The sequence below is a fragment of the Buttiauxella sp. A111 genome, from assembly GCF_014189855.1.
GTDB classification, from domain to species: Bacteria; Pseudomonadota; Gammaproteobacteria; order Enterobacterales; family Enterobacteriaceae; genus Buttiauxella; species Buttiauxella selenatireducens.
On sequence record NZ_BJFN01000002.1, the window covers coordinates 230,686 to 346,028 of the forward strand.

Below are 115,343 nucleotides of genomic sequence, written 5' to 3' on the forward strand. Positions count from 1 at the left end.
GACGGTTATCGCCCCGAGCAACAGCGGTTCGCGGATAGGTTTAATCATCTGGTTACCGTGAATACCGATGACCCAGAAAAGCTGCGCGACAAACATCAGCAACAGGATACCCGGCAGGCTTTGCACCACTTTTTCCAGCGGTTGCTGCACCACCTGATACACCGCGTCATACAGATACATCCCGGTGGTTTGGTGAAAGATAAAGCCAAAGGTAGCAATTGCCGTGACGGTAATAATTGAAGGGATTAGCGCTGAGAATGAAGCGGAAACATTCGGTGGAACGGTGTCGGGCATCTTTATCTTCAGCCCTTCGCGTTTTTCCAGCCAGCAGTAAACTTCAACCGACAAAATAGCAATAAACATGCCGAGGAACAGACTGCGCGTGTCAGAAAACTGACGGGCCAGAATGTCTTTCACCATATGCATTTGCCCATCGACCATCATTTCAATGGTTGTTGGGGTGACGCAAATAAAACAAATGACCGCCAGTAAACCGGGGAACAGGCTTTTAATGCCGTTAATTCGCCCCAGTTCTATGCCAATCAGAAAGACGGCACCAATGTTCAGGAAGTTAAGTGTGGCGTAGTTAATCGCCGCGGTAATCGGTTTGAGTTGCGCAAGAAATGACAATGCAGAAAAGCTGGCGAGGCCGTTTTTAGGGTCCAACACCATGTTTGAAATCAGTACCGAAAATGCCCCGACAATAATCACTGGCATCAGGGTGATGAACGAGGCTTTGATCGCCATGATGTAACGGTAGCTGTTGAATTTAGTAGCAAAACTCCCCAGCGAGTCAATTAACTTTTCCTGCAATGCCATAGGGTATACCTCAGTTATGTCGTTTTTTATTATTTAGGGCGATGGATAACTAACGATTTGGTATACCAAAAATAGAACCAACTCCTTAACATTTCCGTGATAAAAGTCCCAAGTTGCTATATTGGAATTCCAATGCCAACCAATTCCGTCATTTTGGTATACCAAATAAAGATAAACGGTGTGAATCATTTAAAAGCGTGATCCGGTACGACAAATGGCATAACGAAGCCGCAAGCCCGATGTTTCGCCATCGCAGCATGGTAAACTAGCGAAATTATGCGACCACGCCGCAAGCGTCTTAATCAGGAATGAATTGATGGTCACAATGCTAGATGTCGCGCTTCGCGCAGGCGTTTCCAAAGCAACGGTATCTCGCGTGCTCAATGGAATTGGACAAGTTAAAGAGAGCACCCGCGAGCAGGTCTTTAACGCCATGGAAGAGTTAGGTTATCGGCCTAATTTTCTGGCGCGATCGCTTGCGAATCGCAGCAGCAATAGCGTGGGTCTGGTGGTGTCGACTTTTGATGGGTTTTACTTTGGCCGCTTGCTACAGCAAGCCTCACGTCAGACTGAAGCGTGGGGAAAGCAGCTGATTGTCACCGACGGGCACGATACGCCGCAAAAAGAGCTCGAAGCCGTTCAAATGTTGGTAGATCGTCACTGCGATGCCATCGTGCTGTACACCCGTTTTATGAATGAACGGACGTTGCTTTCACTCATGAACAGCATCAATGTGCCGCTGGTCGTGATTAACCGGGATATCAGCCAGGCCCGGGATCGTTGCGTTTTCTTTGAGCAACAGGATGCCGCATTTAAAGCGACCGAGTATTTAATTCAGCAAGGGCATCGTGAGATAGCCTGCATTACGGTGCCAATTTCCACGCCGACCGGCCAGGCTCGATTAATGGGGTATCGGAAAGCACTGCAAAAACATGGTATTGCCTATAACGAAGAGCGCGTCAAATACGGCGATTCCACGATGACACTCGGTCACAAGCTGTGCCAGGAATTGCTCGAAAGCCGCGTGCCATTCAGCGCGCTGTTTGCCTGTAACGACGATATGGCGCTTGGAGCATCAAAAGCGCTGCATCAGGCAGGCGTACGGATACCGCAGGATATTTCGTTGTTTGGTTTTGATGATGCGCCGAGCGCGCAGTGGTTGGAGCCCGCATTATCCAGCGTTTATTTGCCTATCGATAGCATGATCACCACAGCCATTGATCAGGCGGTAAAACTGGCAAACGGTGAATCGCTCGAAGCGATTCCACCGTTTGTTGGCAAGCTGGTGTTGCGTGAGTCAGTAGCCCCTGGGCCGTATTACAACTCTAGTGCCAGCAGTTCCTGAATAGTCTGGCGACGGCGAATCAGCCGCGCCTGGCCATGATCAAACAGAACTTCCGGGAGCAATGGGCGGCTGTTGTAGTTGGACGACATGGACGCGCCATACGCGCCGGTATCATGAAGCACCAGATAGTCGCCGACCTGCACTGGCGGTAACTTGCGTGTTTCCACTTTGCCGCCTTCTTGCTGGGTAAACACATCACCCGATTCACACAACGGCCCCGCAACGACGGTTTCGACCCATTGCTGCGCCTCCAGATCACGCCCGTCGCCCGCCAAAGCAGAAATATGGTGGTAGCTGCCATACATTGAAGGACGCATCAAATCGTTAAAACCGGCGTCAATCAGTACAAAGTGGCGCGACCCCATATTTTTAACGGAACGAACCTGAGCCACCAGCACGCCCGATTCCGCCACCAGGAAACGGCCTGGTTCAATTTCGAGTTTTACCGGATGCCCCAGGCGGTGAGCTATTTTTTCACGCGCAGCGTTCCACAGGCCGTAATAGTGATCGGTATCGATTGTCTCTTCGCCTTCGCGATAAGGAATCGACAAACCACCGCCCGCTGAAATCGCCTCTAAATCCTGCCCGAAATCAATCACCTGTTGCACCATCGCGCCACAAACACGTTCCAGATGACCGTAATCAACACCAGAACCAATGTGCATATGAATGCCGACTAAATGCAGTTTGTAGCGTTGGATAACTTCCAGCGCCTGCGGTAGATCCGCATGCCAGATCCCGTGCTTGCTATTCTCGCCGCCGGTATTGGTTTTCTGGCTATGCCCATGACCAAAGCCTGGATTAACGCGCAGCCACACACGATGCCCCGGCGATACTTCGCCCAACTGCTGCAGCATATCCACGGAACCGGCGTTGACCGGAATTTGTTGCTCAGCCACCAGCTCAAGTGTCGCCTGGTCAATCATATCGGCGGTGAAAACGATGTCATCGGGGTTTTCCAGCGGCTGATATCCCGCCGCCAACGCACGTTCAATTTCGCCCTGCGATACCGAATCAACCTTCACACCCTGCTCACGCATCAAGCGCAAAATATGAATATTCGAACATGCCTTTTGAGCAAAACGAATGACATCAAACTGGCGCAGCTGGGCAATCTGCTGGCGAATAATATCCGCGTCGTAAACCCAGACCGGGCAACCAAATTCCGCAGGCAGTGTCAGTAAATTTTGCGCGTTCAAAGCAGTGTTGGTGTTATTCAGTGGGCGTGGCATGACGAGCTCCGGTAATCATTCATTTTCTTCATTACGCCATAGAGTGTGATGAAGAAAAAATATCGATTTCTCGCAAGTCTATTCATATATGATATGGATAAAGGAGATAATCATGCCCTCAATTACCTTACGCCATATCGAAATTTTCCACGCCGTCATGACCGCCGGAAATCTCACCGAGGCCGCAGGGCTGCTGCATACCTCGCAGCCTACCGTCAGCCGTGAACTGGCAAGGTTTGAGAAGCTGATTGGTCTGCAATTGTTCGAGCGCAGCCGTGGGCGGTTACATCCCACGGTCCAGGGTTTACGGCTATTTGAAGAAGTGCAGCGATCCTGGTACGGGCTGGATAGAATTTTGAGTGCCGCTGAAAGCCTGCGTGAGTTCCGCCAGGGCGAACTGTCTATTGCCTGCCTGCCCGTGTTTTCGCAATCTTTTTTGCCCGTTTTAGTCCAACCGTTTCTGGCGCGATACCCGGAGTTAAGCCTGAATATTGTGCCGCAAGAATCCCCGTTGTTAGAGGAATGGTTGTCTGCCCAGCGTCATGATCTTGGGTTGACCGAAAATACGGTCACGCCCGCCGGAACGGAACGCCAAACCTTGCTCACACTCAACGAAGTCTGCGTACTGCCAGCCGGGCACCGCCTTGCGGATAAAAAAGTGCTTACGCCACAAGATTTTGCAGGGGAAAACTATATCAGCCTGTCGCGCACTGACACCTATCGTCAGTTGCTGGATTCGCTGTTTCAGGAGCACGACGTTAAACGACGGATGGTGATGGAAACACACAGCGCGGCGTCCGTGTGTGCGATGGTGAGGGCGGGTGTCGGTGTATCCGTGGTCAATCCTTTGACCGCACTGGATTATGCTTCGAGTGGCGTTGTCGCGCGGCGCTTTAGCGTGGCGGTGCCGTTTACCGTGAGCCTGATCAGGCCGCTGCACCGGCCTGCTTCCGCGCTAGTTAACGCTTTTAGCGAACATCTCCAAAATAGTATGCAAATCTACCTCGAGCCGCTGAGTACGCTGCTTGACGCCTGAGTTACTGCTCGGTCGCAGGTTGTTGATGCCCGGTGCCATTGCTGAAGTTAATCAGGCAAATGATCAGCCCGATGGCTGCCAGCCCAGCCGCTGCAACCGGTACGGCGGTGAGGTCGAAACCGTGGGCAATGACGGAGCCCCCCACCCACGCACCTAACGCATTGCCCACATTAAAAGCGGCAATGTTGAGCGTGGAGACCAGATTGGGCGCATCTTTGCCGTGAAGCACGACGTTGATTTGCAGCGCGGGAACGGTAGCAAACGCCGCCATCGCCCAGAGAAACAGCGTGATTTCCGCAAGCCACATGCCATGGCTGGTCCAGTGGAACAGCAACGAGAAGAGAGCAATCAGGCTAAAGCTCAGGATCAAGCTAAAGGAAACGCGCCAGTCAGCCAGACGCCCACCAAGGATATTCCCGACGGTTAAACCCGCGCCAATCAGGAACAAAGTCCAGCTCACGCCCTGATGTGTCACTCCCGTGACCTGTAGCAGCATTGGCGCAATATAACTAAACAGGGCAAACATCGCGGCGGCAAAAAACACCGTCATAGAAAGAGAAAGCCAAAGTTTGCCATTCGCCAGCGCGCTGACTTCGCGTTTCAGGTCGGTAGGCGTTTCTTCCTTTTGCGCGGGTAAACTGACAATCAGTGCCACAAATGCCACAACGCCGATAATCGCCACACCCCAGAATGTCGAACGCCACCCGAACAACTGCCCGAACCAGGTGCCAATCGGCACGCCCAACACATTCGCTAATGTCAGGCCGGTGAACATCAACGCCACAGCCGAAGCTTTGCGATTTGGCGCGACCAGACTGGCAGCCACCACCGCGCCAATACCGAAGAAGGCGCCGTGGCACAACGCCGTAATAATGCGAGCCAGCATCAGGAACGAGTAATTCAGCGCCAGCGCACACAGAATGTTACCGACAATAAAAATCACCATCAGCAGAATCAGCGAAAGTTTGCGCGGCAATCGTGCCGTCAGTAATGCCATGATCGGTGCGCCGATTGCCACCCCGAGCGCGTAGCCGCTAATCAGCCAGCCCGCTGAGGGAATAGAAATCGCCAGATCCCCCGCAACATCGGGCAGCAGGCCCATAATAACGAACTCCGTCGTGCCGATGGCAAACGCGCTCATCGCCAGCGCGAGTAAGGAAACAGGCATGGAATAACTCCAGGTTGAATACCCCAGGTATGACGGGTATAGAAATAACAAAAGGCGGGAGAGCGAAGCTCAACCGCCAGATTACGGGGATGTCAGAGGTGCAGCTTGTATGAAAAACCGTGCGCTGCTTAACAAATTTATAACACACAAAACGCAGGAGGTGACCCGGCGAGCGCTAAGGATACTCTGCTTTATCCATTAACCCTCTGAACTTTAAAATAAAAAAAGACTATTCTGCCAACATGAAATTGACTGCATCAGCTGCGTGAATAGCCGCAGTATCGAATACGGGTAGCGTGCAATCTTGCTGAGTGAGCAGCAAACCGATTTCAGTGCAGCCAAAAATCACACCCTGCGCGCCCTGCCCCTGCAATTCCTCAATCACCTGCTGATAAAAGTGCTTAGACTCGGCAGTGATTTTTCCCAGGCACAGTTCTTCGAAGATTATCTGATTAATACGCAAACGCTGTTCTTCGTTTGGGATCAACGATTCAATACCGAACTCGGCATGCAGGCGGCCCCGGTAGAAATCTTGCTCCATGGTGTAACGTGTGCCTAGCAGCGCAACACGCTGTACATTTTGCGCGGTGATGGCGCGCCCTGTTGCATCGGCGATATGCAAGAACGGCAGCGTGCAACGTGACTCAATGTGGTGTGCCACTTTGTGCATGGTGTTGGTACAAAGTACGATGCCCTCGGCTCCGGCTTTTTGCAGGCCGAGCGCCGCTTGTGCCAGCATGTCGCCGGCTAAATCCCACTCTCCCTTGGCCTGACACGCTTCGATTTCATGGAAATCCACACTGTGCAGTACGATTTTGGCCGAGTGCAACCCACCTAAGCGCTGCTTAATCCCTTCATTTATCAAACGATAATAGGGGATTGTCGATTCCCAACTCATCCCGCCCAACAGACCAATTGTTTTCATCACGTGTCACCTGTTCATATTTATTTCATTGGTTATATCAGAGAGATGACGCAATGCGAAAGCGTGATCGGCACTACAAAACGCCGGAGCCAACTATCGCAAAGGAATTTTTCAGGATACGATTATTTAAATGAAACGTCGTTTCACATGATAAGGAATCGAGAAATGTTCACTTTTATTAAAGATACTCAATTGGAAGATTTAGGTGCGGGCGTCAGCCGCCGCATTCTCGCGCACGACGGTAAAATGATGGCGGTGCAGGTTAACTTTGAAAAAGGTGCCATCGGCCCGATGCATAATCACCCGCATGAGCAGTTAACTTATGTGCTGTCTGGCGAATTTGAATTCACTATCGGTGAAGAAACCCAGCGCGTTAGCGCAGGCGACACCCTGTATAAAGAACCTCACGTGATGCATGGTTGCGTTTGCCTTGCCGCAGGCACGCTGTTGGATACCTTCACTCCAATACGTGAAGACTTCCTGAAGAAATAATTGCTGAATGAACTGCTCTGAACTGGCGCAAAAGTCGGGAGCAGTTCATCACTAATATAAATATAAGACGCTCCAGCCTGCATTTAACAAAACCCCCTCTCCGTTAATATTTACACACGAAACAAATAAGAAACCTTCATTATTGATAAAATAATAACCATATGATTTATATGATTATTTAAACAATAAAATAGTTATCCTCTTCTGCAACTCTCTCCAATCGATAAGAAATTTATTCATCACTCCTTCGTCCCTATACCCTGACTTATTTCAGGTCATTTTTTAGCCGCAAAGGGAAAAACGCCACATGCATCAAACAATCGAAACAGCGTTTCGACTTTGATCACATTTCCATGATTAATCGAATGACTCACTTACAAATAGTAATAAGATTATTTAAAACAATGTTTCACAATTCAGGAACCACGGTTCGCATGTTTATGAAATCTGTAAATCCCCCACAGATATCAAAAACAGACACCGGTGATTTAATACTTATTTATCAATCAATTATCAGGGAATGAATATGATATGTACGCCCACCGCTTTCCGACCCAGCCGTATGGATTTACGGGTGAGGCAATGAGTTTCAAGAACAATTTTGTAAAAACAATTTTTAAACCATTGATTGCCAGGTAGGTATGTATGAATGAAAACAAAATGCTGGGATTGGCATGGATATCGCCCTACATAATCGGGTTGCTTATCTTTACTGCCTTCCCGTTTGTTTCATCTTTCTTCCTCAGTTTTACTGAGTACGATTTGATGAACCCGCCGGTGTTCACCGGTATTGAAAACTATCGCTACATGTTGACCGAAGATTCACTCTTCTGGAAATCCATGGGCGTGACGTTTGCGTACGTGTTTTTAACTATCCCGTTAAAACTCGCTTTCGCACTGGGTATCGCCTTTGTTCTGAACTTTAAACTGCGCGGCATCGGCTTCTTCCGTACTGCGTATTACATCCCATCCATTTTGGGTAGCTCGGTGGCTATCGCGGTTTTATGGCGTGCGCTGTTTGCTATCGATGGACTGCTCAACAGCTTTATCGGCGTGTTTGGTTTGGACCCGGTGAACTGGTTGGGCGAGCCTTCTCTGGCGCTGATGTCCGTTACGCTGCTGCGTGTCTGGCAGTTCGGTTCTGCAATGGTCATCTTCCTTGCCGCGTTGCAAAACGTTCCGCAATCACAATATGAAGCGGCAATGATCGACGGTGCGTCTAAATGGCAGATGTTCATGAAAGTGACGGTGCCTTTGATTACACCGGTTATTTTCTTCAACTTCATTATGCAGACCACGCAGGCGTTCCAGGAGTTTACCGCGCCATACATCATTACCGGCGGCGGCCCGACTCACTACACCTACTTGTTCTCACTCTACATCTACGACACCGCGTTCAAATACTTCGATATGGGTTATGGCGCAGCGCTGGCGTGGGTTCTGTTCCTGGTCGTGGCGGTCTTTGCCTCCATCGCCTTTAAGTCATCGAAATACTGGGTGTTCTACTCCGCAGATAAGGGAGGCAAAAATGGCTGATATTTCAAATAACCAGCTCGGGTCTACAAGCCAGACAGATTTGGCCGAGCAAGAAGTCGCACGTACGTTACGTCGCGAAAAGATCAGCCGTACCATCCGCTATGTGGTGCTGATATTTGTTGGTCTGTTAATGCTCTACCCGCTGGTGTGGATGTTCTCTGCGGCATTTAAACCGAACCACGAGATCTTCACCACTCTGGGTCTGTGGCCGTCAAACCCAACCAGCGACGGTTTCGTCAACGGCTGGAAAACCGGTACTGAGTACACCTTTGGTCACTACATGTGGAACACCATGCAGTATGTGATTCCAAAAGTGCTGCTGACCATTATCTCTTCAACGATTGTCGCTTACGGCTTCGCCCGTTTCGAAATCCCGTTCAAGAAGTTTTGGTTCGCCACGCTGATTACGACCATGCTGCTACCAAGCACCGTGCTGTTAATCCCGCAATACCTGATGTTCCGTGAAATGGGCATGTTGAATAGCTATCTGCCGCTGTGGCTGCCAATGGCGTTCGCAACCCAAGGGTTCTTTGTCTTCATGTTGATCCAGTTCCTGCGTGGTGTTCCACGCGATATGGAAGAAGCCGCGCAAATTGATGGCTGCAACTCCTTCCAGGTGCTGTGGTATGTGGTCGTGCCGATTCTGAAACCGGCCATTATCTCCGTCGCCCTGTTCCAGTTCATGTGGTCAATGAACGACTTCATCGGGCCGCTGATTTATGTGTACAGCGTAGACAAATACCCAATTGCACTGGCGCTCAAAATGTCTATCGACGTGACTGAAGGCGCTCCATGGAACGAAATTCTGGCAATGGCGAGCATCTCCATTCTGCCATCGATCATCATCTTCTTCCTGGCTCAACGCTACTTCGTTCAAGGCGTGACCAGCAGCGGAATTAAAGGTTAAGTGAGGGAATATCATGGCTGAAGTTATTTTCAACAAATTGCAAAAAGTGTACTCCAACGGCTTCCAGGCGGTTCATGGTATCGACCTGAAAATTGAAGACGGTGAGTTCATGGTTATCGTCGGCCCATCTGGCTGCGCGAAATCAACCACCCTGCGTATGCTGGCGGGCCTCGAAACCATCAGCGGCGGTGAAGTTCGCATCGGCGACCGTGTCGTCAACAACCTGGCTCCAAAATCTCGCGGAATTGCGATGGTGTTCCAGAACTACGCCCTGTATCCGCACATGACGGTGCGTGAGAACCTGGCGTTCGGCCTGAAACTGAGCAAATTGCCAAAAGATCAGATTGAAACTCAAGTTAATGACGCTGCAAAAATTCTTGAACTCGATGAGCTGATGGACCGCCTGCCGCGCCAGCTGTCAGGCGGGCAGGCACAACGTGTGGCCGTAGGCCGTGCGATTGTGAAAAAACCCGACGTGTTCTTGTTTGACGAACCGCTGTCTAACCTTGATGCCAAGCTGCGTGCGTCGATGCGTATTCGTATCTCTGACCTGCATAAGCAACTCAAGAAGAGCGGCAAACCGGCCACCACCGTTTACGTGACCCACGATCAGACCGAAGCGATGACCATGGGTGACCGCATCTGCGTGATGAAACTCGGTCACATCATGCAGGTGGACACGCCAGATAACCTCTATCACTACCCGAAAAATATGTTCGTGGCAGGCTTTATTGGCGCGCCAGAAATGAACATTCGCCCGAGTAAGCTGATTGAGAAAGAGGGTCGTCTGCAAATCAGCGTCGGTCATGACACGCTTGCCCTGAATGAGCGCCAGCAGAAGCGTTGTGCTGAATACAAAGATCAGGACATCTTCTTCGGCATCCGTCCTGAATTTATTTCTCTCTCAGATGAACCGTTCGCTGACAGCCACTCCAGCGGTGAAATGGTACGTGTGGAGAACATGGGCCATGAGTTCTTCATCTACCTGAAAGTAGCTGATTTCGAAATGACCTGCCGCATCCCTTCCGATGAAGCTAAGCCAATAATTGAAAAGGGTCTTCACCGCAAGGTGTATTTCAAATTTGACATGGAAAAATGTCATATTTTCGACGCAAAAACAGAACAGAACATCTCTCTCTGACAGGAGTCTATGATAATGAAAAAAGTGCTGTTAAGTACCCTGATTGCCTCCACACTCGGCATGGCTGCTGGCTCGGCGTTTGCGGCAGATGACGTTGATTTACGTATGTCCTGGTGGGGCGGTAATGGACGCCATCAGGTGACGTTAAAGGCAGTTGAAGAGTTCCAGAAACAACATCCAAACATTAAGGTGAAGTCTGAATACACCGGTTGGGACGGCCACTTGTCCCGTCTGACCACCCAGATTGCTGGCGGCACAGAACCGGACGTGATGCAGACAAACTGGAACTGGCTGCCTATTTTCTCTAAAACCGGCACCGGCTTCTACGATCTGAATACCGTGAAAGATGAGCTGAATTTAGCGCAGTTTGATCCTAAAGAATTGCAGTCGACGACCGTCGATGGAAAGCTGAACGGTATTCCGATTTCCGTCACCGCGCGCGTGTTCTATTTCAATGACGAAACCTGGAAAAAAGCGGGCATCGCTTACCCGAAAACATGGGATGAGCTGATGGCGGCGGGTAAAACCTTCGAATCCAAACTGGGCAAGCAGTACTTCCCGGTGGTGTTAGAGCATCAGGATACGCTGTCTTTGCTGCGCTCTTATATGGTGCAGAAATACAATATTCCAGAAATCGACACGACGAAAAAACAGTTCGGTTACAGCAAAGAACAGTGGGTTGAGTTCTTTGGAATGTATAAGAAACTCATCGACAGCCACGTGATGCCTGACACCAAATACTATGCCTCATTTGGTAAGAGCAACATGTATGAGATGAAGCCGTGGATTGAGGGCGAGTGGGCCGGTACTTACATGTGGAACTCCACCATTAAGAAGTATTCCGACAACCTTAAGCCACCAGCGAAACTGGAACTGGGCTCTTACCCAATGCTGCCAGGTGCCACTGACGCCGGTCTGTTCTTCAAACCTGCGCAAATGTTCTCTATCAGTAAAACGACTAAGCATCCGAAAGAAGCAGCGATGCTGATTAACTTCTTGCTGAACGAGAAAGCGGGTGTAGAAGCGCTGGGTCTGGAGCGTGGTGTTCCGTTAAGCAAAGCCGCTGTCACCCAATTGACTGCTGACGGCGTGATCAAAGATAACGATCCGGCGGTTGCAGGTCTGAAACTGGCGCAATCTCTGCCAAACAAACTACCAACGTCCCCGTACTTTGACGATCCGCAAATTGTGTCCCTGTTCGGTACCTCTTTGCAGTACATCGATTATGGTCAGAAAACGGTAGAAGAAACGGCTGCTGAGTTTGAGCGCCAGGGTAACCGGATTCTGAAGCGCGCAATGCGTTAATTATTCCTGGTTCCAGGTGTTATGTATGGCCCCGCTTGCGGGGCTTTTTTAGTTCTGAAGAACGTGATTTATATTGAAAATAGCGAAGGTTCCGTTCACCAGAAGAACTCCGGTATATGGAACCACCGAACCGGTGAACGTCATAGGGGAGCCGCCGTCGCTCCCCTATGGACCCCGACTCCCGGCAAATAAATCGCCGCTGCGCGGTAAACACCGTTTTTCACCCAACATTCGCGGTCGTTCGCGATTCGTTCCCGACGATCGCTCTCTTTCGCCGCTCCCGGCGGCTCAACCACGACTGAAGGGCAAAAAACGGTGCGATTTAAGCCGGAACCAAAGTCAACGTCAAAACCTAAGGTCAAATGCCAAACCGGTTTTGACCTTGTTCCCGGTATAAATTGCCCCAGCGTTCCCCATAAGTCAGGGTGGCGTGGTCGGGAACCACGCCAGTGAGCGATCGCCTGGAGCGAATCGCGAACGACCCTGAACGTTGGGGATAAGCTGGGGTTTACCGCGCAGCGGCAATTTAAAGACCGGGCGCCGGGGTTGCCAGGGGGCTGGCGTGAGCCACCTGGCACGTTCACCGTTAACAACAGTTACAGAGATAATCAAATGCGCGGGTGAACGGAAAAACAACGGAGTATGAAGAGATAACCCTGATAAATATCCAATGAAAAAAGCCCCCAGTCCAACCTGAACTGAGGGCCTTCAAACAATAAAACGTATGCAGAATTAACGCGCTAACCAGCCGCCATCAACAGCAACGGTGTAACCGTTGATATAATCAGAAGCAGTGGACGCCAGGAACACGATTGGCCCTTTCAGATCTTCTGGCAGACCCCAACGGCCAGCAGGGATACGCTCAAGAATGGCAGCGCTACGCTCTTCATCAGCACGCAATTGCTGGGTGTTGTTAGTTGCCATATAGCCCGGAGCGATAGCATTCACGTTGATACCGTGTTGTGCCCACTCGTTCGCCAGCAGACGGGTCACGCCCATCACTGCGCTTTTAGACGCGGTGTAAGAAGGAACGCGGATGCCACCCTGGTAAGAAAGCATGGAAGCGATGTTAATGATTTTGCCGCCTTTGCCTTGAGCAATGAACTGGCGAGCAACAGCCTGAGACATGAAGAATACGCTCTTGATGTTCAGGTTCATGACATCGTCCCAGTCTTTTTCGCTGAAGTTGATCGCATCTTCACGACGAATCAAACCGGCGTTGTTCACCAGGATATCGATTTGGCCGTATTCAGCAACAGCACGCTCCAGCAGCGCTGGAATACCATCGATCTGACGCAGGTCAGCGGTAAGGCTCAGGAAGCGGCGACCCAGAGCAGTAACACGCTCGATAGTTTCAGCCGGCTCAACGATGTTAATACCAACGATGTCACAACCCGCTTCAGCAAGACCGATAGCCATGCCCTGGCCCAGACCTGTATCACAGCCAGTAACAACAGCAACTTTACCTTCCAGGGAGAACGAATCCAAAATCATGTAGGTTTCCTTTTTTATACGGGCCTGCTGTTAGCGCAAGCATTTTGGGGAAAATTTTATTCGCGCTAACTGCGCGTTTCAGAAATCACTTACGGTAAAAATACTGTTCCGTAATCTTTGATGGGTTAATAGTAATCTTGTTGAAACTGCTTTTCAAATATAAATGAAACGTTGTTTCAACTTTTAGAGGATACTTATCAAATTTGATATTGGGATCACGGTTAGCCTCCGCTCCCCTCCTGCCGACCTCTTTGTATTCCTGATGAATTGTGAGATGAGTTGCGGTTTAGTGAATGCAATCACACACTTTGAAACAATGTTTTGATAAATTGATACCAATTGTTCAAACATGAATTTCAACAGATTACATGGAGGAAGTTATGGCTAAAGGTATGCGGGTTAAACTGGTTTACGAAGTGAGCCAGGACCCAGACACAGGCGTCGAAGTTACCCGCCTAACGCCACCAGAAGTGACGTGTCATCGTAATTACTTCTATCAAAAGTGCTTTACCAATGATGGCAGTAAGTTACTGTTTGCTGGAGAATTTGATGGCAACTGGAACTACTATCTGCTGGATATCGCTGCGGGCGAAGCGGTGCAATTAACTGAAGGCACCGGCGACAATACGTTTGGTGGTTTCCTCTCCCCGGATGACAAATCCCTCTATTACGTGAAAAACGAACGCACGTTACTTGAAGTCAATCTTGAGACTCAGGTTGAACGAGAAGTTTATCGCGTACCGGCGGATTGGGTCGGTTACGGCACCTGGGTTGCTAACAGCGATTGCACCAAGTTAGTCGGTATCGAAATTTCTAAAGACGATTGGGTTCCGTTGAACGACTGGAAAATCTTCCACGACTTCTTCCACAAAGGACCCCACTGCCGCCTGCTGCGAGTTGATCTGCAAACCGGCGAAAGTGCTGTGATCCACCAGGAGAAAAACTGGCTCGGCCATCCAATTTATCGCCCATTCGATGACAATACCGTCGCATTCTGCCATGAAGGTCCACATGATCTGGTTGATGCGCGTATGTGGATGGTCAACGAAGATGGCAGCAACGTGCGTAAAGTAAAAGAACATGCGGAAGGTGAAAGCTGCACGCATGAGTTCTGGGTGCCAAACGGTTCATCTTTGATATACGTTTCTTACCTGAAAGGTCAGCAAGGTCGTACCATTTATAGCTACAACCCAGAAACGGGTGTTAACGCAGAAGTGATGCAGATGCCAGCGTGTTCCCATCTGATGAGTAACTTTGATGGCACGTTGTTAGTCGGTGATGGTTCCGGTACGCCAGTGGATGTGAAAGACACCGGCGGTTACACCATCGACAACGACCCGTATTTGTATGCCTTCGATGTGGCGAAAAAAGCCTGGTTCCGCGTCGCACGCCACGATACATCCTGGGCCACGTTTGCAAATAGCCGCCAGGTCACGCATCCACATCCTTCATTTACGCCGGATGATAGCGCGATTCTTTTCAGCTCTGATAAAGACGGTAAGCCTGCACTGTATATTGCGAAAATGCCCGCTAACCCAGAATTAATCTCAGCCAAATAATGTATGTGCCCTGTAAGGCCTTTGCCCTCTCTTAATCGGGAGGGCTTTTTTATATGCCTCTCATACTTCCAACCAATAAAAAAGCCCCCGCGAATTGCAGAGGCCTTGAGAGAAATTAAAAATTAGAAAGAGTACGCCACACCTACACGATAACGCGTCTGGCGTTCATCAGTAGATTTACTCCCCGCAACGTTACCTAATTCTGCATACGGCGCCCAGTTCTTATCGATTTTATAAGCCACCTTCACGTTATATTCATCTGAGTCTTTGTCGTTATTAGAACGAATTTGATGCTCACTCTTCGCATAAACATAGTTCAACTCGGTACGCCAGTCACCGAGAGCAAAACCAGCCCAGAGATCGCCACGATTCACTTTATCGTCTTCATTTTTAGTATTGTCATTCGGATAACGGGTATATTCAAAACGATAACGTGCCGCAACATAAAAACCATTATCGAAGCTATATTGCGCATGTAAGTAAGGCTTCCAGGTGGTTTTGCTGTCGTTACTGTCAATATTTAAACCCGGTGTCAGAGCAATATTCTCTGTCGCTTTCCAACGCCAGTTAATGGATTCTTCATGGCCGCTGCCAACAATGTCACTAAATGGCTGGTCTTTATCCGTGCCGCCAGATTTCCATTTAGCTTCCACACCGAATCCAAGGCCGTTAGCGAAACGGTGAGATACCGCTACACGGTCGCCATTGGAGCCAGCATCAACATATTCGTGACGTAAATCAACAGTGACGGCTTGCGCAGCAATACTCACACCACAGAGAACAACCACGCCCAGAGCTTTCTTCAACATAATCGCATTCCCTTTATTGAAATATTGTTTCATTTTTATGAAACTGAATTTTATTTATAATTAAACAATATTTTAGTGATCGAGATCGTAAATACTTATGTCAAAATACACACCTGGTAATCTTCGTGACGACTATCAACAAAACAAAGATCAAAACCTATTGTTTAGCGATCAACATCACAATCAATCGCTCAAAAACACAAATAAAACATTATTTCAATAATGTTTTATTTGATTTACATAAGAATAATCCTGATTTGGCTTTAGTCAGAAAATGAGTGTGAAGCTATTAGGATTGAAATAATACCGCATGGAACACTGTCTATTTTATTATAAAAAAGACAGATAACCACAAAGCATGAGAGGGTAAATTAATGAGTCAGGATGGATATTAAGTGGGAATAATGTGATCTAATTAAATAAAACCACAGCAGAATGTGACGTATTTAAAATAAAAAGCACCTTTATCGTAAAGGTGCTTTTTGTTTAGGTAAGAATATTTAATGTAAGCACGCTACTTCAAGATGCAGGTAGGCGGCAATGGAGTGAATCCCGATGAGCTTACTAAAGTAAGTGATTCGGGTGAACGAGAGCAGCCAACACCCCTGCATCTTGAAGGAGCTTGATTAATCGCGCTCTATGGCCAAAGCCACACCCTGCCCACCACCAATACACAATGTTGCCAGCCCCTTTTTGGCATCGCGTTTGATCATCTCATGAACCAGCGAAACCAGGATACGGCAGCCTGACGCGCCAATAGGATGCCCAAGCGCCAGTGCACCACCGTTAACATTGACCTTACGCTCATCCCATTCCAGCATTTTGCCAACAGATAGCGCTTGTGCCGCAAACGCTTCATTTGCTTCGATAAGATCCAATTCATCGAGCGTCCAGCCTGCACGATCAAGGCAGCGCCGTGTTGCCGTCACGGGTGCAATCCCCATGTAGGCGGGGTCGACACCGACGCTGGCAAAAGCCCGGATGCGCGCCAAAACAGGCAAATTCAACTCTTCCGCTTTACTGGCGCTCATCATTAACACGGCGGCTGCGCCATCATTAATCGAAGAGGCATTTCCGGCAGTCACGCTGCCCAGGCTATCAAACGTTGGGCGCAACTGCGCCAGGGCTTCCGCGCTGGCATCGGTTTGCGGTTGTTCGTCGGTATCGACAATGACCGATTGACCGGCATTAAGCTCGACCGTCACCGGCACAATTTCATCTTTAAAACGCCCGGCATCAATTGCCGCCCGCGCTTTGTGCTGCGACGCCAACGCATAGGCATCCTGGCTTTCACGGCTAATACCGTACTCACGGGCAAGGTTTTCTGCGGTGACGCCCATATGGTAATCATTGAATGCATCCCACAGCCCGTCATGCACCAGACTGTCGATAAGCTGGCTATTTCCCAAACCAGCGCCATTGCGGCTGTCAGCCAGCACGTGCGGTGCCCGGCTCATATTCTCCTGGCCCCCGGCAATCACGACATCCGCTTCACCGCATTGAATAGCCTGGGTCGCCAGGTGCAACGCTTTTAGACCGGAACCACACACATCATTGATGGTGATAGCCGAAACTGACCACGGTAAACCGCTATTTAACGCGGTTTGTCGTGCGGGATTTTGGCCCGCGCCTGCGGTCAGCACCTGGCCAAGAATCACTTCGTCGACTTCTTGTTCGCTAACGCCACTGCGTTCAAGCAGCGCTTTCACTACCGCACTGCCCAGTTCTGAGGCACTGCGTGGGGCTAACGCCCCCTGAAAGCAGCCTATGGGCGTACGCGCGGCTCCCACGATGACGACATCTTTCATTGTATTCTCGCAAAACCCGTCATAATTCAAGCGGCCTCTTTGTTGGCTGCGCTCACGCGCCCAGGTCACTTACTCATGTAAGCTCCCAGGGACTTGTTCTCTTGCCGCCGCGATGCCACTCGAATTATTTTGGGTTGATAATGAGGTTAATAATCATGACCCCGGCGATGTGCCTTTTCGAGATACATCGCCGTATCGGCTTCACGCAAAGCCGTATCGTGGTCTGTCTCAGCCGGATTGACCGCGACGACGCCGATACTCGGGCCTGCATAATTAATCACACTGGAATGTAGCTGAAACTCGCCGGTCAGCAAGTTCGCGAGGCGAATGTTGAAGGCCTGCGCAGCATGTTGTACTTCGTCAGTATCTGACGGCCCAAATCCCGCCACGATAAACTCATCGCCACCGACGCGGCCAATGACCTCGTCAGGGCGAGTGCCCTTTTGCAAACGCTGGCCTATTTCACACAAGAAGTCATCGCCAGCTTCATGACCATGGATATCATTAATTTCTTTGAAATCATCGAGATCGGCAAAGGCCAGCAGCACATAACGCGCTTCCTTTCTGGCCCTGGAAAAGAGTTTTGGTAATTGCTCAAACACCGCCCGGCGATTGGGTAATCCCGTCAGCTCATCAGTATAACTGGCGGCTGTCAGCGCGATATTTGCCTGCTGTAACTGCTGCAACAGCCGCTCATTCTGAATCTGCTGAGCAATCAGCTGCGCAAAGAGTTGCAGCACTTGTTCACTGCGCTCGTTCAACACTCGGGTTTCTGAGCTGGCCGCGCAAAGCGTGCCATAAAGGGAGCCATCAGCAAGCGTCACAGGCGTACTGACATACGTCGTGATCCCCAACGCTTTCGCAGCCTGGGAATCGCCCCAAATATTGGCAACATCACTGGTATAGCGCCTTCCTTCATCCAGAGCACGTTTGCAAAGCGTATCGCCCCAGGGCACCGAAAGCCCTTCAGGGATCTGCATTTGTCGGGTGTTACGGGAAAACAGGATATGTTGGAAGCTGCCATCCGGTTCAATGCGAGTCAGGTAAGTTGACTCCATATTGGTGACCAGTTCGAGCATTTCAAGCAGCTGTCGGACAAGACCTTCGAGGGTATATTCAGATTCTAACGCCGTGGAAATGCGCTCGATAAGATTGTCGGACATAAAGCAGAATTACCTTTTTAAAATTATGCATAGACGAAAGCGGTGTTCAGGCTCGTTTCTAACATATTTTAAATACAACTTCCCCTACCGGATATGACATTTGAGATATGGCACGTGACGGTCGTCGGAGGGATAAGCAAGAGCGACATCCCCCTTCGAACGAATGGCCTACCAACTTAACAACGGGCTAAAACTCTTATCCTTCACTAATGCACGTAACGCCGGTAACGTGCTGCAAAGCTGTACCAGTTCAGGCAGAGGGAAAATATCACTCGCCTGTAGCGTCACATTTTCCAGCTCGCCCCAGAAATGCCATCCCTCGTCCACCTTGCTGGCAGGCACCCATAAATGAAGATGCAACCCCTGCTCGGGTTCATCAGGTAACCCTAGCCATTGGCTAAAACGTGGAATATCAGGGGTTTCATCATCCACCAGCGCACAACGCTGTACCTGGGCGGCAGGAATATAGAAGTACTGCGCCCCAAGCGTGATGCGCACTGCTGCAAGTTTAAGAGAGTGGGCCATAACCACTGGTTTCCAGATAACGCTCAAAAATTAAATTCAAATCCAGCAGGGCGTAATACTCAGACCCTATCGGAACAATCCCTACCACAACTTCCTGCATCGCGGCCGATAAAGGTTCAGCGGCAGGATGAATCAGACTTTCAGCGACATCCAGCACATCCACTAACTTATCGACCAGGATCCCGCTTTGCATTTTCTGCCCGCGCCCCATCAGGATCGAGCGCTTGCCCACGCTATCCGACGCAGGCGCTTCAACCAGTTGATTAATGTTAATCACTGACTCAACGCGCCCCCGGTGATTGATCACCCCTTCAAGCGTTGGCGGGCAACCGGGCACCCAGGACACCGGACGGTCAGCGAGGATCTCTTTGATTTGTGCGCCATAAAAAGCAAAATTTTTATCCGCGACTTTGAATAACACCAGGCTGCACTGCGGCTCGTCAACATTGGCAATTTCGCGGTTTTCGTCCTGATAGTGACTGAGGATTTGCTCTAATTGCTCGCTCATGCGACTTCCTTATCGTCAGCCAGGCAATAGCGGTTGCGGCCTTGCTGTTTGGCACAATACAACGCCTGATCGGCACGCTCGCGAATGGTTTCGATTTCGTCACCCGGCAGCCAGGACGCAATTCCGGCGCTGAACGTGTTGCTAAAGCGGGTCTGGTTCACCGAGAAGTGGATTTTTTCAAACCCCAGACGTAGCCGTTCCACAACCGCCGCCGCCTGCTCTTTCGTCGTCTTCGGCATAATTATCGCAAACTCTTCCCCGCCGTAACGCCCGACAATATCGGTGCTGCGCAGGCGATGTGAAAATAGTTGTGAAATCCCGAGGATCACCTGGTCACCAGCCACATGGCCGTAAGTATCATTGATGCTTTTGAAGTGATCCAAATCGACCATCACCAGGCTGAAAGGCACGCCGCTATAGTTGGATTCGGTAATCGCGCTTTCCAGATAATGGGTGGTGGTCGAGTGGTTATACAGCCCGGTCAAACTGTCCTGCGACATACGCGCACGCAGGGTACGCATTCTTTCTGCGCGAATAGAGACCGCGTTAATCAGCTCCTGCGGATCAGCCTGCTTGATGATGAAATCTTCCGCCCCGGTGCTCATCGCGCCAAACTGGGTCTTTTTATTGGTTTCGCTGGACAGATAGGCGATGGGTAAACCGATGTGTTGCGGGATCTGGCGGATCAGTTTTGTCAGCTCTTCGCCGCTGAATTCCGGCATATGGAAATCCATCAGCACAATGTCGATCGGATGCGTATTGAGTACATTCAGCAAAAGAGGCACTCGCGTCAAAACGTGGACCTCCATGCCCGCCATCCGCAGCATTTCTGCGTTGTACTGCGCGGCTTCCGGTTCATCATCAATCAACAAAACCTGATACGGCTTTTTCAGCGCAGGCTGCGTTAAACGATGTAGCTCTTGCACCAAATCGGTGGTGGCCGCGGGCTTCACGTAGTAACCATCGCACCCGGCTTTGATCGCATTGATACGGGCATGGAAATGGCTGTGGCAGGAAAGATAGAGCACCGGGAAAGGCGTCCCGACTTTATTTTTCAGATCGGACATCGCCAGCGGGCCGCCGTAAGCGTGTTCGGGGAAACTGACGTCCATAATCACCACCGACGGAGGCTGCGAGATAACCGCCCTGGTAAAATCAGCCGTGTTGGTGAAGACATAACAAATAAAGCCAAAACAGCGTAACTGCGTCGCCAGCAGTTCAGCCTGTTCGCTTTCATCATCACACAGGTAGACGGGCTTGATGGTACGGTTAATCGCGACTTCTTCCTCGCCTGAGGCGGCAATCGGGAATTTAACCAGCGCATCGCCTCCGCGACGTGCGCTTTCCGCCTGCTCTTGCGTCAATGCATACAACTGTTTAATGAGTTGCTCAAGCTTCTGGAATAGCACCTGCTCAAGGGCTTGATTCACTAACAAATGTTCACCTTCAGCCGCCAGGCTGGAGATTTTAGTAAAGCCAAACGAAGCGCTGGTTCCATGAATGCTGTGCAAGAGCAGATGCAGTTGCTTGCTGTCGGTTTCATTGGGTTGAGCAATTAATTTGCCCAACAACACTTCCGACTGATTCAGCATCGTGGGAATGCGTTCCAAAAAGCGCTGGCGTAAGCGGGCAATTTTATCCTGAGCAGTATTCATCGTTGTTTGCGTCAATTCTTGTTTCATCATGAGTGAGTCAGCTATTCAGCCGCGTTGGCAGGCAACAGTGTTTGATTCGCTAATAATTCATTCACTACAACCACCAATCTCTCAGCCATATTTTCGTCCTTCTGCACCCAACAATCGGGAATAACGGTAATGTCTGTCAACTCGCTGGCGCTGAGTAAAATAAACGGTTTAGACCAGCCGTTAGCCCGCAACATTTCTAATAGATCCAGCCCGGTAATGTCCGGCATATGGAAATCACTGATAACCAAATCGATATCGTTGTCAGAATCTATATTGGCTAATGCGGTCATCGCGCTTTCAGCAATAATCACTTCATAGCCACTCATTTCCAGAAATACTGAAGCCAGTTCTGCCGCGAACAAATCATCATCAACTAGTAATACACGCATCTCTTTTCTCACTTATTCCCGTCGCCCTTCAAGACGCAGGGTTGTTGGCTGCTCTCGTTTACCCGAATCACTTACTTCAGTAAGCTCATCGGGATTCACTCGATTGCCGCCTACCTGTGTCTTGAAGTCGCTTGGGTATTTTAAGCCGTTAGCACAAAAGCATTTTTAATGTTTCTATGAGGCTATCCTGCTCAAAATCACCCTTGGCGATATAAGCATCCGCACCGACCTGGATCCCGCGACGGCGATCTTCTTCTTTGGCTCGTGATGTCACGATAATAATAGGAATATGTTGGTAATTTTCTTCGGCTCGCAGCGCTTTGGTAAGCGAGAAACCGTCCATCACCGGCATTTCGACATCCGTCAGCACCGCGTCAAACTGCGTCAGACGCGCTTTTTGTAGGCCCGAGTAACCATCTTCGGCAAGCGTCACCTGGTAGCCGTGGGCTTCGAGCACATTCTTTTCTATTTCACGAGTGTTCATTGAATCGTCGACGATCAGCACATGCCACGCGTTCGGCCTGACTTCTGGTTTCGCCGCGCTGATCCGCGATTGCCCGCGTTTTTGCGCCATCTCCATCAGCACCGGAACTTGCAGAATACTCACCAGTTGGTTATCCGGCGAAAGCACCATGCCGGAGACTAACGCTTGCTGCTGCATATGTTTCGGCAGCGGCTTAATCATCATGTTGCGTTCGTCGAGCAGGTTATCCACCCGCATTGCCATCTTGCCAAACTGGTTCTGAATCACGATAAGCAACAAGCTGCTCGCAACGGCCGTCGTCTGGCTGCAAGGTCTGTCAGGGATCCGCAGCAACTCGGCGGCAGAAATCACCGGGATAAATTCGTTATGCAGAATAATGGCCGGGCAGCCGGCAATATCGCGAATGTCATCGCGGGAATATTTCACCACTTCAACGACATACTGCGCGGCAAGGCCAAACAGATGGTTCTGTTGTTCGAATTGCAAAATGCGCATCATCGCCAGCGAAATAGGCAAACGGATAATAAAGGTGGTACCCAATCCTGCGCGGCTGTGAACCTGCAAAGTCCCTTGCAGATCCGAGACAATGGTCTTGCGCACGATATCCAGCCCGACACCGCGACCGGATAATTCGGTCACAATCTTGCTGGTTGAAAAACCAGGATGGAAAATAAGCTCGTTGCACTCCTGCTCGGAGAGCTGATCGGCGACCGCAGCGTCCACCAATCCCCGCGCCACCGCTTTGGCACGAATGCCCGGATAATCCAGACCACGGCCATCATCTTCCACGCGCAGCAATATTCCGCGCCCATCTTGTTGGGTGGACAGCGTTATCGTCCCGCGCGCCGATTTCCCCGCCGCAAGCCGTTCCGCGACGTCGCCAATGCCATGATCGACTGCGTTACGCAGCAGATGAGTCAGGGGTTCTGACAGACGATCGATTAATTGCCTGTCGATTTCGATTTCCCCTCCCAAAATACGGCAATCCACCTGCTTATTGAGCGAGGCGGCCAGATCGCGAACCTGCATCGAAACGGGCTCGAACAGCATGGATACCGGCAGCATGCGGATGGTGGTCGCCACGTCATACAGCTCAAACATCTGCAAATGTTGAACCTGAAAATCGTCTTTTAATTTGCGACCCAACTGCACAATCTGCTGACGGAGCTGCCCGGAATCTATTTTTGCCAGGCGCGGCCCCAGGTTCGCCAGGCTTTGAACCTGCTGCTCCAGGCGGTCATGCGTGGCGACGACTTCACCCAAAATGTTAATCAGGTCATCGAGTTTTTCGAGTTTGACCCGCACCGAACTCGCCTGTTTTAACCCGATATCCACGCTGTCGAGGTTCAGCGCGCTCACGGGGATTTCCACCTGTGGCGGCGTGCCTTCCCCGGCGCTGCTGTCCATGTCGCCACGGCTGGCGCGGGCCAGTCGCTCGCACAAGGCTTCATCCGCTGGAGGCAGTTGGTTGTGACCGTCAGTCGCCAACAGCTGTGCCAGCTGGTCCGAAATATAATCACAAGCCTGGAGAATCAACGTGCCAAGGTTTTGGTCAGGTGCGAGCTTTTTATCGCGCAGCTCGCTTAATATCTCTTCAAGCTGATGGGTGACATCGGCGATGCTTTGCAGCTTCAGCATCCGCGCGCCCCCTTTCAGGGTGTGTGCTGCACGAAACATCTCGCCGATTTGTGTGTCCGTACTTTCACCGGACGAGAGCAAAAACGCCCCTTCTTTCACGGTCTGCAAATGGCCATTTGCTTCATCAATAAAGCGCAGCACAAATTTTTTAAGATCAATAGCCATACGTTTCTCTACAGCCCATCCTGATGGGTGAACTGCGCCAACTGATGTTCACAAAGAAAACGAAACGAATTACTCGGAAATGAGAGTGGCAGCCGCAGTGCGCTGGCGTTGCTGGTGCTGTTCATTTCTGCGTTGAGTAATTGCAGCGTGATGCGGTAGGTACGCAGTGCCGGGCGATATAGCTCGCTTTGGCGATACATTTCCGCCAGATAGTAATGCGCAGGCCAGTAGCCAGGCTGTTGATAAACAACCTGTTTAAACCAGGCGATCGCCTGCTGCGTGTGGTGCTGCCACATCATCGCCAACCCAAGGAGCATTTTCGCTTCCGCAGACCATTCATCCAGCTCCAGCACGTGTTGTGCGCTTTGCGCGGTTTGCTCGAACTCGCATTTCTCCAGCGCAATCACACCTTTGATAACCAGCGCTTCCTGATGATGAATATCGCAATCCAGAACTTTGGTTATCCACTCTTCAGCTTGCGCAAAGCGTTTTTCAGACACGCAGTCGAGCGCCTTGTTAATCCAGCTTCCGCACTGTTGCGTGGAGAGAATCGGAGCGGCGACACAAGGTTCCGCGCTGGATTGTAGACTGGCCGTGGCAACCGGAGCGCGTGACGTTTTCGGTTGGCAGAAGTAAAAAAGGCCATGTTCCTGCTTGAGTTTCAGGATGCCAAAGTTATTCGCCAGCGTTTCCGCATTGCCGAAGAACAACGCGCCATCGGGTTCCAGCATGTTCAACAAATTGAAGTGCAGCAGACGCCGTGTGTCGTCATCAAAGTAAATGGAGACATTGCGCAGCAAAATGATGTCGAACTTCGGTTGCAGGTGCTCTTTGACAATGTTTGAGCGGTGGAACGTCACTTTATTGCGGATCACGTCATGCAACTGAAACTGGTTGCCATTGCGCGTGAACCAGGTTTGCTGCAAAAGAGGATCAACACCGCGAAACGAATAGCTGGAATAGTTCGCGGTGCGCGCTTTATCGAGAATTTTTGTGTCGATATCGCAACCGTGAATCTCTACGCGAGCAGCAAACTGCTCGTGGTATCTCTGGTGGAGTTTGATGGCCAGGGAGTAAGCTTCTTCACCGGATGAACAGCCCGCGCTTAAAATGCGCACCGGGCCGTCGCGCCGTTCAAGCATCTTAGGCACCAACTTGTCACAGACAAAATCCAGCACTTCCGGCTCACGGAAAAAGTAGGTTTCGTTAATCGTCAGCAGGCTGAGGAGCTTGTCGAACTCGGTGGTCGAAACGCAGAGCACTTCATAGTATTTTTCGCTGCTCTCTTTCCCGCGCTCGCCCATTCGCTGCAATAAAGCCGTATTGAGCAACCCTTCCATGCCGTTAAAAAAATGCAGACCGACTCTGTCTTTGATCAGATTTTTGAAGTCCGCAATATTGGGGATCATGGCAATTTGCCCTCGAATTTCCCGTAATGAGCCATCGCCAGCAATGCGCCAGCCAGCTTGTCCAGCGGCAGAATTTTGTGGATGACGTTTTTATCGATGGCAAATTTATTCATGCCGAACACCACAGACGTGGCTTCATCCTGAGCGAACGTTCTGCCACCTTTTTGAAAGATGGCATCGATGCCACGGCACCCGTCGCTGCCCATACCGGTCATGATGAGTCCAACCGATTTTTCGCCATACACTTCCGCCACCGACTCCAGCAGCAAGTTACAGCTCGGGTGATAGACATCGCTTTCCTGGCGAGGAATGGCGGCTAACCGATGGTGTTTTTTCACGACCAGATGGTGCTCCGGCGGCAGGACATACACGCGCCCTGCCGTCAAAATGTCATTCTCCTGGGCAAGGCGCACGTCAAGTTCGGTGATGCGGTCCAGCCACTGCACCATGCTTTTCGCAAAGCCGTCTGCAATATGCTGGGCAATAAGAATCGGACAAGGGAAAACCGCAGGCAGCGCCTGCAGTAGTTTGCTCAGTGCCTGTGGCCCGCCCGTTGAACAGGCGATCGCCAAAACGTAGGGCCACTCACGATCGAGGGCTACGGCATTTTCTTGAACAGGAAAAATCCTTGGTGACGCGGTTAACGTGTTCCGCAACCCCTGGATATGGCGAATCACTTTAACACCGACCAAAATTTCAACCTGCCGATGTAAGTCCCTGACAGCATTTGCCGATGCACCCTGATTAGGAACCACCGCGAGTGCGCCATGTGCAATAAACTCCATATCCCACTGTGAATCGGGGAAATAGCGCATCACCAGAATGGGGATAGCACAGGTCGCCATAATCGTTTCAATGGTGTCAACGTGACGACGATCGGGTTCACCCAGAGCCAAAATCAGCAGATCCGGAGCCATCTTTTGGATCAAGCTCACCGCCAACTCGCGATGTAGCGCCAGCCCGACAACTTCAATATTTTTATTGTTCTCAAGCTGCAGGATCAATTCATCCAGCGACGAGTTGCCATGATTGACAATCAGCACACGAATTTTAGGCCTGTTCATCAGGATTATCCGTCAACTTGAATGACTGAGAAGCCTGGTTCAGCTCCTGGGAAAGCTGAGTCATATCCTGGCTGATAGACAGAATGTCATTAATGGATTGCGAGGTATAATTACTGGCAACTACGATTTCTCGAAGCGCCATAACAACTTGATTACTTGCGGTTTTCTGCTGCTGTGTCGACAGAGAGATTTGCATCGCAGCCGTAGAGGTTTGCCCTGCATGAGCCACAATATCGTGTAAACGATCGGCACTAATTTTACAGGCCGTCGTACCGGCTTTGATGCTGTTACTGCCTTTTTCCGCATTGAGAACCAGTCGATTAATGGCGTTCTGAATTTCGCTGATTTTATTCTCAATCTCATAAGTCGATTCAGTCACCGAATCGGCCAGACGGCGAATTTCGGCTGCAACCACGGAGAAGCGCTTACCTGATTCACCGGCGCTGGAAGCCTCAAGTGCGGCATTGAACGCGATGAGTTTAGTTTGATCCGCAACGCTATTGATAATGACCATTACACGGCTGATTTCTTTAGACTTATTACCGAGCTTCATGATCTCATGCATACTTTGCTGGTTGTCGCTGTCGATATCCGCCATGCGATTGAGCAACTCGGCCATCGACTCAGAACCGTTGTTACAGTCATCAAGCGTGACATTGGCGATATCTACCACCGCACGAGAATGTTCTGCAATCTGCGTTGAAGAGGCGGAAAGCTCTTCCATGGTCGACGTAATTTCAGCCACCGAGGATGACGTTTGCACACTGGTAGAGGCCTGGCCGTCGACCGCTTCGGTAATTTTTAAAGCCGCCTTATGCACATGTTTCGCGTGGGAAACCACATCTCCAACCAGCGAATGTAATGAATATCGCATCTTTTCATTGGCGAGAAGCAGGTCACCAATTTCATCATTATGGTCAACGTGAATATCCGCCGTGAGATCGCCCTGAGCAATAGATTGCGAAATTTTAAGCACGTTATTTAGACGGTCTGAAATCAGGAAACGGCTAGCGATCGCAATTAACAGCAGAATAATTGGCATCAATATCACACTGAAAACCAACAGCGCATTACGAACAAGAATGCTACTTCTGGCGACATCATCGACATAACACGTGGTACCAATTATCCAGTTGATGCCGTCAATGTGCTCAAATACCGTTAGTTTTTTACGCGGTGCCGCGCCATAGGTATTGACCGTATCGTAATAAATGGTTCCCGCTTTACGCGCCAGCATATCGCCAAAATATTTAAAGCCATGGGCATCGGTAGTATTTTGCACCTGCTGATTAGCCAATGTCGGGTGCGCAATCATCATCCCTGGCATGAATCCGGCATCTAATACAAATGCAAAGCCATCATCGCCAATATGAACAGCCAGCAGTTGTTTAATCACGGGTTGCAAAGCGAGTTTGACATCAAAACCGATCGCTACAGCGCCCACGACCTGACCATATTTATCTGCAATAGGTTCGTAGTGGCTTATAAATTGTTTGCCATACAACACCACGACACCCGAATAAGGTTTATTTTTTATCAGCTCGGCCATCGCGGGGTTGTCATGGCTCAAGACCGTTGATGTCGCCATTCTGCCTTCACTGCCCTGCAAGGACGTGTTGACGCGAACAAACTCCTCGCCCTGACGTACAAATGTTGAGGTGAAAATGGTGGTTAATTCGCTAAATTTAATATTGGTATGCCCATCACTTAATAACGCTTTTAATTCTTCTGCATCCATAGTGCGTAGCGGTTTGGAACTGACGTTCTGATAATTGTTAATATAAATATTGCTATAACGTTCAGCGTCGCCCATCAACCTTTTATATTCGGTGTTGATATCGTTGTGGAAGATGCGCGTATTGGCCGCAATGGATTCCAACGCATTGTTTTGCAACTGCGTGGATAAATAGGAGGAAAGTATAAAAGATGCGCCGATCAACAGTATTGAAATAAAAAATACCAGCACCAGCCCCAGCTTCATGGCGACACCAACATGAAACGTACGCAACCATGCTTTCAGACCACGATCCGCATTATTTGAATATTCAACTTCGCCATGGCGATTGAATTTAAAAAAGTTACTCATGGGTTTCCAATTTTATGTTGATGTAAATTTATTAACATACCCGAGCAGCTTCAAGGGCGATGGGTATCGAGTGACAATAGCGGTACAGGCTTACCAATGTGATAACCCTGAAGCCAATCCACGTTCATTCTTTCCAGGCAACGTTGAATATTTTCATTTTCAACATACTCAGCCACCACCTGCATATTTTTCATTTTTGCCACATGGCAAAAAGACTCCACAATGTAGTGGCTGACTTCACTCTCGGTAATTTCACGAATAAACGAACCGTCTATTTTCAAAATATCTGCACTGACATCGCGTAATCGGGCATGGCTGGAAAAACCGGTGCCAAAGTCATCAATCGCCACCCGACAGCCGAGGCTTTTGAGCGCGCGCACCGTGTTCTGCGACTGTTCGGTATCGGATAGCGCGTCAGCTTCGGTTATCTCAAAGATGATCCGATGCGGATCGACGCCAAACTGGGTTAGCAGTAACTGAACGTCGTGAACAAAACTGGCACGACACACCGTGACCGGAGCCAGGTTAATGGAGAAGCAGCGATCCGGGTGCTGCTGCATGGTTTTTAGCGTATTTCTGATCACCCAAAAATCGATGTCCGGTGCCAGTCCTGCTTCGGTCGCCACAGGCAAAAACCTGTCCGGCGGAATAAAGCGCCCTTCTTCATCCAGCATACGCAGCAGGATCTCGTGATAGCGTTCTTCCCCACGCGTGCTGACAATGGGTTGCGCCATTAACACGAATGCATCGTTATCCAGTGTCTTCTGAAGCACCGTGCGAATGTCCGTTCGCCCCACGATATAGCTTTCCAGAATGCGGCTGGACTGCGCTTCGAGGTTTTCAGGTTTGCCATTAACCAGCGACAGTCCCGACACAATTCCCAGCTTACCGGTCAGGCTGTAAACGTCATTACAGAACTGCGTTGCCCGGCAATAACCGAGCCCACTGCGAAAACCAAGCTGCTGATTGTTATGTGAATAACGAAACGTATTGGCTGATTTATACAGCAGGCTGAGTCTTCCCCAACTCGGTTCGTTGAGTTTAAGCAGCAGACCATAACCCGCGTGGTAATAAATTTTTTCTTCGCCCTTCAGTTGGTTACGCAGAAATTCAGCAAGCTTTTTTTGGTATCTCGCCCGAAAGTGCAAACCGTAACGGCGTGAGAACAGCTCCATTTCTGGCACCTGAATCAGGCAAACCGTGGAGTGTGGCGACGCTTTGATATCCGCCTTCAACGCGCGAAGGTTCGGCATGTTGGTCATCGGGTCGGTTAACCCCATATCCAACAGTTGCTCAAAACGTAACTTATTGAATCTGGACAATACCCCCATGATGACGATGGTCAGCGTAAAGACAAAAATAGCCGTAGATACCAGCACCTGGTGCAGCATGTAATCATCGTTCAGGGTGATATAGTTTTCGTTATTCTTGCCCAACACGATAAGCATCACCGTCCAGAACGGGACGGTGAAGATATAGCCGATACGAACCGCGCTCCAGAGCATCAACGGGAAGATAAGAATCAGGCTGTAGAAAGTAAAAAAGACGTTATTTTTTAATGGCATGTTGAGACAGACCATTAAAATAAGCAGCGATGCGGCCCAGGCAAGAAAACGGGTGTAACCTACGTTTTCAGAGAACTGCGCCGCGATAGACTTCAGGCACACCGCTGCATATTTCGGGCTGCAGATAACCCTTAACACGGTATAAAACAAGGGAATGCCCGTGACACAACCGTTCATCACGCCCTGGATTCTGACCAGCGTCTGCGCGTTAAAAACATGTTCAAACACCATCCCTGGATAAAGATGCGTCCGGGTAACCAGGAAAATCACCTCCCTGAAACCGGTATAGAGCAACGCATTACACAAGCACAGCCAGATGATTCTTTGGGTGGTCAGCGTGATGCAACCAAAGCTTGATGGGCTACGCCAACCGGTGCTTTTGGCATAGATTGCGTAGCTAATCAGCGCTGCGGCCAGATAGACGAGCAGTTCCCGGGTGTCAGTGAGTGGGCGGAATAACACAGAGCAAACAATGAGTAGAATCAGGCCGGGGATGGCCCGATAGCCGAACAGCACCAACACCGCGGAGATGGCGGCTAATTCCAGGTCATAGACCACCAGAACTCGCCCATCGGCAATAATATGGCTGCTGAGCAGCTGCGCTAGTGCGTAAAGCAGGCAAGGGAGAATTAACGGTAAACCCCACCGTTTATTGGTATGCGCTGTACTATCGCTCGCTATAGAGTCCAAGAATTTAACCCGTTTTGTATGCTTCAGTGTGCTATTTATGTGATGTGGAGAGTGTATTTCTTGTTGGATAAAATCTTGCAGATGACATAATTAAATAAAAAAAATACCGTAATAAATTAACATCCACGATAAAAACAAAGTGGACACTCATACTTTTACATTAGCCTGAGCACAAACAAATCATTAACAATCATCATTGGTTATTTTTAATATTTTATGGTGACCTGATAACGAGTAAAAACCACAGTCATTGTTTAATCATTTTTAATTGTATGCAGTTTCCGCTCAAAAAAGAACAGCCACTTATAGGTAAAAATGGACATTTTCACCGTGTGATTTTTATAATAAATCCACACAAAATTAAAATGCAACACACTGAAAAATAAAGAAATAATAAAGACAACCAATAACCAATAATTCTTTTATTTTGATTATTGAAGGACAAAGACACATCGTGCTTAAGATGTTTATTTAATGGCAACACTAAAGAGAATCAATCAACACTACAATTAGCGTTTAATATACATACTTTATGATTGACTTGCCCCCCTCCGTTATCTATAGTCCCGCCGCGTGTTTTTACCTTTATTTATTCACTCAGCAATTATGTAACATAACGGTTCATTATTGTTGACGCGACGTCTGACTCTCTTCATAAAAAAATCACATAAAAGCAACAGCCAGACAATAAATAGTATTGAGTTAATTGAGAACTTTAATTCATATACCCTAAATAATTCGAGTTGCAGGAAGGCGGCAAGAGAAAGAATCCCGATGAGCTTACTCCAGTAAGTGATTCGGGTGATTGAACGCAGCCAACGCACATGCAGCTTGAAGTATGACGGGTATGAGTCATTTTTTAGGAAACTGACAATCCGTGGCTAAAAGTTTTTTGTCGCTGAAAAGCGTAAAAGGTTGGCACCATTCTATTGCAGGGAAAATTACCCAATTTTTGCTGGTGGGTATCCTTATTGCGTTTGGTGCAGGCGCCTGTGCCGGTTGGGGGCTGATTGACAGCTTCTCTTACCAGCAATGGGTCCACCAGGCTGAAGCGAATGCTCAGATAATGACGTACATCGTGCGTAACGTTTATACCAATGTCGCAGTAGGAACCAGTTCAACCGGGCAAATTACGCGGATTGTTTCTGAACACAAATTGGGTGATGCGGATTCCGTCATTCAAACCGGTTATAACCCTGTCGATGTGCTGGCGCTGGCTTCGGTACAAACCCGTAACCCGACCTGGCTTTTCCTTTATACGCCTGAAGTCGGCTTTCTGGGCATTAGCAACAGCTCCGAATCCCAGGAAGCGAAGATCACCTTCAAAGGACACCGTGCCACCGATGTCCTGGCGAATGACTACATCGGTTTTGCTTCCATCGATGGCAAAGAGTGCTTTATCAGCGCCGTCCCAATTCTCACGCCTTCCGGCGAAATCCTGGGCAGTTTGGTCAGCAGTATTGGCAATAAAAGCCAGCTGTATGCGGCTTATGACGCAATGCTGAAGAAAACCCTGGTTATCCTGGCGCTGATTTTACTGGGGACGTTGGCACTGGTGACCTTGTTTATGCGTCGACTTTTCCGCCCCGTCCCGCTGCTGATTAACTCTTTGACGCGCATTGCTCATGAGCAGACCGATCACATTACCCCTTATTTAGATCAAGATGACGAAATCGGCAGATTAGCGGCAGCCATTGAAAAACTCCGTATTGCGATGGTGGAACGTGATTACCTGCAACGCATGCAGGATATGTCGCAAAAAATGGAATACATGGCGCACCATGACTCGCTGACGGGCTTCCCGAACCGTGCTTCCTTTAGTCAGGCGCTGGATAAATGTATCCGTGAAATGAGTCAGAACGGGCAGTTATTCAATCTGCTGCTGATTGACCTCGATAACTTTAAACCGGTGAATGACACCTTCGGCCACTCTGCCGGGGATGAAGTCCTTATCGGCGTTGCACAGCGCCTGTCCCTGCTGTTAGGCCCTATGGATTTTGCCGCGCGCTTAGGCGGTGATGAATTTGCCATTTTGCAGTACGTGAAGTCAGACAATTGCCAGGAAGCCGGGGCGCTGTCGCAGAAAATTGTACGGGCATTGAGTATTCCATTTACCTACGGCACAAATTCCTTTGCCATTAGTTGTAGCGTCGGAATTGTCACCGCTCCGTCTCAGGGGATGAGTGCGACGACGCTGATGATTAACGCCGACCTCGCCTTGTATGCCTCAAAACATAGCGGACGTGGCTGCTACCACTTCTTTGAAGACGGTATGATGATGAAGCACACCAACAGCGTGTTTGTGAATCAGGAAATCATCAACGGTATTGATAACAATGAGTTCGTGCTGCACTACCAGCCGATTATCGATCTGGAAAGTGAAACGGTTTGTGGTTATGAATCTCTGATCCGCTGGAACCATCCGACCAAGGGTCTTATTTATCCTGACTACTTTATTAATATTGCCGAAGAGTCAGGTCTGATTATCCGTCTGGGTGAGTGGATTATCCGCGAATCCTGTCGAGCCGCCGCTAAGTGGCCAGAATCAATTAAAGTTGCGGTTAACATTTCGGCTTATCAATTACATAGCCCAGGTTTGATTGATATTATTGTTGATGCTCTGAAGCAAAGCGGTCTGGCAGCAAATCGTCTGGAAATTGAAGTGACTGAATCGGAAAAACTCGAACAGTCAATTGCGCTACCAGTATTCAAGAAAATACATAAGATGGGTATTTCCATTGCCATGGATGACCTTGGCACCGGATATGCGGCGCTGGATTACCTGCTTATTTATCCGTTTACGCGCATTAAAATTGCCCGCACGCTGATTATGAAACTGGAGCAAGAGAGTGCCAGCCAATATCTGGTGGTGATGCTGATTCAATTTGCCAGGAAATATGGCATGAGCGTGACAGCTGAAGGGGTGGAGACCGAGCAACAACGTTCGATTTTACGCCGTATTTCTTGCCAGAATGTCCAGGGCTACTATTACAGCCGACCGTTGCCAGAAAAAGATCTCGAGCCGACGTTTGGTAATAAAGTTATCGACGGGGAGGTTTGCGATGCGCTGTAAATCAATCTGTTATCAATTAATCTCACTATTGATGCTGATAGGGTTTAGCACCACAGCGTGCTATGCACACGGCGCGCATAGCAAGAAAACCCTTGAGAGGATCGCTGAGACGAAGACCATTACCCTCGGTTATCAGGATGATGCCTTCCCGTTTTCCTATATCGAGTCTCAAAAACCGGCGGGCTATACCATCGATATTTGTAATAAAATCGTGGATGACATTAAAGCTAAACTGAAGATAAAAGATCTTAACGTTCGTTGGATCAAAAGCAGCACGGCCTCACAGTTTGTTTTAATTAAAAACCATGCCACAGACATGATGTGCATCCCTGCTTTTTACTCGGAATTACGTCATCAGCAAGCGGAGTTCACCCTTCCCTTCTTTTTCTCAAGCACTCGGTTTATTACACGTAAAAACAACAGTACTAACACCATTAAAGAGTTAGCAGGCCATAGTGTGTTAGTGAAAAGTGGCACCATTTATGTTGAACAATTGCATCAACTGAATAAAACAAACGATCTCAACCTCAATATAGAGCTCGATAATAGTAATAACGCCGCCTTCCACAGCATACAAACGGGGGAATTACCGGCCCTTATTTCCAGTTACGTGCTGCTTAAAGGAATGATCGCGCTCTCTCCAGACCCTGAAGACTTTGAAATATCGAATGAGGTTTTTAGCCAACCGATTCCTGCCGGGCTGCTTTTGCCATTGGATGATCCCGAGTTTAAACGCGTCGTCGACGATTCAATGAGTAAGATCCTCACCAGCAAAGACTTTGCCAAACTTTATCAAAAGTGGTTCATGTCACCGATACCGCCGAAAGCCATCAATCTCAATATACCTATGTCGACTGCACTAAAAGCATTGATCGCAACAACATCAAACCATGCGAACGAAAATGAAAAATTTATTGAATAACAAGCTTAAACATCTGTTCAGCGTGTTGACGTTGCTGCCCCTGGCCTTGCTTTCTCGCCAGCTTTCAGCAGAACAGACCTCTGCGACTTTTGAGCATATTAAATCAACCCATACTCTTAATATCGGCTACCGTCAGCTCGCGCCATTCTCTTTTCGGGATAAAAGCGGCAAGGTCAACGGTTACACTATTTCGCTATGTAATATGATTGCCGATGAACTGCGGCTGTCTCTGGGCTTTAAACAGCTCGAGGTTCATTACATTCCCGTTCTGTTTACTGAGCGAGTTGCCGCACTTAACAGCAGCAGAATAGATTTAGATTGCAGCGTGAATACCGATACCCCGGAAAGGAGAAATAGCGTCTCTTTTTCGACAGATTACTTTGCCTCCACTATGCGAATCATTTCGTTGCGCCAAAATAATATCCATACGCTTGAAGATTTAAGAGGGCGTACCGTGAGTGTTCCTCGCGGCTCTAAAGACTTATTGGAACTTAACCGCTTAAATCGTGAAAAACATCTGAGCCTTTCAATTATTACGTCAGATACATCGGAAGATGCTTTCGAAATGATGGCGCAAAAACGCACGGCTGCATTAATTCTGGATGATATATTGGCCTATCCCCTCATCAATCAGAGCGAGGATCCTGAAGCGTTCACCATTTTGCATGAAGATGTGGGTGAGAAAATGAAGTACGCCATTATGATGAGAAAACAGGATCCGTTATTTGTGGCGTTTGTTGATAAAACCCTGGAGCATATTTTCGAGTCCCCCCTCCATGCTCAGATGACCAACAAGTGGCTGTCACAGAAAGTCGTCATTAAAAACAAACAGAAAGATTAAACAGTTAGATGACAATGTTCTTTCCCAGGACAAGCAAGCACAGCGCCAGAAGACTATCAACGAACCTTATATTATCTGGGGGGCTGTTGTTATTATTCCTGGGGAACTCGTTACGTGCCGCCTGGGACTTTACCACTATTCAACAACGCGCCGACCAGCTATATGGCCCTGCCAGTCCTGATGCAAAAAAACGTATTGATGCCTGGCAGCAACTGCTTTTGCAGCAGCGAAATCAAAGTGAATCTGAACAATTAAACGCGGTTAATCTTTTTTTTAACCAACAGCTGCACTACCGCGAAGATAGCGAAATCTGGAATACCATTGATTATTGGGCAACACCGCTGGAATCACTCCGTAAAGGGGAAGCGGATTGTGAAGATTATGCGCTCGCTAAATATTTCACATTACGCCATTTAGGTATTTCAGGGGAAAAACTGCGAATTACCTACGTTAAAGCCATTCGGCTTAATCGCGCGCATATGGTTTTAACCTGGTATGAAACACCTGATGCGATTCCGGTGGTCCTGGACAGTTTGACAGACAAACTCTTACCCGCAACAAAACGCTCAGATTTATTACCGGTTTACTCTTTTAATGATAGTGGGCTGTGGTTACCAGGCAGTCAAAATAATAAACGTGTCGGGGATAGTAAGCACCTTTCTCGCTGGCAAGATGTATTAAAAAAAATGCGGGAAGAAGGATTCCCGATTGATGAATAGGATGAGCCTGTGTCACTTTTCAAACAGCTTCTGATAGCGATCTTTCTTTTTATGCTGATTATTTTCAGCGGCAGTTTTATGGTTAATCTCGACAGTTCGCGGGATCAGTACACGAATCAGCTGCTATCACATGCTCAGGATGCCGCAACCGCATTAGGTCTGTCGCTGACACCCCATGTTGACGATCCGGCGATGATTGAGCTGATGGTCAGCTCGATTTTTGATAGCGGCTATTACAATTCGATCCGCATTGTTGATCAAAGTAGCGGTAAATCCCTTTTTGAGCGCAGCGCCCCGACGTCAATCCCGGATGTTCCTCATTGGTTCATAAGTCTGGTCGATGTGAAGCCACAAGCCGGTGAAGCGACGATTATGCGCGGCTGGCAGCAAGCGGCGCGCGTCGAAGTGGTCAGCAACCCGGTGTTTGCAATAAAACGTTTATGGGACAGCACGCTGGCGAATTTGCTGTGGATGCTGGCGTGCAGCGCCGTGTGTATTCTGGCGGGTGCCATGTTGTTACGCCGCCAGTTACGCCCGCTCAACTATATGGTTAAGCAGTCGCAAGCGATTACCCGACGCGAATATCTGACGCAACTCGATTTGCCGAAAACCCCTGAGTTACGCCGCGTCGTCGAAGCCATGAACCTGATGGTCACCAAGCTCAAATCGCTGTTTGAGGATCAGGCAGAACACAGCGAACGTTTGCACAATGAAGCCTATCTTGATAGCCAAACCGGTATTGCTAACCGCCGCGCATTCGATATGCAAATGCAGTCCCGATTAAGCGATGAAGAGACCGCTCCCGGTTATTTGCTGTTGCTGCGTATTCAGGATCTCAGTGGCCTGAACCAACGTTTTGGCGGCCCGCATACCGATAATCTGCTCAAACATGTCGCTGACATGATGAGCGTGGTGAAAAGCCAACATGCCAAGGCAGACAGTATTCTGGCGCGTATCCGTGGGGGTGAATTCGCCCTGCTTTGCCCAGGCGTCACGCACGGTGAAATGGTTAATCTGCAACACTCGCTGACACAGCAGCTTTCCGCGTTTTATGCGACGGGCATGTCAGATATCGACCCTGTCGCCCATACCGGGATGGTGCCCTTTAATTCCGGTGATACACCGCAATCGCTGCTCGTCCAGGCGGATCGCGTGTTAGTGGAAAACGAAACACGTACCACTCATCAGACTAACGATTTACCCGTCCCCGACAGCGCGGCGACTGAAGATCAGCATTTATGGTTCACCCGTCTTGATAATGCCTTGAGCAACGTGCAGTTCCAGTTATTCTTCCAGCCCGTGGTGGATTGCAAAAATCCGAAAAACATTATTCATTACAAAGTGTTGTCACGCATGCTGGATGAAGAGGGCAATAGCATTACCGCGGGCCGTTTCCTGCCGTGGATCCATAGATTTGGCTGGGGCCACCGCCTGGATCAGGTGATGTTAGGTCTGACATTGAAGCAGTTGAAAAGCTATTCGGGGCACCTTGCGCTGAGTTTGTCGGGCAGTTCTCTGACCAATGAAACCACCATTAAGCAATTGCTCAGTCCGTTGAAGCACCATCCCCAGCTTGCCAGTCGTTTAATTCTGGAGCTGGATGAGAACCAGATGCCGAAGCCAGAACTGATGGAAGTGTTTGTGAAAATGCTCAATCAACACCGCTGTGGTTTAGGTCTGCAACACTTTGGTAGCCGCTTCGATATGATTGGCCACTTCTCGCAGTGGGGACTGGCGTACCTGAAAATAGATTCCAGCTACATCCGTCATATTGATATCGAGAATGATAAGCGGCTGTTTATTGATGTGCTGCACAGCGCGACCCACAACATTGATTTGCCATTGATTGCCGAACGCGTGGAAACCGCTGGTGAATTGCGTGTTCTGCAAGAAGTGGGGATTTATGGGGCGATGGGGCAGTTACTGGGGGAACCGGCACCGTTCTGAGGGGGTCAGGGGGGAACCTATAAATCCCGAGGTTTTCTGTTCAGCTTTTGTCCTCGAAATAGCATGACAAATGCAAATAGCCTAAATAGTTCGAGTTGCATCAAGGCGGCAAGTGAGTAAATCCCCGGGAGCTTACATCAGTAAGTGACCGGGGTTTGCGAGCGCAGCCAACGCAGAGGCAGCTCGAAATATGAAGGCTATTTAGAAAATGCCCTGATCGTCGCTGTTTAACAGATCTTCTAATCCGCCTAACCCCTGGCGAGCCTGCGCACGATTCATCAGCTTAACCTGCGCCATTTCTGGCAAGTCAGTAATCGTAATCACGCCTTTTTGGATTAACAGAAAAATCAGGTCGTCCAATACACGCACCATTTCCAGGTCACTTTTTTGCAGCAACTCCCGATGGTGCATGCTTTCGTCCACCACGCTTCCGGCATTTTTCCAGGCTGAAATTTCAGCTGTCTCCGCCAAAACTTCCCCCGTCATTCCACTAAACGGCGCGTTCTCAACCCGGATCAACTGGCCGTCATCATTTCGTTGTACGTAATACATGGTTGCACCCTTTGAATTGCATGCGAAACACACCGCCCGGTGAGGGCGGTGTGAGTCAATTAATGTGAGTAATGCTCGGGTTTAGCGAGCAAATGATCCAGTGTATAGCTCGATGAACCATGAGCATCATGAGTCACTAAAGGAGCGGGATCGCCGCCCGTGTGGATGGAATGCACTGCATCGCCCTTCCCGCCGTGAGCATCGCCGCCTTTGATAAGCTGCGTGATATCCGTCCCTTCATGCAGCTCATGCGCCAGATCGCTCAGATCAATTTTCCCGTGATGGTCGCTCGCTTTTCCGGTGAAGACTTGATGATCATCGCTGCTGTGATGGTCTTTTTCAGGGTGATGAAGCTCGAAAGTCAGCGATTCATGGCTGTCATCAAACAGGTTACTTAACCCGTTATCGTGAGCAGCGGCATGCGCCGCATGGTGTGGTTTGTCAGCAAGTTCATGTGATTCTTTGCCATGACGAGATGCCGCATCCAGCGTCACGTTCACCTCTTGCGAGGCACTGCCCGTGTTGCCATGTTCATCGTGCGCGGCGATTGAAACCGTCACCTTGTTGTCACCGGGGTGGAAATCAGCCGTATTCACTGGAATGTCGTAAGTTAAATGCCCGTCCGTTTCATGCAAAATAGCCTCGTAATGCTTGCCGCCAAAAGTGGCGGTGATGTGAGCGCCTTTTTGCACATCGCCTTCAACCTGCCCGGTAATATGCGTCAGCTCATGATGGGCTTCGTGGGCATTGATGTGGTTATCACCCGCAACCTTGTTCACGGTAAGGGTCGCGTCTGCCTGGGTATCGAGTTGAATAGTCTGATGCGAGTAAGCCGATCGGGTATTACCCGCATGATCTTCCGTCGTCACACGCACCTTCAGCTCGTTATCGCCTTCGCTTAACCACGATTTGTCCATTTGCGCTTCGTAGCCCAAATGGCCGTTAATCATTTTTACTTCCGTGGTGAAAGTATGATGATTCACTTGCAGCGTCACGTGCTCACCCAGTTTCACATCCTGGCCCACCTGACCTGAAACGGTAATATGCTCAGGATCTTTCGCATTGACGACGTTTTGGGTAGCCAGCGGATTGATGGTGATCGAGGCATCAATTAGGGTGTCGACAAAAACAGGATGGGTCTGCGTAGCCGTGAAATGGTTACCTGCCTTATCGGTCACATCCACGCTGGCGTTCACATCGTTGTGCCCCTCGTGCAACCAGGCCTTTTTAATCTCAACGTCGTAACCCAGATGATCGCCCAAGTCTTTAACCGTCGTCGTGACAGCATGACCGTTAATTTCCAGGGTCACCGCATCACCCTCTTTCGCATCACCGTTCACCGTACCGGTGACAGAAATATGAGCAGATTCATGCGCATTAATGGTGTTATCCGCGGTTATTGCGTTAACGGTGATAGACGCATCGGCGTGGGTGTCGAGAACCACATCCTGTTTATGGGTCGCGATGAGTTTATTTCCCGCGTTATCGCGTATCCGCACACTCACCTCGACATCGTTGTAACCTTCGTGCAGCCAGCCTTTTACCACTTTAACGTCATAGCCCAGGTGGTCACCCACTGGCACAACTTTGGTCTGGATAGTGTGGCCATTCACGTTCAACGTGACGATATCCCCCCTCTGCGCATCACCATCAACCGTGCCAGTGACAGAAACATGAGCAGATTCTTTGGTGTTAATGACGTTGTCGCCCGCAACGGGGTCAAGGGTTATCGACCCATCAATATTGGTATCGAGTGTAATGTTATGCGTATCGGTCGACGTTGCCGTGTTACCCGCCGCGTCTTTCCCGGTTACCGATACCTCCACACTGTTCGGGCCTTCTTTAAGTGCACTATTATCAACAGCAATATCGTAAGTCAGCTTGCCGTCATGGTCGGCAACGACGCCCGTGAACGTATTGCCATTAACGGTAAGCGTGACCGGGTCCCCGTCATGGGCATCGCCCGTTACCGTGCCCGTAACATGCGTTGTCGGTTGCCCGAACTCTTTAATATTCACTTTATCGTCACCCGCCACGGTATCGATATGAATGCTGTTTGATGCCGTCTGATCAACGGTAATGGTGTTTTTTTCAGAAACAATCACGGTGTTTCCCACCGCATCGGTTCCGGTCACCGTGTAAGTAATGATTTGATTCTGAAGCAGATCTGAGGTCGGCACCTTCACGCTAAAGGTCAGATTGCCACTCGCATCTTTTTCAATCGGGACAATCAGGTCGTTGCCATTAACGTGCACAATCACATTATTGCCAACATGCACGTCACCGCTGACCGTACCGCTAATCTCCGTAAGCGCCTGTTTGCTTTCATCGTTATTCAGCACGTTATCGTCAGTCACGTTATTGATGTTCAGAGCAACATCGGCATGATCGTCAATGGCGACAGGTCTGGATGCACTTTGGCTAAAGTCATTACCCGCATCATCTTTGCCTGAAACCGTCACGGTAATATGTGGCTGTTCATTTGGATGAGCCGTTAATTCAGCGTCTAATTCAGCTTTTAAATCAGCGGTATTGACCTGCATTGTGTAGCCAAGCTGCCCGTTCATATTAGGCAACTCACCCACCGTTACGACCGTTGTGTGGCCATTGAGCGTGATTGTGACTTCATCACCAATACGTGCATCTTTACCCACCACGCCGCTTATTTCCGTCGTTTTGGCGCTGAGATCGTTCGCACTGAGGATATTGTCGCCCGACACCGTGTTTATGGTGATGGAACCTTCAGCGACGGTATCAACAGAAAGCCCGTGAGTTTCCGTCACGGTGATGCTGTTTTGCGCCGCATCGTGTCCGGTGACCTCGGCGGTGATCGTTTTCCCCTGTGCCAGATCGCTGGTGAGGACACTCACTTTGTAATTGTTGCTGCCGTCCACCACAGCATCATATTTATGATTATTGACGGTGATCGTCACATGATCGCCCTGCTCCACATCACCTGAAACTGTACCGGTAATGTCGGTATTCACGCTGCGCGTTTCATTCAGGTTAAGGACGTTATCAGACGTGACGTTATCGATGGTGACATGCGCAGAAACATCGGTATCCACGGTAACGGTGACATCATTCGAAACGGTGATCACATTACCTTGCTTGTCATGCCCATCCACGCTGGCAGTGACCTGAGGATTCTGGCGCAGGTCGTCGATGCTGACATCTTTGCTGAATGTCATCACACCCGTTGCTGGATCTTTGTGTACTTGCGTTGTGATCTTGTGCCCGTTGACCATCAACGTGACATTGCTGCCATCATGCACGCCATCGCCCGTCACTGTTCCACTAATGGTGGTGGTGCCGTTCTTCGCTTCTGCGATGTTAATCGTGTTGTCGCCGGCAATCTTATCCAGTTGGATCGTAGCGCTAACATCGGTATCCACTTGCACTTTTGCCTGTGCATCAAATACGTGAGTAACAGTGCCGCCATTATGTGCCGTGACGCTTGCCGTGATGTTCGGGTTTGCCATGAGGTCTTTGGTGTCGACGTTGGCTTCGTACCCCAATTCACCCGGAAGATTTGGCAGCTCAGAAACGATGCAGTCATAATCTTTACCGCCAACATGCACCGTCACATGATCGCCTTCCTTAACATCACCCGATACCGTACCGCGAACCACCGTCGTCGGTGACTGAGACTCGGTTTGGTTAATGGTGTTGTCACCCGCAACCGTGTTGATGGTGATCGTGGCATGCGGATCGCTGTAATGTGGTGTTGTGGTGCCACCGTTATGGTCGGTGCCGTTGTTATTACTCCCACCCGTCACATGAGCCTGCACCTGAGCCGTTGCCGTCTCGGTATTACCGTACGGATCGGTGCTGGTTATCTGTACTTTAACATCCGCATTATTGTCCAAATCATATGGACCGATATAAACCTGGCGACCCGTCACAGGGTCAGTTAAGTGATCGCCCTTAAACCCAAGATGGCCGTCCGGGTAGCGTTGAACCGTCGTTTCATAGGTTTTGCCACCAGCGAAGATTTTAACGACGTCCCCTTCTTTTGCATCACCGCCGACGGTTCCTTCGATAACCCAAAAATCTCTGGAACTGTTAAGTGCTAATGAGCCGATTTTTATCTCCGCGTCCGCGCGCGTATCAATATTCACGACGCGATCGAACTCCGCCAGCAGGGTGTTGCCTGCCGCATCAGCCCCCATCACTGAGGCATGAATATCTGGTTTATCACCGCCGGAAATCAAATCGGCAGTGCTGACATCAATGGTGTAAGTGCCTTTATCGCTCACATACCCGTAGTAATGTTGCCCGTTGACCGTCAGATCAACCTGATCGCCAGTATGCACATCGCCCGTGACATTCCCGGTGATCGTGGTGTGGTCTTTATGGGCTTCAGCATTGTTAATCGTATTGTCGTCGGTGACGGGATCGATAGTAATGGTCGCGTCCGCATGGTCATCTCTTGAGACGTCGTGAGTCGCCCCCGCCGTGATGGTGTTTCCAGCGGCATCGGATGTACTGACGGTGGCGACAATATGCGGATCGTGTAGCAAATCTTTCGTCGGAACATCAATGGAATACCCCAAGCCAAATTTCTGCAACTCAACCTTTACAGAGTAAACCTTGCCATCAACCGTCACATCCACCACATCGCCAATCTTAACGTCACCACCCACCCGACCGTTGATAGTCGTGGTATCAGATTCTTGATCGTGTTGGTTGAGAATGTCGTCGCCAGAGACGATATTGATCGTCAGCGAGGCGTCTGCGTGATCGTCAATATTCACCTGATGATGATCAGTTGCCGTCACGCTGTTCCCCGCCGCATCCGTTACGCTGATGCTGGCGATGATAGTTGGATCGGTATGAATATCACGGGTCTCAACCAAAATTTCGTAGCCCAGTTTGCCATCAGGCAGAGTTTCCACTGTGCCATGGTATTCATGGCCGTTGATGTTCAACGTCAGTGGATCACCCGCCTGCATTTCACCCGACACTTTGCCCGTCACCAGGGAATAGCGATGATTCAGTTCTTCGCCATCCAGGGTGTTATCGTCAGTGACTGAATCCACGGAGATATGCGCAATCGCCTGAGTATCAACGATAATATCCTGCGTCGCGTGCGCCGTTGCCATGTTGTTGGCCTGGTCGGTCACCGTCACGCTTGCTGTAATGTGCGGATCCACCATCAGATCATGAGTGCTGACCGAAATGCTGTATTGGTGGCTTGCATCCACCCGGCCTGTGTAGTCGATACCGTTGATATGCAGTGTGACCAGGTCGCCTTCTTTGGCATCGCCGCCGACGCTGCCAGTCACGTCGGTGAATTCACTCTGCGACTCTTTGCCATTGATCATATTGTCATGATTAGCGGTCACCGGATCGATGGTGATAGTCGCCACCGCTTCCCGGTCCACCGTCATGGTAGTGGTCACTTCCGCCAGTTGTTGGTTACCGACGCTGTCATGGCCGACAACGTGTGCAGTGATATTTTGATCCGCCAGCACATCTTTGGTGAGGATATTCAGGCTATAGCCGAGCGCGCCATTAAGATGCGGCTGCGGCTCCACGGTTGTCTCATAGTTATGCCCATTCACCGTGACGATAATTTTATCGCCCGCGTGTACATCATCGCCGCTAACAGTGCCGGAAACTTTGGTCGTGTGTTGCTTCGCTTCCAGTTGGTTGATGGTGTTATCACCCGAGACGATGTCCATGGTGATACCCGCCTCGGCGTGGTTATCGATGTGCACCGTATGCTCGGTGGTCACGGTCACCACGTTGTTTAAGTGGTCAGTCGAGGTAACAGAGGCGATGAATTTAACATCTGTATCAATCTTGCCTTGATTATCACTGAACGCGGAGGAATCAACCGGGATCTGGTAACCCAACTGGCCGTGACCTAAATCGATCACGTTGCCGCTGAAATGGTGACCATTAATCTCCAGGTTGACCGAATCACCCAGCTTCGCATCACCGCCAACAACGCCACTGACCAGTCGCATTGGTGTCGCCAGCTCATCGTGGTTCAGGATGTTATCGTCGGTAATCGAATCAATCGAAATCGTGGCATCCGCGTGGGTATCAACCGAGACATTATGCGTGAGCACCGCATGTGCAACGTTGTGTGCCGCATCATTACTGGTCACCGTCACCGTCACCGCATTATCGCCTTCATGAAGGACTCCGCGCGGGATCGCCACTTCGTAATGCAGGTTACCGTAAGCATCAGCAACGACCTTGCCGTGGTAGTTGTGGCCCCAAACATTGACCACTACCGGGTCACCGTCTTTTGCATCAATGCCACTCACATCGCCACTGATAAACGTTGCGCTGTTGGATTCCGCAGCATTGACCCAGTTATCACCTGCCACGGTGTTGATCGTTATCGCGTTATTGGCATGGTTATCGATATGAACCGTGTGATCGGTGGTCACTGTGACTTCGTTGTGCGCCGCATCATGAGAGGTCACCGAGGCGGTAAACTTAACGTCCCGGTCTATTTCGCCTTCGCTATTTTGACCAAACGCCGAGGAATCAACATCGATGCGGTAACCCAGATGGCCTTTGCCATCCAGATCAACCACCGTATCTGAGTATGTGTGCCCGTTAATCTCGAGGGTGACGATATCACCCACTTTGGCATCGCCATCTACCGTACCGGTGATGGTCTGCTTAGGCTGGGCCAGCTCATCGTGATTGAGTATGTTGTCCTCGGTCACGCCATTAAGCGTAATCGTCGCGTCAGCGTGGGTGTCCAGCGTGACGTTCTTATGAGCCGTCGCAATGGCTTCGTTGCCCAACGCATCGTGACTGGTTAGCGTCACCACCACATCATTCTTGCCTTCGTGCAGCGCACTTGTTGGCACCGGGACTTCGTAGCGCAGGTGGCCGTGGTTATTCACTACTACGCCAGTGAACGTTTGGTTATTGACGGTCACAACAACCGGATCACCTTCTTTTGCATCACCGCTCACACCGCCGGTAATCAGCGTATCTTGCGCGGACTCTTTGGCGTTGACATAACCATCGCCTGATACGGTATTCATCGTCAGACCGGTAACCGCGAAGTTATCGACATGAACCGTGTGCTCAGTCGTCACGGTCACTTCATTGTTGACGGCATCATGGGAGGTGACGGACGCGGTGAATTTCACATCCCCGTCAATTTTGGTGTTGTTATCACCGAATGCCGAAGAGTCCACCGGGATTTTATAGCCCAGCGTGCCGTCGCCCATCTCGATAACGTGGCCGGTATATTTGTTCCCGTTAAAGTCCAGAATGACGACATCACCTTTATGCGCATCACCACCGACCGTTCCGGTGATCATATGCTTTTGCTCAGCCATTTCAGCGTGGCTCAGGGTGTTATCTTTGGTGACACGATCAACGGTGATAGAAGCATCCGCATGGGTATCCAGCGTGACGTTATGATGCTCGGTCGCAATCGCTTCGTTACCCACCTTATCGTGGCTGGTCACCGTCACGGTGACATTATTTGCACCTTCTTTAAGTGCGCCACTCGGCACGGCAACTTTATAGACAAGATGGCCGTTTTCATAAGACACCTTGCCGAAGAACGGCTGTACATGCCCATCCAGGCGCACTTCCACAACGTCACCCGCTTTCGCATCCGGCCCGGTGACATCGCCCGTGATGAGAGTGTCGTGCAGGGACTCTTTAAAGCTAACGATGTTATCGCCCGCAACGGTGTGAATCGTCACGCCGTTATTGGCGTGGTTATCAATGTGTACGGTGTGTTCGGTGGTCTGGGTAACCTCGTTGCCCGCTTTGTCGTGGGCGGTCACGCTGGCGGTGAATTTAACGTCGGTGTCGATTTCACCCTGGTTATTACTGAACGCTGAAGAGTCCACCGGGATTTGATAGCCCTGCGTGCCGTCGCTCAGCTCAATCACGTTGCCGGTGTATTTGTGCCCGTTAATATCGAGCTCAACAACGTCGCCTTTACGCGCATCGCCATCCACCACGCCGCTGATCATCTGGTGCGCTTTATCCAGCTCGGTGTGGTTCAGCACATTGTCGTCGGTGACGCTGTCAATCGTGATGGTCGCTTTAGCCTGGGTGTCGAGCGTGACGGTTTTGTGCTCCGTCGCAACCGCTTCGTTACCCACGCCGTCATGGCTGGTGACCGTGACCTGCACGTCGTTTTTCCCTTCGTGCAACAGGTCGCTGTGCACCGCCACATCGTAGTGCAGTCTGCCGCGCGCATCCGCGAACACTTCACCTTTAAAGTCGTGCCCGTCCACGCGCACCACCACAAGATCGCCCGCTTTCGCATCCGGCCCGTTGACGATACCGGTGATGTGCGTCGGCCCTTCGGACTCCGTTTTATTGACTACGTTATCGCCCGCAACGGTGTTGATGGTCATGCCGTTATTGGCGTGATTATCAATGTGTACCGTGTCTTCGGTGGTCTGAATAACCTCGTTGCCCGCTTTGTCGTGGGACGTCACGCGGGCGGTGAATTTAACGTCGGTGTCGATTTCACCCTGGTTATTACTGAACGCCGAGGAGTCCACCGGGATTTGATAGCCCAGCGTGCCGTCGCTCAGCTCAATCACGTTGCCGGTGTATTTGTGCCCGTTAATATCCAGCTCAACAACGTCGCCTTTACGCGCATCGCCATCCACCACGCCGCTGATCATCTGGTGCGCTTTGCCCAGCTCGGTATGATTCAGCACGTTGTCGTCGGTGACGCTGTCAATCGAGAGGGTCGCTTTGGCCTGGGTGTCGAGCGTGACGTTTTTGTGCTCCGTCGCGATGGCTTCGTTACCCACTCTGTCATGGCTGGTGACCGTGACCTGCACGTCGTTTTTCCCTTCGTGCAACAGGTCGCTGTGCACCGCCACATCGTAGTGCAGCCTGCCGCGCGCATCCGCGAACACTTCACCTTTAAAGTCGTGCCCGTCCACGCGCACCACCACATGATCACCCGCTTTCGCATCCGGCCCGTTAACGATACCGGTGATGTGTGTCGGCCCTTCGGACTCCGTTTTATTGACCACGTTATCGCCCGCAACGGTGTGAATCGTCACCCCGTTATTGGCATGATTATCAATGTGTACGGTGTGTTCGGTGGTCTGAATAACCTCGTTGCCGGCTTTGTCGTAGGCGGTCACGCTGGCGGTAAACGTCACATTCCCGTCGATTTCACCCTGGTTATTACTGAACGCTGAAGAGTCCACCGGGATTTGATAGCCCAGTTTTCCGTCGGCTAGTTCGATAACCTCGCCGGAATATTTATGACCGTTAATGTCGAGCTCAACAACGTCGCCTTTACGCGCATCGCCATCCACCACGCCGCTGATCAACTGGTGCGCTTTATCCAGTTCCGTGTGGTTTAGCACATTGTCTTTAGTGACATCATCAATCGCGATGGTCGCTTTAGCATGGGTGTCGAGCGTGACGGTTTTGTGCTCCGTCGTAACCGCTTCGTTACCCACGCCGTCATGGCTGGTGACAGTGACCTGCACATCATTGCGGCCTTCGTTGAACAGGTCGGTGTGTACCGCCACATCGTAGTGCAGCCTGCCGCGCGCATCCGCGAACACTTCACCTTTAAAGTCGTGCCCGTCCACGCGCACCACCACAAGATCGCCCGCTTTTGAATCCGGCCCGTTGACGATACCGGTGATGTGCGTCGGCCCTTCGGACTCCGTTTTATTGACCACGTTATCGCCCGCAACGGTGTTGATGGTCATGCCGTTATTGGCGTGGTTATCAATGTGTACCGTGTGTTCGGTGGTCTGAATAACCTCGTTGCCCGCTTTGTCGTGGGACGTCACGCGGGCGGTGAATTTAACGTCGGTGTCGATTTCACCCTGGTTATTACTGAACGCCGAGGAGTCCACCGGGATTTGATAGCCCAGCGTGCCGTCGCTCAGCTCAATCACGTTGCCGGTGTATTTGTGTCCGTTAATATCCAGCTCAACAACGTCGCCTTTACGCGCATCGCCATCCACCACGCCACTGATCAACTGGTGCGCTTTGCCCAGCTCGGTGTGGTTGAGCACGTTGTCGTCGGTAACGCTGTTGATCGAGATAGTCGCTTTGGCCTGGGTGTCGAGCGTGACGGTTTTGTGCTCAATAGCTATTGCGGTGTTACCGGCATCATCGACACCCGTCACCATCACCTGCACGTCGTTACTGCCTTCGTTCAGGGCGTTTGTTGGCACCGGCACTTCATAGCGCAGGTGGCCGCTTTCATCGACGGTCACCGCGCCGTAAAATTCTTTGCCATTGACGCTCACCACCACGTGATCGCCCACCTGCGCGTCACCGGTGACTTCACCGCTGATAAACGTCGGCATACGGGATTCGGTCATGTTAACGGTGTTGTCACCGGCCACGGTATCAATGGTCAGGGCGTTATGCGCCTGGGTATCGAGCACGATAGTTTTGTGCTCAACGGCGATGGCCGTGTTACCCGCATCATCGACGCCGGTGACCATCACCTGCACGTCGTTACTACCTTCGCTCAGCGCATCAGTCGGCACCGGCACTTCATAGCGCAGGTGACCGTTTTCATCGACGGTGACCGCGCCGTAAAACTCTTTGCCGTTGACGCTGACCACCACACGATCGCCCACCTGCGCGTCACCGGTAATCTCGCCGCTAATCAATGTCGGCATGCGGGATTCGGCGGTATTCACGGTGTTGTCACCGGCCACAGTGTCGATGGTCAGGGCGTTATGCGCCTGAGTGTCGAGCACCACGGTTTTGTGTTCCACCGCAATCGCGGTGTTACCCGCATCATCGACGCCGGTGACCATCACCTGCACGTCGTTGCTGCCTTCGTTCAGGGCGTTGGTCGGTACCGGCACTTCATAGCGCAGGTGACCGTTGTCATCGGCTGTGACTTCACCATAGAACTCTTTGCCGTTAACGCTCACCACCACGTGATCGCCCACCTGCGCGTCGCCCGTGACTTCGCCGCTAATCAATGTCGGCATACGGGATTCGGCAGCGTTCACGGTGTTGTCACCGGCCACGGTGTCGATGGTCAGGGCATTGTGCGCCTGGGTGTCGAGCACCACGGTTTTGTGCTCAACGGCGATGGCCGTGTTACCCGCATCATCAACGCCCGTCACCATCACCTGCACGTCGTTACTGCCTTCGCTCAGCGCATCAGTCGGCACCGGCACCTCATAGCGCAGGTGGCCGTTTTCATCGACGGTCACCGCGCCGTAAAACTCTTTACCGTTGACGCTGACCACCACATGATCGCCCACCTGCGCGTCGCCGGTGACCTCACCGCTGATAAGAGTCGGCATGCGGGATTCGGCAGCGTTGACCACGTTGTCAGTCGCCACGGTGTCGATGGTCAGGGCATTGTGCGCCTGAGTGTCGAGGACCACGGTTTTGTGTTCCACCGCAATCGCGGTATTACCGGCATCATCAACACCGGTGACCATCACCTGCACGTCGTTACTACCTTCACTCAGCGCATCGGTCGGCACCGGCACTTCGTAGCGCAGATGACCGTGTTCATCGACGGTGACCGCGCCGTAAAATTCTTTGCCGTTAACACTGACCACGACTTTATCGCCCACCTGCGCGTCGCCGGTCACCTCACCGCTGATCAGGGTTGGCATGCTGGATTCGGCGGTATTCACGGTGTTATCACCGGCCACCTTATCAATAGTCAGGGCGTTGTGCGCCTGAGTGTCGAGCACCACGGTTTTGTGTTCCACCGCAATCGCGGTATTACCGGCATCATCGACGCCGGTGACCATCACCTGCACGTCGTTACTGCCTTCGCTCAGCGCGTTTGTTGGCACCGGCACCTCATAGCGCAGGTGGCCGTTTTCATCGACGGTGACTTCCCCGTAGAACGATTGGCCGTTGACGCTGACCACCACGCGGTCACCCGCCTGCGCATCACCCGTGACTGCACCGCTGATCAAAGTTGGCATGCGTGATTCATGGGCGTTCACGGTGTTATCACCCGCCACGGTGTCGATGGTCAGGGCGTTATGCGCCTGGGTATCGAGCACGATGGTTTTGTGTTCCACCGCAATCGCGGTGTTACCGGCATCATCGACACCCGTCACCATCACCTGCACGTCGTTACTGCCTTCGAGCAGGGCGTCGGTCGGTACCGGCACCTCATAGCGCAGGTGCCCGTTTTCATCGACGGTCACCGCGCCGTAGAACGATTGGCCGTTAACGCTGACCACCACGTGATCGCCGACCTGCGCATCACCGGTGACCTCGCCGCTGATCAAAGTTGGCATACGGGATTCGGCAGCGTTGACCACGTTGTCAGTCGCCACGGTATCAATGGTCAGGGCATTGTGCGCCTGGGTGTCGAGCACCACGGTTTTATGTTCCACCGCAATTGCCGTATTACCGGCATCATCAACGCCGGTGACCATCACCTGCACGTCGTTACTGCCTTCGGTCAGCGCGTCGGTTGGCACCGGCACTTCATAGCGCAGATGGCCGTTTTCATCGACGGTCACCGCGCCGTAGAACGATTGGCCGTTAACGCTGACTACCACGTGATCGCCCACCTGCGCGTCACCCGTGATCTCGCCGCTAATCAAAGTTGGCATGCGGGATTCAGCAGCGTTGACCACGTTGTCAGTCGCCACGGTGTCGATGGTCAGGGCGTTGTGCGCCTGGGTATCGAGCGTGATGGTTTTGTGCTCAATGGCAATGGCTTCGTTACCCGCCGCATCGTGGCTGACGAGCTGGACTTGTACGTCATTAGCCCCTTCTTTGAGAAGGTGGGTTGGAACCGGCACTTCGTAGTGCAACTGGCCGTTATCGTTCACGACAACACCGTGGAAATCGCGGCCACCTACCGTCACGGTAACCGGGTCGCCTTCATGAGCATCGCCACCGACCACACCCGTTATCATGGTTGGCATGCGGGATTCGGCAGTGTTAACGATGTCATCGCCTGCCACGGTTTGGATTGAAAGGGTGTTATGAACGTCGAGATCGATTTCAACGTGATGGTCAGAAGAGACTTGAATGGTGTTACCTGCTTCATCCGTTGAGGTCACAGTGGCATGGATGTTCGGGTCGGCCAGCAGCCCCTGGGTGGAAACATCAATGCGATAACCCAACACACCATTTCCCAGGTCGATAACCAAGTCGGTGTATTCATGCCCATTCACGGTGAGGGTAATTTTATCGCCGATTCTGGCATCCCCGGAGACCGTGCCATGAACAGAAGTCTGCGCATGATGGGATTCGGCAATATTGATAACGTTATCTGCCGTAACGTTATCGATGGTGATGTTGTCATGGAGCGCGATGGTGTCGATTTGTGCTTCAGCCGTGCTGACTGCCGTGCGGCCTGAAACATCTGTGGCGGTTGCGATAACGGTAATCTCACCTTCAGCAAGACCACTTAAATCAGGTTGAGTTGTCCAGTGACCATTTTGAACATCCACTTCAATCGTCAATGTGTTTTTTTGGCTATCGGTAAACGTCAGCGTCACATGATTCTGGTTACTGGTGCCGTTGATAGTGGCGTGATTTATTTCATTTTTGTTAATGAAGCCATCGTTACCCGCAAAATCATCAATCTGAACTAACGGAGGGAGAACGGGAGGAGAACCCGCCGTCCTGGCACCTTCGGGCAACTCATGTGTCCATGTTGGCGCGCCCAGGCCCTGAGTCTTAAAACCGGCAGTCGGATCAATAATCTCCCCGGTTAATTCCAGTTGGACGTGGGTATGACCCCCGCCGCCGCCAACAATGGGCGCTGGCGTTTCGTTACCTGCGGCGGTGGCTTCTAAGGATTGGGTCGGGTCAGCGCCATCAGCAATGGCTTTTTGTAACGAAGCGACATCCTGGGCATCATGTTCCGTGCTATTTACCGCGGTTAGACCGTGTTCAGTCCAGTGGCTGTTACGGCCGAGATCCAGCGTTTTGCCATCGGGCAAAGAGACGCTGACCGCGCCGCTACTGCCTGTGACAATCTCCTCGCCACTGTAAATTCGGTCACCTTCTTTCAAGAGACGCTGCGAGCCATCTGCTTCGATTACATAAACCTGGCCAATTACTGCTCTGATGACACCGAGTAAATTGCTCACCGTACCCTCTCTTGAATATCTTCGTTATTTTTATTGACCCGTCACGCTTCAAGCTGCATGTGCATTAGCTGCAACTCGAATTATTTTGGGTACAAGTGCTGCGATAATTTAAATAATTAATAACATTGTTTTTTCATTCATCGAATACAACGAAATAATAAAAATGCCCATTAATGGACATTCCTTATTTATCGCTAATTAATAAATGTAGAAAAAAACACAGTTATTATAATTCTAAAATCGCGAGCTTGACTGGTTATTAAATATAATCAAAAATGACGCAAAGTGAAACATCACATTACAAAACATTAAATTCTATTTCGAATGAAAGTCCATTTAATGCAATCAGACAAACACTCTGCACTTGTTAATTAGTATGATGTTTCGTGTTAAAGCACAAAGGGATATAAGGCGTGGTATAGGGATATCAATAACGCGCATAATAAGGCTTCATTACATGCAGAAGTTTCTTTTGTTTATTTTTGGTGTTTTATCAATACAATCTGTTAACGCAGAAAGTTTACAAAATACCGTAGAACATGCCCTTTCCAGCCACCCTGAAGTTAATGCCTCAGTAAATAGTCGTTACTCGGCAGAACAAGATTTACGTGCCGCACGTGGAGGGTATCTTCCTTCTTTGAATTTAAATGCTGAAGCGGGGCAAAAGAACCTGAATGACGCGACGACGCGTGCTGGCGGCAATAATAACGGGATGAATCTTTCCCCGAACGATGCCACGGTGAGCCTCGATCAGAACGTCTTCGATGGCTTCGCAACGACCAGCGAAGTGGGTCGCCAGAAAGCAACCGTTGATTCCCGCGCATTTACCGTGTTGAACGTTAGCGAAACCACCGCATTAAACGTGGTTCAGGCCTATCTCGACGTGCTGCAACGCGAGGAATATGTGCGCCTGGCGCAGGATGATTTGGCAAACCATGAGCGCATCTACGACCAGATTCGTTTGCGTACCGATCAGGGTGTTGGGCGTTCTGGTGATTTGATGCAGGCGGAAGCCCGCCTGGCGCAGGCTCGCAATAACTTGCTGACCGAACAAACTAACCTTGAAGATGCCCATACCACGTTTGCCAGTGTGACGGGGGAAGCCCCTGAAAACCTGAGCCTGCCTGAAAAAATTGATGGCAGGCTGCCGAAATCGCTGGAAGACGCGAAGCGGATAATGGAATCCAATAACCCACTGCTGAAGTCTGCTAATTCCGATATTGAAGCGGCGCATCAACAATACGAAGCATCGAAATCCACGTTTTATCCGCGTGTTGATGTTTCGCTTTCTCACAGTATCAGTAACGACACGGATACGACGCGCGCACATGCAGAAGAGTGGCAAGCGATGGTGAAACTGCATTACAACCTGTATCAGGGCGGTAGCGATAAAGCCGCAATGGATTCCCGTGCTTATCTGGAAAAACAGGCGCAAGACGTGAGAAATAATACCCTGCGCCAAATGAACCAGGAAATTGGGCTGGCATGGTCTGCATTAAAAAGTGCAAAAGACCAATTACCCGCAGCAGCAGAATATGCCGATCGCACAGTAAAAGTCCGTACGGCTTATCAGGATCAATTCAGCCTGGGTGAACGTACTCTGTTGGATTTATTAGACAGCGAAAACGAAGTGTTCTCATCTAAACGTCGTCTGGTTGAATTACGTTATTTGGAAATATCTTCCGGCTATCGAATTTTTGCGCGTACGGGTGAATTACTAAATGTATTAAACATTAGCCCTACGCCTGCGGGCCAGCCAATAGACACCGCGAATAATAATGCATTACCCGAACTCAAATAGTATTTATAAGAGCCTATCCCAGTAGGCGTGATTGATGCAGTGAGTTTTGACTCGGACTGCGCGGAAAAACCGGAACGTACACGTAGTACGTGAGGATTTTGAGCACAGCCCAGGTCGAAAATCACAAATAAAATAGCCTAATGGGATAGGCTCTAAAACGCAGAATATAAAATGAATACACTAACTGAGGCTCCTCCGATTGAGGAGTCGCATTATCATGACCCGCGTAGCCGCAATGACGATCCGTTGCTCGATTGTTTGCTGGTCCTTTGCTCATTGCAGGGTAAATCGGCCAGCCGCTCAACATTAAGCAGTGGTTTGCCGCTGGAAAACGACCGCCTGACGCTGGCTATTTTACCGCGCGCGGCCGCCAGAGCGGGGTTAAAAGCCCGCGTCATTAAACGTGCGCTGGATAAAATTCCCGCGATGTCGCTCCCGGCCATTCTCCTGCTACGTGACGGCGGTGCGGCCGTGTTGTTGGGCTGGAATGCAGACGGTTCAGCACGCGTGATGCCCAGCGAAAGCGAAGGCGGCGAAATCTGCATTGACGCCAAAACACTTGAGCAAAGCTATGCGGGGCAGGTTATTTTCGCTCACCCGCGCCATGAGTTTGATCTGCAATCTGAATCGTTCCTGCCGCGCACAAAATCGTGGTTCAAAGACACGCTTATGCTGTCGCGCTATCTGTATATGGATGCAGTGCTGGCGAGCTTACTGATCAACCTGATCGCGCTGGGTACACCGCTGTTCACCATGAACGTGTATGACCGGGTTGTGCCCAATCATGCAACAGTCACGCTGTGGGTGTTGGCGGTGGGTATTTGCCTGGCGTTCATTTTTGATTTGATATTAAAAATGTTACGCGGTGTCTGTCTCGATATTGCCGGGAAAAAGAGTGACCTGATTATTTCCGCCACGCTTTTTGAGCGTATCACCGGCATGGAGATGAAAGCCCGCCCTGCGCGTGTGGGCAGCTTTGCACAGAATATTCACGAATTTCAGTCGTTGCGCGATTTCCTCTCATCCCTCACGCTGACCACGCTTATCGATTTACCGTTTACGCTGGTGCTGCTGTTGGTTATCGGCATTATCGGCGGCACGCTTGCCTGGATCCCCTTGCTCACCTTCCCAATCGCCCTGCTGATTAGCTGGGCATTGCAAAAACCGGTCAATGCCGCCGTCGCCAAAACAATGAGTCTGGCAAGCGAGCGCCAGGCGCTGCTGATTGAAACGCTCAGCGGCCTCGATGCCATTAAAGTGAACAATGCCCAGAGCGAACGTCAGTATCAGTGGGAACAGACGCTGGGCAGCCTGAGCCGCCTGGAATTACGCGTAAAAACGTTATCCAGTTTTGCCAGCAACCTGACCGGTTGGTTCCAGCAAATGTCTGGCGTCATCATGATTATCGCTGGCGTATACATGATTATTGGCGGCAAATTGAGTATGGGCGGCCTGATTGCTTGTTACATGCTCAATAGCCGTGCGCTGATGCCCATGGGGCAACTCACGGGGTTAATCGCCCGTTACCAACAAGCGCGACTGACCATCAACAGCACAGAGAAAATGATGTCGATGCCGCAGGAACGACGCGAGCATGAACACCCTCTGAAACGCGAAAACTTCCGGGGCAGCATCGAATTCAAAGATGTCGATTTCAGTTATCCCGAGCAGAAAAATCTTTCGCTGCAAAAGATAAATCTGACGATAAAACCCGGTGAACGGGTCGGGATCATCGGCCGCAGCGGGTCGGGAAAAAGCTCCATCAGCAAGCTCATTATCAATCTGTACCAGCCGAGCGCCGGTAACATTTTGATTGACGATGTCGATGCGCGTCAGCTGGACGTGAACGATCTGCGCCATAGCATTGGCTACGTGCCACAGGACATTCAGCTATTTAACGGGACGCTGCGCGATAACCTGATTTCGGGTGCGCGTTATGTTGATGACGAAACGATGTTGCGGGCCGCAGAACTCGCGGGAGTCAGCGAGTTCGCTCGTCTTCATCCTGACGGTTACAACCTGCAAGTCGGTGAACGTGGAATGCAACTGTCTGGCGGCCAACGCCAGGCCGTGGCACTGGCGCGCGCATTGTTGCTGGAGCCACCGGTTTTGTTACTTGATGAACCAACCAGTGCCATGGACAACACCAGTGAAGACAGAATCAAACAGGCGCTGGTGCCATTCGTCGCCGATAAAACCTTATTACTGGTGACTCACAAAGCATCGATGCTGTCTTTGGTTGATCGCCTGATTATTGTTGATAAAGGGCGCATTATCGCTGATGGCCCAAAAGCCATCGTTATGGATGCGCTGAAGAAGGGGCAAATCAATGCGTCTCGCTGATTTATTTACCCGTTTGCGCCAGCACCTCGGCCCCTACTTTAAAGGGCGCGATGAGAATCAGGCCGAAAACATTAATGAAGTCAGTCATGCACTTATTGATGATTCACCGCGTGTTATTCGCCTGACGCTATGGACGATTTTGGTTTTAGTCGTGCTGGCCTTTGTGTGGGCCGGATTTGCGCAGCTTGATGAGGTTACGCGCGGCGAAGGCAAGGCGATTCCTTCTTCACGCCTGCAAAAAATACAAAACCTTGAAGGCGGCATTGTCACGCAACTGTTTGTTCATGAAGGGCAAATAGTCAATGCTGGCGCACCGTTGCTGCACCTGGATGATACGCGTTTTGCCTCAAACGTCGGTGAGACTGAAGCGGACAAGCTCGGCTTACAGGCAAAAATTGACCGCCTGACAGCCGAAGCGGAAGGCAAAGATTTCATTATTTCTGACGACATCGTGAAACAGGCACCTGATGTAGCACGGGGTGAAACTGATTTGTTCAATAGCCGTCGCAGCCAATTCCAGAATGAAATCGATGGTCTGCAAGAGCAGTTAGTGCAGAAGAAACAGGAGCTGCTTGATTTTAAATCCAAGCAGGATCAATTCAGGCACAGCCTGAGTTTGTTGCAACAAGAAATCAAAATGTCAGAACCGCTGCTGGCATCTGGTGCAATTTCTAAAGTCGAGATCCTGCGTTTGCGCCGCACGGAAGTGGAAACCAAAGGTCAATTGGATTCCATCACCTTGTCCCTCCCGAAATCCGCGTCCGAAGCCAAAGAGATTGAGAATAAGATTGGGGAAAGCCGTAACCGCTTCCAGAGCGATGCGTTGTCACAGCTTAATGAAGCGCGCACCAATCTGAGCAAGGCCGAAGCGACGGGCAAAGCACTGGAAGATCGGGTGAACAGAACGATGGTGGTGTCACCGGTTCGCGGTATCGTCCAACAAGTGATGGTGAATACGATTGGCGGCGTTATCCAGCCCGGCAGCGATTTAGTTGAGATTGTTCCGCTTGATGACAAACTGCTGATTGAAGTGAAAATTCAGCCACGCGATATCGCATTCCTTCACCCTGGTCAGCATGCCGTGGTGAAATTTACCGCTTACGATTACACCACGTATGGCGGCCTGAATGGTGAGTTGGTGCAGATTAGCCCTGATACCGTGACGGATAAAGAAGGACATAGTTATTACATTGCCCGTCTGAGAACCGATAAAAACTATTTGGGCAGCGAAGAACACCCAATGCTGATTATTCCGGGGATGGTCGCATCGGTTGATATTTTAACGGGCAGGAAATCGATTCTGAGTTATCTGCTGAAGCCGATTATTCGAGCCAAAGCGGAAGCTCTGCGTGAAAGATAAAAAAAGCCGCAACGGATAACGTTGCGGCTGAATCTTTTTTCTTTCGGTAAGTCGTTAATGGTGGGTTGCGCTATCGCTTATCCATCCAACAAACTGGCAGCGATCTTACTGGCAATGAAAAGACGCTAACTTGCCACGTTTTAGCGTTAACTTTTCTTCATTAACTAATTCTTGCAGCACTTTATGGATAGCACTTCGCGAGATATGATTTCGGCTCAGGATAAAAGTATAAACCGACGTTTTATCGCGAACTTCTGGATCAAGAGACCATATATGCTTCACATGCTCCGTCACAATTTCGCGGATAGTTTTGTGAGAACGCATATTTTCGCGTTGGAAGTAGCGCTGAAGATGGCTGGTTAAAATATCAAACGCATGCATCCACAAGTTTTTCTTTGTTAGCAACTCATTGGCATTCGCGGTGCTCATCACCCACATTTCACAGTCCGAATCACATCGTAAGTAATGCGATGCCACTTCACTGCGCATTTGCACCAATCCTAATATTGCCGGAGCGGTGAGGCTTATCGTTACCAGGTCATTTTCGACTCTGTAGACGGAGACGGTTCCTTTCTCCAGGAAAAATAAATTCCCATCCTTTCTCAGCTCAATGCGTTGACGTTTTTTTCGCAACGAAAAATACGCATTTTCTGATTTTTTTATTTCATCGCCAATGAGCATTACAGATTCATCTACGTTCAGGCTGGACATCAATTTCTCTTACTTAGATTGTGGATATATGGAGAAACGTGTACTTAATAAGCCCACGTTACGGCATGTCATCTTTAACGTTTTCAGGACATCGCTTCAATAAAATAAAGGTATTAAAAACAGCTTGAAAAGTAAAACACATTAAATAAAATGGCCAGATAATTGATCACACAATATATTTATTGATTTCCTGAGTAAATAATTACTCTGGTAACTAAGGCGCGACCGTCTCGCTCACATCTTTACCACTGAGTATATTTATCTGCTGGACTAAGGTAATGTTTTTTATCTTTGCACCGGGATCTTTCTCTTTGTCATAAAAAAAGAAACTACAAAAATATGTATGACTTTGATTTTAGTTAATTTTTATTGTTTATAGTGTGTTTATCATTTGTTAGAAGTATTGTGAAAAGCTAAAATAAAGCGCAAGACGGGACAGGCTAGCGAAGACACACCGTCATTCCCTGCCCCAAATGCTTACCATGGCATGTGTCAAAAACCTGCCTGAGCTAACGAGAGTACTGGCAACATGTCCGAAGCAGACAAACTGTTTTATCTCATTGAAAATAAAATATTATTTATCCCTTCAAAGCAGTCTCTGGTGCATACGGATAGCCATGAACAGATAAAACTCAAGCCTACAGCTTCTTTATGCCTTTTATTGCTACTCAGAAACCATGGCGAAATTGTCACGCAGAATGAGCTGCTCGCTTTTGCATGGGGAGACAGCCATCGGCAGGTAAGTTTTAACGCGTTTTATCAAAGTATTCTTTCTTTACGAAAGTCCTTTGCACAAATGAATCTAGAGAAACAAATCATCACGACGGTTCCACGCAAGGGACTTATCATCCAGCAAGAAATAAGCGTTGAGGTGCAGCACGATCCTGTACCTGAGAGGCAGCCTGAAGCATTACCCATAGAAATAACGCGGGAATCGACGCCTTATAAAACCATAAATGAAAAGCGCTCTTTTTTAAACCTGACTGAATGGCTGATGATTATCGCCACCGTGTTAATAATGGGTGTCGTCCTCTATCCTCGTGTATATAGCGAGCAGTATTTTTCAGGTTATGTTTCCCCGAAAAAATATGATGGTCAATGTCACTACTTTTTCAATGGTGATACCAGTAACCATCTCCGCCATGAGGCGTTCATCAAAGAACATCCTGAATTGTGCAAGGACGATAACTATCTCTATATAACGGCGTACACTGAAACAAAAAATATTTCTGTCATTCTCTGTACCACCAGTATGGAGTTATCACAAGGTAACTCTTGTCAAACCGTCTATTATCCTCGGTACGATAGTCAATGAAGATATTCACAGCGATTGCCTCAATTCGAACCCAGACACGCGTCATTTTTTTAGTCTGCGTCGCTATTCTTTCCAGCCTGGCGCTGTATCTTCATCAGCCTTCCAATGACGCACGACACAATCTTGCCTGCCGTGCGAATTTACAAATAGTCAGAGACAAGGCGTCCTTTCGAGGGATCATTGATTTTAAATCTGGCGACGGCAAAGGTATTGCTCACATTAACGGCATCATTAATGTCAGTGCTCAGGAAGAGTACACCGTTCAGCGTACTATTCTCTTTACCCATGCTGATTACGGACTCAGCCCAGTTTGGGTATCTCGCCAGATTATCATCTCGAACCGCGAAACAACTCCATCAGGGATACTTCAGCAATTCCTGCCCGACTTTTATCTTAAAAGTGCTGGCGTAACGGACATCGATATTTTTGCACTGAACAAAGATGCAGATCTCATCACCCGAGAAGGGATCCCTTACTTGTACTGTCAGAAGTTTATGCTTCCTGACGACGAGTAAAATGTGCTCAACATGCACACTCAGCAGTATTAAACAGAAGCACCGCGAGAGTTATTGTCCATTAATAGACAACCACTGGTTTGGTTGTCTATTATTTTTCTAAATGAATAAAAACTCCTTGAAGATAATAAACACATCGTTATTATTCACTCGGCTATTTCTGATTAGAAAAACAAGCATGCCCCTCAAGCGTAAATTTAAAGTTAAATATGTTATTTAATTATGATGTTTCATTAGTCTTACTCGCCATAATTATCGCGTGCATGGCTTTTTATGTCTCTTTTTGGCTATGTAAGGCGGGTTCGCGTAAAAAACATTATTGTTGGCCTTTATTTAGCGGCCCGACGATGGGCTGTGGGATATGGCTTTTGCACTATATGGTGATACAGGCACATCATCATAGTCATGCTATTAATTATAATATTCAAAAAACTCTGGCCTCATTACTGATCGCTATTGTTGGTTGCTCTTTAGGTTTTGTTTGTTTTTTATTCAAAAAACTGCGCGGCCAACACTATCTCCTCCCGGCTTTACTCTTTTCTGCAAGCGCTGCGTCCATGCACTATTTGGGAATGGCAGCCATCGTCAATGCAGGCGACATGTGTGTCAGCACAACGGACATCATCCTGTCACTGGCCGTTATTTTCATCACATCGCTAATCATGTTGCGTTTCACCCATATGATGCTGGTCATGACGAGCAGGAACGATATTTATGCCAACTTCTATCGGCTTGGTGCCACTCTTACCCTGAGTTCGGGTGTCGCAATAATGCATTTTTTAGGATCATGTCAAATAAACATGGCCTCTATCCCCTCGTCTGCAATGCCTTCAAGCCAGGATGATTACATTGAAAGTGTCATCACCATGACATTAACCGGGCTTGTCGCATTGGTCTTTTTACTGGCGATCTTCATTTGGTTTGTTAATTTTAAAGAACACTTAAGTAATGAATTACTCAAGCGTGAGCTAATTAAAAAGAATTTACTGCTAAAGCAAATGACGCAGCACGATTCATTAACACAATTACCCAATCGGCTCTATCTGCAAAAACATCTGAATACCCTTTTCACTCACCAGACCGATCCATTATTTATCATGTTTATCGATCTTGATGGGTTTAAACGCGTGAACGACGTTTGGGGGCATGCCGTAGGGGACGAGCTTCTGGTGAAGATTTCTCACACCATCAAAGAAAGCGTCAGCAACGAAGGGTTTGTCGCCAGAATTGGCGGCGACGAATTTATCACTGTCATTTGCCAAAAAGATAAAGACGTTGTTATCCAACTCGCTCAAAAATTGCTCTCAAAGATTGCGGGTAATTATGAACTCTCTGCAACGACAGTAGACTTTATCTCTGCCAGCATCGGAATTTCCATTTACCCAGAACATGGCAAGGATGTCGCCACGTTGCTAAAAAAAGCGGATGTAGCCATGTATTACATTAAAAATCGGGGAAAAAAAAGCATCACATTTTATGATGAAATAGAGATGTCATTACCGAGCTAGTGGTTAATTTAATCCACAGACATTAAAAAGCGATAACAGCCGATCGGTAAAAACCTCATTCTTAAGCAATGGATGCTTGTGAATCACTCCAAACCTGGAACTAGTGAATAAAAGCAAACATTGATGATGCAACTTTCTACCGCGTATAACAGATTTAAAGATAGATGGTGGGCGCTTCCATTGGTTCTGCCGTTCCTGCTCTATCACATAACACAGTATTTGAGTGCCTACGTCACGATAGATGGTTTTGAAATCCCTTTCCTTTACCTGAACATGGCTCTGATCACCATCCTGACCATGATTTATGGTTTTAAGGCATTGCCCGGAATTCTTCTGTGCCTATTTTACCGTATTTACCCAGACCGTGGTCTGGAACCTGCATTAATGGCGATGTTGCACTATTTTACGTCAGTCGCCATTAGCTGCGCTGGATACTACTACTTCACAGGCATGAGAGGCCGCACAAGTTTTGGGCGATACAATCTCACGTGGCAACGCATTTTTTGGCTGGTGTTTATTAACGCCACCCTATTCCTTAATTATTTCCACGCCGAGCTCTATTTGGGATTGTTTGGCATTCATGAGACCATGATGTACATCAGCCCCTTAACAACCCGCACATTAATTAACTATCAGGGAATGTTAGTTGGGAATATGGTTGGGTTGCCGATGTTGTATCTGGTTATTCGTTCGATTAGAAACCCTTTCTACCTGATGAAATACTTTAAGAAGATTAGACATCAGGTGGCAGATGATTTGCGCTTGCCGGAACTCGTATGTTTGTTCGGTTCCCTTTCTTTACTCACGATACTGATGATTACCCCGCTCAACCATGCGTTGCCACTCATGAATTCGATTTACACGCTGACGTTATTACTGCCGTTAATGATTTGGGGCACATTGCGTCTTGGCCATGCCGCTATTTCGCTGGTGTGGTGGGTCGTGTTGATTGTGTTATGCGATCATATTCAGAGTTTCGTCCCACATGATGCTAATTATAAATTGCATCTTGCCGTTGCGACTTCTTCTTTCTCAGCATTTTCGATAACGATCATACTGATGGCCATCAATATTTCCCGTCAACGCGCACTCAATTTAAAAACTCAGCGATTGATGCATATTGACCCACTGGTGCACTTGCCAAATTTACTGGCGCTGGAAGCAGACTTAAAGAAAAACACAGTATCCGTGTTATGCCAACTGTATATGCCTGACCTGGAGCTATTGGGTCGAAATTATGGTTTGCTGATGCAAGTACAATATAAACAGCAGTTAGCACTGTATCTGGAACCCGTTCTGGATAGAGACGAGCTCATTTATATGAGTTCAGGTCACGATTTAATCGTACGAACCAGCCCTGTACATGCAGAAATTCGTATTGCGGAGATCTATAGCAAAGCCAAAGAATTTCGTTTTATCCGTGATGGGGTAAAACTGTATCCACAAATCGGCTGTAGCTATTGCATCATTAATTACCCCGTTGGCCACCTGTATTTATTGATTGGTGAGTTACGAACTCTGGCAGAAATTTCACTCACCACTCACCTGCCTGTAGACCTGAGAAAACCAAGCAGTCGAAAGGTGCAGAACCAGGTAAAAGCAAAAGTCGACATGATGAACCAGCTGCAGCGGGCGCTGGAGTTGGATCGTTTTGTTTTAATGGTGCAGCCGATTGAAAGCAAGGACGGAGAGCGCTATCACGAAGTCCTGTTGAGAATGCGGGGAAGTAACGATGAACTCATTCTCCCCGACACCTTCCTGCCACTGGCACATGAGTTTGGTATGTCCTCAAGCATTGATTTATGGGTATTGCATAAAACAATGGAATATATGGGTGAAGCTCGACATTCGCGGCCAAACCAGCGTTACGCTATTAACCTGGCACCGGCATCAATTTGTCGCACGGATATGGCAAACCATATTGAGAAGTTGATGATTAAGCACGGCATCTCACCTGCGCAACTGGTGCTGGAAGTCACAGAAACCGATGAATTAACGAACAATATTCAAGCAGAGAAGACCCTGAAAGCCTTACAGAACCTGGGCTGTAAAATCGCGATTGATGATTTTGGTACCGGATATGCCAGCTACGCACGATTAAAAACAATGCCTGCAGATATTCTCAAAATTGACGGGAGTTTTATTCATAGCATTAACTCCAGTGAAATAGACTGCAAAATTGTGCAATCAATTTGCGAGCTTGCCAGAATGAAGAGTATGACAGTGGTCGCTGAGTTTGTTGAAACCGAAGAGATTCGCCACACACTTTATCGCATGGGCATTGATTATGTTCAGGGCTATTTAATCGGCAAACCTGTGCCAATAGATTGTGCGTGATACAAGGAGTTATCAAGCATACCTAAAACCAGGTATGCTTTTATTAAAGTAACCAATAAGTATAATTATTAAATTATGACATTAGATTAATCTTAGATAATAAACAAAAAGTAACCCATCCTGCAATGACAATTAAATTACATATAAATAATAATTAACACTAAAGCTTAAGCAATACACGCCAAAAAAGAACAACATTACAACAACTTTTCTACACAAATCCGCACCAACAATTGTTTTCATTAAAAATCAATGTGTTAAAACAACATATAATTTCATATATATTCCTTGAACAATCATCACCTTTAAATAGAATGAGCTCATCAGACCACTGGAATGGTTATTTACAACACGGAAGTTGCGCGCATTTTCATACCTACTGAGTGTAAGGTAATTAAATGAAAAAAGTTAAGCCACCGCGTAAAGCTCTCGGCGTTGTCGCCCTCTGGATTTTCAGAGCTTATTGTTTGTTCTTTATTGTAGAGGTTTTTCGTGCATTTCAGGCCGTGAGAGAAATACACCCTGCACCAGGTAATGAACTGGCGACCGACGTCGGCCTTGTTGCCGGTGGAGCCATCGTATTTATACCACTGCTGCTTATTGGTGCGCTGCTGTTTTTATTCTCCTGGTTAACAAGGGGAAAACCTAAGAGCGATGCTGCAATGAGTGAAGGGCAATAAAAATAATTTAACTAACTTCTGCATTTGAACTATAAATTCCAGGATCTTTAAGAATGAAAAGAAAAAATATCACTCTGGCACTAACGTTATGCTTGAGCGGTTTGTATTTTCACAATGCCTTTGCCATCAGTGACGCTTACCGCGCACAACTTGAAAACTCTGGCTGTACACAAGTTAGTGAAGCAAACGGAACGTGTAACTCTGAGGATTCTAACCAATACGACACTTCGGACGACTCATCAGAAGCGCGCCATCATCACCATCATCATCGTGCAGACTCGGACGCCGCAGATGATGTAGCACGAGGTATCGACCGCCATATTGCCGGCAAATACCAGGGCCAGGCTGTCGATTACATGGAAGATCAAGGATGGGAATCCTTGAATGATGAGCGTACCCGCTGGAGAAAAGCAGGGTTTATTGCTGATTTTGATATTAACCAGAACAGCGGCCAGGTCATGGGTGTGAGCGTACATTAAAAGCATTCTGTATTAAGGAAATCACAATGAAGACTAAAATAATCTCTGCATTTACTTTGCTATTAGTTGCCAGTGCGACCAGCAACAGCGCCTGGGCAATTAACCACAAATATCGCGCTCAGCTTGAACGAAGTGGTTGCACTGAATTAAATGCCGGAGTGACGTGCGATATCCACAAAACCCGCGCACAAAATGCCGCCCATAAACCGACAGAGCAACAACAGCTACAAGCATTGATCAATCGGGTTGAAGGAATGCCTCTTGATATCGCATACAGCAGATTGCTTGCAGATGGCTGGAAACAAAGCGAGGACCCATCATTATTTATTAAACCTGGTGCTAGCGCATCATTACGTGTTACTCGTGAAGAGAATATAATCACAAAAGTAGCAATACAGCCGAATGATGGTGAGTAATTTAGACATTAAGAATAAATTTAAATTTTTTATTACGTATTTTCAAATCTAATAATATTATTTTTTGTACAGGGTAAAATATGAAAATCATTAAATGGTTTATGGCTGCTGCTGTTGTCGCTTCTTTATCTGGCTGTATTATCCCACCACCTGATAACCGCAATAATGATTACGATAATAGCGGAAACTCAGGCCACCACCATAAGCATGGTCATAAGCAATATGATAATGATGGCAATCGACAAGCGGCCGATTACGAAAGCTCCGACGGCGTGCGTATGATTACACGTGATGGTGTCACTCTGCCGGATTGTGAAGCGGTAGGTGGCAGCCAGGCAGATAACGGTTCGACCTGTTTCTATCGCTAACAGATAAATCTGTTTACTAATGACATCTGGCCTCTGTGAAATATTGCAGGGGCTTTTTTTTGTTTTACCTGGTGAGGATGGTAATGGTTTTCCCTGGCGCGATACGTGATGAATAGCTTGATGAAAATATATTTACTCCCCGACAAAAATCAAAAAATTTAATTTCAGTCCAGATATTCCTTAGCCAACCGATAACCCGGTGTCACTTTGCTGAGGTTAAATTAAATGTTACGTAATCTAAAGATATCCCAGGTACTGATTTTTATTGCTGCTGTATTTACTCTTTTCTTTCTTAGCGCCTGCATGCTAAATGTCTGGAATGCAAAACAGGCTCAGAATAATTATTCTAAGCTGTTTGATCAGGCGGGTTCCGCATTCTATCTACAGAACGCCGTTATCGACATCAATCGGGTACGAGGCCGCCTCGCGGATAATCAAATCCGTATGCGACAAGGGCAGGAAATTGGCGATGGCGAACTGGAATTTACGCGTAAAATTCTGGCCGAATCGTTGATCTCTTTTAATCTCTTTGCCGAACGCAAATTTAGCGATAGAGAAGAGGATCAAGCCCAGGAAGTCATCAAGCTGTATCGCGAAATCTATGCGTATTCTGCCCATCGTCTGGCCGATGCTAACGCACGAAAAATAATGGAATCGTTAGAGGAACGAGAAACGACTAACTCGTTACGCGATCGGTTAAGTAGCGATGTCGCTGATTATATTAGTTATATCAATCAAAGCACCGACCAAAATGCTGAATATAATCGCTACCATTACCAGTTGAATCTCAAATTTAACCTGCTGCTTTTATTGCTGATGGTTTCTTTCTTGATCCTTTCCTGGTTCTGGGTACAAGAAACCATCTTCCAGCGCCTGCAAATTGCGTCGAAAAATTTCCGCAAAATATCCTCCGGGAATCTTTCTGAACCCATCGTTTGTGATAAGCGAGATGAAATTGGTGAGATGTTTATCGAACTTGAAAACATGCGCGAGTCTTTAAAAAGAACCGTTACGCACGTGCTCGAAGGTACGCATCAGCTTAATGTTATCGCAGGCCAGGTTTCTGCAGGAAACGATGAGTTATCAAACCGAACCGAAAGACAGGCCACCGCGGTGCAGCAAACTGCCGCGAGCATGGAGCAAATTAAGGTGACGGTGAAACTGACCGCCGATAATGCGAATCTCGCCAGCGATCTGTCTGGCGGTTCATGCGTCATGGCCAAAAACGGCAGTGAAATGATGGCGCAGATCATCGTCTCGATGAAAAACATCGCCACAAACTCCCATAAAATTGGTGAGATAAACAGCGTTATCGACAGCATTGCCCATCAAACGAATATTCTCGCGCTAAATGCCGCGGTTGAAGCGGCGCGTGCCGGAGAACAAGGGCGTGGTTTTGCCGTGGTAGCAGCAGAAGTTCGCACTTTAGCCCGGCGCAGCGCGGAGGCGGCAAAGGAGATTCGTGAACTGATCACCACTTCTGTTGAAGGAGTTAAAGCCGGTGCTCTACAAGTAGAAATAGCGGGTAACAAGATGGAAGAAATTGTCGAGTTTGCGGAAAAAGTCAGTGAAATTATGGGCGAAATTAATATCGCCGCCAGAGAACAGAGCATCGGCATTGATCAAATTGCCCAAGCAGTCACCGAGATGGAAACGGTGACACAGCAAAACGCCGCTTTGGTGGTGGAGTCCCTGCAAGCGTCAAATCATATGCTGCGGGAATCTAACAGGCTGGATGAGGCTGTCGCTGTTTTTAAAGTCTAATCCTTGCGGCACCTGGGCTCTGCTCCCGGTGCCGCTTTTTTACTACCTCACATGAGTGTCCATGGCGTTATTTAACTGTTTAATAACGCGACCAAGTTCCGTCAGCTCCTCATCTATCAGCGCTTTGTTATTCACCTGTCGACAAGCATCCGACACCCGTTGGCATAGGTTTTCAACCTGACGCGCACCAATAATCTGGGCCGCGCCATAAATGCGATGCATGCATTTCATCACCCCTTCCCACTCTAAATTTTGCGCAAAATTCAATGCCCGAGCCAGATCGCTCTCGTTTTCCTCTTTGGTACGCGACAGGAGCTGTTTGAGCAATGCCTTATCGTTATCGACCAGCGCATTAATCATTTCTATATCCAGCACATTGGCAACGGGAAGGGGCTGAGCATCTGCGGCGCAGACGCTTTGCAGCAGCGATTTTAACTGCTCAAGACGCAGCGGTTTAAACAGGCAATCATTCATTCCAGCTTCAATTCCTCTCACTCTCTCTTCCGGCTGCGCGTTCGCGGTTAAGCCAAAAATGATGACGTCGTTGCCCGCGTCCCGCAAAAAACGGGTCAGGGTGATGCCGTCCATACCCGGCATATTGTTGTCAGTAATGATGACGTCAAAGGTTTCGAAGGTGAGCAAATCCAGAGCTTCAAGACCATTGCTTGCCTCTGTCACTCGATGATTCAGATGGCTAAGCTGATAACGCAGTAGCATTTGATTTGTCGGGTGATCGTCGACGATCAGAATGTTCAGCATTGGGGTAACGGTATTGGGCAGAGGAACGATTTTTGTCGTGGGCGGCGCGGGGCGAATATCCAGATTGAGCTGCAGATGAATCGTCGTGCCCACCCCCGGTTGGCTATGTATTTTCATATTGCCGTCCATTTTGTGTAAAAGCTCCCGGCTAATCGCTAGCCCCAACCCGGTTCCTGATTGCCGTTTTCCGGCCTCAAGCTGGATAAAAGGCCGGAAGATGACCTGCTGATCTTCTGCCGAGATACCAATTCCGGTGTCCTGAACGGTAACGTGTAGCGTTAAGTGGGCTGGAGTGTGGTTGGCAACCCAGGCGTTAACGGTTATTTCCCCCGTGTCGGTAAACTTAATGGCGTTACTCAGATAGTTTGAGAGTATTTGCTTAAAGCGCGGTTCATCGGTCCAGGCTTGTACAGCGGGCAATGGCTCCCCCTGCCAGACAAGCTGGAGGTTTTTTTTACGCGCTAAGCCTTCAAAAATACGCACCACAGGGGCGACAAGGTGGTTTAAGTTGACCCACCCAGGCGTTAACTCCAGGTTGCCAGACTCTATTTTCGCCAGATCGAGAATATCGCCTATCAGCCCCAGCAGCGACTGGGCCGACTCATAGGCCACGCGAATCGCATCGGCCTGCTCGTTTTGCTGTTGCTGAGGGAGATTCACCAGCTCCAGCAAGCCAATGATGGCGCTCACTGGCGTGCGTATTTCGTGGCTCATGGTGGCAAGAAACTCGCTTTTGGCCCGGTTCGCCCGCTCGGCGTTCTCTTTCTCGCGCGATAATGCGGTTTGTAATTGCTGCCTGATGCGTGCGTCACGCCGCAATTTTGAAATCCACCACAGCGCGGTAATCAGCAATAACCCCGCGAGAGAAAGCGTGAGATAAAGCGGTTTTCGGTTGTAGCTCTCTTTTATCGGCGCGGAGTCCGGTGGAAGAATCCATTTGTTGATGAGCCAGGCAATTTCTCGCGGCGGAATGGATGCCAGGGATTTATCCAGTAGACTGAACAGTTCAGGCGCACTGCGTTTAACCGCAAAGCCAATTCGGGCTTGGCTTTTCCCAAAACGCTCCAGCACCTTGAGCTGCCCGGAATAGTCGCGTTCAATAAGCTGGTTTGCGCCAATCAGGTTATACACCACCGCATCGACTTTCCCCTCCAGCACCATCTGCATCCCCAGATGAATGTCATTGACGATGGTCCACTTAATCGGAGGTAGCTGCCCGTTTTGCTCGATTGTGGCCTGATTCCCTTCCGGGATAGCGACCGAAATCGTGTTTTTATGGTGCAAGGAAAACAGATCGGTGTCGGATCGGGAGATGATCGCATAAGGCGCGGTAATAAAAGGACGAGTCAGCAATAACTTATCGCTAAAGGTGGTATCCAGGTTGACGGCAATGGCCATATCGCTTTCGCCTGCTTCAAGGCTTTCGATCATTCGTTTATCGTTATCCACTGGCTCAATTTTTACCGACAGCCCGGTGTGACGCTGGATAAGCTGCAAAATATCCGCGCTGACCCCGAGAAGTTTATTATTCGAATTCAACAAGGTGAACGGGGCAAAATTGGGATTGACCGAAACCGTGGTCTGTTTGTTGGCTTGCAACCACGCTTTCTCTGGCGCAGTTAGCGTTAAAGCCGGTAAATCAAATGCCAGAGACCATTGCCGAAGAATGGCACTATGCCTGGCATCGGGAATGGCAAGCAACACCTGATTGATGAGTGAGAGCAGCACGGTATTTTTTCGCTGGACCACAAAATGGTTGCCTTTCTCTTGTTCCGGTAAATTTTTCACCTTTTGCAACATATTCACAAAATGGCGATTCATCAAAAACGAGGCTGTGGTTGTTTCGTCAATAAAGGCACTACTTTGTCCGGAGAAGAGTGATGAGATCGCTTCAGATGCACTCTTAAAACGCTTAATTTTTATCTCAGGAAACCAAGTGTGTATCAGAGCATCGGAAAGATAACCTTCACTCAGAGCCACCGTTTCAGGCATCGTGCTGTTTTGCGAACTCGCGGTTTGATGCTCGGCTATCACCAGCACCGGAATGTTTTTCTGGAAACCCACGGATTCAGCCAGATAGATATTTTTCTCTTGCAACGCTCCAGTGAGGTCAACCATCAGATCGGCGGAACCTTCATGGATTGCGTTTATGGCGCTGTCCCGGTTGCTGTACCTTATGACTTGTATTTCCAGACCCAGGTTCACCGCCAGGAGTCTAAGATAATCAGCGGCGATGCCCTCGAACACGTTGCCCTCCGCCACAAAACTAACAGGCGGCTGGTTGGGTAGCCAAACGGCAACGTTTAAAACCTGTTTCTTATGCAACCAGGCACGCTGAGCTGCCGTAAACGTTAGCTTCATGGATTCAAAATTCTCCCGGCTTTTTAAATCCAGGTATTGCGCACTGTTTTTTTCCGCCCACGCAGGCGGGCCAAACAGGAGAAAAAGGCTGATAAGCAGGTGTATTGTCTTGCGCATAGAATGGCTCGAAATGTTGAGTGTTACTCGAAGTGATTGCGACGTGCGAAGTCAAAAAGTTCCAGTTGGTTTCGACAACCTAATTTTTCCAGTAAACGAGTTTTATACGTGCTGACCGTTTTATTACTGATGTTCATGCGTTTGCCGATTTTGACGTTCCCCAGGCCGCGAATCAGGTACTGAAACGTCTGAAACTCCTGAGGCGACAGACTTTCTATCTTTTCGCAGTCCGACAAACTGTCAAACTCATTCCCGGCTCCGTACCCGGTACGCAGAGGGAAATAGCCGTAGCCTTTTTGGGTTGTCTGGATGGCAGAGACCAATTCCGAAAGATGCTTATTTTTGCTGATAAACCCATTTGCACCCGCTCGCGCACTGCGTGGGCCGTAAAAATCGGCATTTTTTCCCGACAGCACAATAATGATGCCGGGGAAACTTTGCGCTCGTAGGTGTTCCACAATGGTTAACCCATCATAGGTATCGAGGTCGATATCGATAATGATCACTTCGGGGTAATGATGCTCAATCAGTGTTAATGCTTCTTCACCATTTCCTGTTTCTGCAACCACGTGATGGCCTTCATTTTTCAACAAAATATTAATAGCCATGCGCACGATGGGGTGATCGTCAATAATTACAACCGAAGACATAGATTATTTTCCTTTGGCCTATTACGCGTTTAATAAAGCGCCTTTTGAAACCTGCAAAAACATACCATATTAAATTAACTATTACCTGATACTTATTTGTAGGCAACGTCCTACAGCTCATCGAAGACCCCGCTGATAGTCGTATTAAACAACCTGAAATAATATTTACCTCGTCAACAAGCAAGCTGCTTGAGTGACATTAAAATGGATTGGCTCAAACATATTGGGCTAATTAAGGAAATAATCCTCCGTAATAGTGATTTATTTTACCTTAAAGGAAATTAAATTCATTACGACGGTAAACAGGAAAAATAAAATGCGTTTAAATAAACTGGTTATTGCACTGGGTTTGGTTATGGCTGCAGGCGCTGCGAATGCAGCAGACAGCGGTGGTCAGGTCACTTTTAAAGGTTCTATCATCAGCGCGGCATGTTCAATTGCCCCTGAATCCCTGGATCAGACCGTTCAGCTTGGTGCCGTTTCTGACGCTGACCTGAAAAAAGATGGTCAGTCAACGCCGCGTGCTTTCAGCATCAAGCTGGAAAACTGTGACACCACCGTGTCCCAAAAAGTTACCACCACCTTTACCGGTATTGCTTCTCAGGTTAACGAAGATAACCTGGCGATGGTCGGTACGGCTCGTGGTGCAAGCATTCAACTGACCGATGCGTTCGGGACTAAAATTGTTCTGGGTACACCAACTTCAGCTCAGAAACTGTTTGATGGTAATAACACTTTAGGCTTCTCTTCTTACCTGGTTTCTGATGGCGCATCTGCAACCTACGTTCCAGGTGAATTCACTACCGTCGCTAACTTCATTCTGTCTTACGCGTAATAACAGCAATAAGAAAATGGCATGCAGAATTTTGCATGCCATTTTTCCATAAATTTTATTTTTATTCAGGTATGAAATCGACGTGAAATTTCATTAAAGGTATTGCCTGATACTTTAATTACCTGCAAATCTGATCTTAAATAAAAACAAAACAAGGCACAATACTATGGAAAGTAAGGCCAAACAGAAATTCAGCGTGCGCGAATATGTTCAGCGATATCACTTTTTGGCATTTTCTATAGGGTTGTCGCTCGGTAGCATACCGTTAATCAATGAAGTTTACGCGGCAAAAACCATTGACTTTAATACCGACGTGTTGGACGTTAACGATCGTAATAATATCGACCTGAGTCAATTTTCACGCGCCGGTTATATTATGCCCGGTAATTATCTGTTTGTGGTCCGCGTTAATGACAACGACTTGCCTGAAACTTCCCTGCAATTTCTGCCAGTACCTGGGGATGAAAAAGACAGTTTTGCCTGCCTGACGCCTGAATTAGTTGGGCAGTTTGGCCTGAAACCTGATGTCTTAAAGAAAGTGAGCTGGGTTAACAACAATCAGTGCCTGGACATTGCCTCAGTGCCAGGAATGACGGTGCGTGGCGATGTCGGCACCGCGATGCTTTATGTCAGTATTCCACAGGCGTGGCTTGAATATACCGCAGCAAACTGGGACCCCCCTTCGCGCTGGGCCGACGGCATTGCGGGCCTGATGCTGGACTACAACCTTAACGGCACAACCAGCAAAGCAAGCCACAGCAGTCAGCGAGATAACCTCAGCGGCAACGGCCTGCTTGGGGCGAATTTAGGTGCCTGGCGTCTGCGGGCCGAATGGCAAATGCAGCACGACAGCACGCCAGGCCCTTCTGCTTCTATGGCTTCCTGGAGTCGCTTTTATGCTTATCGCGCATTGACCGGGCTGCAGGCAAAAATGGTGATGGGTGAAACTTATCTGGATTCATCCATCTTTGACAGCTTCGGTTTTACCGGAGCAAGCCTTGCCAGCGATGACAACCAGCTCGCGCCGAACCTACGGGAATACGCGCCGGAAGTCAGCGGAGTCGCGAAGACCAACGCTAAAATTGTTATCTCCCAACAGGGCCGGGTTATTTATGAAAGCCAGGTCGCGGCGGGGCCATTTCGCATTCAGGATCTGAGCAGTGCGGTGTCGGGGACGCTGAATGTCCGCGTGGAAGAACAGGACGGCAGCGTGCAGACTTTCCAGGTCGACACTGCAAACATTCCCTATCTGACTCGCCCTGGACGGGTGCGTTATAAATTTGCCATGGGACGTGCCAGCCGCGAACGCCATCAGGTAGAAGGCCCGCTCTTTGCCAGCGGTGAGTTTTCCTGGGGGGTAGCTAACGGCTGGTCGCTCTACAATGGCCTGCTGTCTAACAGTGAATATTCCGCCGTTTCCGCAGGCATTGGCCGGGATCTTATGATGTTAGGTGCTATTTCCATTGATGCCACCCAATCCCATGCCCGCATCGCAGAAGGGACAAAAACCGGCGGCTCGTATCGCATCAGCTATTCAAAGCGTTTCGAATCCATCGACAGCCAGGTCACTTTTGCGGGCTATCGCTTTTCACAGCGCAACTTTATGAATATGTCGCAGTACCTTGAGGCTCGCCGCCGCCGGGGGCGTGGCGAAAGTGGCAAAGAGCTTTATACCGTTACGGTCAACAAACATTTTTATGACTGGGGCCTTAGCGGCTATCTCAATTACAGCCACCAGACTTACTGGGATAAACCCGGCAACGATCGCTGGAGTGTATCGCTGGCCCGCTCTTTCTCTATGGGCAGTTTTAAGAATCTGAACGTCAACCTTTCCGCTTATCGCCAGTTATATAACGGCAAAAAAGATGATGGCGCCTGGTTAAGTTTATCCGTACCACTGGGTAGCAATTCGGTGAGTTACAGTTTGCAGAACAATGAAAACGGCACGACGCAAAATGCCTCCTGGTATAGCCGCCTGGACGAGCGCAATTCGATGAATGTCAGCGCTGGCCTGACCAACCAGGGACGCTCAACCGGCAGCGCCTACTACACCCACAATGGCAGCCTGGCCGATATCACCGCCAACGGCAGTTATACCGCCGGACAATACAGCGCCATTGGCCTTGGCGCGACGGGTGGCGTCACGCTCACCTCCGAAGGTATGGCTGCACACCGGATCAATAATTTCGGGGGCACACGTTTGTTGATTGATACCGATGGCGTCGCAGACGTACCGATACGCGGCTATGGCGTTCCGACCCGAAGCAATGCCTTCGGCAAAGCGGTGATTGGAGACGTTAACAGTTACTATCGAAATACGGCCAGCATCGATATCAACCAGATATCCGACACGCTTGAAGTCCCACAGCCCGTGGCGCAGATAACGATGACGGAAGGCGCGATTGGTTTCCGTAAATTTAGCGTCATTTCCGGAATGAAATTACTTGCCGTTATTCGCCTTGCAGATGGAACAACGCCTCCTTTTGGCGCAAGCGTGATGTTTAACGGGCGTGAAACAGGGATCGTCAATGACGAGGGCAACGTGTGGTTAAGCGGTGTGCAGCCTGGTGTCGTCATGAACGTTCGCTGGAGCGGTGAAAATAAATGTGCGGTGACTTTACCGATGAAATTACCTGAAACTCTGGCCGCAGATAACACTATTTTATTACCTTGTATTCTATTAACGGAGAATTCCGCTAAATCTGATGCGTCTGCGCTTTAATTCTACGCTGGGCCGATTTCCGGCACTGTGCTTAATATCGTTCTTGATTAAATGAGTCTAATTATGCCTGGTATAAAACGAAAAGCATTACTGATGATTATCGCCTCGTTAACCGTTCAGCACGCGTTTGCTGCCGTCGCTCTGGACCGTACGCGAATTATTTATGATGGTTCACAAAAAACCATCTCTTTAAACATTACCAATCAGAATAAAGATCTGCCTTTTCTCGCGCAGAGCTGGATTGAGAATGAACAGGGTGAAAAAATAAAAGGGCCGTTAATATCGCTACCGCCGGTCCAGCGTATTGAACCGGGGGCAAAGAGCATGGTGAAATTGCAAAGCATGCCGGATGTACGCACGCTTCCTCAGGATCGTGAGTCGCTTTATTATTTCAACCTCCGCGAAATCCCGCCGCGCAGCGATAAAGCCAATGTGCTGCAGATTGCGCTACAAACTCGCGTAAAGCTGTTTTATCGCCCTGACAGCATCAAACCCAAACAGAATATTGATGATACTTTCCAGAAAATTACTCTGACGCGTGACGGCAATTTCTGGCAGCTGAATAACGATACGCCCTATTATTTCACCATCGTTAATGTTGATAGCAAAAAAAGTGAGACGCCTAATCCGAAATTTACCTCGCAGATGGTCAATCCATTAACGCACTCGCGCATTAATATTGATGGTCCTTCATTAGGCACTCATCCGGTACTGACTTATATTAACGACTTTGGTGCACGCCCAATGCTCACGTTTAGCTGCGCCGGAAATGAATGTCATGTCATTGCGGATAATGAAAATAAATGATCCATCAGGCGTGAAGTTTTTCACGCCATTATTTTATTACGTGAAAAACTCTGTATGAAAATGCCTCTTTACTCAAAAATAACTTTTACCCTGGCGCTATGGTGCGTGTTTATTTTGCAATGCTACCTCCCTAATATGGGAGGAAGTGGCCTGCGACTTCCGCACAATTTAATAGCCTGGGGCACGATGGCGGTGATTGCTGGCGTTATTTTTTATCATCAGATAAGTCGTCGCGAATTATTGCGATATTCACCAGTTTTTTTACCAGCCCTGTCAGGGGTATTTTTGCTCGGCTTGCCGTTGCTGTGGAGCCCGGAAGCGCTGTGGCAATGGAACGCTCTAATGCGCGTACTGGGCATCACTGGGGCATTCCTCTTCTTTTACAGTCTGCTGCAATTGCCTTTGAACTACCGGCAAAAACGTTTGTGGGCGTGGTTGTTACTGGCCGCAAGCCTGGGACAAATTGGCCTGACAAGCATGCAGGTCTTCTACTCCAACGCCATCTATTTACTGGAGTTTAATCCGCTCCGCGCACGGCCCCACGGCATTTTCCAGCAGCCCAATGTACTGGCCAGCTTTCTGGCGACGGGGTTGCTTCTGGCCATCTGGCTGTTTACCACCACCCGCAATACCGCTGCATCTCTGATACTCATCATCAGTTTGCTGGCGCATAGCGCCTGGCTTGTGATGATTCAATCACGTATTGGCGGGCTGGGTGCATTAGCTGGCACGTTTGCTCTGGGCCTTCTGTGTTTCAGAAGAAAGCTTTTTTGGCTTGCCCTGGCGATTGCGTTTTCTGGCGCAGCCATCGCCTCGTTAGGTATGCCTGAAGCCATTGCCGGCATTGATAAATCCGGCAGCAATGTTGAGCGCCTGCTCACTCTCAAATACAGCCTGCAGATGATCGCTGAGCACCCGTGGTTGGGATGGGGATACGGCGGCTTTGAGCATGAGTTTGTTCGCTATGTCTTCAGCGAAGGAATGCTGCCGCCTTTGGGGTTGCGGAAAATGACACATCCCCACAATGAATTGCTGCTCGCCTGGGTTGAAGGTGGAATTATCGCTCTGGCAGGAATGTTGCTGCTTATCGTCGCCTGGTTCAGGCTTATTCCCGCACCAGGGAAAACCTGCAAACGCGTTTCAGCAACGGCATTCTGGATCATGACGCTGCCCATCGCGCTGCATACCATGACCGAATATCCGCTTTATCAGTCGGCTCCGCACATTTTTGTGCTGATGGTTTTGTGCCGCATGGCTGCACCGGAACAGGATATTCAATCTCGTGGAACGGAACAGAGCTATCGCATAGCGGCCAGTGTTCTGATGGTGGCGGCTTTCTCATTGGCGCTGTTTATGTTTAGCGGTTTACAAACTAACGCCGCACTCACTCAGACGGAACGGCATCAGCTGGTCGATTTCCCGCAACGCACGGCCAGGCTAATCAACCCGTGGGCGCAGTTTAAAAGGCTCGAATATGATCGCTACGTCAGTTACCTGCTGGATTATAACCAAACCGGCGATATAAAATTACTACAAGCCTATCGCCCCTGGGCTGAAAACTATTTACGCACACATAACGATGCCAATACTTATTGGTCATTAATTCGGGTTTATCAATTGAATGGCGACAGCCGTAATGCTGCGCTTTATCGCGCGGCAGCACAATTTCTCTTCCCTGGGGATAAACGTTTTCACTAATACCCTATGTCAGGAAACTCCTACAGCCTGAAACGATCTGGCTGATAGTTTTTCATACGGCGAGCCTTAATAATTTAGCGTATCAGGAAGATAAGAGCGTTTAAATGAAACTCAACATAACTTCGCTATTAGTCGGTTTTATTTTTATTCAGCAGGGAATGTTACTTGCACAAGCGACCACGGCACCAATCACTATCTACGGAACAATAACGGCACCGACCTGTACAATTAACAAGAATGGCCCCATTGACGTCGATTACGGAACGATGAGAACGGATGAAGTGGAAACATCCAAAGGAACAAAGACGACAAGATTCCCTTTGAATTGTAACGGTGTAAATTTAACGCTGTATTTGATGGGGATGGGAGCAGCGTTTAATAAAGATTACCTGAAGACCAACATGGAAAATCTTGCGATTAAATTCACTGATGATGTCGATGTGGCGGTTCCCATAAATGGAACAGTGCCGATAGAAACGCAGTACACTTTCCTGGATGTGAAAACCGTGCTGGTGAAAAAACCAGGCGCAACCCTTGGCGGTGGTACATTTTCTGCAACAACGACTTTTGTATTTGAATACAACTAAAGAGGTGTTATGAGTCTTTGTAAATCACACCTGCACGCTCTGTTTTATTTTTTTAGTTTTAGCGCCTGTGCCACCACTAAATATATTGATATGAATTTATATGGTGTACTGATCGCCCCTCCTGTTTGCACCATTCCTGGAAACTCAATTATTTATGTGGATTTGGGTGACAAAATATTAAACTCACGAATAAACGGACTTAATTATCTTACCGACTTCTCCATTCCTCTTTCGTGTACGGGTTCACCGGCAGGCGTGAATATGTCGATTAACGGAACCGAGGCATCATTTGGTAATAAAGTATTGAAAGCCTCTAAAGACGGGCTGGGGGTTCGCTTTATCCGCAATGGTGCTTCTCAGCCTATTAATAGCTGGTTTGCAGTGGATTATCGTCAATCGGTTGCGCTTCAGGTCGCACCGGTTAGAGAGGCCGGGTCCGTCATCTCCGGCGGGTATTTCAACGCAACGGCAACAGTCACGCTCCAGCTACCGTAATAAGAGGCCATGATGAGACGATTTGTATCGGTGTTTTTTTATTTATTAGTCTGTGCCACACCTTATTCAACCTTTGCGGTAACTTCTTTGGTCATCGAGGGAGCCATTATCGAAGCCGTGCCTTGCGATATTAATGACGGAAAAGCCATTGATATTAATTTTGGCGATGCGGTGGCGATTAGCAAAATTGATGGCAGTCACTACGCGATGCCCTTGACGTTAAATTTTACCTGTAGCAGTGAACCCACCAGAACCATGACGGTGAAGATTCAGGCAACCGTAAGCGGATTTGACAACAGCGCGGTGCAGACGGATATCGGTGATTTAGCCATTCGTCTGACCAAAAATGGCAACGGCATTGCGCTCAATACACCACTCGCCGTCAATTATCCCTCACCGCTGACCTTAATGAGTACGCCGGTAAAAAGAGCCGGAGCGAAACTGCTTCCAGGGGATTTTAATGCCTTCTCAACCGCAGTGGTTGACTACCTGTAAGGAGAGTCCGAATGCTAAAAATAGTGACCATTCTGCTGCTGATCATCGCCGGGTTAAGTGCCGTCTCCCGTGTCGGAGCGGTGAATATTACGATGCACGGCAAATTAGTGGCGGAGCCTTGTTCCATAGTGCCGGGAGATGAAAAAAAAGAAGTCTTCGTCGGCCATATTGGGCCTGCCTTTCTCTATGAGAACGTGCGCACGGCGGGCACTGATTTTGCTTTACGGCTTGAGCATTGCGATATCAGCGCCCTGGACTCGGTTTCGATCACTTTTTCCGGGCAAGAGGACACTGAATTACCGGGCCATCTGGCGCTGGATACGTTCTGCACGGCAAGAGGAGTTGCCATTGGTTTAGAAACTCCCACAGGCAAACCGTTACCTCTGTTTAGCGAAAGCGATATATACCCTTTAGCCAATGGAACCAGTGCCATTAATCTGCGAGCGTTTGTGCGGGCCTCCAGCAGAGCCATCGCGAACCGGGAAATTAAAGCGGGGAGCATTAATGCCACCGCTACATTCATATTAAATTATAGCTAATCACGATATTTAATTTATTTTCACTGGTGTTAAAAGCATTAGTTTGGATACTAGTGGTAATCAATAAAAGTGTCCTATAGATTCAGGATAAATGATGAAAAACATATTGATAAAGTTTACCTGTCTTTTCTTATTGGTATTCAGCAGTGCTGTTTTTGCAGAACTGCAAATAACGTTTGAGCCAAACCCAGACCCTTCAAGGATTAACGTTAGAGCTACGCATATCCCAACGCCAGGTGATGATGAGTGTATGTGGAAAAACTATCCTTGCTACGATGCCGGGACCAATACGGCAACGCCAGCACATTGGTTTACTAGCCCTTGCAATAATTGCTATGGCACTCCATGGGATCAGGTTCCGCCAATAAGAGGATTACCATCAGGATCGAGAATAGACCATTTTGCGATGTCTTATTTAGGTGGAATAGGACAGAGTCGGGTTATTTTTGAAGGCCTTAAGATTTCTAATGCCGGGCAGTGGTTTTGCGTAGGTGTGGCCTCAAAAGGTAATTTCTATAGTAAAGGTGTACATAGACAATGTGGTTTAATACCGAGTGTAGTGGTTCCCCCTAAACCTACCTGCACGGTAACTCCCGGCAGCATTCAATTGAATCATAACAGCCTTACCGCAGCAGAAGCCGTCAATCATGTGGCAAGTCAGACGGTTAGGGTCAGCTGCACAGCAACAGGTTATGTGAGTATTAAGGCAACCGATGTTGTTTACGGTAAATCAAGTTTCCAGCTCCGAGCATCAGACAAACTCTCTAATACATTAACGGTGGATGGTGTAGACGGTGCGACCGGAAAAACGTATTCCATTGGCACCTCCGGTGTGAATGTGGTTATCGCTTCAAAACTTTATTCAGGAGGCCCGGCAATCAGCGCAGGTTCGTTTTCAGGAAATGCAGTAATGGTATTTGAAGTGATATAACAAGATATAACCCTTCTCTGTTGTAGCTTTCGCCAGAGTCTCCGCTCTGGCATTTTTTTCTGACAATTAATTAAATATTATGATGACAAAAAACCTCAAAAACATGGGTGTAGTAGCCCTGACTATATTATTGACAACTGCCTGTGTTCCTCATAAAAAAAGCCCGATACCTGCCTCATCTGGGGAATTCTCTTCATGCGTTGCGGAAGCAACAACCTTGGTGAAAATAAATCGAGTAAAATACGAGAAAGATTACACCAACTTATCGACTATGATAAAAGCCACTAAAGACTACGCGGGTATAATTAACCATATTCAAAGCGATAACCAATCTATTATCACTCCGCTTTATCAATACAAAATTAACAATGTCTGTAATGAGATCTCACAAAAACTACTCGCCGAAATGAAAGTGAAGGCGCTGGAGATCCAGAGCCAATAATATGAATAAAAAAACGCTTATCCTTTTGCTGCAAATGTGTTTGCTGCCAGCCGCGTTAGCTAACGAGCAGCAGGATTTTTTATCTTCTGTTTCCGAACTCTCGTTGCCAACACTGGCTGGTGTTGCAGAACCGATGAAACCCATAACGGAAAAAGCCGCTAACACGCCCAAACTCCAGCGGCCAATTCAGCAGACTGTACCGCCCTCACCTCAGATCGTCAGGCTAAACAACAAGGTCGCTAATCTCAGACAAACCATCGCCAAACTCGAGTCAGATAAGAAAGAACTGACGCGGCAGTTAAAACTCAATATTGCGCCAACCCCTAAACCAATATCGCCCAATCCAGAACTGTCAGAACTGAAGCAACAATTACTGGCTGTTCAAAATGCCAATCAGACATTGAAGGAACAGATGAGCAAATCTCAAAAACAGGACAGTAGCGAGAATAAGCGTAGTCATGAATTCGCCGGGATGGTTAAAGATTTGGCTTCCGTCAGGGAGGAAAACCACAAGCTCATCGCCCAAATTCAGGAGGCTCAGGCTCATCTGGCCTCAATAGAGAAACAGAAAAGCGCCGAACTCAGCGCCCTAAAATCGTCGCTTGATAACACTCAAAAGCAAAACCATGAACTGAGCGAAAAACTGACTAAAAATGCGGCCATCTGGACAGCAGCCAGCCAGTCCGATAAGCAGTCCTGGGCATTAGGCATGTCGCTTGCCGGTAACGTGCGCAAGACCCTTGTTCAGCTTAAAGATCTGGCAATTCCCTATAGCGAAGAAGGGCTTAAGAGAGGCATGTTAGCTGGGATAGTGATGAGCGCTCCCCCGTCACTGGCGGTGCAGGAAGATCTGCGAGAGCTGCTCAAAAATTATGATTTAGAATTACAAAAACGCAGCAAAAAGACTATTGATCTGATCAGAAAGAGCCTGGTAAAACAGAAAATTGATAAGCAGAATTACAGTACCTTCTTTGTGCATGTCAAAAAGGGTAAGCAGGTTGAAGCGCTTGATAAGGTGCTGTTTACGCTGAAAACTGAAACGCTTGATGGACGCAAGCTTGATGATGTTAAAGACAAGCCGCTGAACCTCAACACGCCTTTACCGGACATCATTCTGGAAGCACTTGATGAGATTGGACAAGGTGGGGGAATGACGCTGTATTGTCTGGGGGCCGATCTGTATACCGACAGCACGCTTCCCGCCGGAGTTTTCCCTTATACCGGGCTAAAATTATCTCTTAGCACCCGTTAATAAATCCAACAAGCCAGGTGGAATAGCACTTCCTCCTGGCCTGGCATGATTACGGTAACGATAGAAAGCTGTGTGTGAAATGGTCATGGGAGCCAAGATAATCAAATAATCTGTCACTGAGGCTAAATATGAAGTGAAAAATGCTGGTGACGCAGGCGGCGGTTAAAACCATTTTATACTTGTGAAATAATGCACGGAGTTTGCACTTTTTGGCGGCCGCCAGCCCCAGCACCTGATGCTCTTCAGCCAGCCTGAGCGCCGGGATATCGTCATTTTCATCGGGCGCAAATTCCATCCTTCCAGCTGCGTTCTCTTGATGCACTTCCACCCGATACTCAGGGTTAAACTGATAGCCAAGCTTAGGCACCGTCACAATAATATCTTTACCAAACCCAACGTGCTGAAAACACTTCCTGATGTGGGAGATAACCTGGTTAACACTGTTATCTGTCACCACAAATCCGTAATCTTTCCATGATTTCTCAAGCAGCGTCATTTTGTTCAAGACATTGCCACGCGACACAATCAGGCTTTCCAGACAACGAGCGGCGGGTGCTGAAAGATTCGCTGTGTTTGATGTTTCACAGTCAACCGAAGTGAGTTTCGCAATGGTGCTGTCAAAAATAAGCGTGCTATTAATAATATACTTTGTCATCGATTTTCCTGAACCTATTTACATCGCGTACCAGAGGAAAGTAAATGTAATCTGTATCTTAACAGTCAATCAAATATGAGTTTTAGGCGTTATATCACTTGCGTGAATTCTAACATGACTCAAAATTTTGGCAATCTATCGGCCAGCATTTATTGTTTTACTGCCGATATTTTAGGTATGAAAAAGACCAATAAACCTTGCGTTGATATTTATTCAAAAAACAGTTTCACTCTGATTCCAAAAAGATAACAAGAGCGCTAAAAATAATATTATCACGCTTATAAATATTCTATTTTACAAACTCTTAAAGCACTCACAAGGTTGACTGGTCACATTAAATTATCTAAGTCGTTGAGCGCTTTGGGACACATCAGAGACAAGGCAACGCGATCCCCCACTTTGTGCTCTTTCTCAAATTACGTTGGCGCAATTCTTAACAGATCTCTTGAGTTCACAATCGGTAGAAACCTTCGAATGAAAGCAAATTTTCTTCATTTAACCTTATGAAAAGCTATGAAAGAAGGTTGTATTTTGCGCAAATAATTTTCATCCAATTGAAAACAAACAAATTTAAATCAACACAGCAAAGCTTGATTTGAATCAAGTAAATCACTATATTAGCCACCTGATAACGAACGTTGATTATTAACAAATTGAAGTTTTTTCACTACATTTTTGCCGGTTGGTTTTGTTGCACAACATTGACCGGGAACGTTACCTACTGGATTATCACAACAGCTAACGTTTATCTTCAGGGTTTGCTCCACGGAAAAGGTTGAACTATCAGGGAAAGAAAAGACGATTATTATCAGCTCTTTTCTACAGCAAGATGCTAACGGGAAAGCGTTTTAAGTTCTCAAAACCATTCCCCACATCATTATTTTTATAACATTAAGCTCATTCATTCCGCGCAATGAACGGGTAGTTCATACTATATTTTTTCCCTGGAAGCATGATGACTGCAAGTTTTAATCGTTTAAAGTTTCTCAATAGTTACAACCCTTCATTTTTAAATATGCTACTGGCCCTTGGAATACTTAATTTTCCGAATCAGGCTTATGCCATTTTCTATCTGGAGAATTCTCAACAAGGCGTTATTCTCGATTCGGATTCACAATATTTTGTTCAACACAATATTACGGTGACGTCGAATCAGGCAACGCAAAGCGCGGTGGTGATTCATGATGCACCGGTAAACTCACCCGTCGTTCTCCTCCCCCTACCCACCACCTTTTACAATGAGGGGACAATTAACGGACCTGATGGCGGGAACAGTCTTGCTGGTATAGATTTTGCCACCTCTGGTGAGCTGCAGAACGGATACAGCGGGTCTATTAGCGGCGGCGAGCATGGCGTAAAGCTGACAAAGGGCTCACACACCCTATTTAATGATGGCCGTATTACCGCGCGAACGGGTAACGGCATTAGTATTCTTGACAGCGTAGCCTACATAGAAAACTACCAGTTGATATCAGGCGGCAGAACGGGCATCGACGGCCATTCAGCTTCGCAGGTAGATCTTTACAACTATGGAACCATTACCGCTATTGAGCAGCAAGCTGTGGTAGTGAATAGCAGCAGCCAGATATATAACGCCGGTACGTTATCGAGCCTGAATGCAGCAGGTATTTTATTAGAGGGCGATAACAATAATCTGGTGCTGAGCGATAACTCGCAAATCGAAGGCAACAACGGTGTGGCGATGCTTAGCACAGGTTCTGGGAACAGCCTGTTATTGAAAGGTTCGGGCCAGGAAGATGGCAGTTTCTTATCCGACACTGCAGAGCACGGCCTGGCCAACATCGTCTCTCTGGAGGCGACGAACTGGACGCTTAGCGGTGATATCGAGGCCTATGGCACGGATAACAACGTGCTGGATGTTGAAGGCCAACTTACGCTCGCAGGAAATACCTCAATTGCAGGCGGTGGCGGTGCAACCGTCCAGAAAACGGGCGTATTAACGCTGACCCACGGCGGTTCACTGGCAGGTAACCTCGTCAATACCGGACTCGTAGAAGTCGGAGGCCAGGCGCTATCAGAAACGATGATGCCCGCTTTCACCGTCAAGGGTGACGTGAATAACGCCGGTGAGATTGCTTTCAATTCACCCCAGCTGGTTTACGGTAATACCCTGCGCATTGAAGGGAATTACCACGGCCAGGAAAATAGCGTTCTCTCTATGCGAGGCGCACTGAATGGCGACAGCTCTGCGGTTGATAAGCTTGAGATCACCGGGGATGTCTCCGGCTCGACTAATGTGGAAGTGACAAATATCGGCGGATCAGGTGCAAGTACCCTGGAAGGCATCAAGCTGATTTCGGTTCAGGGACAGTCTGCTGAAAACGCATTTATCCAAAAAGGACGTATTGTTGCGGGAAGTTATGACTACCGACTCCAGCGCGGAAGTGTGAGCTCCCCGCAGGAAAACAGTTGGTATCTGAGTTCAGCTTCCGGCGTGGCGCAACCACCGTTACCAAAACCCACTCCGGTAGCGATGCCATCGGCTGCACCGCCAGTGATACCCCCTGTCTTAGCGCCAGCAACACCAGCAGCTCTTCCGATTGGTGAGTCCGGGGATAATCAGAACGGCGAACAACCGATATCCATCCCCGAGCAAGCACCACAACAACAGCGGCAGGAAAATATTATGCGCCCGGAAGCGGGAGCCTATGCAGCGAATAACGCCATCGCGAATACGCTATTTGTGACGAGTTTGCAGGACCGCCTTCCCGCAGGCAAAGAAAACTCAGCGCTCTGGTTACGTCAGATTGGCACCCATCTGCAATCTGAGACAGGTGATCAACTGGCTAACAGCGGAAACCAGTATGTCGCGCAACTGGGGGCGGATCTTGTTCGTTTTCAGGCCGGTGAGCGTGGCGCTATTCACGTTGGCGTGATGGGCGGTTACGGGCGCAGCCACGGTAAATCGACATCGAAAATAACGGGTTATAACGCTGACCAATCATTGAACGGTTACAGCGGTGGCCTAAGTGCAACCTGGTTTGCCGACGAAACTGAGCGCTCCGGGGCTTATAGCGACAACTGGCTGCAATATAGTTCGTTCAAAAATAGCGTCAAAGGTGACGGTCTTTCGGCTGAATCTTATGATTCGCGAGGTTTTAGCGCATCGACAGAATGGGGTTATACCTTCAGATATTCCACTTCTGCTAACAGCGCAGTCACCTTGCAACCGCAGGCGCAGGTCGTCTGGATGGGCGTCAAAGCAGACGATCATCAGGAAGCGAATGGCACTACGGTAAAATCCACGGGGAAAAATAACGTGGCAACGCGACTTGGTCTGCGAACGGCTTATTCAGCAAGTACCCAGGCTATCCTGAAACCTTTTGTGGAACTCAATTGGCTGCATAACAGCAGACCGTTTGGGGTTTCAATGAACGACGTGATCACCCATATAGATGGCATGAAAGATACGGTGGAGATGAAAACAGGGATCAGCGCTAAACTGGCCAACCATCTGGAAGGAGCCATTGAAGCCAACCTACAAAAAGGGCGCAATGGATATCAAAGTGCGGGTGGGATGCTAACTCTACGCTACGATTTCTAAGTTTGACGCTTTGAAGGAGAATTGATATTGGAGCGGGTGAAGGGAATCGAACCCTCGTATGCAGCTTGGGAAGCTGCCGTTCTACCATTGAACTACACCCGCTTTGAAGTGCGTAGGCATTATAGACGTTCAGCCTGTGCTGGCAAGCGCATTTTGAATTTATGTGATGGATTATTAAGCGATTGTTTTTGCTTGATGCACCTGGCGCAGTAGCATTCAGCAAGTGCTTCGCCTACTTTCTGTTCATTACTGAATGCTCTTTCCGGAGCTATACGGGAATGGCGGAAATCTTTAACAGGAGATACGCCACAGCCGTCAGGAAGAACAAACACGAAATAATACCAAGAACTAATGAGTAGCTTTTCATATAAATCAACCTCATAGCGATAAGTGGCAATAAAATCATCCTCTTTATCTTTAAGTGATTTGAATATGATTAATAGCGCTAATTAGTTTAATTTTGACAAAGCGAGAGAGGTCTTATGAAAATATCTGAAAAATATCGTATTCATTCCTCTCTAATAAGCTATTTGTGATCCTTCGCCTCTATTATTCGAAGATACAACTCATGCTGCGTGATATAGATCACAAATAATTACGCTTAATAAAAGCCAGATACAGTCTGGCTTTTATTAATTAACAGGATGGCTTACTGCCTTGCGGTGGGAGATAACGCTGAGGATCAATCGCGGTCGCACGATAGCGAATCTGGAAGTGTAAATTCACAGAGTCGGAACCGCTGCTGCCCATGGTGGCAATTTTCTGCCCTGCGGTGACTTTTTGGCTGGTGTTGACCAACGTCGTTTCATTGTGAGCGTAGGCAGTGATGTAGTCTTCGTTGTGTTTGATCATCACTAAGTTGCCATAACCACGAAGCTGGTTGCCGACGTATACCACGGTTCCGGCGGCCGATGCGTAAATCGGTTGTCCACGTTTACCGGTAATATCGATGCCTTTATTGCCGCCATCGCTATCAGAGAACGGTACAACCACCTTGCCTGTCGTCGGCCAACGCCAGCATTTTGAGCCAACAGGAGGGGGGGCAACTTTTGCAATGCTGCTGGTCGAAGTGGAGCGTGGCTTAGAGGTTTCCGCAACGGCTGTTTTTTTCGAAGAGTTTGATGAGCCAGAGCTACTTTTGATCCGAAGTTTCTGCCCAACTTCCAGCGTATAAGGGGATGAGATGCCGTTCAGGCGCGCCAGTTCACTGACACTTGAGCCAGTCATACGCGAAATTCGATAGAGTGTGTCACCACGTTTTACGGTGTAAACAGGACCGCTGTTGTTTCCTGCGGATGCTTTTGTGGTGCTCGCTTTATTTGATGAGCAAGCGACGAGAAACAGGCTGATTAGCAGGACGATGGCATTCGGTGCCCACTTTCTGACTGTGCTTTCCTTGCGCAAACTAATCCTCTGAATACTTTAACTGAAAGGAAAATATTCCTCCCCGAAGGGAGGAATCACAACAACTTACTTGACCGGGCGCAACGCTGGGAACAGGATGACGTCACGGATGGTGTGGCTGTTGGTGAACAGCATAACCATACGGTCGATACCAATGCCCAGACCTGCTGTTGGCGGCAAGCCATGCTCAAGCGCGGTCACGTAGTCTTCATCGAAGAACATCGCTTCATCGTCGCCAGCATCTTTAGCAGAAACCTGGTCAGCAAAACGCTGAGCCTGATCTTCTGCATCGTTCAGCTCAGAGAAGCCGTTACCGATTTCACGGCCACCGATGAAGAACTCGAAGCGGTCAGTGATTTCAGGGTTTTCGTCGTTACGACGCGCCAGTGGAGAGACTTCTGCCGGGTATTCAGTGATGAAGGTCGGCTGAATCAGATGGCTTTCTGCCACTTCTTCAAAGATCTCTGTTACTACGCGACCCAGACCCCAGCTCTTCTCAACTTTGATGCCGATAGACGCTGCGATCTCCAGTGCTTTAGCCATATCGTCCAGATCCGCAATATCGGTTTCAGGACGGTATTTTTTGATAGCTTCACGCATAGTCAGTTTTGCGAACGGCTGGTCGAAGTCAAAGACCTCTTCGCCATACTTAACCTGCGCAGTCCCCAACACTTCATGTGCCAGAGTACGGAACAGAGATTCAGTCAGCTCGATCAAATCTTTGTAATCCGCGTACGCCATATAGAGTTCCATCATGGTGAACTCTGGGTTATGACGTGGGGAAATACCTTCGTTACGGAAGTTACGGTTGATTTCGAATACGCGATCGAAGCCACCCACAACCAGACGCTTCAGATACAGTTCCGGCGCAATACGCAGGTACATATCGATGTCCAGCGCATTGTGGTGAGTGATGAACGGACGAGCAGACGCACCGCCTGGGATAACCTGCATCATTGGTGTTTCAACTTCCATAAATCCACGGCCAACCATGAAGTTACGAATGCCAGACATGATCTGGGAACGCACTTTAAAGGTGTTGCGGGATTCGTCGTTGGAAATCAGATCCAAATAACGCTGACGGTAACGAGATTCTTGATCCTGCAGACCATGGAATTTGTCCGGCAGTGGGCGCAGAGCTTTAGTCAGCAGGCGCAGTTCAGTACAGTGAATAGAAAGCTCACCGGTTTTAGTTTTGAACAGCTTGCCACGAGCACCGAGGATATCGCCAAGGTCCCATTTTTTGAATTGATCGTTGTAGATGCCTTCTGGCAGATCATCACGCGCAACGTAAAGCTGGATACGACCACCAACGTCTTGCAAGGTAACGAATGACGCTTTACCCATAATGCGACGAGTCATCATACGGCCAGCAACAGCAACTTCGATGCCCAATTCTTCTAGCTCTTCGTTCTCTTTAGCACCGAAGTCTGCATGTAATTGGTCAGAGGTATGATCGCGACGGAAATCATTTGGGAAAGCGATACCCTGCTCACGCAGGCTAGCCAGCTTCTCGCGACGGGCTTTCAGTTCATTATTTAGATCGACCGCTTCGGTACCTTGTACTTGTTGTTCAGACATGTTGGTTCCTCATAACCCTGCTTTCAAACTTGCTTCGATAAATTTGTCCAGATCGCCATCCAGTACCGCCTGCGTGTTACGGGTTTCTACACCGGTACGCAAGTCTTTGATACGGGAGTCGTCCAGTACGTAAGAACGAATCTGGCTGCCCCAGCCGATATCCGATTTGTTGTCTTCCAGCGACTGCTTCTCAGCATTCTTCTTCTGCATTTCCAGCTCGTATAACTTCGCCTTCATCTGCTTCATCGCCTGATCTTTGTTCTTATGCTGCGAACGGTCGTTCTGGCACTGGGTCACGGTGTTGGTCGGAAGGTGGGTAATACGTACCGCAGATTCTGTACGGTTAACGTGCTGACCACCGGCACCAGATGCACGGTAAACGTCGATACGCAGATCGGCCGGGTTGATTTCGATATCAATATCGTCATCCACTTCTGGGTAAACAAAGGCCGAACTAAAGGAGGTGTGGCGACGGCCACCGGAATCGAACGGGCTCTTACGTACCAGGCGATGGACGCCAGTTTCAGTACGCAACCAGCCAAAGGCATATTCACCCTGAATTTTGATAGTTACGGACTTAATGCCCGCCACTTCGCCTTCAGACTCTTCAATTATTTCAGTTTTGAAGCCACGCGATTCCGCCCAACGCAGATACATTCGCATGAGCATGCTGGCCCAGTCTTGCGCTTCGGTGCCGCCAGACCCTGCCTGAATATCGATATAGCAATCAGCGCTGTCGTACTCGCCGGAGAACATACGACGGAATTCTAGCTGCGCCAGTTTGGCTTCCAGCAGATCTAACTCAACAACGGCTTCGTTGAAGGTTTCTTCGTCGTCGGCTTCGATGGCTAATTCCAGCAGACCGGATACATCTTCCAGGCCTTGAGTCATTTGATCGAGTGTTTCGACAATCGCTTCCAGTGCAGAACGCTCTTTACCCAACGCTTGCGCGCGTTCAGGTTCGTTCCACACATCAGGCTGTTCCAGCTCTGCGTTTACTTCTTCCAGGCGCTCTTTCTTGGCATCGTAGTCAAAGATACCCCCTAAGAACGTCACTGCGCTCAGTGAGGTCCTGGATACGGTTTTTTACCGGGTTAATTTCAAACATGGTCTGTATTATCTTATGTTGATGACAGAAGACGAAAATGCGGTCGTAAACCGGAAAGTTTACCGGAATTACGCCGCTTTTTATAGTTTCGTAGCCATTTTATAGCCAAGTAATTGGGCTATATCGGCCAGATATGATCGATTAAAAGCTGCACGCTGCGATTTCCGCGAAACTCGTTTACATCGAGCTTGAACGCCAGTTCAACTTCACGCACACCGTTATCCGGCCAGCATGCGGTATCAACGTTAAAGGCAATTCCGTCGATCAGTGGCCCACCACCGACAGGTTCAACCATCACTTTTAGATGACGCTCGCCCACCAGCCGTTGCTGTAACAAGCGGAATTTGCCGTCAAACAGCGGCTCCGGGAACATTTGCCCCCACGGCCCGGCATCACGCAACATCTCAGCCGTTTCCAGCGTCATTTCTTGCGCGGTAATAGGCCCGTCCGACCAAATCACGCCTTGTAGCAATGCCGGATCCAGCCAATCACCGACCAAATCGCCAAAGCGTTGACGGAATTCTTCGAACTTCGCTTCTTCGAGGGACAACCCCGCCGCCATCGCATGGCCACCAAACTTCAGCATCAAGCCTGGATATAAAGTATCAAGCCGTTCGAGGGCATCACGCATATGCAAGCCTTGCACCGAACGACCGGAGCCTTTCAGGGTGCCGTCGCCTGCGGGTGCAAATGCAATAACCGGGCGGTTAAACCGTTCCTTGATGCGAGAAGCAAGAATACCGACGACGCCCTGATGCCATTCTGGGTGGTACATCGCGAGGCCATACGGCAACTCATCATGACTATGCTCAAGCTGCTGGCACAGCGCCAGCGCTTCAACCTGCATGCCCTGCTCAATCTCTTTACGCGTCTGGTTTAACGCATCCAGTTCATTGGCCAGCATGCGAGCTTCACCAATGTTTTCACTGAGCAATAACGCCACGCCAACGGACATATCGTCCAGACGCCCCGCCGCATTCAGGCGCGGCCCCAAAGCAAATCCTAAGTCGCTTGCCGCCAGTTTTTGTGGGTCACGGTTGGCGACTTCAAGCAGCGCTTTAATGCCTGGACGACATTTGCCAGCACGAATGCGGCTCAGACCTTGCCAGGTCAGGATACGATTATTGGTATCGAGCGGAACAACGTCCGCCACGGTGCCCAACGCGACCAAGTCCAGCAGTTCGGCAAGATTTGGGATCGCCAGACCCTGTTGTTCAAACCAACCGCAATCGCGCAAATGCGCACGCATCGCCAGCATCAGATAAAAAGCGACGCCGACACCCGCGAGTGATTTAGACGGAAACTCGCAATCAGCCAGATTCGGATTGATGATGGCTTCTGCCGCAGGCAGTTCCGGCCCAGGCAAGTGGTGGTCCGTCACCACCACTGGAATGCCCAGTGCATGAGCACGCTCAACACCACTATGAGAAGAGATGCCGTTATCAACAGTCAGAATCAACTGCGCACCGCGCGCATGCGCTTGATCCACCACTTCTGGACTCAAGCCGTAACCATCTTCAAAACGGTTGGGAACGAGATAGCTGATGTTTTGGCAACCGAGGCTGCGCAACCCCAGCACGCTTAATGCGGTGCTGGTCGCGCCGTCAGCGTCAAAATCGCCCACCACGATAATGCGCAAACCTTCACGGAAAGCGTTGTGCAGTATCTCGACGGCTTTATCCATGCCGCTGAGTTGCTGCCACGGCAGCATCCCTACCACGCCACGTTCGATCTCTTGTGCGCTGCGCACGCCTCTACTGGCATAAAGGCGCTTTAAAAGAGGATGCAGTTGCTGGGGTAACACCACGGACTCATCAACCGTACGACGGCGAAGTTGTGTTTGCTGTTTCACCCGTCAACTACCCGCCAATATTCGTAAGCTGCTGGTGCGCATCCAACATTTGTTTCATCTCTTTCGGCCCCTGATAACCAGGAATCACTGTACCGTTGCTCAGTACGATCGCCGGAGTTCCCTGGATGCCAAACTGCACGCCAAGATTGTAATGGTTAGCGATATTGGTATCGCAAGTTGCCCCTGCAACGGCATCACCTTTCATGGCGGTATCGAAAGCTTTATTGCGGTCTTTCGCACACCAGATGGCCTTCATGTCGTTTTCAGTTTGGCTTTGCAGACCCTGGCGCGGGAAGGCCAGGTAACGCACGGTGATCCCAAGTGCGTTGTAGTCTTTGATCTCTTCGTGCAGCTTATGGCAATAGCCACAGGTGATATCGGTAAATACCGTAATCACATGTTTTTCTTGTGGAGCTTTATAGACAATCATCTCTTTTTCGAGCGCGTTCAGTTTACCCACCAGCAGTTTGTTGGTGACATTAACCGGCTGCGCGCCACTGACATCGTACAGTGGCCCCTGAATAACGTGTTTCCCATCTTCCGTAACGTACAAAACACCGCTATCGGTTAATACCGTTTTCATGCCCGCCACAGGTGCAGACTGAACATCAGCATTTTGTACGCCTAACTTAGCCAGAGACTGCTTGATTGCTGCGTCATCTGCATGAGCAAAACCGGACAGAGAAGCCGCTAAAAATGGCAGCAGCCAGAAACGCTTTTTCATGATGATTCCTTTATCTTCTACCACTCACGCTCGCGGGTGGTGTTGTTGATGCAGCTGACGCAAACGTTCCGTCGCTACATGCGTATAAATTTGGGTTGTGGACAAGTCACTATGTCCAAGCAACATTTGTACGACTCGCAAATCCGCGCCATGGTTCAGTAAATGCGTGGCAAATGCGTGTCGAAGAACGTGCGGGGAAAGCTTTTCGCTATCGATGCCTGCCTGCACTGCGTAATGTTTGATGCGGTGCCAGAATGTCTGACGCGTCATTTGTTGGGCGCGATTACTAGGGAAGACCACATCAATCGACACACCATTGAGCAACCATGGCCGCCCATGTTCGATGTAGTTTTCCAGCCAGTAAACAGCTTCTTCACCCATCGGCACCAGGCGTTCTTTATTGCCTTTACCGATGACCCGTACCACGCCCTGACGCAAGCTGACATCACTCATGGTCAGCCCCACTAACTCCGATACGCGCAGACCCGTAGCATACAATAATTCGAGCATCGCTTTATCACGCAACTCGATGGGTTGGTCGATACAAGGTGCTTGCAACAAACGATCGACCTGCGCTTCGCTGAGATCTTTTGGCAAACGCTGCGGCAATTTTGGTGATGAAAGCATTACGCTCGGGTCGTCATCACGCAATTTTTCGCGGTAGATATACTGAAATAATCGACGAATCGCGCTCAGCATTCGTGCCGAACTTGTCGCTTTATAGCCACCTTCAAGGCGTTCAGCAAACAGCGATTGTAAATCGCTGGTTTGCACATTCAGCAAGTTCAGATCATGGCGTTCTAGCCACTCCGCGACCATTTTAAGATCCCGGCGATAGGAGTCTAACGTGTTCTGTGCCAGATTCCGCTCAAGCCAGAGCGCATCAAGAAATTGTTCTATTCGGGCCAGATCTTGTTCCGCTTCTTGTTCCACTACAGCCTCACTTACCTGCCCAACTTTGGCGAATTGTGTCCATTATGCATGATGCACAACGGGATCTGGTACACTTGCGGCCTGCACGTTTTTAAAAGAGTTGTTAATACGATGAACATTGGCCTTTTTTATGGCTCCAGCACTTGTTACACCGAAATGGCTGCCGAAAAAATTCGTGACATCATTGGCCCCGAACTGGTGACACTGCACAATCTTAAAGATGATGCTCCAGCCATGATGGAACAGTACGATGTGTTGATTCTCGGCATCCCGACCTGGGATTTTGGCGAATTACAGGAAGACTGGGAAGCCGTCTGGGATCAACTGGATAATCTGAATCTCGAGGGCAAACCGGTAGCGCTTTATGGCATGGGCGACCAGCTCGGCTATGGCGAATGGTTCCTTGATGCGCTCGGCATGCTGCACGATAAACTCGCCCCACGAGGCGCTCAGTTTATTGGCTACTGGCCAACAGAAGGTTATGAATTTACTAGCCCGAAACCTGTCATCGCTGATGGGCAGTTGTTCGTTGGCCTGGCGCTTGATGAAACGAATCAGTACGACTTAAGCGAAGAGCGAATCCAAAACTGGTGTGAGCAAATTCTCGCGGAAATGGCCGAGAAATTTGCCTGATAGTCGCTTAAGCTTCCCCACTCCCGCTTGCCTGTTGTTGCTGCATCAGGCGGCGTAAATCACGCCATTCGCCAATATCCATACTGTCAGCAGACAGCCATAGATGTTGGCAGCGTTTACGTCCAAGACGGCGTAAACGCAGCATCATGCCACTGCGTAAGACCCAAGGCGCACCGACAATCTCCCACTCCTGGTTTTGCCACCGCAGGTGGTAATCAGTCAGAAGTTTCATTTCGCCCTGGCAAGCATGAATACGGCGCTGGCTACGGACGCTGTCAAAGACCACCAGCGAAAGCAGCAGCATCCAAATTAGCGTGTAGCTCATCGGCCACGGCATTAATAGCACAAACAGCGCGATCATCCCGTGGACCAAAAGAGATATCCATTGCGCACGCCAGGAGACGCGAAGATCAGATTGCCACAGGACCACGTTCTTTATTCCGTGTCTGAATCAGTGTCACCATCCGTTGCAGCTCTGTATCTGCCGGTTTGCCATGATTCATTAACCAATTAAACAGGTCAGGATCATCGCTTTCCAGCAAGCGGACAAACAACTGCTTATCCTCAGTGCTTAACGAGTCATATTCATATTCGAAGAATGGCATAATCGAAATATCAAGCTCACGCATTCCCCGGCGGCACGCCCAATGAATTCGGGCTTTATTATTGATATCCATGTGCTCTTTCCTGATTCTTTGACAAAGAAGATACAAATCTTAGTGTAACGTGTTTTCTTTGCACGCATTAAATGAATGTTACCGTTTGCGCGCTTTATCGTGAGAAATTTTTATGGTGCGTTGCAGTTGCATTAACCTTGCGAGAAATCCTGTAAGTGCACAATTCACCTGATATCCAAAATAATTCGAGTTGCAGTAAGGCGGCAAATGAGCAAATCTCCAGGAGCTTACTCAAGTAAGTGACTGGGGTTAGCGAATGCAGACAACGCAACTGCAACTTGAAGTATGACGGATATATCAAACTGCTTGCATTGCCAAATGACTCTTTTACCATTGAGCCAATTCATATGCTCAAAACCCAGGAACATCACTATGGCTTTCAATCCATTTCCTCCTCGTCAGCCAACGGCTGCAGCCCGTCTGCCGCTTACACTCATGACGCTTGATGATTGGGCACTGGCAAGCGTAACGGGCAAAGACGCAGAAACTTACCTGCAAGGTCAGGTCACGACTGATGTTGCACAACTGGCAGCAAACCAGCACACGCTCTGCGCGCATTGTGACGCGAAAGGGAAAATGTGGAGCAACCTGCGCCTGTTCCATCGCGGTGAAGGTTACGCGTTGATTGAACGCCGTAATCTGCGTGACGCACAGCTTATCGAACTCAAAAAGTATGCCGTATTTTCCAAAGTGACCATCACGCCAGATGATGAAAGTGTGCTTCTGGGTCTTGCAGGTTTCCAGGCTCGTGCGGCTCTCGCCAATGTTTTCGCGACATTGCCGGATGCGGAAAACCCAGTAGTTCAGGAAGGCGTAACTACACTGCTGTGGTTTAACCTGCCCGCAGAGCGCTTCATGCTGGTTACCGATGAAGCCACTGCGCAGGCACTGGCAGAAAAATTGCAGGGCGAAGCTCAACGTAATGACAGCCAACAATGGCTGGCTTTAGAGATTGAAGCGGGTATTCCAGTCATTGAACCGGTTAACAGTGCGCAGTTTATTCCGCAGGCAACAAACCTTCAGGCTCTGGGTGGCATCAGCTTCAAAAAAGGCTGTTATACCGGCCAGGAAATGGTGGCACGCGCGAAGTTTCGTGGCGCGAATAAGCGTGCTCTGTGGTTCCTTGCAGGAAAAGCCAGCCGCTTACCGGAAGCAGGTGAAGATCTGGAACTGAAAATGGGTGACAACTGGCGTCGTACCGGCACCGTGCTCGCCGCAAGCCAGCTCGATGATGGCCGCGTATTAGTACAAGTCGTGATGAACAACGATTTGGAAGCCGACAGCGTGTTACGCGTGCGCGATGATAACGGCAGTCATCTTGTTATTGAGCGGTTGCCTTATTCGTTAGAAGACGAGTAGATATCCGTTGCAAGATCGCTAACTGTACCCGGCCGCTCAGTCGCATAGATATCTATGCGACTGAGGACTGAATGTCTGCTTGCAGCTGGATTAATTAGGGTATGGCTTCGACTATCTCAGGTATTAACGGATATACAGATAGATCGCGAGGAAGTGACAAACACTGCCGCCCAGCACAAAGCCATGCCAGATAGCGTGGTTGTATGGAATACGTTTACAGACGTAAAAAATAACGCCTAAAGAATAAATCACACCACCTGCAGCCAATAACGTAACGCTGCCCGGAGCGAGTTTAATCACCATCTGGTAGATAACGACCAGTGATAACCAGCCCATCAGTAAATATGTCACTAAAGACAAGATCTTAAATCGATGCGCAATGGTAAGTTTGAAAAGAATCCCGGCGAGTGCCAGCCCCCAAATCACCACCATCAGCCCTCGCGCCAGCGGGGAGTCCAGCCCAACAAGTAAAAATGGTGTGTAAGTCCCGGCTATCAATAAATAAATGGCGCAGTGGTCAAATTTCTTTAGCCACCGCTTAGCACGTTGATGGGGAATGGCGTGATACAGCGTTGATGCGAGAAACAGCAGAATCATGCTGCCGCCGTACAAGCTATAACTGGTTATCGCGGTCACACTCGCATTGGATTCAACCGCTTGTACCAGTAGCAAAACTAGCCCGACAATCCCAAAAACCAGTCCGATACCGTGGCTAATACTGTTGGCGACTTCCTCCGCCAGTGAATATCCTTTAGTGATCAATGGTTTGTCAGCCATAGGGCTACTCCAGGTAAAACTTTAGATGGAAAATTCATCGCATCTAGCATAACTGAGAACGATTCCAGCGAACACATGTACGCTAAAATAAATATGTCCGTTGTTTGCTCTGGCCGAGTTCATGGATGGCTGAGTTGCCCCGAATTATGGCAACATGTCGCCAGCCCCTTTAAAGACTCAGGAAGAAGTAGATGTTTACTCATGCGGCAGTTGCTAATCTCAACGGACTAGAAATGATGGTCTACAACTTTGTCATTAAAAATCGTGACAAAGTAATGTATATGACTATCCGCGAGTTAGCCGATGCAGCGGGTGTGTCCACCACCACCGTACTGCGTTTCTGCCGCAAGTTGAATTGTGAAGGTTACTCTGAGTTTCGCGTGCGCTTTAAATTATATCTTGAGCAAAACGATGAACAACTGGTTAATTTTGGCCCCAGCGAAATTATTAGTTTTTTTAAAAGCACCAACAACGAAGAGTTTGATAATTTAATTGACCAGGCAGTTGATATTATTTGTTCTTCTGAACGTATTATATTTGTTGGTGCAGGAACATCAGGTGCGTTAGCAAAATATGGTGCACGTTTCTTTTCTAATGTGGGGAAATTTAGTAACCATATTGATGACCCTTATTTCCCGGTCACTAATGATATGGCGAAAAATGCACTGGCCATTGTCCTTTCAGTTTCTGGTGAAACCGAAGAGATCCTGCGCTTCGCCAGCCAGTTCAGCTTGCATAACTGCAAGGTGCTCTCCATCACCAGCCACGAAAACTCAGCACTGGCAAAGCTTGCCGATTTTAATATCTCCTGGCATATTCCCCTCACCCGCGTTGGGGGTGTTTATGACATCACCACGCAAATCCCCGTTATTTATATTTTAGAAACCATTGGTCGTAAACTGGCTAAGAAAATGGCATAAAAAAACAGGCTGTTTTTTACGTGTAACAAATCACATTAACGGTGATTTGTTATATCGTGACAATTAAATCTCATTTGTTAGACTCCAGTTCAGAGATTATTAACTTAACGCTAAAGTGTGATGTATCCCACATTATATTCGGCGCTAACCGTGAGATTAACAAATATGAAGAAACTGACCTTACCAAAAGACTTTTTATGGGGCGGCGCTGTTGCTGCACATCAGGTAGAAGGTGGCTGGAACAAAGAAGGTAAAGGCCCAAGTATTTGTGATGTGCTGACCGGTGGCGCACATGGTGTGCCGCGTGAAATCACTCAAGATGTCGTCCCTGGCAAATATTATCCGAACCATGAAGCCATCGATTTCCATGGTCATTACAAAGAAGACATCGCGCTGTTTGCCGAGATGGGCTTCAAATGCTTCCGTACCTCCATTGCCTGGACGCGTATTTTCCCAAAAGGCGATGAGCTTCAACCCAATGAAGAAGGGTTAAAGTTCTATGACGACATGTTCGATGAGCTGTTGAAATACAACATCGAGCCGGTAATCACTCTCTCCCATTTTGAAATGCCACATTATTTGGTGACCGAATACGGCGGTTGGACTAACCGTAAAGTGGTTGATTTCTTTGTACGATTTGCCGAAGTGGTGTTTGAACGCTACAAGAGCAAAGTGAAGTACTGGATGACCTTTAACGAGATCAACAACCAACGTAACTGGCGTGCGCCGCTGTTCGGTTATTGCTGCTCCGGCGTGGTCTACACCGAACACGACAATCCAGAAGAGGTGATGTATCAGGTTCTGCATCATCAATTCGTTGCCAGCGCCATGGCGGTGAAGATTGGTCATCGCATCAATCCAGAAATGAAAATTGGCTGCATGTTAGCGATGGTGCCGCTGTATCCGTACTCCTGCAAACCAGAAGATCAGATGTACGCGCAAGAATCTATGCGCGAGCGCTATGTGTTTACCGATGTGCAGTTGCGCGGATACTACCCATCTTACGTGTTAAACGAGTGGGAGCGCCGCGAGTTCAACATCCAGATGGAAGCCGGTGACGAGCAAATTCTGCGTGAAGGCGTGTGTGATTACCTCGGTTTCAGCTATTACATGACCAACGCCGTGAAAGCGGACGGTGGCAGCGGCGACGCATTATCTGGCTTCCAGGGCAGCGTGCCAAATCCGCACGTTAAAGCATCCGATTGGGGCTGGCAGATTGACCCGGTTGGCCTGCGTTATGCGCTGTGCGAGTTGTACGAACGCTACCAAAAACCGCTGTTTATCGTCGAAAACGGTTTTGGTGCCTACGACAAAGTAGAAGAAGACGGCTCAATCAATGACGACTACCGCATTGATTACCTGAAAGCGCACGTTGCCGAGATGATGAAAGCGGTGACTTACGATGGCGTAGATCTGATGGGTTACACCCCGTGGGGCTGTATCGACTGCGTATCGTTTACCACTGGCCAGTACAGCAAACGCTATGGCTTTATCTATGTGAACAAGCATGACGATGGCACCGGTGATATGTCTCGCTCGCGCAAGAAGAGCTTTAACTGGTACAAAGAAGTGATTGCCAGCAATGGCGAAAATATCTGATTTTCCCAGGGGCACTGCGGTGCCCTTCCTCCTTTTTACCCATCATACTTCAAGCTGCATGTGCGTTGGCTGCACTCACTCACCCGAATCACTTACTACAGTAAGCTCATCGGGATTCTTTCGCTTGCCGCCTTCCTGCAACTCGAATTATTTTGGGTATCTGATTGGCAAAAGCTATTTAAACGATAGCCCAAACCGGCCATTTTCATTGATAGCCCGCAAGAAGCGCCCCCCTCTATTTGGTCATGATGCAACCGCTGGACAGTATGGTTTCTATTCAAACGCAAGCCGTTGATACCTCTGACAAGGAAGCATTCATGAAAAAAATAACAAAACTGGCCGGACTGGCGGTTGGCGCTGGAGTGGTCTGTTATCTGGCCCTGGCGGGCTACGTCCGCTATCACGACGCTCACCGCCCCAACACCGCGCTGGCAAAAAGCGGCCTCTCTGCTGAAAATGCTAACGTGTTGAAAATATTGCAGGATAAGGGCTGCGACTACTGTCATACCCCTTCCGCGCAATTACCCTTTTATGCCTCTTTTCCCATCGCTAAACAGTTGATGGAATACGATATTGAGCTTGGTTATAAATCATTTAACCTGGTGGAAGTACGGGAAAGCCTGCTTGAGGGCAAAGCGGCGCCACAAAGCGACCTCACTAAAATCGAATGGGTGATGGAGCACAAAACCATGCCGCCAGGCCGGTATAACGCGTTGCACTGGGCAGGTATCATGGATGAATCTGAGCGCAACGTTTTGCTCGACTGGGTTGAACACCAGCGCCTGAATTACTACGCCACGCCTGATATGGCAGAAAATCGCCGTAACGAGCCGGTACAGCCGATTCCAGAATCCCTGCCGGTCGATGCGCAAAAAGTCGCGTTAGGGATGCGGCTTTATCACGACCCACGTCTTTCAGGTGATAATTCTATTTCCTGCGCGCATTGCCACCAGTTGGGTGCCGGTGGCGTGGACGGGCGTAAGACATCTCAGGGCGTAGGCGGGGCCATCGGGCCGATTAACGCCCCAACCGTTTACAACTCCGTGTTTAATGTCGAGCAGTTCTGGGATGGACGAGCCGCCGATCTTCAGGCGCAGGCAGGAGGGCCGCCGCTTAATCCAATCGAAATGGCCTCGACATCCTGGAAACAAATCACCGATAAGCTGGAAAAAGATCCTGTCCTGATGCGCGATTTCACCGCCGTCTATCCGCAAGGGCTGTCTGGCGCGTCGATAACCGATGCTATTGCTGAGTTCGAAAAAACACTGATTACGCCAGACTCGCCTTTCGATCAGTATTTACGAGGGAATGACGGCGCGATAACCGCGCAGCAAAAACACGGGTATCAGCTGTTTAAAGAAAATAAATGCGCCACCTGCCACACTGGGAAAACGTTAGGGAGTCGCTCGTTTGAGCCGCTGGGGCTGAAAGAAGATTTCGGTTTTGGTACCGTCACAAGCGCAGACATCGGGCGAATGAATGTCACCAAAGAGGTGCGCGACAGGTTGCGCCAGAAAGTACCAACACTGCGCAACGTGGCACTGACCGCACCTTACTTCCATCGTGGTGACGTGGCGACGCTGGATGATGCAGTGAAAGAGATGCTGAAATACCAGGTCGGCACGACGTTACCGCAAAAAGATGTCGATGATATCGTCGCGTTCTTGCAAACGTTGAATGGGGTCTATACCCCTTATCCGATCCATTAATCTGCCCATTCGCCGAGAAAACACCGTTTCCCGGCAAACGGTGTTTTCATGTCGGCAACGCGAAACGGAAACAGGCCCCGGTTTCTGGTCTTTCTACCAGCGAGATATCACTGCCGTGTAACTGCAACATCTGGCGCACAATCATTAGCCCTAAACCCCCGACTCTCACATGCGACTGGTTCACAATCGAAGGGCGCACAAACAATCCCTCTTTCAGCTCTTGTGGGATCCCCGGCCCGCTATCGCTTATCTGCACCATCACTTTTTCAGCCTCTTTCCACAACCGTACTGCAACAGTACCTTGCTCTGGCGTATGACGAATGGCGTTATCCAGCAGGTTGGTGAGTACGCGTTCAATCATCCCTAAATCGGCGTCAATCAATGGCAAGCCCGGCTGAATATCGGCCACTAATTGTAATTTCCGCGTTTGCGTCATCAGTTCGAATTTCTGAAAAACGTCCTGCAATAATTCTCCGAGGCAGAAATGTTCTTTCTGCGGTTTCACTACGCCATATTCAAGACGGGCTAATTCAAACAATGATTGTGCAAGTGTGCGGACTTTCTGGCTCTGCGCTAACGCGATTTCCAGATAGCGTTTTTTCTCCGCGTCAGAAAGCGTAGATGACATCACGGATAAGCTTTCCAGGTAGCCATGCAGCGAGGTTAACGGCGTGCGTAAATCATGGGAGATATTGGCAATAAACTCGCGGCGGAGTTGGTCTTGTTGCGAAAGCCGGTGCCACTGTTCCGAAATCCGTCGCGCCATCATGATCACGCCCTGGCGCAACAGGCTTATCTCATCGTGACTGTGCCCTTTTTCCAGCGGCAACTCGGCCATCGCTTTCATCTCCGTCATGCCGCCGGTTTCCAGCGCATTAACCTGATGTGAAAGCGCACGCAGCGGACGGGTAATCCAGCGAAATGCCAGCGCACCGACAACCAGCCCAAGCAATGCAACCAGGCTAATAGAGAGCAAAACGACTTTAAACAGCGTGTTAGATTGCGCATCACTGGCTAGCACATTGTAATTTTCACCCAGCAAAATGACATACAAGTAGCCTTTAACCTGCCCGTTTTGCCGCATCGGGGCCACGCTAAACACCTTTTTGCCATCCATACTGCGCGGATCGTCACCGTAGATCGGATACTGACGATCGTTTAGCGCAGATTGGATCGGTTCCAAATCAACGCGATGACGTTTGATATGGTCAGGCGGTGCGGCGTCACCAATGATATTGCCTTTATCATCAAGTAGATAAACCTCAACGCTTGGGTTTACCGTCATCAGATGATCAAACAGGTTTCGCACAGAGTCATTATTCAGACCGTCTTGCCCAAGCAGCGGGTAGCTCTGGTTAATATGCTCGGCAAGAGAGCCTGAAAGTTGTTGAATCACCGCCTGGCTGTACTGGGTGCTGGTGCGAATTTGCAGCCACCCCAGCAGAGAGCAAGAAGTAATAAGCAGCAACGCAAAAACCAGAGTCAGGCGCTGTGAAAGAGAGAGTTTTCGCATGGTTTACTCGTTTCGCGGTGCGATGAATTTATACCCTTTTCCCCACACCGTAAGAATGAATTCAGGCTCTGCGGGGTTGTCTTCAATCTTGATGCGTAACCGGTTGATGTGGGTATTAACCGTGTGTTCATAACCTTCGTGTTGATATCCCCAAACCTGATTAAGCAGGTTGAGCCGGGAAAACACCTTGCCCGGGTTTTTAGCAAAGAACCACAGCAGGTCAAACTCGCGTGGCGTCAGCTCAACGGGCTGTTGTCTGAGGCGCACATCGCGGGCCAGAGGGTCGATAGTCAACCTTTCAAACGTGAGAGTTCCCGCATCCTGCAACAGGTTCTGGCTCATCGCCTCCTGGCGGCGGAAAAGCGCTTTGACGCGAGCCACCAATTCCAGCATTGAGAAGGGTTTCGCCAGGTAATCATCGGCGCCCAGTTCCAGCCCCAAAACCCGATGAGTTTCACTGGAGCGGGCACTGATCATGACGATCGGCGTATAACGCGTCATGGTGCGCGCATGGCGACAGATTTCCAGGCCATCGACGCCTGGCAGCATCAGATCCAGTATCAGCGCATCCCAACCGCCCTGCTTGAGCAGTTCGAGTCCCAGAGAGCCATCTGCCGCATGAACAATTTCATAGCCTTCTTCTCGCAAATGCAGCTGCAAGAGTTCAGCAATATTTTCGTCATCCTCAACAATTAATAACTTTTTGGGCTTCATCACTTCGCCTTTTATCCACCAGTTACTGGAAGTCTATACAACATTCGTCGGTCGAGTTATCACATTTAATTTAACTTTTCGTGAGGCTTTGGAGAACAGATTTAGAGCACACTCATTTCAACGCAATAACGGATATAAAACGATGGATACGCCAACGTTTCAGATTAAACCCGCCACAATCCATCCATTGTGGCTGAGGATTTGCCACTGGTTGAACGCCTTCGCCATACTCATCATGGTGACCAGCGGGTGGCGGATTTATAACGCTTCACCGCTGTTTAATTTCAGTTTCCCAAATGAGTTAACGCTCGGTGGTTGGCTGGGCGGTGCGTTGCAGTGGCATTTTGCCGGGATGTGGCTGTTTGGTATTAACGGCGTGCTTTACCTGCTGATCAATATTTTTAGCGGCCGCCTGAAACGCAAATTTTGGCCTCTGTCGCCACGAGAGTTGATCAATGATTTTATCGCCGCGCTGCGGGGGAAACTGGCTCATAACGATCTCAGTCATTACAACACGGTACAGAAATTGGCGTATCTGTTTGTCATGATCGACGGGATCATTCTGGTTTGCTCCGGTCTTGTGGTATGGAAATCAGTACAGTTTCCGCTGTTACGGGAATTATTCGGCGGGTATGACATGGCGCGCTTCATTCATTTTTATGCCATGTCCGGGATGGTCGGATTTGTTGTCGTTCATCTCATTATGGTGGCGCTGGTTCCTCGAACTTTACTCGCTATGCTGCGTGGGCGATAAGGGAAAAACATGAACAATAAAAATAAGATTTTTTCTGATGCCGATAAAAACGCGATCATTCAGGATGCGACTCAGCAAATTAATAAACAGTTATCGTCTGAAGGACGTCGTCGTTTTTTAAAGCAAGGTTTAACACTCGGCGGATTAATAATGCTCACGGGCTGCGATATTAGCAGCAATGAATCGGTAGAAAATACCTTAAGTCGGATATCACGATTTAATGACCGAATTCAGGGCTGGTTATTTAATGCCAACGACCTGGCTCCAGTTTACCCCGAAAGCATGATGACGCGTCCGTTTCCTTTTAATGCTTTTTATAGTGAGGATGAAGCGCCCAATATAAAAGGTGACGATTATCGTCTGGAGGTTGCGGGACTGGTATCGGATAAACGCCCATGGACACTGGCGCAACTGCATCAAATGGCCCAGGTCAGCCAGGTGACACGCCATATCTGCGTGGAAGGCTGGAGTGCCATTGGCAAATGGGGCGGCGTGCCGTTTTCCCTTTTTCTAAAAGCGATCGGTGCCGATTTGAATGCCCGTTACGTTAGCTTCAAATGTGCTGATGATTACTACACCAGTATTGATATGGCAACCGCGCTGCATCCACAAACCATTATTGCGCTGACTTACGACGGCCAAATATTGCCTCGTAAATATGGTTTCCCGATGAAGTTAAGAATGCCAACCAAATTGGGTTATAAAAATCCAAAGCATATTTTAGTTATCGAAGTCACGAACCGCTATCCCGGAGGTTATTGGGAGGATCAGGGGTATAACTGGTTCGGCGGAAGTTAACCTATACCCGTCATACTTCAAGTTGCATCTTTGTTGGCTTTCCTCGCTCACCCCGGTCACTTACTTAAGTAAGCTCCAGGGGATTCACTGCGTCGCCGCCTCAATGCAACTCGAATTATTTTTGGTATCTACAATGTTATTAATAAAACGACGAGGAAATAAAAAATGAAAAAACTCTACACTGCTCTGATGTGCTCGGCTTTATTCTTTGGTGCCGCAGGAGCAAATGCTGCCGATAATATGGCGAAAGACAATATGGCTAAAGATAATATGGGGAAAATGTCCCATGACTGTTCTAAAGACAGTATGAAAAAAGACTGTATGACTAAAGATGAAATGAAGAAAGATTCAATGTCTAAGGATCATATGTCTAAAGACGGCATGGCGAAGGACCATATGTCCAAAGATAATATGTCCAAAGATGGTATGGCTAAAGACGAGATGGGTAAAAAATAACAGTCGCGCTGACACCAGGATAATGGCCGTTCGTCTGCACTTTCAGGCGAACGGCCATTTTTTATTTGCCGCCCGCCAAGTCGAGGAAACTGCCCGTCACATACGAGGCTTTATCGCTTAGCAGCCAGACGATGGCCTGCGCGACTTCCTCAGGCTGACCACCACGCTTCATAGGTAGCAAATCTTTTACGCGATCGACTCGCCCCGCTTCCCCGCCAGATGCATGCATGTCGGTGTAAATAAAGCCTGGACGCACGCCATTGACGCGAATGCCCTGCGCCGCCACTTCCACAGAAAGCCCGGTTGTCAGCGTATCCACCGCTCCTTTTGACGCGGCATAATCCACATATTCACCTGGTGAACCTAAGCGCGCAGCCGCCGATGAAACGTTAACAATCGCCCCGCCTTTCCCGCCGTGGCGAATCGCCATACGTTTTACCGCTTCACGGCAACAGAGAAAGTAACCCGTAACGTTAGTGGCCATAACACGATTAATACGTTCAGCCGTGAGTTCTTCGATGGTGGATTGTTGGAACAGGATCCCGGCGTTATTGACCAGAGCGGTAATCGGGCCGAAGGCGTTGTCGATTTCCACGAACATCGCCATCACTTGCAGTTCATCAGCAATATCCGCTTTGATGGCAATCGCCTCTCCACCGGCTCCCCGAATGGCATTCACCACTTCGTCGGCCGCAGGTTTATCGCGTTGATAGTTTACAACCACTTTGTAACCAGCCTGCGCCAGCAGTAACGAGGTTGCTTTACCAATCCCACGGCTTCCGCCGGTTACCAGAACCACGCCCATCTCAACCTCCTGATTAACAGATAAAAAAAGGGCACCGAAGTGCCCTTAGGAAGATATCACGCAAATCTCAATTACTGATATTCGCTCATCGGCACGCAAGAACAGAACAGATTACGGTCACCGAACACATCGTCAAGGCGCTTCACGGTCGGCCAGTATTTGTTGCCATGGCCTGTCGGGAACACTGCCAGTTCGCGAGTGTATGGATGTCCCCAATCAGCCACGATTTCGTCCTGTGTGTGCGGAGCATTAACCAGCGGGTTATCTTCCAGTGGCCATTCACCACGTGCAACACGGTCGATTTCTGTGCGGATAGTCAGCATCGCATCGATAAAACGATCCAGTTCCAGTTTGCTTTCGGATTCGGTTGGTTCAACCATCAACGTACCCGCAACCGGGAACGACATGGTTGGCGCATGGAAACCGAAGTCAATCAGTCGCTTAGCGATATCCAGTTCACTAATACCGGTTTCTTCTTTCAGTGGGCGAATGTCGAGAATACATTCGTGCGCCACATGTCCACTACGGCCGGTATAGAGGATCGGGAAAGCCGACTTCAGGCGCGTTGCAATATAGTTAGCATTCAGGATAGCCACCTGACTTGCCTTCTTCAGCCCCTGCGCGCCCATCATTCGGATATACATCCAGCTAATTGGCAGAATGGAAGCACTACCAAACGGTGCTGCAGAAACAGCGCCCTGTTGAGTCAACATCTCTTCAATCTGCACCACGCTGTGGCCTGGCACGAACGGAGCCAGGTGTGCTTTCACGCCGATAGGTCCCATACCTGGGCCGCCGCCGCCGTGTGGAATGCAGAAGGTTTTATGCAGGTTAAGGTGCGAAACATCCGCGCCGATGTAGCCTGGAGAGGTGATCCCCACCTGAGCGTTCATGTTCGCGCCATCCAGGTAAACCTGGCCGCCGAACTGATGAACGATCTGGCAGACTTCGCGGATCGTCTCTTCATACACACCGTGAGTTGACGGATAGGTCACCATGATGCAGGACAGTGCATCACCCGCTTGCTCAGCTTTTTCACGCAGATCGTGCAGATCAATGTTGCCTTGTTTATCACAAGCTACGACCACGACTTCCATGCCTGCCATTTGGGCGGACGCAGGGTTAGTACCGTGTGCGGAACTTGGGATCAGGCAAAGGTTACGGCTGCCTTCGTTACGGCTTTCGTGATAACGACGAATAGCCAGCAGGCCTGCGTATTCACCTTGCGCGCCAGAGTTTGGCTGCATGCAAAGCGCATCGTAACCCGTCAGTTTCACCAGCCAGTCAGAGAGTTGGGAGATCATCTGGTGATAACCTTCCGCCTGATTTGCCGGGCAGAACGGATGCAGCTCAGCGAATTCCGGCCAGGTGATAGGAATCATTTCAGCCGCAGCGTTTAACTTCATGGTGCAAGAACCCAGCGGGATCATCGCCTGGTTCAGCGCCAGATCTTTGCGCTCAAGTGAGTGCATGTAGCGCATCATTTCGGTTTCGCTGTGGTAGCGATTAAATACCGGATGCGTCAGGAATTCGTCTTCACGCAGCATCGCTTTTGGGATCGACAGGCTATCGCCCGCCACGTTTTGGTCGAGCTTATCAATGTCCAGACCGTGGTTGTCACCCAGCAGCACGCTAAACAGTGCCTGTACATCTTCACGCGTGGTCGCTTCATCCAGCGTGATACCAACCGCGTTCAGAATGTCGCTGCGCAAGTTGATTTCATTCGCTTCAGCACGTGCCAGCACGGCGGCTTTATCGGTTACTTCAACACACAGGGTGTCGAACCAATGTTTGTGACGCAGCACCAAACCTTTTTGTTGCAGGCCAGCGGCCAGAACATCGGTCAAACGATGAATGCGCCCTGCAATGCGTTTCAGGCCAGCCGGGCCGTGGAATACCGCATACAGGCTGGCAATGTTTGCCAGCAGAACCTGGGAAGTACAAATGTTGGAGTTCGCTTTTTCGCGGCGGATATGTTGCTCGCGAGTTTGCATCGCCATGCGCAGCGCAGTACGTCCCGCAGCATCGCGTGATACACCGATAATACGGCCAGGCATGGAGCGTTTGAATTCATCACGTGCGGCAAAGAATGCAGCATGTGGGCCACCGTAACCCATTGGCACGCCAAAACGCTGTGCGGAACCAAATACGATGTCAGCACCTTGTTTGCCAGGTGCAGTTAACAGAACCAACGTCATTAAGTCAGCGGCAACACTCACGATGACCTTGCGTTGTTTCAGTTCGGTAATCAGAGCGCTGTAGTCATGAACGTCGCCGGTGGTGCCAACTTGTTGGAGCAGCACACCAAACACATCCTGATGATCCAGCACTTTCGCGGCGTCATCGACAATCACATCAAAGCCGAAGGTTTCAGCACGCGTGCGGACAACATCCAGCGTTTGCGGATGTACGTCAGCTGCAACAAAGAAACGGTTAGCGTTTTTCAGTTTGCTGACACGCTTTGCCATTGCCATGGCTTCTGCGGCAGCGGTCGCTTCGTCCAGCAAAGAAGCCGATGCGATATCCAGCCCCGTCAAATCCAGCGTCACTTGTTGGAAGTTGAGCAGCGCTTCGAGACGGCCTTGTGATACTTCTGGCTGATACGGCGTGTATGCCGTGTACCAACCTGGATTTTCCAGCATATTACGCAGAATAACCGGCGGCGTTTGTACCGCGGTGTAACCCATGCCGATATACGTTTTAAAACGCTTATTACGGCTGGCAATGGTCTTTAATTCAGCCAGGGCCGCGAATTCGGTAGCAGCCTCACCCACCTGTGGTGGCTCAGCAAGCTGGATATCAGCAGGAACGATAGAGGCTATCAATTCATTCAACGAACGAGCGCCCACTGTTTCCAGCATTTCATGTTGCTGTTGTGCGTTCGGTCCAATGTGACGGTCGACAAACGCTTCGTGATTTTCAAGCTGACGTAAAGACTGGGTCATGAGCGATGATTCCTGAGGTGTTTTCCCCTTCTCCCTTGAAGGGAGAGAGTCGGGGTAAGGGGGGATTCGCTAATTTTTCCCTCACCCTAACCCTCTCCCAAGGGGAGAGGGGACTGATTTGGTGTCGGTTATTAATCTTCTAACAGCGCTTCATATGCCGCAGCATCCAGCAAACCGTCCAGTTCAGACTCGTCGCTTGCTTTGATTTTGAAGATCCAACCTGCGGTGTACGGCTCGCTGTTGATCAACTCTGGCGTATCGCTCAGTTCATTGTTTACAGCGATGATTTCGCCGCTGATCGGTGCATAAATGTCAGATGCCGCTTTTACAGATTCAGCCACGGCGCAATCATCGCCAGTGCTTACTGTTGCGCCAACGTCTGGCAGGTCAACAAACACCATGTCACCCAGCAACTCTTGTGCGTGCTCGGTAATACCTACGGTGTAAGAGCCATCAGCTTCTTTACGCAGCCATTCATGTTCTTTGCTGTATTTCAATTCGTTCGGCACATTGCTCATTGTTGTTCTCCTGATTTCGAAATTCACTGCGCGACAGCTTTACCGCCGCGAACAAAAATAGGTTTAGTGACTTTTACCGGCATTTCTCGGTTACGGATTTGCACAATGGCCGTTTCGCCAATGCCCGCAGGCACGCGAGCCAAAGCAATGCTGTAACCCAATGTCGGAGAGAAAGTCCCGCTGGTGATTACGCCTTCATGGATGTTGCCTGATGCATCGGTAAAACGAACAGGCAGCTCATTACGTAATACGCCTTTTTCCGTCATGATCAAACCAACGAGCTGGTCGGTTCCTTTCTCACGCTGGAGTTCCAGTGCTTCGCGACCAATGAAATCACGATCTTCTGGCTCCCAGGCAATGGTCCAACCCATATTCGCGGCCAGAGGAGAAATGCTCTCATCCATTTCCTGGCTATACAGGTTCATACCTGATTCCAGACGTAACGTGTCGCGCGCACCAAGACCGCAAGGTTGCACACCAATCTCGAAAAGATGCGCCCAAAACTCGGCAGCTTTTTCATTCGGCATGGCAATCTCGTAACCGGCTTCACCGGTGTAACCGGTTGTCGCAATAAACAGATCGCCCGCCTGAACACCAAAGAATGGCTTCATACCAGCAACGGCATTGCGTTGTTCTTCTGTGAAGAGCTGCGCGGCTTTTGCCTTAGCGTTTGGCCCTTGAACGGCAATCAGCGAAAGGTCATCACGCACGGTGACAGAAACAGAATACGGTTCGGCATGTTGGATAATCCAGGCCAGATCTTTCTCACGAGTGGCGGAGTTCACCACCAGGCGGAAATAGTCTTCAGTCTGGAAATAGATAATCAGGTCATCGATAACACCGCCGGAAGCGTTGAGCATTGCGGTGTAGAGGGCTTTACCCGGCAGGGTCAGTTTGGCAACGTCGTTTGCGACTAAATAACGGAGGAATTCGCGGGTACGGCTGCCTTTAAGATCAACAATGGTCATGTGTGAAACATCAAACATACCGGCATCGTTGCGCACAGCATGGTGTTCGTCAATCTGCGACCCATAGTGCAATGGCATCATCCAGCCATGGAAATCCACCATTCGCGCACCGCAGAGATTGTGCTGTTCAAACAAAGGGGTCTTTTGAGTCATTTTTTCCTCTTTAACCATCTGGTTGAAAAGCGCTATTCGCTTTTCCGTTCGTCAGACGAAACCCAACATCGCCACCGATCACGATAGCGACGCAAACGTTACCTTTTGTCTGAACTTACCATTGAATGGGGGACTTAACCATAAGGCACAAACGGTCATGGCATTAGGTTATGACCAAAATCAGGAGCGAATGATGCAGAGTATTCGACTACAAAAATGCGATTAACTACACATAAACAAGAAGTGTTTAAGCCAGAATTTAGCGTTAGCTAACATTTACGACCATTTCAGAAACAAATTCACTACATTAGAAAAAACGTGGGATGAGAAAAAGTAATCCGAGATAGTGGGTAAGATTAGAATTTTTCAAATGAGGAAAGAGTTTCCCTTTTCTGTATGCGAAAAGGGAAATGTGACGCGGTTATCAGATTAAATCAGCGCAACCAATTAGGCAGGTCATGCAAACCCATCGCCTGACGAACTAACTGCGGTTTTACACCAGGAAGGGTATCTGCCAGCTTCAGACCGATATCACGCAGCAGTTTTTTCGCGGGGTTGTTTCCGGCAAACAGGTCGCGGAACCCCTGCATGCTGGCGAGCATCATTGCCGCACTATGTTTACGGCTACGCTCGTAGCGGCGCAGGTACAAATGCTGCCCAATATCTTTACCCTGACGATGCAAACGACGGACTTCATCAATCAGTTCAGCGGCGTCCATAAAGCCCAGATTCACACCCTGCCCGGCCAACGGATGAATGGTGTGGGCGGCATCGCCAACCAGAGCCAGTCGATGTGCTGCAAAACTACGTGCATAGCGGCCTGTCAACGGGAACGTCTGGCGTTCACTTTCTACGCTGCACAAACCCAGACGCAGATCGAATGCGACAGACAACGCCTGATTAAATTCTTCAGCACTCACCTGTTGCATACGTTCGGCTTCCAGCGGGGGAAGCGACCAGACGATCGAGCATAAATGCGGGTCGCTTAGCGGTAAGAAAGCCAGGATACCGTCGCCATGGAAAACCTGACGGGCAACCGCCTGGTGTGGTTCAGCAGTACGAATGTTGGCCACCAGCGCATGGTGGCGATAATCCCAAAACGTCAGCGGGATATCAGCTTGATTGCGTAGCCACGAGTTCGCGCCATCAGCCCCGACAACTAAACGCGCAGTCAACATTGCGCCATCTTTGAGCGTAATGAACGCTTCGTTTTCACCCCAGGCGACTTGTTGCAATTCGACCGGTGCCATCAGCGTGACATCACTGCACTGCTCAGCGCGTTGCCACAACGCGTGATGAATCACCGCATTTTCGACAATGTGGCCAAGGTGGCTGAAACCAAAGGATTTATCATCAAATGCTATATGCCCGAAGCTGTCCTGATCCCACACTTCCATGCCGTGATAGCAACTCGCGCGGCTGGCGATGATTTTCGACCAGGCGCCCAGGTGGGTCAGCAATTTCTCGCTAGCGGCATTGATGGCCGAGACACGCAATGCTGGCGCAGATTCAGGTGCCAACGGTTGTGGCAGATGGTTCTCCAGTACCGCAACACGCAAACCACTCCCTTGCAGGCCACAGGCAACCGCCAGACCAACCATACCACCACCAACAATCGCCACATCAACGCTTTGCAAATTGACTCTCCTGTAAATCTTTCTGACGCATAATTTAACGCGCGACCCAACCCAGCGTGCGTTGTGCCAGCACATCACGTGCCGGAGTAAGATGTTCCATCGCCATCAGTCCCAGATTACGCCCCACCACCAGCGGAGCCCAACGGTTAGCGAACAACTGAACTAACCCATCTGTCACGCCGATGGTCGCGATTTTATCTTCACTACGGCGCTGCTGATAATCAGCCAAAACAGCATAGCTGCCAATGTCCTGAGATAATTCGTGCGCCGCCGCCAAATTTTCAGCCAGTGACATCACATCGCGTAAACCCAGGTTAAACCCCTGCCCGGCAATCGGGTGAAGGGTTTGCGCGGCATTGCCCACTAACGCAACACGGTGTGATACCGACTGCGAAGCCGTCGTCAGTGCTAATGGATAGTGCTTACGCACACCGGCAAATGTGATTCGCCCGAGCCGCCAGCCAAACGCACGCTGCAACTCATTGCAGAACTGCTCATCGTCCCACTGGGCGATATCAGCCTGTGCGTCTTGCGGATGGCACCACACTAACGAACAACGCCCATCAGACATTGGCAACATCGCCAGCGGGCCGTGTTCGGTAAAGCGCTCAAACGCCCGCCCATTGTGGGGTTGCGAAGTAGCAACGTTGGCGATAATCGCAATCTGCCGGTAATCCTGTTGCTGCCAGGTGATACCACACTGTGTGGCAAGTGACGAACGGGAACCATCTGCCGCTACCAGCAGTTTGCCTTCAAGAAGTTTACCGTTATCAAGCTGAACGCTGACTTTATCGGTTTCACGGGTAAAAGAAGCGACTCGCTGCGGGCAATGCAATGTCACGCCAGGTGTTTTGCGCAGCAGGGCAAATAAACGCAAACCCACATCGTGCAATTCCACTACCTGCCCCAATGCCGGGATCTGGTAATCACTGGCATCCAGCGTAACAAACCCGGCATGGCCGCGATCGCTGACATGAACGGAAGTAATCCCGGTCGCGCAATCTTTAATAGCAGGCCACACACCAATACGAGTTAATTGCTGGCAAGTGCCCTGGGCAATAGCGATAGCGCGGGCATCAAAACCAGGATGCGCCGCAGATTCAGGAGCTGACGCTTCAATTAAATGAACCGGCAACTTACCGTGGGTCAAATGGGAAATCGCCAGCGCAAGCGTTGCCCCAGCCATCCCTCCACCAACAATAATCACGCTCATGACTGATGCGCCGCCGCCATTAACGCTTCGATATCGTCTGCCG

At 49.2% G+C, this 115,343-nt stretch carries 87 protein-coding genes, 1 tRNA gene and 1 pseudogene (2 of these 89 only partly in view); 46 read left to right on the forward strand and 43 right to left on the reverse strand.

Translation table 11 applies throughout. From position 1 onward, the window contains the following. Nucleotides 1-819, reverse strand: partial view of a PTS sugar transporter subunit IIC gene (locus BSPA111_RS07220; protein ID WP_183270493.1) — the 5' portion only. It extends 519 nt beyond the left edge of the window; the window shows 819 of its 1,338 coding nt (coding positions 1-819); the start codon lies at nucleotides 817-819; its stop codon lies beyond the left edge, outside the window. Nucleotides 820-1,135: 316 nt separating this feature from the next. On the opposite strand from BSPA111_RS07220, the gene BSPA111_RS07225 reads away from it, so the two are divergent. Beyond that, nucleotides 1,136-2,164 carry a LacI family DNA-binding transcriptional regulator gene (locus BSPA111_RS07225; protein WP_183270494.1) on the forward strand — a complete coding sequence of 343 codons (1,029 nt, stop codon included), beginning with the start codon at nucleotides 1,136-1,138 and terminating at the stop codon, nucleotides 2,162-2,164. On the opposite strand, the gene lysA is transcribed toward BSPA111_RS07225, so the two are convergent. Further along, on the reverse strand, nucleotides 2,137-3,396 hold the full coding sequence (gene lysA, locus BSPA111_RS07230; protein WP_183270495.1) for a diaminopimelate decarboxylase: 1,260 nt from the start codon (nucleotides 3,394-3,396) through the stop codon (nucleotides 2,137-2,139). The genes BSPA111_RS07225 and lysA overlap by 28 nt on opposite strands. Before the next feature lie 112 nt (nucleotides 3,397-3,508). Between lysA and BSPA111_RS07235 the strand changes: the two genes are divergently transcribed. Then, a complete protein-coding gene (locus BSPA111_RS07235; RefSeq protein ID WP_183270496.1) occupies nucleotides 3,509-4,432 on the forward strand; it encodes a LysR family transcriptional regulator in 924 nt (307 codons plus the stop codon). Between the two features lies 1 nt (nucleotide 4,433). Here BSPA111_RS07235 and BSPA111_RS07240 read toward each other — a convergent pair whose 3' ends face one another. Together BSPA111_RS07240 and BSPA111_RS07245 are read right to left on the reverse strand one after the other, a co-directional pair. Beyond that, nucleotides 4,434-5,600: an MFS transporter gene (locus tag BSPA111_RS07240; RefSeq protein WP_183270497.1), complete on the reverse strand. Its 1,167-nt coding sequence runs from the start codon at nucleotides 5,598-5,600 to the stop codon at nucleotides 4,434-4,436. A 229-nt stretch (nucleotides 5,601-5,829) separates the two neighbouring features. Further along, nucleotides 5,830-6,525 carry an aspartate/glutamate racemase gene (locus tag BSPA111_RS07245; RefSeq protein ID WP_183270498.1) on the reverse strand — a complete coding sequence of 232 codons (696 nt, stop codon included), beginning with the start codon at nucleotides 6,523-6,525 and terminating at the stop codon, nucleotides 5,830-5,832. Between the two features lie 165 nt (nucleotides 6,526-6,690). On the opposite strand from BSPA111_RS07245, the gene BSPA111_RS07250 reads away from it, so the two are divergent. The 5 genes from BSPA111_RS07250 (at nucleotide 6,691) to BSPA111_RS07270 (ending at nucleotide 11,906) form a co-directional block, all read left to right on the forward strand. Beyond that, nucleotides 6,691-7,017 (forward strand): cupin domain-containing protein, encoded by a 327-nt coding sequence (locus tag BSPA111_RS07250; protein ID WP_183270499.1) that lies wholly within the window; start codon nucleotides 6,691-6,693, stop codon nucleotides 7,015-7,017. Nucleotides 7,018-7,662: 645 nt separating this feature from the next. Then, nucleotides 7,663-8,553 (forward strand): carbohydrate ABC transporter permease, encoded by an 891-nt coding sequence (locus BSPA111_RS07255; RefSeq protein ID WP_183270500.1) that lies wholly within the window; start codon nucleotides 7,663-7,665, stop codon nucleotides 8,551-8,553. Next, nucleotides 8,546-9,460 (forward strand): carbohydrate ABC transporter permease, encoded by a 915-nt coding sequence (locus tag BSPA111_RS07260; RefSeq protein WP_183270501.1) that lies wholly within the window; start codon nucleotides 8,546-8,548, stop codon nucleotides 9,458-9,460. The genes BSPA111_RS07255 and BSPA111_RS07260 overlap by 8 nt, the downstream gene beginning before the upstream one ends. Before the next feature lie 13 nt (nucleotides 9,461-9,473). Then, complete coding sequence (locus BSPA111_RS07265) at nucleotides 9,474-10,601, forward strand: ABC transporter ATP-binding protein (protein WP_183270502.1); 1,128 nt, start codon at nucleotides 9,474-9,476, stop codon at nucleotides 10,599-10,601. A 15-nt stretch (nucleotides 10,602-10,616) separates the two neighbouring features. Then, the gene (locus BSPA111_RS07270) at nucleotides 10,617-11,906 is read left to right on the forward strand and encodes an ABC transporter substrate-binding protein (RefSeq protein ID WP_183270503.1); all 1,290 of its coding nucleotides are present in this window, start codon (nucleotides 10,617-10,619) and stop codon (nucleotides 11,904-11,906) included. A 140-nt stretch (nucleotides 11,907-12,046) separates the two neighbouring features. Here BSPA111_RS07270 and BSPA111_RS07275 read toward each other — a convergent pair whose 3' ends face one another. Further along, on the reverse strand, nucleotides 12,047-12,268 hold the full coding sequence (locus BSPA111_RS07275) for a hypothetical protein (RefSeq protein ID WP_183270504.1): 222 nt from the start codon (nucleotides 12,266-12,268) through the stop codon (nucleotides 12,047-12,049). 370 nt (nucleotides 12,269-12,638) lie between these two features. Further along, complete coding sequence (kduD, locus tag BSPA111_RS07280; protein WP_183270505.1) at nucleotides 12,639-13,400, reverse strand: 2-dehydro-3-deoxy-D-gluconate 5-dehydrogenase KduD; 762 nt, start codon at nucleotides 13,398-13,400, stop codon at nucleotides 12,639-12,641. A 380-nt stretch (nucleotides 13,401-13,780) separates the two neighbouring features. Between kduD and BSPA111_RS07285 the strand changes: the two genes are divergently transcribed. Further along, entirely contained in the window at nucleotides 13,781-14,959 is a 1,179-nt protein-coding gene (locus tag BSPA111_RS07285; protein ID WP_183270506.1) for an oligogalacturonate lyase family protein, read from the forward strand. Nucleotides 14,960-15,081: 122 nt separating this feature from the next. Here the strand turns inward: BSPA111_RS07285 and BSPA111_RS07290 are convergent, their stop codons facing one another. From BSPA111_RS07290 to BSPA111_RS07345, 12 genes are all read right to left on the reverse strand, one after another. Continuing rightward, the gene (locus tag BSPA111_RS07290; protein WP_183270507.1) at nucleotides 15,082-15,768 is read right to left on the reverse strand and encodes an oligogalacturonate-specific porin KdgM family protein; all 687 of its coding nucleotides are present in this window, start codon (nucleotides 15,766-15,768) and stop codon (nucleotides 15,082-15,084) included. A 626-nt stretch (nucleotides 15,769-16,394) separates the two neighbouring features. Beyond that, entirely contained in the window at nucleotides 16,395-17,576 is a 1,182-nt protein-coding gene (locus tag BSPA111_RS07295; protein ID WP_183270508.1) for an acetyl-CoA C-acetyltransferase, read from the reverse strand. A 146-nt stretch (nucleotides 17,577-17,722) separates the two neighbouring features. Further along, nucleotides 17,723-18,739 (reverse strand): sensor domain-containing diguanylate cyclase, encoded by a 1,017-nt coding sequence (locus BSPA111_RS07300; RefSeq protein WP_183270509.1) that lies wholly within the window; start codon nucleotides 18,737-18,739, stop codon nucleotides 17,723-17,725. A gap of 168 nt (nucleotides 18,740-18,907) precedes the next feature. Beyond that, nucleotides 18,908-19,264 (reverse strand): hypothetical protein, encoded by a 357-nt coding sequence (locus BSPA111_RS07305; protein WP_183270510.1) that lies wholly within the window; start codon nucleotides 19,262-19,264, stop codon nucleotides 18,908-18,910. Continuing rightward, complete coding sequence (locus tag BSPA111_RS07310) at nucleotides 19,248-19,772, reverse strand: chemotaxis protein CheW (RefSeq protein ID WP_183270511.1); 525 nt, start codon at nucleotides 19,770-19,772, stop codon at nucleotides 19,248-19,250. Before BSPA111_RS07310 ends, BSPA111_RS07305 begins: the two co-directional genes overlap by 17 nt. Further along, nucleotides 19,769-21,457, reverse strand: coding sequence for a diguanylate cyclase (locus BSPA111_RS07315; RefSeq protein WP_255459248.1), 1,689 nt, complete (start codon nucleotides 21,455-21,457; stop codon nucleotides 19,769-19,771). Before BSPA111_RS07315 ends, BSPA111_RS07310 begins: the two co-directional genes overlap by 4 nt. Nucleotides 21,458-21,468: 11 nt before the next feature. Further along, a complete protein-coding gene (locus BSPA111_RS07320) occupies nucleotides 21,469-21,846 on the reverse strand; it encodes a response regulator (protein WP_183270512.1) in 378 nt (125 codons plus the stop codon). A 148-nt stretch (nucleotides 21,847-21,994) separates the two neighbouring features. Beyond that, nucleotides 21,995-24,133, reverse strand: coding sequence for a response regulator (locus BSPA111_RS07325; RefSeq protein WP_183270513.1), 2,139 nt, complete (start codon nucleotides 24,131-24,133; stop codon nucleotides 21,995-21,997). 8 nt (nucleotides 24,134-24,141) lie between these two features. Beyond that, on the reverse strand, nucleotides 24,142-25,542 hold the full coding sequence (locus BSPA111_RS07330) for a protein-glutamate O-methyltransferase CheR (protein WP_183270514.1): 1,401 nt from the start codon (nucleotides 25,540-25,542) through the stop codon (nucleotides 24,142-24,144). Continuing rightward, on the reverse strand, nucleotides 25,539-26,606 hold the full coding sequence (locus BSPA111_RS07335; RefSeq protein ID WP_183270515.1) for a chemotaxis protein CheB: 1,068 nt from the start codon (nucleotides 26,604-26,606) through the stop codon (nucleotides 25,539-25,541). The genes BSPA111_RS07330 and BSPA111_RS07335 overlap by 4 nt, the downstream gene beginning before the upstream one ends. Beyond that, nucleotides 26,593-28,692: a methyl-accepting chemotaxis protein gene (locus tag BSPA111_RS07340; RefSeq protein ID WP_221200563.1), complete on the reverse strand. Its 2,100-nt coding sequence runs from the start codon at nucleotides 28,690-28,692 to the stop codon at nucleotides 26,593-26,595. The genes BSPA111_RS07335 and BSPA111_RS07340 overlap by 14 nt, the downstream gene beginning before the upstream one ends. Before the next feature lie 50 nt (nucleotides 28,693-28,742). Further along, nucleotides 28,743-30,947, reverse strand: a complete 2,205-nt coding sequence (locus tag BSPA111_RS07345) for an EAL domain-containing protein (RefSeq protein WP_183270516.1) — start codon at nucleotides 30,945-30,947, stop codon at nucleotides 28,743-28,745. An 877-nt stretch (nucleotides 30,948-31,824) separates the two neighbouring features. Here BSPA111_RS07345 and BSPA111_RS07350 point away from each other — a divergent pair. The 5 genes from BSPA111_RS07350 to lapD all read left to right on the forward strand — a co-directional run bounded on the left by BSPA111_RS07350 (nucleotide 31,825) and on the right by lapD (nucleotide 38,449). Then, nucleotides 31,825-34,020 (forward strand): bifunctional diguanylate cyclase/phosphodiesterase, encoded by a 2,196-nt coding sequence (locus BSPA111_RS07350; protein WP_183270517.1) that lies wholly within the window; start codon nucleotides 31,825-31,827, stop codon nucleotides 34,018-34,020. Further along, nucleotides 34,010-34,942, forward strand: coding sequence for an amino acid ABC transporter substrate-binding protein (locus BSPA111_RS07355; RefSeq protein ID WP_183270518.1), 933 nt, complete (start codon nucleotides 34,010-34,012; stop codon nucleotides 34,940-34,942). Before BSPA111_RS07350 ends, BSPA111_RS07355 begins: the two co-directional genes overlap by 11 nt. Further along, nucleotides 34,923-35,783, forward strand: coding sequence for a transporter substrate-binding domain-containing protein (locus BSPA111_RS07360; protein ID WP_183270519.1), 861 nt, complete (start codon nucleotides 34,923-34,925; stop codon nucleotides 35,781-35,783). The genes BSPA111_RS07355 and BSPA111_RS07360 overlap by 20 nt, the downstream gene beginning before the upstream one ends. Before the next feature lie 86 nt (nucleotides 35,784-35,869). Continuing rightward, nucleotides 35,870-36,502, forward strand: a complete 633-nt coding sequence (gene lapG, locus BSPA111_RS07365) for a cysteine protease LapG (RefSeq protein WP_255459249.1) — start codon at nucleotides 35,870-35,872, stop codon at nucleotides 36,500-36,502. Nucleotides 36,503-36,511: 9 nt separating this feature from the next. Continuing rightward, complete coding sequence (gene lapD, locus BSPA111_RS07370; protein ID WP_183270520.1) at nucleotides 36,512-38,449, forward strand: cyclic di-GMP receptor LapD; 1,938 nt, start codon at nucleotides 36,512-36,514, stop codon at nucleotides 38,447-38,449. Between the two features lie 201 nt (nucleotides 38,450-38,650). Here lapD and BSPA111_RS07375 read toward each other — a convergent pair whose 3' ends face one another. Then, on the reverse strand, nucleotides 38,651-39,001 hold the full coding sequence (locus BSPA111_RS07375) for a tryptophan synthase subunit beta (RefSeq protein WP_183270521.1): 351 nt from the start codon (nucleotides 38,999-39,001) through the stop codon (nucleotides 38,651-38,653). 59 nt (nucleotides 39,002-39,060) lie between these two features. Further along, complete coding sequence (locus BSPA111_RS07380; RefSeq protein ID WP_183270522.1) at nucleotides 39,061-53,043, reverse strand: retention module-containing protein; 13,983 nt, start codon at nucleotides 53,041-53,043, stop codon at nucleotides 39,061-39,063. A 457-nt stretch (nucleotides 53,044-53,500) separates the two neighbouring features. Here BSPA111_RS07380 and BSPA111_RS07385 point away from each other — a divergent pair, with 457 nt between their 5' ends. The 3 genes from BSPA111_RS07385 (at nucleotide 53,501) to BSPA111_RS07395 (ending at nucleotide 58,547) form a co-directional block, all read left to right on the forward strand. Then, on the forward strand, nucleotides 53,501-54,844 hold the full coding sequence (locus BSPA111_RS07385) for a TolC family outer membrane protein (protein ID WP_183270523.1): 1,344 nt from the start codon (nucleotides 53,501-53,503) through the stop codon (nucleotides 54,842-54,844). A gap of 171 nt (nucleotides 54,845-55,015) precedes the next feature. Continuing rightward, a complete protein-coding gene (locus BSPA111_RS07390) occupies nucleotides 55,016-57,187 on the forward strand; it encodes a type I secretion system permease/ATPase (RefSeq protein ID WP_183270524.1) in 2,172 nt (723 codons plus the stop codon). Then, entirely contained in the window at nucleotides 57,174-58,547 is a 1,374-nt protein-coding gene (locus BSPA111_RS07395; protein WP_183270525.1) for an HlyD family type I secretion periplasmic adaptor subunit, read from the forward strand. The genes BSPA111_RS07390 and BSPA111_RS07395 overlap by 14 nt, the downstream gene beginning before the upstream one ends. Before the next feature lie 105 nt (nucleotides 58,548-58,652). On the opposite strand, the gene BSPA111_RS07400 is transcribed toward BSPA111_RS07395, so the two are convergent. Continuing rightward, nucleotides 58,653-59,258: a helix-turn-helix domain-containing protein gene (locus BSPA111_RS07400; RefSeq protein ID WP_183270526.1), complete on the reverse strand. Its 606-nt coding sequence runs from the start codon at nucleotides 59,256-59,258 to the stop codon at nucleotides 58,653-58,655. A gap of 529 nt (nucleotides 59,259-59,787) precedes the next feature. Here BSPA111_RS07400 and BSPA111_RS07405 point away from each other — a divergent pair. The 10 genes and pseudogenes from BSPA111_RS07405 (at nucleotide 59,788) to BSPA111_RS22815 (ending at nucleotide 68,640) form a co-directional block, all read left to right on the forward strand. Then, nucleotides 59,788-60,573: a winged helix-turn-helix domain-containing protein gene (locus BSPA111_RS07405; RefSeq protein ID WP_183270527.1), complete on the forward strand. Its 786-nt coding sequence runs from the start codon at nucleotides 59,788-59,790 to the stop codon at nucleotides 60,571-60,573. Continuing rightward, complete coding sequence (locus BSPA111_RS07410; protein WP_183270528.1) at nucleotides 60,570-61,088, forward strand: hypothetical protein; 519 nt, start codon at nucleotides 60,570-60,572, stop codon at nucleotides 61,086-61,088. Before BSPA111_RS07405 ends, BSPA111_RS07410 begins: the two co-directional genes overlap by 4 nt. A 209-nt stretch (nucleotides 61,089-61,297) precedes the next feature. Beyond that, nucleotides 61,298-62,596, forward strand: coding sequence for a diguanylate cyclase domain-containing protein (locus tag BSPA111_RS07415; RefSeq protein WP_183270529.1), 1,299 nt, complete (start codon nucleotides 61,298-61,300; stop codon nucleotides 62,594-62,596). A gap of 123 nt (nucleotides 62,597-62,719) precedes the next feature. After that, a complete protein-coding gene (locus BSPA111_RS07420; protein WP_183270530.1) occupies nucleotides 62,720-64,933 on the forward strand; it encodes an EAL domain-containing protein in 2,214 nt (737 codons plus the stop codon). A gap of 398 nt (nucleotides 64,934-65,331) precedes the next feature. Continuing rightward, on the forward strand, nucleotides 65,332-65,613 hold the full coding sequence (locus BSPA111_RS07425) for a hypothetical protein (protein ID WP_183270531.1): 282 nt from the start codon (nucleotides 65,332-65,334) through the stop codon (nucleotides 65,611-65,613). Between the two features lie 53 nt (nucleotides 65,614-65,666). Further along, a complete protein-coding gene (locus tag BSPA111_RS07430; RefSeq protein ID WP_183270532.1) occupies nucleotides 65,667-66,092 on the forward strand; it encodes a hypothetical protein in 426 nt (141 codons plus the stop codon). 26 nt (nucleotides 66,093-66,118) lie between these two features. Beyond that, complete coding sequence (locus tag BSPA111_RS07435; RefSeq protein ID WP_183270533.1) at nucleotides 66,119-66,508, forward strand: hypothetical protein; 390 nt, start codon at nucleotides 66,119-66,121, stop codon at nucleotides 66,506-66,508. Between the two features lie 80 nt (nucleotides 66,509-66,588). Beyond that, nucleotides 66,589-66,876, forward strand: coding sequence for a hypothetical protein (locus BSPA111_RS07440; RefSeq protein ID WP_183270534.1), 288 nt, complete (start codon nucleotides 66,589-66,591; stop codon nucleotides 66,874-66,876). Between the two features lie 816 nt (nucleotides 66,877-67,692). Next, a pseudogene (locus tag BSPA111_RS22810) lies at nucleotides 67,693-67,866 on the forward strand (hypothetical protein); the annotation flags it as partial. Between the two features lie 144 nt (nucleotides 67,867-68,010). Next, a complete protein-coding gene (locus BSPA111_RS22815) occupies nucleotides 68,011-68,640 on the forward strand; it encodes a methyl-accepting chemotaxis protein (RefSeq protein ID WP_373925631.1) in 630 nt (209 codons plus the stop codon). Between the two features lie 42 nt (nucleotides 68,641-68,682). On the opposite strand, the gene BSPA111_RS07450 is transcribed toward BSPA111_RS22815, so the two are convergent. Beyond that, nucleotides 68,683-71,760, reverse strand: a complete 3,078-nt coding sequence (locus BSPA111_RS07450; RefSeq protein WP_183270536.1) for a response regulator — start codon at nucleotides 71,758-71,760, stop codon at nucleotides 68,683-68,685. 140 nt (nucleotides 71,761-71,900) lie between these two features. Then, nucleotides 71,901-72,527, reverse strand: a complete 627-nt coding sequence (locus BSPA111_RS07455) for a response regulator (RefSeq protein WP_183270537.1) — start codon at nucleotides 72,525-72,527, stop codon at nucleotides 71,901-71,903. Nucleotides 72,528-72,843: 316 nt separating this feature from the next. Between BSPA111_RS07455 and BSPA111_RS07460 the strand changes: the two genes are divergently transcribed. The 11 genes from BSPA111_RS07460 (at nucleotide 72,844) to BSPA111_RS07510 (ending at nucleotide 83,330) form a co-directional block, all read left to right on the forward strand. Then, nucleotides 72,844-73,362: a fimbrial protein gene (locus BSPA111_RS07460; RefSeq protein WP_183270538.1), complete on the forward strand. Its 519-nt coding sequence runs from the start codon at nucleotides 72,844-72,846 to the stop codon at nucleotides 73,360-73,362. A 166-nt stretch (nucleotides 73,363-73,528) separates the two neighbouring features. Further along, nucleotides 73,529-76,084 (forward strand): fimbria/pilus outer membrane usher protein, encoded by a 2,556-nt coding sequence (locus BSPA111_RS07465; protein WP_183270539.1) that lies wholly within the window; start codon nucleotides 73,529-73,531, stop codon nucleotides 76,082-76,084. A gap of 63 nt (nucleotides 76,085-76,147) precedes the next feature. Then, on the forward strand, nucleotides 76,148-76,891 hold the full coding sequence (locus BSPA111_RS07470) for a fimbria/pilus periplasmic chaperone (RefSeq protein ID WP_183270540.1): 744 nt from the start codon (nucleotides 76,148-76,150) through the stop codon (nucleotides 76,889-76,891). Between the two features lie 186 nt (nucleotides 76,892-77,077). After that, nucleotides 77,078-78,589: a PglL family O-oligosaccharyltransferase gene (locus BSPA111_RS07475; RefSeq protein WP_183270541.1), complete on the forward strand. Its 1,512-nt coding sequence runs from the start codon at nucleotides 77,078-77,080 to the stop codon at nucleotides 78,587-78,589. A gap of 104 nt (nucleotides 78,590-78,693) precedes the next feature. Next, the gene (locus BSPA111_RS07480; protein ID WP_183270542.1) at nucleotides 78,694-79,176 is read left to right on the forward strand and encodes a fimbrial protein; all 483 of its coding nucleotides are present in this window, start codon (nucleotides 78,694-78,696) and stop codon (nucleotides 79,174-79,176) included. Nucleotides 79,177-79,266: 90 nt separating this feature from the next. Then, nucleotides 79,267-79,671 carry a fimbrial protein gene (locus BSPA111_RS07485; protein ID WP_255459254.1) on the forward strand — a complete coding sequence of 135 codons (405 nt, stop codon included), beginning with the start codon at nucleotides 79,267-79,269 and terminating at the stop codon, nucleotides 79,669-79,671. A gap of 9 nt (nucleotides 79,672-79,680) precedes the next feature. After that, the gene (locus BSPA111_RS07490) at nucleotides 79,681-80,166 is read left to right on the forward strand and encodes a fimbrial protein (protein ID WP_183270544.1); all 486 of its coding nucleotides are present in this window, start codon (nucleotides 79,681-79,683) and stop codon (nucleotides 80,164-80,166) included. Nucleotides 80,167-80,177: 11 nt separating this feature from the next. Beyond that, nucleotides 80,178-80,705, forward strand: coding sequence for a fimbrial protein (locus BSPA111_RS07495; RefSeq protein WP_183270545.1), 528 nt, complete (start codon nucleotides 80,178-80,180; stop codon nucleotides 80,703-80,705). A gap of 94 nt (nucleotides 80,706-80,799) precedes the next feature. Beyond that, nucleotides 80,800-81,636, forward strand: a complete 837-nt coding sequence (locus tag BSPA111_RS07500; protein WP_183270546.1) for a PapG chaperone-binding domain-containing protein — start codon at nucleotides 80,800-80,802, stop codon at nucleotides 81,634-81,636. Between the two features lie 79 nt (nucleotides 81,637-81,715). Then, a complete protein-coding gene (locus BSPA111_RS07505; protein WP_183270547.1) occupies nucleotides 81,716-82,078 on the forward strand; it encodes a hypothetical protein in 363 nt (120 codons plus the stop codon). A 1-nt stretch (nucleotide 82,079) separates the two neighbouring features. Beyond that, nucleotides 82,080-83,330 carry a hypothetical protein gene (locus BSPA111_RS07510; RefSeq protein ID WP_183270548.1) on the forward strand — a complete coding sequence of 417 codons (1,251 nt, stop codon included), beginning with the start codon at nucleotides 82,080-82,082 and terminating at the stop codon, nucleotides 83,328-83,330. A gap of 49 nt (nucleotides 83,331-83,379) precedes the next feature. Here BSPA111_RS07510 and BSPA111_RS07515 read toward each other — a convergent pair whose 3' ends face one another. Beyond that, entirely contained in the window at nucleotides 83,380-83,985 is a 606-nt protein-coding gene (locus BSPA111_RS07515; protein WP_183270549.1) for a winged helix-turn-helix domain-containing protein, read from the reverse strand. 952 nt (nucleotides 83,986-84,937) lie between these two features. On the opposite strand from BSPA111_RS07515, the gene BSPA111_RS07520 reads away from it, so the two are divergent. Beyond that, on the forward strand, nucleotides 84,938-87,550 hold the full coding sequence (locus BSPA111_RS07520) for an autotransporter outer membrane beta-barrel domain-containing protein (RefSeq protein ID WP_183270550.1): 2,613 nt from the start codon (nucleotides 84,938-84,940) through the stop codon (nucleotides 87,548-87,550). 28 nt (nucleotides 87,551-87,578) lie between these two features. On the opposite strand, the gene BSPA111_RS07525 is transcribed toward BSPA111_RS07520, so the two are convergent. The 7 genes from BSPA111_RS07525 to xerD all read right to left on the reverse strand — a co-directional run bounded on the left by BSPA111_RS07525 (nucleotide 87,579) and on the right by xerD (nucleotide 95,152). Continuing rightward, nucleotides 87,579-87,652 (reverse strand) — tRNA-Gly (locus BSPA111_RS07525). 534 nt (nucleotides 87,653-88,186) lie between these two features. Continuing rightward, the gene (gene actS, locus BSPA111_RS07530; protein ID WP_183270551.1) at nucleotides 88,187-88,954 is read right to left on the reverse strand and encodes an amidase activator ActS; all 768 of its coding nucleotides are present in this window, start codon (nucleotides 88,952-88,954) and stop codon (nucleotides 88,187-88,189) included. Nucleotides 88,955-89,020: 66 nt separating this feature from the next. Beyond that, a complete protein-coding gene (lysS, locus tag BSPA111_RS07535) occupies nucleotides 89,021-90,535 on the reverse strand; it encodes a lysine--tRNA ligase (RefSeq protein ID WP_183270552.1) in 1,515 nt (504 codons plus the stop codon). A gap of 9 nt (nucleotides 90,536-90,544) precedes the next feature. Further along, nucleotides 90,545-91,643, reverse strand: a protein-coding gene (prfB, locus tag BSPA111_RS07540; RefSeq protein ID WP_183270553.1) for a peptide chain release factor 2 whose coding sequence is annotated in 2 segments (ribosomal slippage) — nucleotides 90,545-91,567 and nucleotides 91,569-91,643 — 1,098 coding nt in all. Because the reading frame shifts where the segments join, the coding sequence is not laid out codon by codon here. A 118-nt stretch (nucleotides 91,644-91,761) separates the two neighbouring features. Further along, complete coding sequence (recJ, locus tag BSPA111_RS07545) at nucleotides 91,762-93,495, reverse strand: single-stranded-DNA-specific exonuclease RecJ (RefSeq protein ID WP_183270554.1); 1,734 nt, start codon at nucleotides 93,493-93,495, stop codon at nucleotides 91,762-91,764. A 7-nt stretch (nucleotides 93,496-93,502) separates the two neighbouring features. Beyond that, a complete protein-coding gene (gene dsbC / locus BSPA111_RS07550) occupies nucleotides 93,503-94,219 on the reverse strand; it encodes a bifunctional protein-disulfide isomerase/oxidoreductase DsbC (protein WP_183270555.1) in 717 nt (238 codons plus the stop codon). Nucleotides 94,220-94,243: 24 nt separating this feature from the next. Then, a complete protein-coding gene (xerD, locus tag BSPA111_RS07555) occupies nucleotides 94,244-95,152 on the reverse strand; it encodes a site-specific tyrosine recombinase XerD (RefSeq protein WP_183270556.1) in 909 nt (302 codons plus the stop codon). A gap of 111 nt (nucleotides 95,153-95,263) precedes the next feature. Here xerD and fldB point away from each other — a divergent pair, with 111 nt between their 5' ends. Beyond that, the gene (gene fldB, locus BSPA111_RS07560) at nucleotides 95,264-95,785 is read left to right on the forward strand and encodes a flavodoxin FldB (protein ID WP_183270557.1); all 522 of its coding nucleotides are present in this window, start codon (nucleotides 95,264-95,266) and stop codon (nucleotides 95,783-95,785) included. Between the two features lie 7 nt (nucleotides 95,786-95,792). On the opposite strand, the gene BSPA111_RS07565 is transcribed toward fldB, so the two are convergent. Continuing rightward, nucleotides 95,793-96,215: a protein YgfX gene (locus tag BSPA111_RS07565; RefSeq protein WP_183270558.1), complete on the reverse strand. Its 423-nt coding sequence runs from the start codon at nucleotides 96,213-96,215 to the stop codon at nucleotides 95,793-95,795. Continuing rightward, nucleotides 96,196-96,462 (reverse strand): FAD assembly factor SdhE, encoded by a 267-nt coding sequence (gene sdhE / locus BSPA111_RS07570; RefSeq protein ID WP_064513590.1) that lies wholly within the window; start codon nucleotides 96,460-96,462, stop codon nucleotides 96,196-96,198. Before sdhE ends, BSPA111_RS07565 begins: the two co-directional genes overlap by 20 nt. Nucleotides 96,463-96,834: 372 nt before the next feature. Here sdhE and ygfZ point away from each other — a divergent pair, with 372 nt between their 5' ends. Continuing rightward, on the forward strand, nucleotides 96,835-97,821 hold the full coding sequence (ygfZ, locus tag BSPA111_RS07575) for a tRNA-modifying protein YgfZ (RefSeq protein WP_183270559.1): 987 nt from the start codon (nucleotides 96,835-96,837) through the stop codon (nucleotides 97,819-97,821). Between the two features lie 123 nt (nucleotides 97,822-97,944). On the opposite strand, the gene BSPA111_RS07580 is transcribed toward ygfZ, so the two are convergent. Next, nucleotides 97,945-98,598 (reverse strand): hemolysin III family protein, encoded by a 654-nt coding sequence (locus BSPA111_RS07580; RefSeq protein WP_183270560.1) that lies wholly within the window; start codon nucleotides 98,596-98,598, stop codon nucleotides 97,945-97,947. Nucleotides 98,599-98,789: 191 nt separating this feature from the next. Here BSPA111_RS07580 and BSPA111_RS07585 point away from each other — a divergent pair, with 191 nt between their 5' ends. The 3 genes from BSPA111_RS07585 (at nucleotide 98,790) to BSPA111_RS07595 (ending at nucleotide 102,826) form a co-directional block, all read left to right on the forward strand. After that, nucleotides 98,790-99,518, forward strand: coding sequence for a MurR/RpiR family transcriptional regulator (locus BSPA111_RS07585; protein ID WP_183270561.1), 729 nt, complete (start codon nucleotides 98,790-98,792; stop codon nucleotides 99,516-99,518). Nucleotides 99,519-99,683: 165 nt separating this feature from the next. Next, nucleotides 99,684-101,117: a 6-phospho-beta-glucosidase gene (locus BSPA111_RS07590; protein ID WP_183270562.1), complete on the forward strand. Its 1,434-nt coding sequence runs from the start codon at nucleotides 99,684-99,686 to the stop codon at nucleotides 101,115-101,117. 317 nt (nucleotides 101,118-101,434) lie between these two features. Further along, nucleotides 101,435-102,826, forward strand: a complete 1,392-nt coding sequence (locus BSPA111_RS07595; RefSeq protein ID WP_183270563.1) for a cytochrome-c peroxidase — start codon at nucleotides 101,435-101,437, stop codon at nucleotides 102,824-102,826. Between the two features lie 46 nt (nucleotides 102,827-102,872). Here BSPA111_RS07595 and BSPA111_RS07600 read toward each other — a convergent pair whose 3' ends face one another. Together BSPA111_RS07600 and BSPA111_RS07605 are read right to left on the reverse strand one after the other, a co-directional pair. After that, on the reverse strand, nucleotides 102,873-104,339 hold the full coding sequence (locus tag BSPA111_RS07600; protein WP_183270564.1) for an ATP-binding protein: 1,467 nt from the start codon (nucleotides 104,337-104,339) through the stop codon (nucleotides 102,873-102,875). 3 nt (nucleotides 104,340-104,342) lie between these two features. Next, the gene (locus BSPA111_RS07605) at nucleotides 104,343-105,056 is read right to left on the reverse strand and encodes a response regulator transcription factor (RefSeq protein ID WP_183270565.1); all 714 of its coding nucleotides are present in this window, start codon (nucleotides 105,054-105,056) and stop codon (nucleotides 104,343-104,345) included. Between the two features lie 139 nt (nucleotides 105,057-105,195). On the opposite strand from BSPA111_RS07605, the gene BSPA111_RS07610 reads away from it, so the two are divergent. The 3 genes from BSPA111_RS07610 to BSPA111_RS07620 all read left to right on the forward strand — a co-directional run bounded on the left by BSPA111_RS07610 (nucleotide 105,196) and on the right by BSPA111_RS07620 (nucleotide 107,061). Continuing rightward, the gene (locus BSPA111_RS07610; RefSeq protein WP_183270566.1) at nucleotides 105,196-105,807 is read left to right on the forward strand and encodes a cytochrome b/b6 domain-containing protein; all 612 of its coding nucleotides are present in this window, start codon (nucleotides 105,196-105,198) and stop codon (nucleotides 105,805-105,807) included. A gap of 9 nt (nucleotides 105,808-105,816) precedes the next feature. Further along, on the forward strand, nucleotides 105,817-106,605 hold the full coding sequence (locus BSPA111_RS07615) for a molybdopterin-dependent oxidoreductase (protein WP_183270567.1): 789 nt from the start codon (nucleotides 105,817-105,819) through the stop codon (nucleotides 106,603-106,605). Between the two features lie 165 nt (nucleotides 106,606-106,770). Continuing rightward, a complete protein-coding gene (locus BSPA111_RS07620; RefSeq protein ID WP_183270568.1) occupies nucleotides 106,771-107,061 on the forward strand; it encodes a pentapeptide MXKDX repeat protein in 291 nt (96 codons plus the stop codon). A gap of 61 nt (nucleotides 107,062-107,122) precedes the next feature. Here the strand turns inward: BSPA111_RS07620 and BSPA111_RS07625 are convergent, their stop codons facing one another. From BSPA111_RS07625 to pepP, 7 genes are all read right to left on the reverse strand, one after another. Continuing rightward, nucleotides 107,123-107,866: an SDR family oxidoreductase gene (locus BSPA111_RS07625; RefSeq protein ID WP_183270569.1), complete on the reverse strand. Its 744-nt coding sequence runs from the start codon at nucleotides 107,864-107,866 to the stop codon at nucleotides 107,123-107,125. Between the two features lie 71 nt (nucleotides 107,867-107,937). Then, nucleotides 107,938-110,811 (reverse strand): aminomethyl-transferring glycine dehydrogenase, encoded by a 2,874-nt coding sequence (gene gcvP, locus BSPA111_RS07630; RefSeq protein ID WP_183270570.1) that lies wholly within the window; start codon nucleotides 110,809-110,811, stop codon nucleotides 107,938-107,940. A 131-nt stretch (nucleotides 110,812-110,942) separates the two neighbouring features. Next, nucleotides 110,943-111,329: a glycine cleavage system protein GcvH gene (gene gcvH, locus BSPA111_RS07635; RefSeq protein WP_183270571.1), complete on the reverse strand. Its 387-nt coding sequence runs from the start codon at nucleotides 111,327-111,329 to the stop codon at nucleotides 110,943-110,945. A gap of 23 nt (nucleotides 111,330-111,352) precedes the next feature. Beyond that, the gene (gcvT, locus tag BSPA111_RS07640; protein ID WP_183270572.1) at nucleotides 111,353-112,450 is read right to left on the reverse strand and encodes a glycine cleavage system aminomethyltransferase GcvT; all 1,098 of its coding nucleotides are present in this window, start codon (nucleotides 112,448-112,450) and stop codon (nucleotides 111,353-111,355) included. A gap of 434 nt (nucleotides 112,451-112,884) precedes the next feature. Continuing rightward, nucleotides 112,885-114,087, reverse strand: coding sequence for an FAD-dependent 2-octaprenylphenol hydroxylase (ubiI, locus tag BSPA111_RS07645; RefSeq protein ID WP_183270573.1), 1,203 nt, complete (start codon nucleotides 114,085-114,087; stop codon nucleotides 112,885-112,887). 34 nt (nucleotides 114,088-114,121) lie between these two features. Then, the gene (ubiH, locus tag BSPA111_RS07650; protein WP_183270574.1) at nucleotides 114,122-115,300 is read right to left on the reverse strand and encodes a 2-octaprenyl-6-methoxyphenyl hydroxylase; all 1,179 of its coding nucleotides are present in this window, start codon (nucleotides 115,298-115,300) and stop codon (nucleotides 114,122-114,124) included. Further along, nucleotides 115,297-115,343, reverse strand: the 3' end of a protein-coding gene (gene pepP, locus BSPA111_RS07655; RefSeq protein ID WP_183270575.1) for a Xaa-Pro aminopeptidase. It continues 1,270 nt past the right edge of the window; 47 of the gene's 1,317 nt are visible here — the last part of the coding sequence; its start codon lies off the right edge, out of view; it ends in the stop codon at nucleotides 115,297-115,299. Before pepP ends, ubiH begins: the two co-directional genes overlap by 4 nt.

Excerpts from the sequence above, each read along its gene's own strand:
- BSPA111_RS07420 (WP_183270530.1), top strand. The coding sequence starts at position 62,720 with ATGATGCAACTTTCTACCGCGTATAACAGATTTAAAGATAGATGGTGG.
- BSPA111_RS07390 (WP_183270524.1), top strand. The coding sequence starts at position 55,016 with ATGAATACACTAACTGAGGCTCCTCCGATTGAGGAGTCGCATTATCAT.
- BSPA111_RS07600 (WP_183270564.1), bottom strand. The coding sequence starts at position 104,339 with ATGCGAAAACTCTCTCTTTCACAGCGCCTGACTCTGGTTTTTGCGTTG.
- BSPA111_RS07385 (WP_183270523.1), top strand. The coding sequence starts at position 53,501 with ATGCAGAAGTTTCTTTTGTTTATTTTTGGTGTTTTATCAATACAATCT.
- BSPA111_RS07415 (WP_183270529.1), top strand. The coding sequence starts at position 61,298 with ATGTTATTTAATTATGATGTTTCATTAGTCTTACTCGCCATAATTATC.
- BSPA111_RS07270 (WP_183270503.1), top strand. The coding sequence starts at position 10,617 with ATGAAAAAAGTGCTGTTAAGTACCCTGATTGCCTCCACACTCGGCATG.
- BSPA111_RS07410 (WP_183270528.1), top strand. The coding sequence starts at position 60,570 with ATGAAGATATTCACAGCGATTGCCTCAATTCGAACCCAGACACGCGTC.
- BSPA111_RS07610 (WP_183270566.1), top strand. The coding sequence starts at position 105,196 with ATGGATACGCCAACGTTTCAGATTAAACCCGCCACAATCCATCCATTG.
- BSPA111_RS07520 (WP_183270550.1), top strand. The coding sequence starts at position 84,938 with ATGATGACTGCAAGTTTTAATCGTTTAAAGTTTCTCAATAGTTACAAC.
- BSPA111_RS07505 (WP_183270547.1), top strand. The coding sequence starts at position 81,716 with ATGATGACAAAAAACCTCAAAAACATGGGTGTAGTAGCCCTGACTATA.
- ygfZ (WP_183270559.1), top strand. The coding sequence starts at position 96,835 with ATGGCTTTCAATCCATTTCCTCCTCGTCAGCCAACGGCTGCAGCCCGT.
- BSPA111_RS07300 (WP_183270509.1), bottom strand. The coding sequence starts at position 18,739 with ATGTCCGACAATCTTATCGAGCGCATTTCCACGGCGTTAGAATCTGAA.
- BSPA111_RS07465 (WP_183270539.1), top strand. The coding sequence starts at position 73,529 with ATGGAAAGTAAGGCCAAACAGAAATTCAGCGTGCGCGAATATGTTCAG.
- BSPA111_RS07305 (WP_183270510.1), bottom strand. The coding sequence starts at position 19,264 with ATGGCCCACTCTCTTAAACTTGCAGCAGTGCGCATCACGCTTGGGGCG.
- BSPA111_RS07260 (WP_183270501.1), top strand. The coding sequence starts at position 8,546 with ATGGCTGATATTTCAAATAACCAGCTCGGGTCTACAAGCCAGACAGAT.
- fldB (WP_183270557.1), top strand. The coding sequence starts at position 95,264 with ATGAACATTGGCCTTTTTTATGGCTCCAGCACTTGTTACACCGAAATG.
- BSPA111_RS07290 (WP_183270507.1), bottom strand. The coding sequence starts at position 15,768 with ATGTTGAAGAAAGCTCTGGGCGTGGTTGTTCTCTGTGGTGTGAGTATT.
- BSPA111_RS07360 (WP_183270519.1), top strand. The coding sequence starts at position 34,923 with ATGAAAAATTTATTGAATAACAAGCTTAAACATCTGTTCAGCGTGTTG.
- BSPA111_RS07255 (WP_183270500.1), top strand. The coding sequence starts at position 7,663 with ATGAATGAAAACAAAATGCTGGGATTGGCATGGATATCGCCCTACATA.
- BSPA111_RS07430 (WP_183270532.1), top strand. The coding sequence starts at position 65,667 with ATGAAAAGAAAAAATATCACTCTGGCACTAACGTTATGCTTGAGCGGT.
- BSPA111_RS07595 (WP_183270563.1), top strand. The coding sequence starts at position 101,435 with ATGAAAAAAATAACAAAACTGGCCGGACTGGCGGTTGGCGCTGGAGTG.
- BSPA111_RS07245 (WP_183270498.1), bottom strand. The coding sequence starts at position 6,525 with ATGAAAACAATTGGTCTGTTGGGCGGGATGAGTTGGGAATCGACAATC.
- BSPA111_RS07615 (WP_183270567.1), top strand. The coding sequence starts at position 105,817 with ATGAACAATAAAAATAAGATTTTTTCTGATGCCGATAAAAACGCGATC.
- BSPA111_RS07235 (WP_183270496.1), top strand. The coding sequence starts at position 3,509 with ATGCCCTCAATTACCTTACGCCATATCGAAATTTTCCACGCCGTCATG.
- BSPA111_RS07585 (WP_183270561.1), top strand. The coding sequence starts at position 98,790 with ATGTTTACTCATGCGGCAGTTGCTAATCTCAACGGACTAGAAATGATG.
- BSPA111_RS07490 (WP_183270544.1), top strand. The coding sequence starts at position 79,681 with ATGATGAGACGATTTGTATCGGTGTTTTTTTATTTATTAGTCTGTGCC.
- lysA (WP_183270495.1), bottom strand. The coding sequence starts at position 3,396 with ATGCCACGCCCACTGAATAACACCAACACTGCTTTGAACGCGCAAAAT.
- BSPA111_RS07620 (WP_183270568.1), top strand. The coding sequence starts at position 106,771 with ATGAAAAAACTCTACACTGCTCTGATGTGCTCGGCTTTATTCTTTGGT.
- BSPA111_RS07355 (WP_183270518.1), top strand. The coding sequence starts at position 34,010 with ATGCGCTGTAAATCAATCTGTTATCAATTAATCTCACTATTGATGCTG.
- BSPA111_RS07460 (WP_183270538.1), top strand. The coding sequence starts at position 72,844 with ATGCGTTTAAATAAACTGGTTATTGCACTGGGTTTGGTTATGGCTGCA.
- BSPA111_RS07590 (WP_183270562.1), top strand. The coding sequence starts at position 99,684 with ATGAAGAAACTGACCTTACCAAAAGACTTTTTATGGGGCGGCGCTGTT.
- BSPA111_RS07340 (WP_221200563.1), bottom strand. The coding sequence starts at position 28,692 with ATGAGTAACTTTTTTAAATTCAATCGCCATGGCGAAGTTGAATATTCA.
- gcvH (WP_183270571.1), bottom strand. The coding sequence starts at position 111,329 with ATGAGCAATGTGCCGAACGAATTGAAATACAGCAAAGAACATGAATGG.
- BSPA111_RS07405 (WP_183270527.1), top strand. The coding sequence starts at position 59,788 with ATGTCCGAAGCAGACAAACTGTTTTATCTCATTGAAAATAAAATATTA.
- BSPA111_RS07375 (WP_183270521.1), bottom strand. The coding sequence starts at position 39,001 with ATGTATTACGTACAACGAAATGATGACGGCCAGTTGATCCGGGTTGAG.
- BSPA111_RS07450 (WP_183270536.1), bottom strand. The coding sequence starts at position 71,760 with ATGAAGCTAACGTTTACGGCAGCTCAGCGTGCCTGGTTGCATAAGAAA.
- BSPA111_RS07580 (WP_183270560.1), bottom strand. The coding sequence starts at position 98,598 with ATGGCTGACAAACCATTGATCACTAAAGGATATTCACTGGCGGAGGAA.
- BSPA111_RS07440 (WP_183270534.1), top strand. The coding sequence starts at position 66,589 with ATGAAAATCATTAAATGGTTTATGGCTGCTGCTGTTGTCGCTTCTTTA.
- dsbC (WP_183270555.1), bottom strand. The coding sequence starts at position 94,219 with ATGAAAAAGCGTTTCTGGCTGCTGCCATTTTTAGCGGCTTCTCTGTCC.
- BSPA111_RS07495 (WP_183270545.1), top strand. The coding sequence starts at position 80,178 with ATGCTAAAAATAGTGACCATTCTGCTGCTGATCATCGCCGGGTTAAGT.
- kduD (WP_183270505.1), bottom strand. The coding sequence starts at position 13,400 with ATGATTTTGGATTCGTTCTCCCTGGAAGGTAAAGTTGCTGTTGTTACT.
- BSPA111_RS07225 (WP_183270494.1), top strand. The coding sequence starts at position 1,136 with ATGGTCACAATGCTAGATGTCGCGCTTCGCGCAGGCGTTTCCAAAGCA.
- BSPA111_RS07480 (WP_183270542.1), top strand. The coding sequence starts at position 78,694 with ATGAAACTCAACATAACTTCGCTATTAGTCGGTTTTATTTTTATTCAG.
- BSPA111_RS07330 (WP_183270514.1), bottom strand. The coding sequence starts at position 25,542 with ATGATCCCCAATATTGCGGACTTCAAAAATCTGATCAAAGACAGAGTC.
- BSPA111_RS07240 (WP_183270497.1), bottom strand. The coding sequence starts at position 5,600 with ATGCCTGTTTCCTTACTCGCGCTGGCGATGAGCGCGTTTGCCATCGGC.
- BSPA111_RS07395 (WP_183270525.1), top strand. The coding sequence starts at position 57,174 with ATGCGTCTCGCTGATTTATTTACCCGTTTGCGCCAGCACCTCGGCCCC.
- gcvP (WP_183270570.1), bottom strand. The coding sequence starts at position 110,811 with ATGACCCAGTCTTTACGTCAGCTTGAAAATCACGAAGCGTTTGTCGAC.
- BSPA111_RS07320 (WP_183270512.1), bottom strand. The coding sequence starts at position 21,846 with ATGCGTGTATTACTAGTTGATGATGATTTGTTCGCGGCAGAACTGGCT.
- BSPA111_RS07250 (WP_183270499.1), top strand. The coding sequence starts at position 6,691 with ATGTTCACTTTTATTAAAGATACTCAATTGGAAGATTTAGGTGCGGGC.
- BSPA111_RS07470 (WP_183270540.1), top strand. The coding sequence starts at position 76,148 with ATGCCTGGTATAAAACGAAAAGCATTACTGATGATTATCGCCTCGTTA.
- BSPA111_RS22815 (WP_373925631.1), top strand. The coding sequence starts at position 68,011 with ATGGAGCAAATTAAGGTGACGGTGAAACTGACCGCCGATAATGCGAAT.
- BSPA111_RS07425 (WP_183270531.1), top strand. The coding sequence starts at position 65,332 with ATGAAAAAAGTTAAGCCACCGCGTAAAGCTCTCGGCGTTGTCGCCCTC.
- BSPA111_RS07265 (WP_183270502.1), top strand. The coding sequence starts at position 9,474 with ATGGCTGAAGTTATTTTCAACAAATTGCAAAAAGTGTACTCCAACGGC.
- lysS (WP_183270552.1), bottom strand. The coding sequence starts at position 90,535 with ATGTCTGAACAACAAGTACAAGGTACCGAAGCGGTCGATCTAAATAAT.
- BSPA111_RS07625 (WP_183270569.1), bottom strand. The coding sequence starts at position 107,866 with ATGGGCGTGGTTCTGGTAACCGGCGGAAGCCGTGGGATTGGTAAAGCA.
- ubiH (WP_183270574.1), bottom strand. The coding sequence starts at position 115,300 with ATGAGCGTGATTATTGTTGGTGGAGGGATGGCTGGGGCAACGCTTGCG.
- BSPA111_RS07455 (WP_183270537.1), bottom strand. The coding sequence starts at position 72,527 with ATGTCTTCGGTTGTAATTATTGACGATCACCCCATCGTGCGCATGGCT.
- BSPA111_RS07315 (WP_255459248.1), bottom strand. The coding sequence starts at position 21,457 with ATGATGAAACAAGAATTGACGCAAACAACGATGAATACTGCTCAGGAT.
- BSPA111_RS07515 (WP_183270549.1), bottom strand. The coding sequence starts at position 83,985 with ATGACAAAGTATATTATTAATAGCACGCTTATTTTTGACAGCACCATT.
- BSPA111_RS07310 (WP_183270511.1), bottom strand. The coding sequence starts at position 19,772 with ATGAGCGAGCAATTAGAGCAAATCCTCAGTCACTATCAGGACGAAAAC.
- BSPA111_RS07510 (WP_183270548.1), top strand. The coding sequence starts at position 82,080 with ATGAATAAAAAAACGCTTATCCTTTTGCTGCAAATGTGTTTGCTGCCA.
- BSPA111_RS07475 (WP_183270541.1), top strand. The coding sequence starts at position 77,078 with ATGGCGGTGATTGCTGGCGTTATTTTTTATCATCAGATAAGTCGTCGC.
- BSPA111_RS07295 (WP_183270508.1), bottom strand. The coding sequence starts at position 17,576 with ATGAAAGATGTCGTCATCGTGGGAGCCGCGCGTACGCCCATAGGCTGC.
- BSPA111_RS07435 (WP_183270533.1), top strand. The coding sequence starts at position 66,119 with ATGAAGACTAAAATAATCTCTGCATTTACTTTGCTATTAGTTGCCAGT.
- BSPA111_RS07325 (WP_183270513.1), bottom strand. The coding sequence starts at position 24,133 with ATGGCTATTGATCTTAAAAAATTTGTGCTGCGCTTTATTGATGAAGCA.
- gcvT (WP_183270572.1), bottom strand. The coding sequence starts at position 112,450 with ATGACTCAAAAGACCCCTTTGTTTGAACAGCACAATCTCTGCGGTGCG.
- BSPA111_RS07485 (WP_255459254.1), top strand. The coding sequence starts at position 79,267 with ATGAATTTATATGGTGTACTGATCGCCCCTCCTGTTTGCACCATTCCT.
- BSPA111_RS07400 (WP_183270526.1), bottom strand. The coding sequence starts at position 59,258 with ATGTCCAGCCTGAACGTAGATGAATCTGTAATGCTCATTGGCGATGAA.
- BSPA111_RS07335 (WP_183270515.1), bottom strand. The coding sequence starts at position 26,606 with ATGAACAGGCCTAAAATTCGTGTGCTGATTGTCAATCATGGCAACTCG.
- sdhE (WP_064513590.1), bottom strand. The coding sequence starts at position 96,462 with ATGGATATCAATAATAAAGCCCGAATTCATTGGGCGTGCCGCCGGGGA.
- BSPA111_RS07285 (WP_183270506.1), top strand. The coding sequence starts at position 13,781 with ATGGCTAAAGGTATGCGGGTTAAACTGGTTTACGAAGTGAGCCAGGAC.
- BSPA111_RS07500 (WP_183270546.1), top strand. The coding sequence starts at position 80,800 with ATGAAAAACATATTGATAAAGTTTACCTGTCTTTTCTTATTGGTATTC.